The 85,633-nt window shown below is 62.9% G+C and carries 85 protein-coding genes, 1 tRNA gene and 2 rRNA genes (1 of these 88 running past the window's edge); 50 read left to right on the top strand and 38 right to left on the bottom strand.

The annotated features are described in order from the left end of the window. From BM194_RS15710 to BM194_RS15700, 3 genes are all read left to right on the top strand, one after another. A 23S ribosomal RNA gene (locus BM194_RS15710) occupies positions 1-72 on the top strand; the annotation flags it as partial. A gap of 138 nt (positions 73-210) precedes the next feature. Beyond that, a 5S ribosomal RNA gene (gene rrf, locus BM194_RS15705) occupies positions 211-326 on the top strand. 133 nt (positions 327-459) lie between these two features. Continuing rightward, positions 460-657: a hypothetical protein gene (locus tag BM194_RS15700; protein WP_092848665.1), complete on the top strand. Its 198-nt coding sequence runs from the start codon at positions 460-462 to the stop codon at positions 655-657. 87 nt (positions 658-744) lie between these two features. Here BM194_RS15700 and BM194_RS15695 read toward each other — a convergent pair whose 3' ends face one another. The 3 genes from BM194_RS15695 to BM194_RS15685 form a co-directional block, all read right to left on the bottom strand. Beyond that, the gene (locus tag BM194_RS15695; RefSeq protein ID WP_092848662.1) at positions 745-1,569 is read right to left on the bottom strand and encodes a Tim44 domain-containing protein; all 825 of its coding nucleotides are present in this window, start codon (positions 1,567-1,569) and stop codon (positions 745-747) included. Positions 1,570-1,660: 91 nt separating this feature from the next. Further along, positions 1,661-2,443 carry a peroxide stress protein YaaA gene (gene yaaA, locus BM194_RS15690; protein ID WP_092848659.1) on the bottom strand — a complete coding sequence of 261 codons (783 nt, stop codon included), beginning with the start codon at positions 2,441-2,443 and terminating at the stop codon, positions 1,661-1,663. 92 nt (positions 2,444-2,535) lie between these two features. After that, the gene (locus BM194_RS15685) at positions 2,536-3,567 is read right to left on the bottom strand and encodes an NADP(H)-dependent aldo-keto reductase (protein WP_092848655.1); all 1,032 of its coding nucleotides are present in this window, start codon (positions 3,565-3,567) and stop codon (positions 2,536-2,538) included. 223 nt (positions 3,568-3,790) lie between these two features. Here BM194_RS15685 and BM194_RS15680 point away from each other — a divergent pair, with 223 nt between their 5' ends. Further along, positions 3,791-4,294 (top strand): tetratricopeptide repeat protein, encoded by a 504-nt coding sequence (locus tag BM194_RS15680; protein ID WP_092848652.1) that lies wholly within the window; start codon positions 3,791-3,793, stop codon positions 4,292-4,294. Between the two features lie 127 nt (positions 4,295-4,421). Further along, positions 4,422-4,916, top strand: a complete 495-nt coding sequence (locus tag BM194_RS15675) for a 3'-5' exonuclease family protein (RefSeq protein WP_092848650.1) — start codon at positions 4,422-4,424, stop codon at positions 4,914-4,916. Positions 4,917-4,937: 21 nt separating this feature from the next. Here BM194_RS15675 and BM194_RS15670 read toward each other — a convergent pair whose 3' ends face one another. From BM194_RS15670 to BM194_RS15635, 8 genes are all read right to left on the bottom strand, one after another. Continuing rightward, on the bottom strand, positions 4,938-5,909 hold the full coding sequence (locus tag BM194_RS15670) for an NAD(P)H-quinone oxidoreductase (RefSeq protein WP_092848648.1): 972 nt from the start codon (positions 5,907-5,909) through the stop codon (positions 4,938-4,940). Between the two features lie 26 nt (positions 5,910-5,935). Further along, entirely contained in the window at positions 5,936-6,487 is a 552-nt protein-coding gene (locus BM194_RS15665) for an LOG family protein (RefSeq protein ID WP_092848645.1), read from the bottom strand. Between the two features lie 89 nt (positions 6,488-6,576). Next, positions 6,577-7,098 carry a DUF501 domain-containing protein gene (locus BM194_RS15660; protein WP_092848682.1) on the bottom strand — a complete coding sequence of 174 codons (522 nt, stop codon included), beginning with the start codon at positions 7,096-7,098 and terminating at the stop codon, positions 6,577-6,579. Continuing rightward, complete coding sequence (locus tag BM194_RS15655; RefSeq protein WP_092848643.1) at positions 7,067-7,399, bottom strand: hypothetical protein; 333 nt, start codon at positions 7,397-7,399, stop codon at positions 7,067-7,069. Before BM194_RS15655 ends, BM194_RS15660 begins: the two co-directional genes overlap by 32 nt. Before the next feature lie 56 nt (positions 7,400-7,455). Further along, the gene (gene ybaK / locus BM194_RS15650; protein ID WP_092848641.1) at positions 7,456-7,923 is read right to left on the bottom strand and encodes a Cys-tRNA(Pro) deacylase; all 468 of its coding nucleotides are present in this window, start codon (positions 7,921-7,923) and stop codon (positions 7,456-7,458) included. Next, the gene (locus BM194_RS15645; RefSeq protein WP_092848638.1) at positions 7,920-8,330 is read right to left on the bottom strand and encodes an acyl-CoA thioesterase; all 411 of its coding nucleotides are present in this window, start codon (positions 8,328-8,330) and stop codon (positions 7,920-7,922) included. Before BM194_RS15645 ends, ybaK begins: the two co-directional genes overlap by 4 nt. A 53-nt stretch (positions 8,331-8,383) precedes the next feature. Beyond that, positions 8,384-9,199, bottom strand: a complete 816-nt coding sequence (locus BM194_RS15640; protein ID WP_092848637.1) for a hypothetical protein — start codon at positions 9,197-9,199, stop codon at positions 8,384-8,386. Between the two features lie 67 nt (positions 9,200-9,266). Continuing rightward, positions 9,267-9,692: a hypothetical protein gene (locus BM194_RS15635; protein WP_092848635.1), complete on the bottom strand. Its 426-nt coding sequence runs from the start codon at positions 9,690-9,692 to the stop codon at positions 9,267-9,269. 41 nt (positions 9,693-9,733) lie between these two features. Here BM194_RS15635 and BM194_RS15630 point away from each other — a divergent pair, with 41 nt between their 5' ends. Next, entirely contained in the window at positions 9,734-10,885 is a 1,152-nt protein-coding gene (locus BM194_RS15630) for a MalY/PatB family protein (protein WP_092848632.1), read from the top strand. Positions 10,886-10,951: 66 nt separating this feature from the next. Here BM194_RS15630 and BM194_RS15625 read toward each other — a convergent pair whose 3' ends face one another. After that, positions 10,952-11,884, bottom strand: coding sequence for a thioredoxin family protein (locus BM194_RS15625; RefSeq protein ID WP_092848630.1), 933 nt, complete (start codon positions 11,882-11,884; stop codon positions 10,952-10,954). A 76-nt stretch (positions 11,885-11,960) separates the two neighbouring features. Here BM194_RS15625 and BM194_RS15620 point away from each other — a divergent pair, with 76 nt between their 5' ends. After that, positions 11,961-12,770 carry a DUF3750 domain-containing protein gene (locus BM194_RS15620; protein ID WP_092848628.1) on the top strand — a complete coding sequence of 270 codons (810 nt, stop codon included), beginning with the start codon at positions 11,961-11,963 and terminating at the stop codon, positions 12,768-12,770. A 93-nt stretch (positions 12,771-12,863) separates the two neighbouring features. Here BM194_RS15620 and BM194_RS15615 read toward each other — a convergent pair. Further along, positions 12,864-12,940 (bottom strand) — tRNA-Met (locus BM194_RS15615). A gap of 162 nt (positions 12,941-13,102) precedes the next feature. Between BM194_RS15615 and phbB the strand changes: the two genes are divergently transcribed. Then, positions 13,103-13,849 (top strand): acetoacetyl-CoA reductase, encoded by a 747-nt coding sequence (gene phbB / locus BM194_RS15610; RefSeq protein WP_092848626.1) that lies wholly within the window; start codon positions 13,103-13,105, stop codon positions 13,847-13,849. Between the two features lie 81 nt (positions 13,850-13,930). Here phbB and BM194_RS15605 read toward each other — a convergent pair whose 3' ends face one another. Further along, complete coding sequence (locus BM194_RS15605; RefSeq protein ID WP_092848624.1) at positions 13,931-16,699, bottom strand: DUF349 domain-containing protein; 2,769 nt, start codon at positions 16,697-16,699, stop codon at positions 13,931-13,933. Between the two features lie 235 nt (positions 16,700-16,934). Between BM194_RS15605 and minC the strand changes: the two genes are divergently transcribed. From minC to sbcB, 4 genes are read left to right on the top strand one after another with little or no spacing between them, the layout of a single operon-like run. Next, positions 16,935-17,672, top strand: a complete 738-nt coding sequence (gene minC, locus BM194_RS15600; protein WP_092848621.1) for a septum site-determining protein MinC — start codon at positions 16,935-16,937, stop codon at positions 17,670-17,672. A gap of 49 nt (positions 17,673-17,721) precedes the next feature. Beyond that, positions 17,722-18,540, top strand: coding sequence for a septum site-determining protein MinD (gene minD / locus BM194_RS15595; RefSeq protein ID WP_092848618.1), 819 nt, complete (start codon positions 17,722-17,724; stop codon positions 18,538-18,540). Beyond that, positions 18,537-18,791: a cell division topological specificity factor MinE gene (minE, locus tag BM194_RS15590; protein ID WP_019019531.1), complete on the top strand. Its 255-nt coding sequence runs from the start codon at positions 18,537-18,539 to the stop codon at positions 18,789-18,791. The genes minD and minE overlap by 4 nt, the downstream gene beginning before the upstream one ends. Before the next feature lie 55 nt (positions 18,792-18,846). Next, positions 18,847-20,337, top strand: coding sequence for an exodeoxyribonuclease I (sbcB, locus tag BM194_RS15585; protein WP_092848617.1), 1,491 nt, complete (start codon positions 18,847-18,849; stop codon positions 20,335-20,337). Positions 20,338-20,437: 100 nt separating this feature from the next. Here the strand turns inward: sbcB and BM194_RS15580 are convergent, their stop codons facing one another. Together BM194_RS15580 and BM194_RS15575 are read right to left on the bottom strand one after the other, a co-directional pair. Next, the gene (locus tag BM194_RS15580) at positions 20,438-23,275 is read right to left on the bottom strand and encodes an insulinase family protein (protein ID WP_244890986.1); all 2,838 of its coding nucleotides are present in this window, start codon (positions 23,273-23,275) and stop codon (positions 20,438-20,440) included. Next, on the bottom strand, positions 23,272-23,958 hold the full coding sequence (locus BM194_RS15575; protein ID WP_092848613.1) for an SOS response-associated peptidase: 687 nt from the start codon (positions 23,956-23,958) through the stop codon (positions 23,272-23,274). Before BM194_RS15575 ends, BM194_RS15580 begins: the two co-directional genes overlap by 4 nt. A gap of 194 nt (positions 23,959-24,152) precedes the next feature. Between BM194_RS15575 and BM194_RS15570 the strand changes: the two genes are divergently transcribed. Both BM194_RS15570 and BM194_RS15565 read left to right on the top strand, forming a co-directional pair. Further along, complete coding sequence (locus tag BM194_RS15570; protein WP_092848611.1) at positions 24,153-24,770, top strand: TetR/AcrR family transcriptional regulator; 618 nt, start codon at positions 24,153-24,155, stop codon at positions 24,768-24,770. Between the two features lie 4 nt (positions 24,771-24,774). Beyond that, on the top strand, positions 24,775-26,646 hold the full coding sequence (locus BM194_RS15565) for an MFS transporter (protein ID WP_092848608.1): 1,872 nt from the start codon (positions 24,775-24,777) through the stop codon (positions 26,644-26,646). A gap of 37 nt (positions 26,647-26,683) precedes the next feature. Here the strand turns inward: BM194_RS15565 and BM194_RS15560 are convergent, their stop codons facing one another. After that, on the bottom strand, positions 26,684-27,964 hold the full coding sequence (locus BM194_RS15560) for an HlyC/CorC family transporter (RefSeq protein WP_092848606.1): 1,281 nt from the start codon (positions 27,962-27,964) through the stop codon (positions 26,684-26,686). Between the two features lie 86 nt (positions 27,965-28,050). After that, positions 28,051-28,851 (bottom strand): cytochrome C assembly family protein, encoded by an 801-nt coding sequence (locus tag BM194_RS15555; RefSeq protein ID WP_092848604.1) that lies wholly within the window; start codon positions 28,849-28,851, stop codon positions 28,051-28,053. 229 nt (positions 28,852-29,080) lie between these two features. On the opposite strand from BM194_RS15555, the gene ffh reads away from it, so the two are divergent. From ffh to recJ, 10 genes are all read left to right on the top strand, one after another. Next, positions 29,081-30,508 carry a signal recognition particle protein gene (ffh, locus tag BM194_RS15550; RefSeq protein WP_092848602.1) on the top strand — a complete coding sequence of 476 codons (1,428 nt, stop codon included), beginning with the start codon at positions 29,081-29,083 and terminating at the stop codon, positions 30,506-30,508. Positions 30,509-30,676: 168 nt separating this feature from the next. After that, the gene (gene rpsP / locus BM194_RS15545; protein WP_092848600.1) at positions 30,677-30,928 is read left to right on the top strand and encodes a 30S ribosomal protein S16; all 252 of its coding nucleotides are present in this window, start codon (positions 30,677-30,679) and stop codon (positions 30,926-30,928) included. Positions 30,929-30,944: 16 nt separating this feature from the next. After that, a complete protein-coding gene (gene rimM, locus BM194_RS15540) occupies positions 30,945-31,502 on the top strand; it encodes a ribosome maturation factor RimM (protein ID WP_092848597.1) in 558 nt (185 codons plus the stop codon). Positions 31,503-31,565: 63 nt separating this feature from the next. Continuing rightward, the gene (gene trmD, locus BM194_RS15535) at positions 31,566-32,375 is read left to right on the top strand and encodes a tRNA (guanosine(37)-N1)-methyltransferase TrmD (RefSeq protein ID WP_092848595.1); all 810 of its coding nucleotides are present in this window, start codon (positions 31,566-31,568) and stop codon (positions 32,373-32,375) included. A gap of 153 nt (positions 32,376-32,528) precedes the next feature. After that, positions 32,529-32,885, top strand: coding sequence for a 50S ribosomal protein L19 (rplS, locus tag BM194_RS15530; protein ID WP_092848593.1), 357 nt, complete (start codon positions 32,529-32,531; stop codon positions 32,883-32,885). Positions 32,886-33,005: 120 nt separating this feature from the next. Continuing rightward, the gene (gene xerD / locus BM194_RS15525; RefSeq protein WP_092848590.1) at positions 33,006-33,908 is read left to right on the top strand and encodes a site-specific tyrosine recombinase XerD; all 903 of its coding nucleotides are present in this window, start codon (positions 33,006-33,008) and stop codon (positions 33,906-33,908) included. Beyond that, positions 33,909-34,655 (top strand): DsbC family protein, encoded by a 747-nt coding sequence (locus tag BM194_RS15520; RefSeq protein ID WP_092848587.1) that lies wholly within the window; start codon positions 33,909-33,911, stop codon positions 34,653-34,655. 121 nt (positions 34,656-34,776) lie between these two features. Beyond that, positions 34,777-36,093, top strand: a complete 1,317-nt coding sequence (locus BM194_RS15515; protein WP_092848585.1) for a homoserine dehydrogenase — start codon at positions 34,777-34,779, stop codon at positions 36,091-36,093. Positions 36,094-36,159: 66 nt separating this feature from the next. After that, complete coding sequence (thrC, locus tag BM194_RS15510; RefSeq protein ID WP_092848583.1) at positions 36,160-37,554, top strand: threonine synthase; 1,395 nt, start codon at positions 36,160-36,162, stop codon at positions 37,552-37,554. A 107-nt stretch (positions 37,555-37,661) separates the two neighbouring features. Continuing rightward, the gene (gene recJ / locus BM194_RS15505) at positions 37,662-39,428 is read left to right on the top strand and encodes a single-stranded-DNA-specific exonuclease RecJ (RefSeq protein WP_092848680.1); all 1,767 of its coding nucleotides are present in this window, start codon (positions 37,662-37,664) and stop codon (positions 39,426-39,428) included. Here the strand turns inward: recJ and BM194_RS15500 are convergent. The 3 genes from BM194_RS15500 to BM194_RS15490 form a co-directional block, all read right to left on the bottom strand. Next, on the bottom strand, positions 39,422-39,841 hold the full coding sequence (locus tag BM194_RS15500; protein WP_092848581.1) for a VOC family protein: 420 nt from the start codon (positions 39,839-39,841) through the stop codon (positions 39,422-39,424). The genes recJ and BM194_RS15500 overlap by 7 nt on opposite strands. A gap of 155 nt (positions 39,842-39,996) precedes the next feature. Beyond that, positions 39,997-42,540, bottom strand: coding sequence for a heavy metal translocating P-type ATPase (locus BM194_RS15495; RefSeq protein ID WP_177223432.1), 2,544 nt, complete (start codon positions 42,538-42,540; stop codon positions 39,997-39,999). A gap of 257 nt (positions 42,541-42,797) precedes the next feature. Then, positions 42,798-43,244 carry a MerR family transcriptional regulator gene (locus BM194_RS15490; protein ID WP_092848576.1) on the bottom strand — a complete coding sequence of 149 codons (447 nt, stop codon included), beginning with the start codon at positions 43,242-43,244 and terminating at the stop codon, positions 42,798-42,800. Between the two features lie 297 nt (positions 43,245-43,541). Between BM194_RS15490 and BM194_RS15485 the strand changes: the two genes are divergently transcribed. The 8 genes from BM194_RS15485 to rimI all read left to right on the top strand — a co-directional run bounded on the left by BM194_RS15485 (position 43,542) and on the right by rimI (position 51,454). After that, positions 43,542-44,873: an OmpP1/FadL family transporter gene (locus BM194_RS15485; protein ID WP_092848574.1), complete on the top strand. Its 1,332-nt coding sequence runs from the start codon at positions 43,542-43,544 to the stop codon at positions 44,871-44,873. Between the two features lie 185 nt (positions 44,874-45,058). Next, a protein-coding gene (prfB, locus tag BM194_RS15480; RefSeq protein WP_134018813.1) for a peptide chain release factor 2 occupies positions 45,059-46,157 on the top strand; the annotation gives its coding sequence in 2 pieces (ribosomal slippage) (positions 45,059-45,133 and positions 45,135-46,157; 1,098 coding nt in all). 182 nt (positions 46,158-46,339) lie between these two features. Beyond that, complete coding sequence (gene lysS, locus BM194_RS15475) at positions 46,340-47,842, top strand: lysine--tRNA ligase (RefSeq protein WP_092848569.1); 1,503 nt, start codon at positions 46,340-46,342, stop codon at positions 47,840-47,842. A 74-nt stretch (positions 47,843-47,916) separates the two neighbouring features. Further along, complete coding sequence (locus BM194_RS15470) at positions 47,917-48,303, top strand: hypothetical protein (RefSeq protein WP_092848567.1); 387 nt, start codon at positions 47,917-47,919, stop codon at positions 48,301-48,303. Positions 48,304-48,414: 111 nt separating this feature from the next. Then, positions 48,415-49,797 carry an MFS transporter gene (locus tag BM194_RS15465; protein WP_092848565.1) on the top strand — a complete coding sequence of 461 codons (1,383 nt, stop codon included), beginning with the start codon at positions 48,415-48,417 and terminating at the stop codon, positions 49,795-49,797. A 63-nt stretch (positions 49,798-49,860) separates the two neighbouring features. Then, a complete protein-coding gene (locus tag BM194_RS15460; protein WP_092848563.1) occupies positions 49,861-50,172 on the top strand; it encodes a BolA family protein in 312 nt (103 codons plus the stop codon). Continuing rightward, on the top strand, positions 50,173-51,009 hold the full coding sequence (locus BM194_RS15455) for a hypothetical protein (RefSeq protein WP_092848559.1): 837 nt from the start codon (positions 50,173-50,175) through the stop codon (positions 51,007-51,009). Next, positions 50,972-51,454: a ribosomal protein S18-alanine N-acetyltransferase gene (gene rimI / locus BM194_RS15450; protein WP_092848556.1), complete on the top strand. Its 483-nt coding sequence runs from the start codon at positions 50,972-50,974 to the stop codon at positions 51,452-51,454. The genes BM194_RS15455 and rimI overlap by 38 nt, the downstream gene beginning before the upstream one ends. A gap of 38 nt (positions 51,455-51,492) precedes the next feature. Here the strand turns inward: rimI and zapB are convergent, their stop codons facing one another. Together zapB and rsmD are read right to left on the bottom strand one after the other, a co-directional pair. Further along, the gene (zapB, locus tag BM194_RS15445) at positions 51,493-51,693 is read right to left on the bottom strand and encodes a cell division protein ZapB (RefSeq protein WP_092848552.1); all 201 of its coding nucleotides are present in this window, start codon (positions 51,691-51,693) and stop codon (positions 51,493-51,495) included. Between the two features lie 70 nt (positions 51,694-51,763). Further along, on the bottom strand, positions 51,764-52,390 hold the full coding sequence (gene rsmD / locus BM194_RS15440) for a 16S rRNA (guanine(966)-N(2))-methyltransferase RsmD (RefSeq protein WP_092848549.1): 627 nt from the start codon (positions 52,388-52,390) through the stop codon (positions 51,764-51,766). 92 nt (positions 52,391-52,482) lie between these two features. Between rsmD and ftsY the strand changes: the two genes are divergently transcribed. The 4 genes from ftsY to rpoH all read left to right on the top strand — a co-directional run bounded on the left by ftsY (position 52,483) and on the right by rpoH (position 56,715). Next, positions 52,483-54,006, top strand: coding sequence for a signal recognition particle-docking protein FtsY (ftsY, locus tag BM194_RS15435; protein ID WP_092848547.1), 1,524 nt, complete (start codon positions 52,483-52,485; stop codon positions 54,004-54,006). Continuing rightward, positions 54,003-54,683 carry a cell division ATP-binding protein FtsE gene (gene ftsE, locus BM194_RS15430; RefSeq protein WP_092848545.1) on the top strand — a complete coding sequence of 227 codons (681 nt, stop codon included), beginning with the start codon at positions 54,003-54,005 and terminating at the stop codon, positions 54,681-54,683. The genes ftsY and ftsE overlap by 4 nt, the downstream gene beginning before the upstream one ends. After that, positions 54,680-55,687, top strand: coding sequence for a permease-like cell division protein FtsX (gene ftsX / locus BM194_RS15425; protein ID WP_092848543.1), 1,008 nt, complete (start codon positions 54,680-54,682; stop codon positions 55,685-55,687). Before ftsE ends, ftsX begins: the two co-directional genes overlap by 4 nt. Before the next feature lie 161 nt (positions 55,688-55,848). Next, positions 55,849-56,715, top strand: coding sequence for an RNA polymerase sigma factor RpoH (gene rpoH / locus BM194_RS15420; protein WP_092848540.1), 867 nt, complete (start codon positions 55,849-55,851; stop codon positions 56,713-56,715). An 86-nt stretch (positions 56,716-56,801) separates the two neighbouring features. Here the strand turns inward: rpoH and slmA are convergent, their stop codons facing one another. The 5 genes from slmA to coaBC form a co-directional block, all read right to left on the bottom strand. Further along, entirely contained in the window at positions 56,802-57,419 is a 618-nt protein-coding gene (slmA, locus tag BM194_RS15415) for a nucleoid occlusion factor SlmA (protein ID WP_092848538.1), read from the bottom strand. A gap of 127 nt (positions 57,420-57,546) precedes the next feature. Then, on the bottom strand, positions 57,547-58,458 hold the full coding sequence (gene argB / locus BM194_RS15410; RefSeq protein WP_092848536.1) for an acetylglutamate kinase: 912 nt from the start codon (positions 58,456-58,458) through the stop codon (positions 57,547-57,549). 108 nt (positions 58,459-58,566) lie between these two features. Continuing rightward, complete coding sequence (locus tag BM194_RS15405; protein ID WP_092848535.1) at positions 58,567-59,949, bottom strand: phosphomannomutase/phosphoglucomutase; 1,383 nt, start codon at positions 59,947-59,949, stop codon at positions 58,567-58,569. Positions 59,950-60,051: 102 nt separating this feature from the next. Next, positions 60,052-60,537, bottom strand: coding sequence for a dUTP diphosphatase (gene dut / locus BM194_RS15400; protein WP_092848532.1), 486 nt, complete (start codon positions 60,535-60,537; stop codon positions 60,052-60,054). Then, positions 60,534-61,856, bottom strand: coding sequence for a bifunctional phosphopantothenoylcysteine decarboxylase/phosphopantothenate--cysteine ligase CoaBC (gene coaBC, locus BM194_RS15395; RefSeq protein ID WP_092848529.1), 1,323 nt, complete (start codon positions 61,854-61,856; stop codon positions 60,534-60,536). The genes dut and coaBC overlap by 4 nt, the downstream gene beginning before the upstream one ends. Before the next feature lie 190 nt (positions 61,857-62,046). Between coaBC and radC the strand changes: the two genes are divergently transcribed. From radC to BM194_RS15350, 9 genes are all read left to right on the top strand, one after another. After that, a complete protein-coding gene (radC, locus tag BM194_RS15390) occupies positions 62,047-62,721 on the top strand; it encodes a RadC family protein (RefSeq protein WP_092848527.1) in 675 nt (224 codons plus the stop codon). 201 nt (positions 62,722-62,922) lie between these two features. Beyond that, entirely contained in the window at positions 62,923-63,159 is a 237-nt protein-coding gene (gene rpmB, locus BM194_RS15385; protein ID WP_019019573.1) for a 50S ribosomal protein L28, read from the top strand. A 12-nt stretch (positions 63,160-63,171) separates the two neighbouring features. Next, positions 63,172-63,327: a 50S ribosomal protein L33 gene (gene rpmG / locus BM194_RS15380; protein WP_019019574.1), complete on the top strand. Its 156-nt coding sequence runs from the start codon at positions 63,172-63,174 to the stop codon at positions 63,325-63,327. Between the two features lie 101 nt (positions 63,328-63,428). Beyond that, positions 63,429-64,259, top strand: coding sequence for a bifunctional DNA-formamidopyrimidine glycosylase/DNA-(apurinic or apyrimidinic site) lyase (gene mutM, locus BM194_RS15375; protein ID WP_092848525.1), 831 nt, complete (start codon positions 63,429-63,431; stop codon positions 64,257-64,259). A 231-nt stretch (positions 64,260-64,490) separates the two neighbouring features. After that, positions 64,491-65,681: a class I SAM-dependent rRNA methyltransferase gene (locus tag BM194_RS15370; RefSeq protein ID WP_092848522.1), complete on the top strand. Its 1,191-nt coding sequence runs from the start codon at positions 64,491-64,493 to the stop codon at positions 65,679-65,681. 11 nt (positions 65,682-65,692) lie between these two features. Next, complete coding sequence (locus BM194_RS15365; RefSeq protein WP_092848520.1) at positions 65,693-66,022, top strand: putative signal transducing protein; 330 nt, start codon at positions 65,693-65,695, stop codon at positions 66,020-66,022. A 54-nt stretch (positions 66,023-66,076) separates the two neighbouring features. After that, a complete protein-coding gene (locus tag BM194_RS15360; RefSeq protein ID WP_092848519.1) occupies positions 66,077-66,517 on the top strand; it encodes an acyl-CoA thioesterase in 441 nt (146 codons plus the stop codon). Between the two features lie 166 nt (positions 66,518-66,683). Then, positions 66,684-67,799, top strand: a complete 1,116-nt coding sequence (gene ald, locus BM194_RS15355) for an alanine dehydrogenase (protein WP_092848516.1) — start codon at positions 66,684-66,686, stop codon at positions 67,797-67,799. Positions 67,800-67,898: 99 nt separating this feature from the next. Beyond that, positions 67,899-68,912: a tryptophan--tRNA ligase gene (locus tag BM194_RS15350; protein ID WP_092848514.1), complete on the top strand. Its 1,014-nt coding sequence runs from the start codon at positions 67,899-67,901 to the stop codon at positions 68,910-68,912. Positions 68,913-68,966: 54 nt separating this feature from the next. Here the strand turns inward: BM194_RS15350 and BM194_RS15345 are convergent, their stop codons facing one another. After that, positions 68,967-69,974, bottom strand: coding sequence for a histone deacetylase family protein (locus BM194_RS15345; RefSeq protein ID WP_092848512.1), 1,008 nt, complete (start codon positions 69,972-69,974; stop codon positions 68,967-68,969). 223 nt (positions 69,975-70,197) lie between these two features. Here BM194_RS15345 and BM194_RS15340 point away from each other — a divergent pair, with 223 nt between their 5' ends. Then, a complete protein-coding gene (locus tag BM194_RS15340; RefSeq protein ID WP_092848677.1) occupies positions 70,198-71,877 on the top strand; it encodes an NAD-dependent malic enzyme in 1,680 nt (559 codons plus the stop codon). 145 nt (positions 71,878-72,022) lie between these two features. Here BM194_RS15340 and acnA read toward each other — a convergent pair whose 3' ends face one another. Continuing rightward, positions 72,023-74,773, bottom strand: a complete 2,751-nt coding sequence (gene acnA / locus BM194_RS15335) for an aconitate hydratase AcnA (RefSeq protein WP_092848509.1) — start codon at positions 74,771-74,773, stop codon at positions 72,023-72,025. A 332-nt stretch (positions 74,774-75,105) separates the two neighbouring features. Here acnA and BM194_RS15330 point away from each other — a divergent pair, with 332 nt between their 5' ends. The 3 genes from BM194_RS15330 to trxB all read left to right on the top strand — a co-directional run bounded on the left by BM194_RS15330 (position 75,106) and on the right by trxB (position 77,249). Continuing rightward, complete coding sequence (locus tag BM194_RS15330) at positions 75,106-75,315, top strand: zinc ribbon domain-containing protein (RefSeq protein ID WP_092848507.1); 210 nt, start codon at positions 75,106-75,108, stop codon at positions 75,313-75,315. Between the two features lie 189 nt (positions 75,316-75,504). After that, positions 75,505-76,107 carry a peroxiredoxin gene (locus BM194_RS15325; protein WP_019019587.1) on the top strand — a complete coding sequence of 201 codons (603 nt, stop codon included), beginning with the start codon at positions 75,505-75,507 and terminating at the stop codon, positions 76,105-76,107. A 170-nt stretch (positions 76,108-76,277) separates the two neighbouring features. Continuing rightward, positions 76,278-77,249, top strand: a complete 972-nt coding sequence (gene trxB / locus BM194_RS15320) for a thioredoxin-disulfide reductase (protein ID WP_092848505.1) — start codon at positions 76,278-76,280, stop codon at positions 77,247-77,249. Positions 77,250-77,320: 71 nt separating this feature from the next. Here trxB and BM194_RS15315 read toward each other — a convergent pair whose 3' ends face one another. Then, on the bottom strand, positions 77,321-77,611 hold the full coding sequence (locus BM194_RS15315) for a SlyX family protein (RefSeq protein ID WP_177223430.1): 291 nt from the start codon (positions 77,609-77,611) through the stop codon (positions 77,321-77,323). Positions 77,612-77,704: 93 nt separating this feature from the next. On the opposite strand from BM194_RS15315, the gene BM194_RS21035 reads away from it, so the two are divergent. Continuing rightward, positions 77,705-78,157, top strand: coding sequence for a cold-shock protein (locus BM194_RS21035; protein WP_092848504.1), 453 nt, complete (start codon positions 77,705-77,707; stop codon positions 78,155-78,157). An 89-nt stretch (positions 78,158-78,246) separates the two neighbouring features. On the opposite strand, the gene BM194_RS15305 is transcribed toward BM194_RS21035, so the two are convergent. The 7 genes from BM194_RS15305 to map form a co-directional block, all read right to left on the bottom strand. Further along, positions 78,247-78,633, bottom strand: a complete 387-nt coding sequence (locus BM194_RS15305) for a hypothetical protein (protein WP_177223429.1) — start codon at positions 78,631-78,633, stop codon at positions 78,247-78,249. An 8-nt stretch (positions 78,634-78,641) separates the two neighbouring features. After that, positions 78,642-79,808, bottom strand: a complete 1,167-nt coding sequence (gene dapE, locus BM194_RS15300) for a succinyl-diaminopimelate desuccinylase (RefSeq protein ID WP_092848498.1) — start codon at positions 79,806-79,808, stop codon at positions 78,642-78,644. Between the two features lie 49 nt (positions 79,809-79,857). Further along, positions 79,858-80,883: a 2,3,4,5-tetrahydropyridine-2,6-dicarboxylate N-succinyltransferase gene (gene dapD / locus BM194_RS15295; RefSeq protein WP_092848495.1), complete on the bottom strand. Its 1,026-nt coding sequence runs from the start codon at positions 80,881-80,883 to the stop codon at positions 79,858-79,860. Positions 80,884-80,922: 39 nt separating this feature from the next. Then, positions 80,923-81,273 (bottom strand): arsenate reductase, encoded by a 351-nt coding sequence (locus BM194_RS15290; RefSeq protein WP_092848492.1) that lies wholly within the window; start codon positions 81,271-81,273, stop codon positions 80,923-80,925. An 18-nt stretch (positions 81,274-81,291) separates the two neighbouring features. Continuing rightward, positions 81,292-82,506 (bottom strand): succinyldiaminopimelate transaminase, encoded by a 1,215-nt coding sequence (gene dapC / locus BM194_RS15285; RefSeq protein ID WP_092848489.1) that lies wholly within the window; start codon positions 82,504-82,506, stop codon positions 81,292-81,294. Positions 82,507-82,614: 108 nt separating this feature from the next. Further along, on the bottom strand, positions 82,615-85,290 hold the full coding sequence (locus tag BM194_RS15280; RefSeq protein WP_092848487.1) for a [protein-PII] uridylyltransferase: 2,676 nt from the start codon (positions 85,288-85,290) through the stop codon (positions 82,615-82,617). Positions 85,291-85,407: 117 nt separating this feature from the next. Beyond that, positions 85,408-85,633: the 3' end of a type I methionyl aminopeptidase gene (gene map / locus BM194_RS15275; protein WP_092848484.1), read on the bottom strand. The gene runs 566 nt beyond the window's last position; the window shows 226 of its 792 coding nt (coding positions 567-792); the start codon falls outside the window, past its right edge — the gene reads right to left on this strand; it ends in the stop codon at positions 85,408-85,410.

Here is an 85,633-nt window from a genome sequence, read left to right as displayed (position 1 = left end):
CGATAGGCGGGATGTGGAAGCGCAGCAATGCGTTGAGCTAACCCGTACTAATGGTCCGTGAGGCTTGACCATATAACACCCAAGGGGCCTGACGGCCCGGGTGGCGGTCGCCACGACACACGGATACGCGAGTCGTATCGCAGTCAGCTTGATCACGTTGTTAGAGCACCAGGTATTTGGGTGCTGCTCCGGCAGCACGCCACAGTTACGCCTGACGACCATAGCGAGCGGGTCCCACCTGACCCCATGCCGAACTCAGCAGTGAAACCGCTCAGCGCCGATGGTAGTGTGGGGCCTCCCCATGCGAGAGTAGGTCATCGTCAGGCATCTCTTCGAAAACCCCAGCCAATCGGCTGGGGTTTTTTCGTTTCCGGGAAAATCATTTTCATACGCTTGATTGGCGACATGCTGAAAAGCTCTCTACGTTAGGGTGGCAAGTCATACGTAAAGGAGCGATACATGAAAGGAAGCCTGTGGAAGATGCTGGGTCTGGTTGCCCTCATGGCCATGCTGGTAGGCGGAATTGCCGGGTGTGAAGATGAGGGGCCGATGGAGGAAGCCGGTGAGAGCATGGATCAAGCGGCGGAAAATGCCGGTGATAGCGTAGAAGAAATGGGCGAGGATATTCAGGAGTCTGCCGAGGAAGCACAGAATTGACCTGGCAGGCCGCTGTAAAGACAAGCGCCGGACCCTTGGGCCCGGCGCTTCTTTCAGTAGTTAGGTTGTTGGCTCTGAACGAGGTTATCAGGGCGCTGTGTTCTGCTCGATACCTTGGACGTACCACGGCGCGCCGTCTCGCAGGTCGCGTACCAGATGCCAGGTCTCATTGAACTCATTCTGTTCGCCATTCTCGTCCATGATGCCATGGAAAAGCACGGTGGCTTCGGCCTGACGCCCCACCTCTCGCACATCACCAAGCTCGGCAAAAAGGCGGACGATTTCGGTGCGATTATTAGCCGGCTGGTTGGCACGTTCCTCACGCAACAGGTTATAAAGCTCCGGTGTCACGTATTCCTGAATACTACTGAAGTCATTGTTGTCCCAGGCGCGCTGCAGCGTCATAAAGTGTTCCTTGGCGCCGCCCAGAAAGCGTTCCCTGTCGAACCAGGCGGGTTGTGCTGCAGCACCGCCGCCCAGTCCGCTCGCCGTAAAGGCCTGCGTCGTATTATCGGGGCGAGCCTGCTGCTGATAACCTTGCTCGCGAGGGCCGCCGGCCGGCGCAGGTTGACGCCGTTTACGAAACAGCCGGAAGGCCAGCCAAATGGCGCCGGCAATTAGCAGCATGTCCAGTAGGCGCAGTTCATCGAAGGCGCCACCGAAGAACAGCGAGGCCAGTAGGCCACCGGCTAGGAGCCCCGCAAAGGGCCCGGCGAAGCGCGACAGCCCCTTGGAAGGCTGACGGGGAGGGGTAGCCGTGGCTGTACGGTTCGGTGCAGCGTCGGTCGTGTTGGCCGAACGTGAGTAAGTGCCGAAGCTCTTGCCCCCGCCTAATCGCTTGGCTTCAGCATGCTCGACTGCCAGGCCGAAGCCAAGCAGGCCGACCAGTAGCATGACAAACAGGTTTTTCATGATGGTGTCGTCTCCGAAGGGTAATGAAAAGGCTAGAGGCAGTTTACCTCTCGCCTTTGTCCCTGTCCCGATTCCTGCATGCTAAGACGCCTCAGGATGGGCTTTGTTCCTTGCGGGTGAAGACCCAGGTATCGCCTTGCGAGAGGGTGGAGTTGAAGCGATAGCCATCGACATCGAAGTCCTTGAGGCCTTCCGGGTCATCGATCCTTTGATGGATCATCCAGGCGCTCATCAGCCCCCGCGCCTTCTTGGCATAAAAGCTGATGATCTTGTACTGGCCGTTCTTGGCATCCTTGAATACGGGGGTGACAACCCGGGAAGAAAGGCGCTTGGCATCGATGGCCTTGAAGTACTCGTTTGACGCGAGGTTGACCAGTACCGGGGTACCGCTTTGGTTGATAGCGTCGTCCAGGGCCTGAGTGAGCCGGTTTTTCCAGAAGGCGTAGAGATCCTTGCCGGCATCGTTGGGCAGACGTGTCCCCATTTCCAGGCGGTAGGGCTGGATCAGATCGAGGGGACGCAGCAGTCCATAAAGGCCGGAGAGAATTCGCAGGTGATCCTGGGCGAAAGCATTGTCCGCCTCGCTGAACGAGGCGGCATCCAGTCCGACATAGACATCTCCCTGAAACGCCTGGATGGCCTGCTTGGCGTTCTCGAGATCGAAGGGCGGGGCCCATTCGGCAAAGCGGGCTGCATTGAGACCGGCCAGCTTGTCGCTGATGCCCATCAGCTCGGCAAGCCGCTGTGGCGAATAATCACGCAGGATGTCGATCAGTGCCTGGCTCTGTTCCAGGTAGTCGGGCTGGGTGTAGGTACGGGTGGTGGGGGGCGTTTCGAAGTCCAGCGTCTTGGCCGGGGAGATCACACTCAGCATCAAAGGCTCCTGCGTCTTGGGTCATGGCAGGAGAGAGTATACCAAGCGGGGCTGCGGGGGCCGATGTCGCCCCCGCTATTGCTCCCATAGCTTCAGGGGCAGGGGTTGGAAAGCCGGCGATGCACTGCTTCGATCTCGTCGAGCACGGCCTGGTCGAGCGACAGGGCCTCGCTGGCCAGGTTGCTTTCCAGTTGTTCCATGGTGGTGGCACCGATGATGTTGCTGGTCAGGAACGGTCGCGAATTGACGAACGCTAGCGCCATCTGTGCCGGGTCGAGGCCATGCCGGTGGGCAATGTCGACATAGGCGCGTGTGGCCTCGTTGGCCACGTCTGAAGTGTAGCGCTTGAAGCGCTCATAAAGGGTCAGGCGGCCCTTGGGTGGCTGGGCGCCATCCAGATACTTCCCGGACAGCACACCAAAGGCCAGCGGCGAATAGGCCAGCAGGCCGACCTGTTCGCGATGGGCGATTTCGGCCAGGCCCACTTCGAAGCTGCGATTGAGCAGATTGTACGGATTCTGCACGCTGGCCACCCGTGGCACGCCAAGTGTGTCGGCAAGGTGCAGGCTATGCATGACGCCCCACGGTGTTTCGTTGGACAGGCCAATCGCGCGAACCTTGCCAGCATCGACCAACGCTTTCAGGGCCATCAATGTATCGGCCAGGGGCGTGGCGTCCTCCTCCAGGTCCGGCTGATAACCCAGCTTGCCGAAGAAGTTGGTACTGCGGTCCGGCCAGTGCAACTGGTAGAGGTCGATGTAGTCCGTCTGCAGGCGCTCGAGACTGGCGTCGATGGCCTGATTGATATGCTCGCTCGTCAGGCGTGGGCCTCCACGGATGTGCTCCATGCCAGGACCGGCTGCCTTGGTAGCGATTACCAGATCGTCGCGTTTGCCTCGGGCCTTGAGCCAAGTGCCGATATAGGCCTCAGTGCGCCCTTGCGTCTCGCCCTTGGGCGGGACCGGGTACATCTCGGCGGTATCGATGAAATTGATACCGAAATCGACGGCGCGGTCGAGTTGCCGGTGAGCCTCGGCTTCGGTGTTCTGTTCGCCGAATGTCATGGTGCCCAGGCAGAGGCGGGTGACGTCGATCCCTGTCCGGCCAAGTGGTCGTTTCTGCATTCCGCAGGCTCCATCTATGCTAGGGAAAAGGGCATGGTAGCGGGGGCGCGAGAAAGCGGCAAACTAGGGTTGAGTCATGCCCGAGGTGGGCGTATGCTTGCCCACCGTTGATCCGGCGGAGTCCGGACGGTTGGCAGCAAGGAGATGAACACGTGGACTGGCCCTGGATGGGGCTGTATTCGACGTTGTCACCCTAGGCAAACTGGATTCAAGGTTCTTAGCCATGCCGCAGGCTTCTTCCCTGTTTACCCGGCTTGAATATCGACTGGCCGAGCAGCTATTCCAAACTCGCTGGTTACCGCGTTCGCCGCGTACCCAGCGCCTGACCATGCATCTTTTCCAGCGCTGTGCCGAAGCCGGGCATACGGCAGCGCTGTCGGTCTACGGCAACATGCTGTTCCAACGCGGCATGACCCCGCAGGACAAGGCGCGTGGGGCGCGTTATGTGCTGCAGGCAGCGCAGAGTGGCGATCCCGAAGCCCAATACCAGGCCGCACTGATCTACGAGCATGGCTGCGCTCAATATCCGCGTCGTCACGACCATGCCGTAACCTGGTATGCCAGAGCCGGCGAGGCTGGCCATCGCCTGGCAGCAAGGCGTTTGGCCGAGGCCTATCGGCAAGGTGACCTCGATCTGGCTGTCGATGAGCAGTGTGCCGCGCACTGGCAGGCGCTTGCCGACTATCCAGTCTATCGTGTCGAGGCGCACGATTCGCCCATGCACTGAGCGAGTCTCGGGGCCAGTAGCTGCGTTTAATCCAAGCCAGGCAAATCCGGGCAATAGCCCGGATTTCGTGTTTACATGGACGGGAACCCAGCCGAATCGTCTAGCCCGAACCAGATAGGAATGTGATGTGACGCTGCCCATATTGCTCGATATCGAAGCGTCCGGTTTTGGCCGGGGCAGCTATCCCATAGAGGTTGGCCTGGCGAGAAGCGATGGCAGTACCTGTGCCTTTCTCATCCAGCCCCTCGACGAGTGGACGCATTGGGACCCCAAGGCAGAATTGCTGCACGGTATCTCGCGAGGGCGACTGAAGCGCGAGGGCTATCCTGTGGTCGAAGTGGCGCGCTGGCTCAACGACGAGCTCAGCGAAGCGGGCATCGCCTACAGCGATAGCTGGGGTTACGACAATACCTGGCTGTCGCTACTGTTCCATCATGCCGGCATGTTGCCGCGCTTCCGCCTAGAGGCTTTGCGCCGACTTCTCAACGACAGGCAACTTGCGCTATGGAAGCGCACCAAGGAAGCCCTGATCGCCGAACGCGGCATTCGTCGCCACCGTGCCGGCGAGGATGCCCGGCTACTGCAGTTGACGTACCTACGCACCCTCGACTCGACGACCTAGCGCTAGCGATACGCCGACCGTCTATCCCTCGCCACTCACCGACAGCAAGACCTTGCCGATGCTGGCGTTGCTTTCCAGATAATCCATGGCCTGCTGGGCGTCCTGTATCGGCCAATCGCGGTCGATCAACGGGCGAAGCTCGCCGCGTACCAGGCGCGGCCAGACATGCGCATGCAAAGCATCGAGAATGGCGCCCTTGGCCTGGGGTGTCTTGCTGCGCAAGGTCGAGCCGATCAGGCGTTGCCGCTTCATCAACATCCGTCCCATGTCCAGCTCGGCCGCTCGGCCACCCATCAGGCCGATCAGGACCAAGCGGCCATCCATGTTGAGTACCTGCTGATTGTCGGCCAAGTAGCTGGCACCCACCGGATCGAGAATCATGTCAGCGCCGCCCCAGTTCTTCACGGCCTCGACGAAGCTGCCCTGGTGGCGGTTCCAACCGGCATCGGCACCCAGCGACAGGCATTGCTGCAGCTTGTCGTCATTGCCCACGGTGACGAAGCAGGGATGACTAAAGGCGCGACAGAGTTGGATGGCCGTCGTCCCGACGCCGCTGGCACCAGCGTGCAACAGTACACGATCCCCCTGGCGCAGCGCACCTTCCATGAACAGGTTCAGCCAGGCCGTGGCGAACACCTCGGGCAGCGCCGCGGCTTCGCGCAGACCGTAGCCTTTAGGAAGCGACAAGACTTGAGCCTGATGCACGATGACCTCTTCGGCATAGCCACCACCGGCAAGCAATGCGCAAACATGCTGGCCGGTGTCGAAGCCTTCGACACGCGCCCCCTTCTCGACAATCGTGCCGCTGACTTCCAGCCCGAGAATCTCGGAAGCACCCGGTGGCGGCGGGTACTGGCCGGCACGTTGCATCAGGTCGGCCCGGTTCATCCCGGCCCAGGCAACCTTGATGCGCACTTCATCGGCACCGGGGGAGGGAAGGGGCGGTTGTTCCTTCCAGGCAAGCGCTTGATCGTCGAGTGTGATGGCGTACATGGCGTCTCCTTGCGCCTTGGGTGTCCTCAGGCCGGCTTGAAATGGGCTTCGAGGCTGTCCAGCAGCGAGTCGGGCGTGCCGGCGTGCTGGAGCTGAGCGCGTGTACGCGCCGCGAGGAAGCCGGCATCCACGGCATTGTCCAGAAAGCTTAGCAGGGGCTGATAGAACCCGGCGACATCGAGCAAGCCGACCGGCTTGTCATGCAGACCGAGATATTGCCAGGTCCATACCTCGAACAATTCCTCAAGGGTACCGATACCGCCGGGCAATGCCACGAAAGCGTCGGCATGGGCGGCCATGCTGGCCTTGCGCTCATGCATGTTGTCGACGCGAATCAGTTCGCTCAGGCCGTGGTGGGCCATCTCGCGATCGACGAGGTGATGGGGCATGACGCCGATGACCTCGCCGCCCGCCTCCAGGGCCGCATCTGCCACGGCGCCCATCAGGCCGATACGGGCACCACCGTAGACCAGCCCCAGGCCACGTTCGGCAATGCCGCGTCCCAGCGCGATGGCAGCGTCACGAAAACGGGGGTCGTGCCCCTCGCGCGACCCCAGATAGACACAGACTCTTGGCATGGCGTCTCTCCTTGCGAAAGGGCTAATAGTAGCATTCCCGGTAACGAAAACGGGCGCCCCAAGGGCGCCCGCCAGTCGAACGGTATCCTTCAGGGCAGACGGTCGATGATGCCATATTCGGCATCCAACCACTGTCCTATGACGTTATTGCCACATAAGTGATGTGCGTACTGGGTGTGCAGGCAACGCACCTGATCCCAGTTGGCGATGCCGCCAATGCCCCGCTCGCGAAATAGCGCAGTATAGTCCTGGCGCTCGGCCTGCTCGCGGTAGGATTCGCTCATATAATGCCAGCGCTGGGCCACGTAGTCTTCATGGCTGCGGTGATAGGCTGCCAGGAATTCGGCATCGTCCTGAAGGCGCGCCTCGAGTTGCTTGATCACACCGCTGGCCTCGATGCGCGACAGTTCGACCTTGAGCAGATCGGAACTCAACCAGTACAGCGTAGGAAAGGGCTTGTCGTCGACGATGGACTCCATGCGCAGCACCAACGGCGTACCCTGACCATCGGTGGCGGAAACGGCCTGAATACCGCGCGGGGCTCTGCCAAGTTGTTCGGCAATGATGGCCAGTTGGGCGTCAGTGGGCGTCTGGTCGGTCTGGATCAGCATCGTTTCCGGAGTCCCGCAGGAATTTGTTGGAGTGTGCCACGCCGCGAAAGAATGCCTGGTTGAGCTGAATCGGGGTGGGCACATAGCCCCACTCACGCTCGCAGTAGTCGTTGGCGCGCGCGATCAGGACGTCGTAGAGGCGATTGAACGGGGCATCATAATCGTAAGGATCGTCGCCAAACAAGCGAATGTGCGGGTAATCCGCGAAGCGCTCGATGAAGTAACGCTCCAGGTCGGCCTCCACGGCGCGATGGCGCTCGATATCGTCGGGCGAAATCCACAGATCGTAGCGAATGGCCATTGATTGGCTCCGACTGGGCGGCTATGGGCCTGTGACAACGGTGTAGCGCAAAAGGCTCAGTGGCGTGCCAGTGGCGCCAGGCATGCCTGGGTGAGCCGCAGTAAATCCTGCGGGGCGAGAGAAATCTCCAAGCCGCGACGGCCGGCGCTGACGTGCATCTGTATAAGGCCGGCGGCACTGTCGTCGATGTACGTCGCCAGGCGCTGTTTCTGACCGAGCGGGCTGATGCCGCCGACCACATAACCTGTTGCGCGTTCGGCCTCGGCAGTGTCGGCCATGGTCGCCTTCTTGCCGCCCGCTGCGCGTGCCAGTGCCTTGAGGTCGAGCATGGCCGACACCGGCACCACGGCCACCGCCAACTTGCCGTCGACCTTCGTCAACAGTGTCTTGAAGACGGTGTGTGGCGCTAGGCCGAGCAGCCGGGCAGCTTCCTCGCCATAGGCGGCGCTCGCCGGATCGTGCGGATATTCCTGCAGCTCGAAGGTGACCTTGGCACGTTTGAGCGCCTGCACGGCGGGTGTCATGCGCCGGCCTCGGCAGTATCGACAAGGTGAGCTTCCAGGGCCTGGCGAACATCGGCAGGGAGTGGCGCGGCACGCTTGGCTTCGTGATCGTAGTGCACCAGCACGGTATTGCCGCGCGCCCCGGGGCGCCCGTTCTGCCAGGCTTCCTGGGTCACGGTGAAAGAGCTGTTGCCCAGGCGCGATATCCAGGTACGTATCTCGATATCCTCGCCATAGAACAGTTCGGCCAGGAACTCGACATCGAGCCTCGCCATGATCAGCGCCCACTTGCGCGGGTCGAGATCCGGTGTGAACAGCCGGAACAGATCGTTGCGGGCCAACTCGAACCAGGCCGGCAGGCGCGTATTGTTGATATGTCCTAAGGCGTCGGTGTCGTAGAAGGCAGGCTCCAGCGTACGCGTGAACATCGGCGAATCCTTGTCGAATGGCATATCAGAATGACGCCCGAGCAAACGCTAGGTCAAGCGTCGACAGGGTGGCGTGAGCGCTGCCAGTACGCCTGCAGGCGCGTCCACAACCATAACCAGGCGGTGGCGACGGCAAAACCGACCAGCGTGCCCAATGCCAGGCCCAGCGTGGGGTAGACCAACGACACGCACAGTGCATAGCAGAGCAGCGAGCCGAGCCCGGCCGGGTAGTGCTTGATGACCGTGGCGACCGGGCCTGGGCCATGCGTCAGGTGCAGGATCACCAGAAAGGGGTACATGGTGACCGGGAACGCAGCAAGCAACCCGGCCCAGGCCGGCGGCAGGACATGAGCCAAGCCGGTGATCGTGAATATGATCGCTGCCGCAAGCAGGGCCCGGAACAGTACACCTGCCCAGGAGAGGCTTCCCCGGCCACCGGTTCGCCGGTCGGGTACCTGGCGGTAGAGCCAGAGAAAAAGGCCAATCGCTACCAGGGTGACCAGCGCGCCGCCAAGGCGGTCGAAATCGATCTGTGCGAGTACGGCACTGGCTGTGAGCCAGCAGGCCAATCCCCCCAGGGTCCCCGACAATATACCAGTGACACCTTCGCGCCGGCCGCACAGGAGATAGCCACCGCCCAGGGCCAGGGTCGCAGTAAACCCGGCAAGGGTATGGACAGCACTATCGGCGGCGAAACCGGGCGAAATCTCGAGACCGATGAAGAACAGGGCGATGGCCGTGCCCAGAGGATAGCCGGACAACAGGCCGGCGATACGCGGGCTCAGGCGTTCGGCAATGGCTGCCAGGCCAAGCACGACTCCAATCGAGACCAACAGCTTGGCGACTTGCCAGGCAACGGGAACGTCCAAGAGCGACTCCAGCGCAGGAAAATACAGAGGTGGCTGCCGTGGGCACGGGCCCTGTCGGCAACGCCGACTATATCAGACGCTGGGATTGCTGATCGGCCCAGGCCTGCTCGAGGGGTGCTGCCAAGGGCGCTTGCAGGTGATCGGGCAGCGCCTCGCATGCCTGCTCGAAGGTCTCGAAGCTGCGGTTGCGCAGCCAGCAATAGGCCCACGCACAGGCCTCGAGATCGTCATTGGGAATTGGACGCGAGGGTATCTGTGCCAGCAGGAATAACGCGCTGCGCATGGCCCATGACGGTGGCTGACCCTCATGACTCCATTCGCGCAAGGTGACGCCGCTGGGCGTCTCCTCGGGATCGCCGAGGCTGGCCAGGCGGGCCGTGTCGGCAAGAATCTGCGCCAGTCGGTCGGGATCGGCCTGGCCAATGAGCATCCAATGGCCGACCAGGCGGGACCCGCCGCGCATGGCCTTGGCATAAAAGGGGCTTTCAGGCATGTTCTTCCTTAGGGATCACAGAGTTTCGACATGGAGAGACCATGCGCTTCGATTTTGCCACGTCCATTGACCGCCGCCAGTACCCATCGCAGAAATGGCAGCGCTATGCATCGGATGTGTTGCCGTTGTGGGTTGCCGATATGGACTTCGCGTCGCCGCCGGCCATCGTCGATGCCCTGAGCGAGCGGGTCGCGCATGGGGTGTTCGGGTATGGACGTACGCCGGACAGTCTGCGTCGGACGCTGTGCGAATGGAGTCAGCAGCATTATCGCTGGCCGATCGAACCGGGCTGGCAGTTGTGGCTGCCAGGCGTGGTACCGGCGCTGCATCTGGCCAGCCTGGCCTTGACCGAGCCCGGCGACGGGGTGCTCACCGTCACGCCGATCTATCCGCCGTTTCTCAAGGTCGCCGAACGCACCGGGCGCCTGGCGCAGACCGCGCGTCTTGCCGAACCCGTTTCCGACGGTGAGGGCTGGCGCCTCGATCGCGAAGCGCTGGAAGCCGCCATCACGCCGGAAACCCGCCTGCTGTTATGGTGCCACCCGCACAACCCTACCGGGCGTGTCTGGCATCATGATGAGTTGGCGATTATCGCCGATCTGGCGGAACGCCACGACCTGATCGTCGTCTCCGATGAATTGCATTGCGACCTGATCCTCGAGGGCGAGCGACACCGCCCTTTGGCGGCGGCGTTTCCCGACTTGGCCAAGAGGATCATCACGCTATGGGCGCCCTCGAAGACCTTCAATACCGCGGGCTTGACCTGTGCTTGTGCCGTGGTACCTGATGGCAGTCTCCGGCGACGATTGCAGGAGGCCATACGCGGCTTGGTACCGGACGTCAATGTGCTGGGCCTGCTGGCCGCTGAGGTCGCCTATCGAGAGGGCGAGCCGTGGCGCCAGGCGTTGCTTGACGTGTTGCGCAACAATCGTGCCTGTCTCGGCGAGCATGTCGCGCAGTGGCCGGGAGTCGGTTACCGGGAGCCGGAATCCACCTACCTGGCTTGGCTGGACCTGCGTGAAGCGGGGCTGGGCGAATCACCCCAGAGAGCGTTGCTCGAGCGCGCCAAGGTCGCCCTGTCGGATGGCGCCGACTTTGGCTGGCCCGGTTTCGTGCGCCTGAACTTCGGAACGTCTACCGCCCAGTTGCAGCAGGCACTAAAGCGCCTCGATACAGTGCTTGGTAGGTCGTAGCCAGAAGCAAGGATAGGCAGTGGGCCTGTTGGGCCCACTGCTCAAGCCTCGGCTATCGCTAACGCCTCAGTACAGCAGGGCAAATAGCTTGCGCCGGTAAGTCACGGTCAAGGGGTGATCGGCACCAAGAGCATCAAATACGCGCAACAATGTCTTGCGTGCCGCATCGTCGCCATAGGCGCGGTCGCGCTTCATCAGGGCGAGCAGGGCGTCGAGGCCGGTTTCGTATTGACCGTCGGCGACCTGGCGCAGGGCACGGCGATACTGGGCTTCACTGTCATCGCGGCCCTCCAGGGCAGCCAACTCCTCGGCGCCGGGGGCTTCCTCGCCGAACTCGAGGCGGGCACGCACGCCGCGTGCCTTGGCGCCATCGCGATGTTCGGGCGGCAGGTTGTCAAGAATTGCCCGGGCATCCTCGGGATTACCCTCGGCCAGTACCGCACTGGCCAGTCCGATCTGATAATCGTAGTGATCGGGATATTCCTGGCTCAGTTGTTGGTAGATGGCGCGTGCCGAGGCGGCATCGCCGGCGGTGAGGGCGGCTTCGGCCTGCTCTTCGGGGCTAGCCGGCGCATCCTGAGGTGCTTCGATGTACTGGGCCAGCCATTCACGAATCTGCCGCTCGGGCAGGGCGCCCTGGAACTGGTCGTAAAGCTGCCCCTGGATGATCAGCTTGACGTCGGGAACCGAGCGAATGCCCAGTTGCGCCGCGATCTGCTGATGCTCCTCGATGTTGAGCTTTGCCAGGACGAACGCCCCGGCATACTCGTGGGCGAGCTTCTCGAGTACCGGCATCAAGTTCTTGCAGGGCTCGCACCACGGGGCCCAGCAGTCGAGCAGGACCGGTGTCTTGACCGAACCTTCCAGCACGACCTGCTGGAAGTTGGACATGTCGACATCGACGATATAGCTCGACGGGTCGGCCTGTGTGCCGCTCGGTTGCTGCGACGCCTCGGGCGTATTGAGAGGGGCTCCGGTACGGGGGTCGACTATCGGCATAACGCTTGGCCCTGTTGAAAGTGGGTATGTCACACCAGATGCGGGCCGGTCGGCAAGGATTCAAGGGGGCGGGTACATGAAACGTTGGCTGTTCGCTGGTTTCCGCAGTCTTGTCGTGATGGGAGCGATCGGCATTCTCCTGCTGGGAGGGCCTCTGGTCATGCTGGCCGGGCCGAGCATCGATCTGGATAGCCACTGGTCGACCGCGGATCGTTCGACGGCGGGGCTCGCGCCGTTACCCGAGCAGGCCCGCGAGGCCATCGTGCAGGTCTATGCAGCACGCGCCTTCAATTGGCGAGGCGCTTTCGGGGTGCACACCTGGATCGCGACCAAGTCCCAAGACGCAACGTTTTATCATGTCTATGAAGTTACCCGCTGGCGCGGAGCAGTGCACACGTCGCGACAGCGCAACCCGGACCGGGCCTGGTATGGCAATCCACCGCAACTGCTTGCCGACTATCGCGGGGCGGCCGCCACGCAGCTCATTGCGTCTATCGCAGAGGCCGCCGCCGCCTATCCGCGTGCCGGCGAATACCGGATCTGGCCTGGACCCAACAGCAACACCTTCACGGCTTGGGTCATCCGCCAAGTTCCCGGCCTGCGCGTGCATTTTCCCCCCACGGCAATCGGTAAGGATTACTTGCTTGATGGCTGGACTGCCGAGACGCCCAGCGAAAGCGGCTACCAAATCTCGTTGGCTGGTCTGTTCGGGATTCTAGTGGCGGGTGACGAGGGGATCGAGGTCAACCTGCTGGGGCTCGTCTTCGGTATCGACTATGCCGCGCCCGCGCTCAAACTTCCCGGGATAGGACGACTGGGTGTCGGGGCGTCGGTTTTGGGGCGGTCGGCCGATGACGAAAGACCGGTGATAGCGTTGACACGGTAATAACGTGGTTAACGTGTGGTTCTGTCACTAGCGACTTTAATCAAGTGAATGAAACGAAAGAAGCCGACCCTATGGATCGGCTTCTTTGAAATTTGGTAGCGGGGGCTGGATTTGAACCAACGACCTTCGGGTTATGAGCCCGACGAGCTACCAGACTGCTCCACCCCGCATCAGATTGTGCTGCGTATTATAAGGAAATCTTGCCCCAAGTCAAGTGTTGAATACTCGCACAGCCCAGCGAAACTGGACCATACTTGACTGGAGGGTGGTGGCACTCGCAGAAGGCCATCTTCTTCGTTCAGCGCAATCGTCATAACTCAGGGGGAGAACATATGACACAAACAGCACCCGTGGCGTGGGTAACCGGCGGTACTGGTGGCATCGGTACGGCCATTTGCCGCGAGTTGGCCAAGGAGGGGTATCTGGTCGTGGCTGGCTACCACAACCCCGACAAGGCAAAAACCTGGCTCGAAGACCAGCGCGCCGACGGTTATGACAACATCGTTCTATCCGGAACCAACCTGACCGACTATGAAGATTGCGAGGCCGGCGTGCGCGAGATTCGCGAAAAGCATGGCCCCGTCAGCGTACTCGTCAATTGCGCCGGCATTACCCGGGACACCACGCTCAAGAAAATGAGCCCCGAGCAGTGGCGCGAAGTCATCGACACCAACCTCAACAGTGTATTCAATACCTGTCGTTGCGTGATCGAGGACATGCTTGAGGCCAACTATGGGAGAATCGTCAATATTTCCTCCATCAATGGGCGCAAGGGTCAGTTCGGCCAGTCCAACTATGCCGCCGCCAAGGCGGGCATGCACGGGTTGACCATGTCCCTGGCTCAGGAAACCGCGACCAAGGGCATTACCGTCAACACGCTGTCGCCTGGCTACATTGCCACCGACATGATCATGAAGATTCCCGAAAAGATCCGCGAGTCGATTCGCGAGACGATCCCCGTCAAGCGCTACGGAACACCGGAAGAGATCGCGCGTGCCGTGGCGTTCCTGGCGCACCGCGATTCCGGCTTCATTACCGGTGCTAACCTGGACATCAACGGCGGCCAGTTCATGGGCTGATTGTCCGAAAGAACTGCGAGGCAGAAGAAAGGCAAGGAGCGAGGCGTGATGCCTCGCTCCTTTTTGTGGGTCAGTGCCTGGCTAGGACGTGGGCAGGCGGGCCAACTGGGCGAGATGACTGTCGAGCTCGCCGGCTTCCCGGGCCCACAGCGCAGGCGGGACTGGCCCTGTTGCCAATATGCCGCACAGGATATCGTGCAGTTCCCCTGCCTTGGAAAGTTCGCGCTCACGCGATTCGTTGAGTCGTTCCACCTGGATGGCCAGGCGCAGGGGCTCATCGGCTCGCTCGACCCGGCCGCCGGCCAGCAAGGCGAGGTGAACACGTAGCCGGCTGAGCGTTTCGGCTACCTGCTCGGCAGTCATCGGGTCCTGGCGTGCCGCATTGCGTTGCTCGTGGGCGTTGAGCATGTCGTCGTCGAGCCCGGGCATGGCCTCGATCGATACAGCCTCGTGTCCCTCCAGTCGCTGGGCATCGGCATCGAGATGACGTTCGAGCAGTGGACGCAATTGTTGCCAGCGCTGGATTTCTTCGCTCAGGGCCAGCCGCAGCAACCGGTCGCGGCGGGCGCGCACGATGCCCGTCCAGCGCCGACGCATGCCCTCACTGCGACGGCCAGCCGGGAGTGGCTCCAGGCTGTCGGCTTCGGCGATGGCCTGCTCCAGCATCCCCGCATCATGGCTGGAAGAAGGTTGCCAGGCGTCAAGCCGCTCGATCAAGGCCTGCATGGCATCCAAGTGGTCGCGGGCCCGCTGGGCACGGTCGTCCCTCTCGCTTTCACGTGCGGCAAAGAGGGTATCGCAAAGGCTGCGGAACTCGCGCCATAGGGCCTGCTCTTCTCCCTTGGGGGCGCGACCCAGTTCACGCCAGCGCCGCTGCAGCGCCTTGGCCTGTTCGGCGCGCTGGGCGGCGGTTCCCTTGTCGTGCTGCAGTTGACGGGCCTCTTCGACCAAGGCGCGCTTGGCAGTAGCTATCTCCTGGGCGCGCTGGTCGATCAAGGCCTGCAAGGCATGACGGATGCGGCCGAAGCGTTGCCCGACCTGCTCGGCATGATCCCGGGGCACGGGCGAGAAGCGCCGCCACTGTTCCCGGGAGCGATCCCGAATCTCGCGCAGGGCATCGGGGTCGGCACCGGGGTCGGGATTGTCGAGCAGAGCCTCCAACTGGTCGCATAACCCCTCTCGGGCCTCCAAATTGCGCTGGCGCTCCTCGTCGAGTGCCTTGCGCCACGGTGCCAGGCGCTCGTGGATATGGTCCGAGGCAGCCCGGAAGCGGCTGGACAACTCGCGTTCGGCTGCGGCATCGCCAAGGTTTTTCCAGTCCTTGACCAGTTGGCGATGACGCCGATCCAGTTCGGCATCGAGGAGTGTCGTATCCTCGGCCAAGTCCTCAATGGCCAGGCACAGCTGGTTACGCTTGGGGCCCGCCACGAAACCCCGCCAGTCGCGTAGCTCGGCGAGCCGTGCACCCAGGCGCTTGAGCCGCGGCTGCAGGGGCTGGCGCCGGTCGGCAGGCAAGGTATCGAAGCGTTGCCGTAAGCTCTGGTGCAGCCGGCTGGCCTGCTTGAAGGCACCGCGCTCGAGCAGTTTTTCCAGTTCATCGAGATCCTTCGCGAAGCGCTCCGCCTGTTGCGGGCCGGCGGGGTCGACGGGCTGTTGGGACAGTTGTCGCTTCACTCGGCGCAGCAGGGGCGACGGCGGGAGGTCGCTCGGCCAATCGATATTATCCATGACGCTCCGCAGGCGCGCATTGTCCTGTTGCTCGATGCCCTCGCGCAGTGCGTCGGATTGCTGTTCCAGGCGTTCCCAGGCCAGGCGGATGCGCTCATGTGCCTCGAGCGACTGCGTATAGCGCTGGCTGAGCTCCTGACTGGGGACATGCTGCTCGGACAGGGCCTGCCAGCGGCTGGCCTGCAGGCGCTTGTGCGCAAGCAGGCTATCGATATCCTGCTGGGTGAGTGAATCTCCCTGGCGCAGGCTGGCAACCGATTCTTCCAGTGCCTCGACCAGTGCCTGACGCTCCGCCTCGGCATCATTGCGCTGTTGGTCTGCCGTCTCGATCGCCTGATGCTGCGCTTCATGGTCGGTGATGACCTTGCGGCAACGCAGGCAGGCTTCCTGGTAGCGCTGCTCCTGCTCGGGTGTGGCCAGATCGGGCAAGCGCTCCCACTCGCGCATCAGGTGGCGGTAGCGACCGGCATAGAGCGGCTCCCAGGCATGCTGGGCATGCTGTTCGAGAGCGTCCAGAATTCGCTCGCGCTCGATGCGTTGTGCCTCGGCCTGTGAGGCATCCTCATGCAATCGGCTGAGACGGTCACGGGCCAGGCGCGCCACATGCTTGTCGCGTCGGGCCTGGCGGGCCAGTTGGGCCAGGCCCTCTTCGGAGGTGACGCGCTCGGCTGCCGCATGGCGAACGGCAGCGATGCTGTTCTCGCAGGCCTGATGAATCAGGGCGGGTTCGTCGTCCAGGCGGGCCAATGCCGCCAGTCGCAGCTCCTGATTGTCGCCCTGCAATGCCAGCCTGGTGAGTAGGTCTCGGTCGTCGACACGCTCGACCAGTGTCAGTCGCTCAGCCAACGGTACGTTGCCGGCTTGGCCTGTCAGCAGCGCTACGAGCTGGGCGTGCAGTTCTGGCGAATGCTGGTCGTCGCACAATGCCAGCAGGCGGGCGGGGTCTTCGAGCCGTGCCAGTGCCGCCTGGCGTACGTCGGGGTCGCTGTCGTTCGCGAGTTGCTCCAGGCGTTGGCGGTCCCGAGGCTGGCTGGCGTCGAGGCGATCGATGGCCTGGCGTCGTACCGAAGGGTCGCGGTGTTGCCAGCGTGGGCCGAATAAGCGTCCAAAAATTCCTGACATGAGAGAACAGGCATCCCTGAAAGACGTAAATAATAGAAGAAAGTGGTTGTTGTCGCGTGCCGGTGTCCGCTACCGGCGTTCGCTCAGTGCTATCTAAGCATGTGCGCCACTGGCGGAAAAGCCCGAAGCGTCGGTGTCCTGCGACACTGACAAGAGGCTAGGCTGGGCGTATCATCAGTTGCAGCCAGGCAGCCCCTCGCTTAGCTTAGTGACATTACCGACGCGGAGACCGGCAATGAGCCTCAACGTGGACAGGGCAGGTACGGCCTTTTCTTTCAAGGGTGGCATGCTGCCCATGACGGTCATGGAACTGACCAGTGCAGATCCCGAGCAGATACGCGAGCAACTGGCCGGCAAGGTCAGTCAGTCGCCGGCCTTCTTCCAGCATACGCCAGTCGTGTTGAGCGTGGAAAAACTCGCCGAACCGCACCTGGCACTGGAGCGGATCTGTGCGGTATGCCGTGCCCACAAGCTATTGCCGGTTGCCGTGCGTGGTGGGGCGGACCCTGTCAAGCAATCGGCCTGGGCCTTGGGCCTCGGCTGGTTTCCGCCCCAGGAAGAGCGGGTGCGCAACCTTGAGAGCGTGTCGCGCTCGCTGCCCGAGGAAGAACTGCCGAGCCCGGCACCGGCCGGCATGGCGCCAGTGGCCAACCGTATCCATCGTGGCACGGTCCGCTCTGGCCAGCAGGTCAGTGCGGCAGAGGGCGATCTGATCGTGCTCGGTTCGGTCAACGCTGGCGCCGAGGTCCTGGCCGGTGGCAACGTGCATGTCTACGGGGCACTGCGAGGCCGCGCTCTGGCTGGGATACATGGTGACCGCGAAGCGGGCATCTTCTGTCATGAATTACACGCCGAGCTGCTTTCTCTGGCCGGGAACTACAAGCGCCTCGAGGACATCGACCCTCAACTGCTCGGCACGGCGGTGCAGGTGCGCCTCAACGATGACCAGTTGGCCATCGCGCCGCTCGTTTGAACCCACTAATGCACAATGATCATCAGACACTAGCAACAGGAAGCTTACCTTGGCCAAGATTATTGTAGTGACCTCCGGCAAGGGCGGGGTCGGCAAGACGACCAGTGCAGCAGCCATCGCCACCGGGCTGGCACTGCGCGGCAAGAAAACCGTGGTGATCGACTTTGACGTGGGTCTACGAAACCTGGACCTGATCATGGGCTGCGAGAGGCGCGTCGTCTACGACCTCATCAACGTGATTCAGGGCGAGGCAGGGCTCAATCAGGCCATGATTCGCGACAAGCGAGTGGACAACCTGCACATCCTGCCGGCCTCTCAGACCCGCGACAAGGATGCCTTGTCCGCCGAAGGCGTCGAGAAGGTACTCGACACCCTGACCAAGGACTTCGATTACGTGGTCTGTGACTCGCCCGCCGGGATCGAGCGTGGTGCTCAGTTGGCCATGTACTACGCTGATGAGGCTGTAGTCGTGACCAACCCTGAGGTCTCGTCGGTTCGCGACTCCGACCGCATTCTCGGTCTGCTGGGCTCCAAGACCCGCCGCGCCGAGCAGGGCCAGGATCCCGTCAAGGAACATCTGTTGATCACGCGTTACGATCCGGAACGGGTCAACCATGGCGACATGCTCAACCTGGAAGATATCCAGGAGATACTGTCGATAAACCTGATTGGGCTGATTCCCGAATCCGAGGCGGTGTTGCGCGCGTCAAACCAGGGCGTACCGGTTACCCACGATCAGAAGAGCGACGCCGGCCAGGCTTATGTCGATACCGTGTCTCGTCTGCTCGGTGAAGATATCCCGCTGCGCTTTCATGAGTACCAGAAGAAGAGCCTGCTCTCCCGCGTGTTCGGAGGAGGTCGTCGGTGAAGTTACTCGAATTCCTGAAGCGTGAACGCAAGAAATCCGCGTCCGTCGCCAAGGAGCGTCTGCAGATCATCGTGGCTCATCAGCGCAGCCAGCGCGATCAGCCTGACTACATGCCGATGCTCGAGCGCGAACTGCTGGAAGTCATTCGCCGCTATGTCAACGTCGATCAGGACGCCATCAACATCAGCCTCGACCGCGAGGACGACTGTTCTGTCCTGGAGCTCAACGTCACGCTACCGCGTAGCGGCTGAGCGTTGCTCCCAGCTGTGCTAGTCTGGTCGCTTTCGACTGGTGTGGAGAGCGGTCATGGCGCAGTCCGGCGCGACACAGCGAACATTTCTCTGGCACGATTACGAAACCTTCGGGGCCGATCCACGGCGTGATCGGCCTGTGCAGTTCGCGGCCATTCGCACCGATACCGACTTCAACGAGATCGGTGAGCCGCTGACCTTGTATTGCAAGCCGGCCGACGATTTCCTGCCTCATCCCCAGGCCTGCCTGATCACCGGCATCACGCCGCAGACGGCGCGTCGGCGCGGGTTGCCTGAGGTCGAGTTCGCGACACGCATCAATGCCGAAATGAGTATGCCGGGGACCTGCGTGCTGGGCTATAACAGCCTGCGTTTCGACGACGAGGTCACTCGCCATCTTCTATATCGCAACTTCCTTGATCCCTATGCCCGGGAATGGCAGAACGGCAACTCGCGCTGGGACCTCATCGACGTGGTGCGTACCTTTCATGCCCTGCGTCCGGAGGGGATCGAGTGGCCCCGTCGAGAGGATGGCTCGCCGAGCTTCCGTCTCGAGGAACTGACTGCTGCCAATGGCATCGAGCATGCCGGCGCCCATGATGCCTTGGCCGACGTGCGTGCCACCATCGCCTTGGCGAAGCTGCTGCGCTCGCGCAACGCCAAGCTGTTCGACTATCTGCTTGGGCTGCGCAGCAAGCGTGACGTGGCCGCCATGCTTGACATTCCCGGTCGCAAGCCCATGCTGCATGTCTCGCGGCGCTATCCGGCCAGCCGCGGCTGCAGCGCGCTGGTCATGCCGCTGGCCGAGCATCCTTCCAATGCCAACGGCGTTGTCGTCTATGACCTCTCGGTGGACCCGGCGCCGTTATTCGAATTGTCCGTCGAGGAGATCCGTGCCCGGGTCTTTGCCAGTGCGGACGAGCTGGCCGAGGGGGAATCGAGGATTCCGCTCAAGGTCATTCACATCAACCGCAGCCCGGTCGTCATGCCTGCCACGTTCCTCAAGGATGTCAATGGACCACGCCAGGGCGAGTACGGTGATATCGTCGAGCGCCTGGGACTTGATGTGACGGCCTGTCGCCAGCACTGGAAGGCGCTGTGCGCACATCCCGAGGCCGCCAGGAAGGCGGCGGCGGTGTTCGCCGAAGGACCTGCGCAGGGCCCGCAGGATCCGGACCTGATGCTCTACAGCGGCGGTTTCTTTTCGCCGGCGGACCGCCAGGAAATGCAGCGGGTGCTGGCTACGACCCCCGAGGCGCTGGGTGAGACGGCGTTCGCATTTCAGGACCCACGACTTGAGGAGATGCTCTTCCGTCTGCGGGCGCGCAATTATCCCGATACATTGACCAGCGAGGAGCAGTCGCAGTGGGAAGCCTATCGCTGGTCGCGGATGAACGACGCCACGCTGGGCGTGCTGACCCTGCAAGCGTTCGCCCGCGAGATCGAGCGCTTGAATCAGGCCTCCTTGAACGATCGTGAACGGCAGATCCTTGAGGAACTGGTCATGCATGTGGAAGCCATGATGCCATCGCAGGCATTTGGCTGACAGACGGGGTCGCAGGCAACCGAGAACGCAAAGGGGTAGAAAAGACACCGCCCGCGCCGACAGACGGCGCGGGCGGTGTCTTTCGAGACTCTGCTACGTGTCAGCGTGCCTCTGGCAGGGGCTGATAGCCTTCGGTCAGCGCCGAGACATCGCTGGGTGACATCCCGCTGGCAAAGGTGACCACCTGGGCCGGGGCGGCACGCAGCGATTGCCATGCCTGGCGCAGGGTAGCGGCATCCAGCTGCGAGACGCGCTCGGCCAAACGCTCACGCCGGTCGAACTCGGTATGATCATAGGCCAGTTCGTACCACAGGCGGTTGGTCAGACTGGAGAGCGAGGGATCGCGTTCCCGCAGGCGATCGCGCACGGCGTCGCGATACGGCGCGATCGTCTCGTCATCGGCCTGCTCGATACGAGCATCGAACGTCTTCAGGAAGGCGTCGATACGTGACTGGATCGTGTCGATGTCCGCGCTTGGTGACTGAACCAGCAGGTTGATGCCCGGTGCATCGAGCAGCGGCTGGTAGCCTGCCGTGACGATGTAGCCGAGTTGTTCCTCGGTGCGTAGCTGTGCATAGAACGGTGTGTCGATCATCTGGCCGAGTACGGCCAGGGCGGCCTGGCTATCCAGTGACCGATCAGGCCCTTGCAAATAGCGCAGCACCGCGACGTCGTTGCGTGTCGAGTGCGGATGCAGCGTCGGTGCCGACGATGGCACATCGAGGGGCTTCAGCTCGGGAATAGCGGTCTCGCTCAACTGGGGCGACAGGGCGTTGGCGACTGTCAGTCCCTTGCGCCGGGCCTGCTCTGGCGTCAGGTTGCCGACCGCCATGCTCTCGATGTAAAGCTGATCGAGGAAGCGAGTGCGAAATTCGCGCAAGTCCTCGACGTCAATCGGGCCGATAGCCTCGAGCAGGGCAGCGTCGCTCCATTGGGGGCGGATCAGCGCCGCGCCCAGCGTACTTTGCATCTGTGCATAGAGTGGTGACTGCGGGGCGTTGCGCCACTCCCGCTCCAGACCCATCTTGACCCGAGCAAAAGTCTCCTTGGCGATATCGCCAGTCTGCAGCTGTGCCACGACCTGACCCAGTACCAGTTCCTGCTGGTCGCGCCAGCCTGACAGCGACAGCGTGATGCCGCGGGCATGGGCATAGGCTGAAACATCCTGGCCAGCCAGGCGGGCAGGGTACAGTGTTTCGTTGAGACTGTCGTTCAGCCAGCCGGCCAACAGCCGGGCCAGGGCGGCGTCATGGGCACTGCTCGAAGCCTCGGGATTTTGCAGGCTGAAGCGCCACTCGGCCCGTGGGGTGCCAAACTCGCTGTCGGGACGATACCACAGCGAGAAGTGCTCACCGTCGATCAGCGCCACGGGATCGCGGGAAGTGAGGTCCAGCAGCTCCAGGTCTTCGGCAATGTACGGGTTGGGTTCGGGAAGCGCCAGATCGGGCAATGGCTCGGCCTCGGGCCACTGATCGACTGGTGTCAGGGTGTAGGGGGCATCGAACCATTCGCCGCGCTGATCGCCTTCCACGTCCGGGCCGCTATACACCCGCAGCAGAGATTCGGGCGTCAGCGAGGCCAGTAATTGACGAACCTGGTCCGGTTCGAGCCCATCCATGCGATAGCTGCCATACTGGACGTCCTGCAGGGGGTAGAGAGCCATGTTCATGGCCAGGCGGCTGGCGAGATGGATAGGCTCGCCGCGCTGCTGGAAACGAAACTGCTGTTCCGCCAGGCGAGACTGTTCATCGTAGCGCCAGGCCTCGATGCCATGTTCGCGAATGCGCTCGATCATGGCGAACAGGCTGGCCTGGATGCGGTCGAGCTGCTGGGCCCCGTCGGGAGTCAGGCTGATGCTGACGGCAAATAGGGCGTCATCGCCATCGCCGCGCATGCTTCCGGCCGACAAGCCATCCGCCCAGCCCTGCTCGCGCAGTGAAGCGAGAAGGCTGCCTTCGCCCTCATGGCCCAGCAGGCTGGCGATGTAGTCCAGCGACTTGTGGCGATAGTCCTCGAGCGGGTCAGGGCTAGAGAACAGGAAGTGTACCTGACGGCGGTTTTCCAGGCTTTGGACCTGCATCTTCGCCGGAACGAGTTCAGGCGTCAGCAGGGGCTCGGGAATCTCGGGCCGGCTCAGGCCGCGATCGAGAACGGCGCTGAAATCCTCGCGTACCCATGTCTCCAATGTATCCAGCGACTGTGGCGCCACTACTGCCAGGTCCATGACATTGGCGCCGTAGTGGTTCCGGTAGAAGTCGATCAGTGCCTCGCGCAGCGGTTTTTCACCGTCGCGCAGCGTTTCGAGGCTGCCCACCGAGAAGCCGGTATCCGGATGATCTGGATTGAGCGCCTGGTCCATGGCCTCGTTCAGGCGACGGGCATCGTCGCGCAGGCGGGCCTGGTACTCCGAATGCACGGCGTTGCGCTCACGGTCAACGTATTCCGGATTGAACAACGGGGCAACGAAGAACTGGCTGAAGCGATCGAGTGCGCCAGAAAGCGCGTCCGGCTCGATGGAGAAGAAGTAGTTGGTGTCCTGGCTGGCGGTAAAGGCGTTGTGGTTGCCACCGTGCTGGCTGATGTACTGCTGGTAGCTGTCCGCCTCGGGATAGCGTTCGGTACCCAGGAACAGCATGTGCTCGAGGAAATGTGCCAGGCCGGGAATCGACTCGGGATTCTGGGCGCTGCCCACCGAGACGTTCATCGAAGCCGCCGCCTTGTCGGCGTCGGGATCACTGACCAGCAATACCTGCAGGCCATTGTCCAGGGCCAGGGTGCGATAGTCTCGGTCATCGTTGGGGCTGACGATGGGTGCCTCGCTGGCGCGGTGGGTGTCAACGGCCTCGTTGGCGGCCAATGCCTGGCCGCCGGCCACGGCCAGGCCGAGCCAGCAAAGCCCCTGCCCGAGGGCACGGCGGGATCGCGGTAGTCGCATCATGTCTCCTGTTCGCTATGCCAGCGGACCATGTTGCCGGTCGGTCGACCACAGGCCCAGTCCTGGTAAGACGGATCGTTTACCCGTCTTGATACAGGAAAAATGCCCAACAGTTCCAAGGGAGCCGGGGAGAGAAGGTGGCGGGCCTGTTCTTGAGGCGTATCCGGCGACAGCCAATGGTGTGCCGTCCCTGCGTCCATGATGGCCGGGAAGCGGTCGGTGAGCGGGGCGAGCAATTGGTTGGCAGGCACGGTGATCAGTGCCATGGAATCGTTGTAGTGCGTCAGTGTCGTATGATAGCGGCACCATAATCCGGCCAGCAGCAACGGGCCGCGATCAGCGCGGGTCACCAGAAATGGCTGCTTCATGCGTGGCTGGGGTTTCCAGACATAGACGCCGCTGACCGGGACCAGGCAGCGGCGGGCGGCAAAGGCGTCGCGAAACATGGCTCGCTCGTCAAGCGACTCGGCGCGGGCGCAATGCGGCGCATGGTCGAGCACCTTGAGCCAGGGCGGTGTCAGTCCCCAGAAGGCTGTGGTCAGGCGTGGGGTTCCCTGCTCGTGACGAATGATCGAGACGGGGTGACGTGGTGCCCGGTTGGGACTGGTTGCCAAGGGGTGGGTGGCCTCGAGCCCCGGTAGCAGGCCATCGAGGGGCAAAGCAGCAATATGCAGGCGTCCGGCCATGTCAGGTCTCTGGCTGGTGGAGTCATGGGTGCTCGGCGCATGGTATCAACCACCGGCTGGCGGTCATTTGCTGTCAAATGGCGCATGCGTCGGACTTGCGTTTATGCACGGTGTCGATATGCTGAGCGGAAACAGTGTTCGATCATTGTCGCTTCCGAGCGCGCATGGTAGCGATTTGCGAAACGAGGTTAACGATGGCACGTCCCCGACAGCACGCGCCCGAGGCATTGCATGCCCAGGTCATGGCGGCATGTGATGCATGGCTGCGGGAGAATCCTGTGCATACGCTCTCCCTGCGTGCCCTGGCGCGCGAGATCGGTTGCGCGCCCAGTACGCTACTCAAGCTATACGGCAGCTTCAACAACCTGCTCCAGTACGTCAACATCGAGACGCTCGATCGTCTACGTGCCGCGGTCGAGGGCCTTAGCGGGGCCACCCCCGAGCCACAGCTAAAGGCGTTGGCGACAGCCTACTGGCAATTTGCGCAGAAGGAGCCCTTCCGCTGGCAACTGCTCTTCGATTATCCCCTGGCCCAGGAGGGGGAGCTGGACCAGCGACAGAACAGCATGATCGAGGCCCTGTTCACGCGTGTCGAGGCCACCCTCAAGGAATACCAGCCGGCTCTCGACGATCTCCAGGCACGGCGCATGGCTCGCACCCTGTGGGGCAGCGTGCACGGCCTGGTGCAGTTGGGGCTCAACGAGCGCCTGGGCTATTGGCAAGGCCAGGCCCTCGAGGTCGGAGAGCTGCTCGATCAGTTGCTAACCACCATCCTTGCCGGCCTCGGGTCGCCATCCAAGCATAGTGAGTGAGTCTTTGCTGACGCAGCGCCGCTTCGCCCCGTTCTTCTGGACCCAGGCCCTGGGCGCCTTCAACGACAATCTGTTCAAGAACGTCCTGCTGCTGCTGTTGACCTTCGTGGCCGTACCCCGGCATGGCTGGGATACGGGGCTACTGAACAACCTGGCGGCAGGACTGTTCATCCTTCCTTTCCTGCTGTTCTCCGCCTGGGGCGGGGCGTTGGCCGACCGTCTCGACAAGCAGCGCCTGATCCGCCGGCTCAAGTTGCTTGAGCTGGCCACGATGTGTGCTGCTGCGGCTGCCGTCTGGTTCGAGCAGTTTGCCGTGCTTCTGGGGTTGCTGTTCATGATGGGCACGCAGTCGGCGCTGTTCGGGCCAGTCAAATACGCCATCCTGCCCCAGCACCTGCGCCCCACCGAACTGGTGCGCGGCAACGCCTGGGTCAATCTGGGCACCTTCGTCTCGATCTTGCTCGGGACGCTGCTGGCCGGGGTCCTGGCCTCACTGAATGGAGTCTGGTCGCGTGCGGCGATCGCACTGACGCTGGTCGGCATTGCCCTGGCCGGCTACCTGGTCAGCCTGGGCGTGCCCAAGGCGCCATCCAGTGCCCCCGGGCGCGTCACGTGGCGCCCATTGTCGGGCAGCATTCAGGTGTTGCGCGACAGCTGGCGACATCCGCGCGTCTTTCGTGGCCTGCTGGGCATCAGCGTGTTCTGGTTTCTGGGCGCCTGCTATCTGACTCAATTGCCGGCGTGGGTACGCGACGTGGTGCATGCCGACGAGACGGCCGTCAGCGCCTTGCTGGCGGCGTTTGCGCTGGGCGTGGGCGGTGGTGCGCTGTTATGTGCCCGTCTTTCCGGTGGGCGGCTAGAGGTGGGGCTGGTCCCGCTGGGCGCGTTAATCATCGGCATCGCCGGGCTCGATCTGGCCCTGCAGCCGGCCATCGCCGGCGAGCAACTGAGCTTGACGGTGCTATGGGCGATGCCCGCCTTCTGGCGCATGGCGTTGGACCTGGCGCTGGTCGGTGTCGGCGGCGGACTGTATATCGTGCCCTTGTACACCCTGTTGCAGCTCGCCAGCCACGACGAGCACCGCGCACGGATGATCGCCGCCAATAACTTGCTCAATGCGCTGTTCATGATCCTGGCGGCCGTCTTCGGTATCGTGGTGCTGACCCTGTTTGGGGCCTCGCTACACGTTTTCTTTGTCTGGCTGGCGGGCATTGCACTAGCCACCGGGGTATACATCCTGATGATCAACCCGCGTTCGGTGCTGCGGCTGGCCATCTTTGCGCTGATGCATGTGTTGTATCGCCTGCGTTTCACCGGACGCAGCCATATCCCCGCCGAGGGGCCCGCGCTGGTGGTGTGCAACCATGTCAGTTTCATGGACGCCCTGATCCTGGGCGGAGGCTGCCCGCGCCCGCTGCGCTTCCTGATGGACCGGCCGATCTACGAGTCGCCGTGGCTGAACTGGTTCTTTCGCATTGCCGGGGCGATTCCCGTGGACTCGGAGCGCCGTGATCCGGGCGGCGTGCGGCGTGCGCTTGAGCAGGTCAGCCTGGCGCTGCGCAGCGGTGAAGTGGTCATGCTGTTCCCCGAGGGTCGGCTGACGCCCGATGGCGATGTACACCGCTTCCGGCGTGGCGTGGACATGATTCTGGCACGCGATGCAGTGCCGGTCGTGCCTGCGGCGCTGGCTGGACTGTGGGGGTCCTGGACCTCGAATCGCGGCGGCCCGGCGCTGACCAAGCGCCCGCGCCGCCTGCGGGCCAAGGTGGCACTGGTGTTCGGAGAGCCGATGAGGCCGGAGGCGGCGAGCAGCGCCAGTCTCGAAGCCAAGGTGCGCGAACTCAAGACTGCCGCCGAGCGGCGCATCCTCGACTGAAGAGAGTCGGTGCCCCGGCGCGACTGGGGCGTGCTTGTCAGGCGAGGCGCGAGCGGCGCACCTGTTGCCAGCAACGTGCCGCAGTGATCAGGTTGTCCTTGACCTGTAGGATTTCCATGCGTGTGGTGCCCAGCTGCAGACAGGCCGGTGCGTCGGGAAAGGATTCGAGGTGCTCGAGAATCAGGCCATTGAGCGTCTTGGGGCCGTCCGTAGGTAACTGCCAGCCCAGCATCTTGTTGATCTCGCGAATGTTCGCCGTCCCCTCGATGACATAACTACCATCGTCTTGCAGGTGGATTTCCTGGTGCATGCCAGCGACGTCGGTGGTGAATTCGCCGACGATCTCTTCGAGGATATCCTCCAGCGTGACCAGACCCTCCACGTCACCGTACTCATCGACCACGATTCCGATGCGCCGCTTCTGCTGCTGGAAGTTGAGCAGCTGGGTGTGCAGGGGCGTCGATTCGGGGATGAAGTAGGGTTCGCGCGCCTCCTGGACGATCGCCGCCTTGGTGACCTCGGGCTTGGACAGGAAGCGGGCCGCATTGCGCAGGTGCAGGATGCCGATGATGTTGTTGATATCGCCCTTGTAGACCGGTACACGCGTATGCTGGCTGGCGCGTATCTGGGCCAGGATGCTGTCCAGGTCATCGTCGAGGTCGATGCCGGAGACTTCGTGGCGGGGCACCATGATGTCATTGACGGTGACGTTCTCGAGATCGAGGATCGACAGCAGCATGGCCTGGTGCCGGCGTGGAATCATGGTGCCGGCTTCGTGGACCACGGTACGCAGTTCATCACGGGTCAGGTTGTCCGCCCCGCCCTCGATGTTACGTACTCCAAGCAGGCGTAGCAGGCCGTTGGAAATGGCATTGACCATCCATACCAGCGGATACAGCAGCTTGAGCAGCGGTTCCAGTGCCAGTGACGACGGATAGGCGATGCGCTCCGGCTTGATTGCCGCATAGGTCTTGGGCGTTACCTCGGCAAAGATCAGCACCACGATGGTCAGCACCAGCGTGGCAACGGCCGGCCCCGAAACCTCACCGAAGAAATGAATGGCGATGATGGTAGCGAGCGACGCTGCCAGGTTATTGACGAAGTTGTTGCCGATGAGGATGACCCCGATCAGCCGATCGGGACGGCCGAGTAGCCGTATCACCCGCTTGGCGGCACGATCGCCGCTCTTGGCCTGATGGCTCAGGCGGTAGCGATTGATTGACATCATGCCGGTCTCGGAGCTCGAGAAATAGGCGGACAGGCAGATGAGAAGAAATAGCAGGCCGAACAGCAGTCCCAAAGGGATGTCGTCGTTCAAGGGCTGGAAATCCTAAATAGCATGACAGGTCGTTTGTAGGGAATAGGCCGCCCTGGTGTCAAGGCAGGGCGGCTGTGCAGAGCGGCTCAGGGCCGCCCGAACACGTATTCCAGGGCGAACTTGCTACCAAAGTAGGCCAGCAGCAGCAGGGCGCAGCCACCTAGGGTCCAGCGCACCGCCTTGGCGCCGCGCCAGCCCAGGACGTGATGGCCCGCCAGCAGCAGGGCGAAGATGATCCAGGCGGCAAACGAGAGCACGGTCTTGTGGACGAGGTGCTGGGCAAAGAGGTTGTCGAGGAAGATCATGCCGCTGACGATCGACGCCGTGAGCAGAATCATGCCGGCCCAGATCAATTCGAACAGCAGGCGCTCCATGGTGACCAGGGGGGGCAGGACCTGCACGATGCCTCGCGTATGGTGCTGACGCAGGGCCCGGTTCTGTCGGGCCAGCAGCATCGCCTGTACGGCAGCGATGGCAAACAGGGAAAACGCCAGGGTCGAGGTAAGAATATGAATGGCGATGCCGGGGGTCAGTCCCTCGCGATGCCCTTGCGTGGGCAGGCCCATGACCAGCAGCAGGGCCAGCGCCGCCAGAGGGAACAGGCCGACCGCAGCGCTCAGCACGGGCTTGGCGAAGCTCACGGCAACCAGCAGCAGGGCGATCAACCAACTGAATAATGACGCGCTGTTGGCCAGGTCGAGGTTGAGCGACTCGGTGCTGCCTAGCGTGACGAAGATCACTACGCTGTGGCAGGCCACGGCAAGCAGGCCCACGCCCCTGACCAGGGCCGGGCGGGCAGGAACGCGGCGTAGCAGCGTCAGGCCCTGCCAGGAACCCGCGCCAAGATAGAAAATGATGGCGAGTAATGCGAAGGGAAGCGCCTGCATGGTTAGGCCTTGTGACCTCGGAAGGTGTGCCGTGGCATGAGAATCGATTGCAGCGCCACTATACCGAATCGTGACCCTCCCGCCCAGACGCTGCGATGAGAGGGCGAGATCGATGGTCATGCCTGCATGGAGACTGAGGCCGTGAAGGCGTATAATTCGTCACCAAACAGCAGGTGCGGTTTCGCTTGCCAGGAAGCCGGCATCCAGGCATCCCCCTACGGAGAGCCCCATGTTCGAAAATCTCTCGGAGCGCCTGTCGCAGACGCTCAGATCGGTCACCGGTCAGGCCAAGCTGACCGAGGACAACATCAAGGATACGTTGCGCGAGGTGCGTCGTGCCCTGCTCGAAGCCGACGTCGCGCTGCCAGTGGTCAAGGCTTTCGTCGAGCGGGTGCGCGAGAGGGCCGTTGGCCAGGAAGTGTCGCGCAGCCTGTCGCCGGGTCAGCAATTCGTCAAGATCGTCCAGCAGGAGTTGGAAGCGATCATGGGCGAGGCCAACGAAGGGTTGGCCCTCAAGGGCAGCCCGTCGGTGGTGCTGATGGCCGGCCTGCAGGGGGCGGGCAAGACCACCTCCGTGGCCAAGCTGGCGCGCTACCTGCGCGAGCGTGAAAAGAAGAAGGTGCTGGTAGTATCCACCGACGTCTATCGCCCGGCAGCCATCGATCAGCTCGAGACCTTGGCGCGTGAAGTCGAGGTCGACTTCTTCCCGTCGACCAGCGAGCAGCGACCGGTCGATATTGCTGGAGCTGCGCTCAAGCACGCCAAGATCCAGTTCCACGACGTGGTGCTGGTGGATACGGCCGGGCGCCTGCATGTCGATAGCGACATGATGGATGAAATCCAGGCGCTGCATAAGGCGCTCCAGCCCCAGGAAACCCTGTTCGTCGTCGATGCCATGACTGGCCAGGACGCTGCCAACACGGCCAAGGCATTCCACGAGGCATTGCCACTCACCGGGGTGATCCTGACCAAGGCCGATGGCGATGCGCGTGGCGGTGCGGCGTTGTCGGTGCGCCACATCACCGGCAAGCCGATCAAGTTCATGGGGATGGGCGAAAAGGTCGATGCCCTGGAGCCCTTCCATCCCGATCGCGTGGCATCGCGCATCCTGGGGATGGGCGATGTGCTGTCGCTCATCGAGGAGGCCGAGCGCACCGTCGACAAGAACAAGGCGGAAAAGCTCGCCAAGAAGGTCAAGAAGGGCGAGGGCTTCGACCTTGAGGACTTCCGCGATCAGTTGCAGCAACTCAAGAAAATGGGCGGCATGTCCGGCATGATGTCAAAGCTGCCTGGCATGGGGCAGTTTGCCGAGATGGCTCAGGGGCCTGGTCCCGAGAAGGAGTTGGGCAAGCTCGAGGCGCTGATCAACTCCATGACGCCCAAGGAACGGCGCAAGCCAGACATCATCAATGGCTCGCGTAAGCGGCGGATCGCCGCCGGGGCCGGCCTGCAGGTGCCCGACCTCAACCGTCTGCTCAAGCAGCACAAGCAGATGCAGAAGATGATGAAGAAGGTCGGCAAGAAAGGCGGCATGCAGAAGATGATGCGCGGCATGTCCGGGATGCTGCCGCCTGGCATGGGTGGCGGTCCTGGCGGTCCTGGCGGCATGGGCGGCGGCCCCGGCGGTTTCGGTGGCGGCGGATTCCCGCGGCGCTGAGCCCACGCACCGCCACGACGGGCGAGGAAAAAGGTTTCCAACGCCCGTCGTTTTCCGTAGAATGCTGCGTCTTCGTGGCAGGCTGCGCGTATGCGTAGCTGACGACTGCGACCGCAGTCATGAATCTGTGGCGTAAATACTGAACTCAACCGAAGGATTGTTAACGCAATGGTTACCATTCGTCTGGCACGTGGTGGCGCCAAGAAGCGTCCCTTCTACCACCTGACCGTAAGCGACTCTCGCAAGTCACGCGATGGCCGTTTCATCGAGCGCGTCGGTTTCTTCAACCCGGTCGCCCGCGGCCAGGAAGAGCGTCTGCGCGTCGATCTGGATCGTGTCAGCCACTGGCAGGGCCAGGGTGCGCAGGTCTCCGACCGCGTTGCCGAGCTGATCAAAGAAGCACGCAAGCAGCAGGCATAAGCCGAGCGCCGTTCTCATGCCGAATGACGTATCGAACGTGCCGCAAGTTGGCCAGTCGGGCGACTACGTGGTGCTGGGCAAGTTGACCAGCCCCTACGGCGTGAAAGGGTGGTTCAAGGTGTACTCGTACACCAGCCCGATGGAGGGCATTCTCGACTACGCCGAATGGGTGATCGATCAGCGCGGGACACGCACGACCCGCCGCCTCGCCCAAGGGCGTCGTCAGGGAAAAGGTCTTGTAGCCAGGCTCGAGGGTGTCGATTCCCGAGAGCAGGCCGAGCAGCTCGCCGGGGCGGAGATTCTGCTGCCCAAGCAGGCGCTGCCCGAGCTCGAGGCAGGTGATTATTACTGGTATCAACTGGAAGGGCTGCGGGTCGTGACGCTCAATGGCATCGACCTGGGGCGTGTCGACTACCTGTTCGAAACCGGCGCCAACGACGTGTTGGTCGTCAAGGGCGATGCCCAGAGCATCGACGACAGGGAGCGATTGCTTCCCTTCCTGCCCGACGAGGTGATTCGCGAGGCGAACACGGACACCGGTACGCTGACGGTGGACTGGGATCCTGAATTCTGACGCGACACCCGAATGGGCACTGACACGACGGGCCGGGCATGCTCCGGCTCCATGGGATCTGCCGTGTGGATTGGTGTTGTCTCCCTGTTCCCGGAGATGTTCGAGGCCCTGACCGGCTACGGGGTAGTCGGACGAGCGGTCAAGCAGGGGTTGCTGGAAATCGATTTCTGGAACCCCCGGGATTACGCCACGGATCGACACCGCACGGTGGATGACCGCCCGTATGGTGGTGGCCCGGGTATGCTGATGAAGGTCGATACCCTGCGCCAGGCCATCCATGAGGCGCGAGCGGATGGCGCAAGGCGCTACGGCACGCCCCCCAAGGTGATCTACCTGTCGCCGCAGGGGCGACCTCTGGATCAACGTGGCGTGCAGGAGTTGGCGTCCGGTGGCCCACTGATCGTGGTGGCCGGTCGCTACGAGGGCATCGACGAGCGCGTCGTGGAAAGCGACATCGATGAAGAATGGTCGATTGGTGACTATGTGCTCAGTGGCGGTGAGCTACCGGCCATGGTGCTGATCGATGCGGCGGCAAGGCTGGTTCCCGGAGTGTTGGGACACCAGAGTTCGGCGGTCGAGGACTCGTTTGCCGATGGTTTGCTGGATTGCCCGCATTACACCCGGCCCGAGGTCATCGATGGACGTCGTGTGCCGGACGTACTGCTTAGTGGTAATCATGCCGCCATCCGGCGATGGCGTCTCAAGCAGTCGCTGGGGCGCACCTGGCTCAGGCGTCCCGAGTTGTTGCAGAGCCGAACGTTGAGCGACGAGCAGCGCAAGCTGCTCGATGAGTTCATCGAGGAATACGCCAACCCGGCGGAGGAGTGTGGCGAGCCGATACCGCCCGATGCCGATCAGGCACGCAGCGAGTAGCGGTAGCTCCACGTCACCCATATTTGTCGTTCCCGCGTCGTCGAACGTCGGGATCACACGCCAGGCGGGCGCGTCTCGGCCATTGTCCGTGATTGACGATGACGAGTGAATGCAGCGAGCCCGTGTGGCCCAAAACAGTCAAGGAGTTGCATCATGAGTGGCAAAAACAAGGTGATCCAGGCGCTCGAAGCCGAGCAGATGAGCAAGGAAGTGCCGGAATTCGCCCCCGGTGACACCATCGTCGTCCAGGTCAAGGTCGTCGAGGGTAACCGTGAGCGTCTGCAGGCTTTCGAAGGCGTGGTGATCGGTAAGCGCAACCGCGGCCTGAACTCCGCCTTCACCGTGCGCAAGATTTCTCACGGTGTCGGCGTCGAGCGTACCTTCCAGACCTACAGCCCGCTGGTTGCAGCCATCGACGTCAAGCGTCGTGGCGACGTGCGTCAGGCCAAGCTGTACTACCTCCGCGAGCGCAGCGGCAAGGCGGCCCGTATCAAGGAAAAGCTGGCCTAAGCCACGCTTGCCGCCGGGCGGCAGGGTGGATGCACGCCGCCATTCCTGGAAACCCCGTCGCCGCGCATGCGGGGCGGGGTTTCGTTGCATCTGCGGGTTGCTTTGCGAAGATAATGCGCCATGGCCGAGTCGGATGACGAAAACGGGTTGATCGAGGCCTATCTTGACGCCCTGTGGCTGGAACGCGGGGCCAGCGAACATACATTGTCGGGTTACCGACGCGATCTCGAAGCCTGGCGATCCCATGCCGATGAATGCGGTAGCCGGCTGCTCTCGCCAGATCCCGAGGTATTGCCGCGCTGGCTGGAAGCGCGCCGAGCGGCGGGATATCAACTGCGCAGCAATGCCCGGCTGTTGTCGAGTCTACGCGGTTTCTACCGCTGGCTGCTCGAGCAGGGGCGTCTCGACAGCGATCCGCTCAGTGAGGTCCGGCTACCCCCGGTACGGGCCAATTTGCCCGATACGCTGGACGAGCCCGAAGTCGAGCGCTTGCTGATCGCTCCGGATGCCGACACGGCGCTGGGGTTGAGGGATCGCGCCATGCTCGAGGTACTGTATGGTTGCGGCCTGCGGGTCTCCGAACTGATCGGCCTGCGCCTGGACAGCGTCAACCTGCGCCAGGGGGTAGTGCGTGTGGTCGGCAAGGGCGACAAGGAGCGGCTGGTACCGCTGGGCGAGGAAGCCCAGGCATGGGTGGAGCGTTACCTGCGTGCCGGGCGCAGCGAACTGATGACCGATATCCGGCAGCCGCCTCTGTTCCCGGGACGCGGCGACGCTTTTATGACTCGCCAGACGTTCTGGTATCGCATCAAGCACTATGCCCGGCTCGCCGGCATCGACAAGCCACTATCGCCGCATACCCTGCGTCATGCATTCGCGACGCACCTGTTGAATCATGGGGCCAATTTGCGTGTCGTACAGATGTTGCTGGGTCATAGTGACCTGTCGACGACGCAGATCTACACCCATGTAGCCCAGGCGCGCCTGGAAACGCTGCATGCCGAACACCATCCTCGAGGTTGAATGATGATTCGTGGTTTCAAGGCGCTGACGTGCGCACTGCTCACAACCCTGACACTGACTTCCAGCCTGGTACTGGCGGCACCTACCGCCGAAACTCTGGCCGAGCGCCTGGCCGTCAACGGCGAGCCGATGCCCGTGGAAAGCGTGAGCGAGACACCGCTGGAGAACATCTATGAAGTTCACCTGAAAAGCGGTGAAACGTTCTACAGCGATGCCGAGGGCAGCCACTTCATCGTGGGAGACCTGTTCGCCAACGGCGAGAATGGCCTGGTCAACCTGACCCAGCAGGCCCGCAACGCCGAGCGTGCCGAGCGCCTGGCCCAGGTGCCTGACGACCAGCTCATCACCTTTCGCGGCAACGAGGCGCCCCAGGCCACGATCCAGGTCTTTACCGACGTGACCTGCCCGTATTGCCGCAAGTTCCACGAGGAAGTGCCGCGCCTCAACGAGATGGGTGTCGAGGTGCAGTACCTGGCTTTTCCGAGGAGTGGCCTGGGGTCCGAAGGCGCGCGCTACCTGGCGCAGGTTTGGTGCGCCGCCAATCCCGGTGAGGCCCTGAGTGCCGCCAAGCGCGGCGAGAACCTGAAGAATGCGCCGGACTGCGACAATCCGGTCATTGATCAGTATCATCTGGGGCTTGAGCTCGGCGTGCAGGGAACGCCGGCCATCGTGTTGCCCGATGGGCGCATGGTGCCGGGTTACGTGCCTGCCGAACGCTTGGCCGGCATGCTCGGCATCGAGGAATGATGCTGCCTTCGCAAGGCCGCTGGACACATGATTGACACCCCGTCAGAGGGTACTTACCTTGTCGTTCTGGTCAAAAATTGATCAGTTCGCGAATCGAACGGATTAGGAAGGGAGCACGACGTTGAAACCGGTGAGAGTGGGGATCTGTGGTTTGGGGACCGTCGGTGGCGGTACCTTCAATGTACTGACACGCAATGCCGATGAAATTGCCCGTCGGGCGGGGCGGCCGATCGTCATCGAGCAGGTCGGTGCCCGGCGTGAGAACCCCGAGTGCGACACCACCGGCGTCAAGGTCACGACCGACATCTTCGAGGTCGCGCGTAACCCCGATGTCGACGTGCTGGTCGAGCTGGTCGGTGGCTACGATGTGGCTCGCGAGCTGGTGCTCACCGCCATCGAACACGGCAAGCATGTGGTCACGGCCAACAAGGCGCTGATTGCCGTCTACGGCAACGAGATCTTCCAGGCGGCTCACGACAAGGGCGTGATCGTCGCCTTCGAAGCGGCGGTGGCCGGTGGCATCCCTGTTATCAAGTCGCTGCGCGAGGGGTTGGGCGCGAACCGTATCCAGTGGGTGGCGGGCATCATCAACGGAACCGGCAACTATATTCTCACCCACATGCGCGACGAAGGCCGCGCCTTCGAGGACGTCCTCGCCGAAGCCCAGGCGCTGGGCTACGCCGAGGCCGATCCGACCTTCGACGTCGAAGGCATCGACGCTGCGCACAAGCTGACCATCCTCGCTTCCATCGCCTACGGCGTGCCATTGCAGTTCGACAAGGCCTACACCGAAGGCATCTCGCGGATCACCGCCGAAGACGTCGAGCAGGCCGACAACCTCGGCTATATCATCAAGCACCTGGGTATCTCCAAGCGCACCGAGGCCGGCCTGGAGCTGCGCGTGCATCCCACCCTGATTCCCAAGGAGCGCCTGCTGGCCAGCGTGCATGGCGTCAAGAACGCCATCGCGGTGATGGGCGATGCCGTCGGGCCGACGCTCTATTACGGTGCCGGCGCCGGTTCCGAGCCTACGGCCTCGGCCGTGGTCGCTGACTTGCTCGACGTGGCCCGAGACATCACCACCGATCATCACTACCGTGTGCCTTACCTGGCGTTCAGCGGCATCGTCGAAGGTGACGAAAGCCTGCCGATCCTGCCCATGGAAGACATTGTCACCGCTTATTATCTACGTCTGCTGGCGGTGGATCGTCCCGGGGTGCTGGCACGTGTGGCGACGATCCTGTCCGAGCAGGGCATCTCCATTGAAGCACTCATCCAGAAGGAAGCCACCGAAGGCGAACTGGTACCGATCATTCTGCTGACTCACCGAACCCGCGAGAAGCACATGAACGAGGCGATCCGGCAGCTCGAGTCACTGGCCGATGTGGCCGGCCCGATCACGCGTATTCGGGTCGAGTGCCTCAACGAACAGGAATAAGCCACCCCGGCTCCCCGGGGCTGCCTACAGTGTGGGTCAGCAGTTCACTAGTGAGTGGAAACCAAGATGCGTTATATCAGTACACGCGGGCAGGCGCCGGCGCTGAACTTCGAGGATGTGGTGCTGACCGGCATGGCCAGTGACGGCGGGCTTTACGTGCCTGAGAGCGTGCCGCAACTGTCGCATGACGATCTGGCGAGCATGGCCGGGCTGTCCTATGCCGAGATCGCCTTCCGGGTCATGAGGCCGTTCGTCGGCGGCGAGATCGATGATGATACCTTCCGCGATATCGTGCGCGACGCCTACGCCACCTTCAGCCACGAGGCAGTGGTGCCGCTCAACCAGCTCGGCGCCAACCACTTCCTGCTCGAGCTGTTCCATGGCCCCACGCTGGCCTTCAAGGATGTCGCCCTGCAACTGCTGGGTCGCCTGCTGGATCACTTCCTGAAGAAACGCGGCGAGCGCGCGGTGATCATGGGCGCGACGTCCGGCGATACCGGCTCGGCGGCGATCGAGGGCTGTCGCCACTGCGACAATCTCGATATCTTCATCCTGCATCCGCACAACCGTGTCTCCGAGGTACAGCGCCGCCAGATGACCTCGGTGCTGGCCGACAATGTCTTCAACATTGCCATCGAGGGCAACTTCGATGATGCCCAGGCAATGGTCAAGGCCAGCTTCGCCGACCAGGCGTTTCTCGACGGCACGCGGCTGGTGGCGGTCAATTCGATCAACTGGGCGCGCATCATGGCCCAGATCGTCTATTACGTCGCCGCTGGCGTGGCCTTGGGGGCGCCGCATCGCAAGGTCAGCTTCTGCGTACCCTCGGCCAACTTCGGCAATGTCTTCGCCGGCTACATGGCCTTCAAGATGGGCTTGCCGGTCGAGCGTTTCGTCATCGCCACCAACGCCAACGACATCCTGCACCGCACCCTGGCGGATAACGACTTCTCCAAGCGTGACCTCGAAGCGACCCTGGCGCCATCGATGGACATCGTGGTGTCGTCGAATTTCGAGCGTCTGTTGTTCGACGCCTATGACCGCGACGGGGATGCCGTGCGCGCCCTGCTCGAGCGTTTCCAGAGCGAGCCGGCCGCGCTCGCCGATGCACCGCTGGCCAAGCTGCGTGAGCGCTTCGCCAGTCACAGTGTCGACGATGCGACCATCCTCGAGGTGATACGCGAGGCGCACCATCGCACCAAGGAGCTGCTCGATCCGCATACCGCGACCGGCTACCGTGCCGCCGAGGTGTGCCACGGCGATGCCGCCACGCCGATGATTACCCTGGCCACCGCCCATCCGGCCAAGTTCGCTGAGGCGGTAGTCAAGGCTGGCTTTCCCGGTGTGCCATTGCCCGCACACATGGAAGACCTGCTCGAGCGCAAGGAACGTTACAGCGTGCTGCCGGCGGAGCTGAGTGCCGTGCAGTCCTTCGTTGCCGAGCACCGCCGCAAGGTCTAGCGTTTATCGTCCGTTTCGATGCCTGATCGCGCCCGGCTTGCCGGGCGCGCTGCGTCACAGGAGCCTTTGTGGAAACCGAGAGTGCGCAACGCCCCCTGGCCGAGTTCATGCGTCGGCGCATCATGCCGCGTCGTCGCGACGAGACGCTCTACCAGCGTTGTCTGGCGGCGGGGCTTTCCGAATTGCAGGCACGCATCCTGGCTGGCCGCCTGCCGGACTATACCGGCGAACTCGACCCGCTGGTCACGCCGGGTCTGCGTTACCTGGCACACCCCGAGAAGCTGAAGGACGCCCGCCGTGCCGCCGAGCGCATCGCCCGGGCGGTGACCGAGGGCGAGCACATCGGGATTCTCACCGACTACGATGTCGACGGCATCACCTCGCACGTGGTCATCCTGCGCACCCTCAACGAGTTGTTTGGCGTGCCTGCACAGAAGCTGCACAGCCTGATCGGCCATCGCATCAACGACGGCTATGGCATCAGCCTGCCGCTGGTGGAGCGCACCCTGGCGCTGAAGCCGCGACCCAGCCTGGTGATCACCGCCGACTGTGGCTCCTCCGACGAACCGCGCATCGCCCGCCTGCGCGAAGCCGGTATCGAGGTCATCGTCACCGATCACCACGCATTGCCAAACGAAGGCCCGCCGGCCTCCGCCTACGCCACGGTCAACCCGACCCGGGACGACTGCGAGTTTCCCGATCGCACCATTGCCGGCTGCATGGTCGCCTGGCTGGTCATGTCGCTGACCCGGGCGGTGCTGATCGAATTCGGCGCCTTGTCACCCTCCACACCCAAGCTATCGCCCTGGCTCTCCTATGTAGCGCTGGGTACCGTGGCCGATTGCGTGTCGCTGGGTGGAAGCGCCATCAATCGTGCGGTGGTCACCCAGGGCCTGACGCTGATCAACCGCATGGAGGCGGCCTGCTGGCGGGCAATGGCCGAGCGCCTGGGTGCCGACAGCGTGCCCTTTGACGCCGAGACGCTGGCCTTCCAGATGGGCCCACGCATCAATGCCCGCTCGCGCCTCGATGACCCCTATGCGGCGCTGCACTTCATGCTGGCGGCCGACGAGCATACGGCACGCCGGCACCTTGAAGTGCTCGATCAGGACAACCAGTCACGCAAAGCCATCGAAGCCGACATGACCGAGACGGCCCGCGCGCTGGCGCTCGAACAACTGGCGTCAGGCGCCCAGGTGCTGGTGGTCTATCTCGAGGATGGCCATGCCGGGGTGCAAGGCATCGTTGCCTCGCGGCTGGTCCAGGCCTTCGGCCGGCCAGCGCTGGTGCTCACGCCCGCCGCCGCGCCGGGTATGCTCACCGGCTCGGGGCGCTCCATCGAGGCGTTACATCTGCGTGACGCCCTGCAACGCGCGCATGATCTCGCGCCGCCAGCATTGCCGCGTTTCGGCGGGCACCGCGGCGCGGCGGGCATCGGCCTGCCGGTCGAGCAACTGCCGGCGTTCACGCGGGCGTTGTATCAGGCGGTCAACGAGCAACTTGGCGAATGCGAGCTCTACCCCTGCATGTTTACCGACGGCGAACTGGCCGCGCCGCAGCTCTGCCTGGCGACGCTCGACGAGCTGGAGCGCCTGGCCCCCTATGGCCGCGAGTTCGATGCACCGTTGTTCGAGGGCGAGTTCCTGGTCGAAAACCTGCGTGTGGTCGGCGCCGACGGCAGTCATCTGATGCTTGAGCTGTCGAGTGGCGGAATGGCGGTGCGCGCTATCTGGTTTCGTGCACTGACGCCGGGAGAAATGCCGGCCTTCGGGCTCGGGGCCCGGCTGCGTTGTGCCTACAAGCTGTCACGCAACCGCTGGAAGGGGAGGGAGACGTTGCAGTTAATGATCGAGCACGCTGAAAAAATTCAATAGTTCGGCCAGACGCCGGGCGTCGCCAACTCCAACAGATGCCCATCGGGATCTCTGAAATACAGGCTTTCGCCGCCCTTGGGCCAGTGCGTGCGACCCTCGATCTCGATGTCATGCGCGTCGAGCTGGGCTTCCCAGGCACCGAGCTGGTCGGCGGGAATGGCCAGCGCCATATGCACTGGTCCGTGGCCATCATGCGGGGGAATGGTGCCCATATCGCGGGGCAGGGTAACGGTGTCGAGCGTTTCGCCTTTCAGGAACAGCAGCAGCACCGTGCCGCGCCCAGCGTCGTAGGCGGTGAAGCGATGGTCTGCCGTGAAGGGCTCGAGTCCCATCACGGTCTCGAAGAACGCCCGCGCACGAGCCATGTCGTCCACGTAGAGTGCTGTTTCCAGCACGCCGTCCAATGTCGGCATGGCGGCTCCCGTATCGAAGTGTTTTATTTAGCATAGAAAGGCTGCCCCGAATCTGGCCAGCCTTTCGTCCTTTCAGGAGCGCTTGCTGGGCGACATCCAGAACCACCACACGATCAAGGCGATCAGGGCAATGCCGCCAAGATTGACCAGCCAGCTCATGCGCTTGCCTCCTTCAGATGGGACTTGTCGTCGTGTTGGGCCGGGCGCTGTGCGGCGCTGGGGCGGAACAGGCGCAGCCGATTGGCGTTGCTGACCACCGTGACCGAGGACAGCGACATGGCGATGCCGGCAATCACTGGAGAGAGCAGCAGGCCGGTGAATGGATAGAGCACGCCAGCGGCAATTGGAATGCCCAGGCTGTTGTAGCCGAAGGCGCCCCACAGGTTCTGCTTGATGTTGGTCAGCGTGGCGCGGCTGATCTCGATGGCATCGGCGATGCCGTGCAACGAGCCGCGCATCAGCGTGATGCCGGCGCTCTCGATGGCCACGTCGGTACCCTGGCCAATGGCGAAACCGACATCGGCCTGGGCCAGCGCCGGTGCGTCGTTGATGCCGTCGCCGGTCATGCCGACCACTTCACCTGCCTGCTGCAGGCGCTGAACCTCGGCGTGCTTGTCTTCGGGCATCAAACCGGCGCGGTAGTCGTCGATGCCGACCTCGCGAGCCACGGCAGCGGCGGTATGGGCATTGTCGCCGGTGAGCATGACGACCTTGAGCCCGTCGGCCTGCAGGCGACGTACCGCCTCGGCGCTATCGACGCGCAGCGGATCGCTGATGCCGAACAGCGCCACGAGCGTGTCGTCCATGGCCAGGTAGACCACGGTACGTGCCTGGGACTCGAGTTCCCTCGCCCTGGATTCATTCTGACCGAGGAAAATGCCGGCTTCGTCGAGCATCGCGGCATTGCCCAGGCGCAGCCGTTCGCCCTCGGGACCGATGGCGGTGACGCCACGTCCGGTCACGGAATCGAAGTCACGAATCGTCGCGGGCTCGATGGCATTTTCTTCGGCGTAGCTCAGCAGGGCAGCCGCCAGCGGATGCTCGGAGCCGCGCTCCAGGGCGGCCACCAGGCCCAGCACGTCGCGCTCGTCGCCTTGGAGAATCTCGGCATCGGTGACACGCGGCTTGCCCTCGGTGAGCGTGCCGGTCTTGTCGACGATCAGCGTGGTCAGGCGGCTGGCGGTCTGAAGTGCCTGGCCGTCGCGAATCAGGATGCCGTGCTCTGCGGCCTTGCCCACGCCGATCATGGTCGAGATTGGCGTGGCCAGGCCCAGCGCACAGGGACAGGCGATGATCAGCACCGTGGTGGCGGCGACCAGCATGTGGATAACCTGCGGCTCGGGGCCGACGTTGTACCAGACCAGCGCGGTAAACACGGCAATGATCATCACGCTGGGCACGAAGATCGCCGAGACCTTGTCGGCCAGCTCGCCGATCGGCGGGCGCGAGTTCTGCGCCTTGGCGACTTGGTCGATGATGCGCCCCAGGCGGGTATCGGCACCCACGCGGGTCGCGCGATAGACCAGCCCGCCGCGGCCGTTGACGGTGCCGGCACTGACCTCGTCGCTGGGCTGCTTGGCCACCGGCAACGGTTCGCCGGTGAGCATCGACTCGTCAATGTGACTGCTGCCTTCCTCGACCTCGCCATCTACCGGCAGGCGCTCGCCGGGACGCACGCGAATACGATCGCCGGCGCGCACCTCGTCAACCCCGATCTCGCGCTCCTCGCCGTCACGGATGACCCGTGCCATCGGCGCCTGCAGGTCAAGTAGCCGCTTGAGCGCCTGGCTGGTGCGCCCGCGTGCCTTGAGTTCGAGGCCCTGGCCGAAGCTGATCAGACCGATGATCATCGCCGCCGCTTCGAAATAGAGTCCCCGGGCCGCGACGGGAACCGCTTCGGGGAACAGGATGACTACCATCGAATAGAGCCAGGCGGTACCCGTGCCGACGGCAATCAGCGTATCCATGTTGGCCTGGTGGTGGCGAAACGCCTTCCAGGCATTGACGAAAAAGCGCCGCCCGGCGGTAGCCAGTACGCCGAGCGTGGCCAGGCCGATGGCCAGCCACACCCAGCGCTCGCCGCCAGCCAAGTGCGGATGATGGAAGAACATGCTGAGCATCAACGGAATGCCCAGACCCAGACCCAGGGCGGTGTCGCGCAGGCGCTGGCGATACTCCCGGGCCTCGTTGACCTCGCGGGTCTGCTCGGCCTGACGCAGGTCCTCGATCACCTCGGCGCCATAACCGGCCTCGACCACCGAGCGGATCAGTTGGGTGGCGTTGGCATCGCCATAGACCTGGGCAGTGCGCGAGCCGAAGTTGACCTCGGCCCGGCGCACGCCCGGCGTATCATCGAGCGCCTGCTGAATGGTGCGTACGCAGCCGGCGCAGGTGATCCCGGTCAATGATAGGCGGACTACGTCGCTGCTGTCCTGCGTTTCTTGCGAAGCGGCACCCTCTGGCGACGCCTCGGCTGCCGGTTCTGGCGCCTCATCAGGCGTCGAACTCGGCTGGTCGATGGCGGACGGTGGCTCATCAGGCGGATAGCCGGCTTCTCGCAGCACGGCATCCAACGTGGCGCCATCAAGTGAAGTGGTAACATCGAGGCGCTTCTCGCTGGGGGCGCCCTCGACCTCCGCCTCGGCATCGTGGGCCAGGATGGCCTGGCGCATCTTGCGCACGCAGCCTTGGCAACTCATGCCATCGACATGACGCTGGTGCTGCTGGCGTTGCGTCTTCGGTTCGTCCTCCTGCATGGGCGGATAACCGGCTTCGCGGAGCACGGCGTCCAATGTGTCGCCGTCGAGAACCGTCGTCACGTCGAGGCGTTTCTCGGCAGGCGTACCTACCACCTCGGCCTCGGTATCCCGCGCCTGGATGGCGCGGCGCATGTTGCTCACGCAGCCCTGACAGGACATGTTGTCGACGCGACGCGAAAGATGGCTGGCTGAGACAGTCATTGGCAGTCTCCTGCAGGCATGGTGGACAGGGGGCGGGTCTCTTCGGGGAGACTCTCGATCAGGCGGCACAGGCTATGACCGTCGGGGACGCCATCCGGCATGTCCTGCCAGGTGTCCAGTGCCTGCTCCATGCGCTCGGCCAAGGCCTCGAGTTCGGCAATGCGCTGGCGAATCGTCGGCAGGCGCTGTGCCAGCAGGTCGCGGACCAGCGGGCAGGGCGAGTCGCCATGATCGGCGTGATCGAGGATGTCACTGATCTCGCGTACGCTGAAGCCCAGTGTGCGCGCTCGTTGGATGAAGCGCAGGCGATTGAGGTCGTGGTGGCCGTAAAGCTGGTAGCCGTTGTCAGGGTTGCGGCGGGGCGAGAGCAGGCCTTCACGGGTGTAATGACGAACCGTCTCGGCCGTTACACCGGCCGCCCTGGCCAGTTCTGCGACTTTCATGGCTGATCTCCTGATCGCGTTGTCCTCAGTCTAAAACCTGTGGGTTACACAAAGGTCAAGGGCGTGGATCAAGCGAAGCGCATGTTGGCCGATAACTTGGAAAATGCCGTCAGGTGGCGGTCTGGCCGATCGCTTGTGACACCTACGACTAATGGATGCACTTTCAGTTGATTAAAACGATCGTTTGTTCTTGACTTGATTTTGTCCTTCAGCCAAAACGGTTAGGCAGACTGCCGTTGCGTATGAGCAGAGTAATGACAACGTTCAGCCTTACGGGAACAGGATTTCGAGAAAACTATGCAAAATAACATCAACAAGCTCACTATCGCCGTCGCTGTCGCCGCCGCAGCGATCTCCGGCCAGGCCGTGGCCGGCGGATTCCAGATCAACGAGCAGAGTGTTAGCGGGCAAGGCTACAGTCATGCCGGGCGCAGTTCGAATGTCCAGGATGCCACCATCGTCTTTGGCAACCCTGCCGGGATGTCATTTCTGGATCGCGCGCAAGTCACCGCCGGCGCCACCTATTTGGACGTAAACACAGATATAGACAATGTGCAGTCCAGCACTTCGATAGATTCTGGCCTCGCTACAGGGGGATTGCCCAACGGTGTTCAGTTCCCGTTGGGGCCGGTATCCGGCAGTAGCGATGGCGATATGGTGCCCGGTACGCTCGTTCCTTTCGCATTCTACGCTCAACCCCTCTCTGAGCGATTGCATTTCGGTTTTGGAGTGTATGCGCCTTTCGGTTCCAAGACGGATTATGAAGACGACTTTCAAGGTCGTTACTTCGGCAACTATACGGAAGTAAAGGTTGTCAGTGCGCAGCCGACCCTCTCCTACAAGATTAACGACCAGTTATCGATCGGTGCAGGTATCACTTACAACCAGGTAGAAGGCGAATTACGCCGCCAGCTTCCTAGTGATCCCAGTTTCAGTTCAGCGAGTGATATCGATGCACGCGTGGACGGAGACGATGACGGTTGGGGATACAATGTCGGCGTGATCTACAAGCCGGTGCCTGAAACGACTCTCGGCCTCACCTATCGCTCCAAGGTGGACTACACCCTGACCGGCGATTTCCGAGCCACGCTACCCAATGGCACGGTAGTGAGAGAAGACGATGCCAGCCTGGATTTGACGACCCCCGAGACGGTGAGTTTTTCCGTCACGCAAGACATGACTGATCGCTTGACGCTAATGGCTGGAGCTTCATGGGTACGTTGGAGCCGGTTCGAGCGTATCCTTGTCGATGGTAGTCGAGGCGGTGAAATCACCAACGAAGCACAAAACTATTCCAATGCGTGGAATTTCGCAGTCGGGGCCGAGTACGAGTTGAACCCACAGTGGGTGCTGCGTACCGGGTTGGCAATCGACAACACCCCCACGAATGATGAGGATCGCAGCGTCAGGATTCCTTCGGATGACCGCCGTATCTTCTCGGTTGGGGCAGGGTGGACGCCAATCCCCGATTTTACGGTTGATCTTGCCTACTCCTACTTGACTGAGCGTACTACGACCATCAGTCAGTCTCGAGATGACTCTTTGAATGGATTCGGGGCAGTTTCATACACGGCCGACTACAAGAACGAAGCCCATGGCTTCGGTGCCCAGGCGACCTATCGCTTCTGACCCATATCCCTGTATCGAGAGCCAGCCCGGCCCCATGGCCGGGCTTTTCGTACCTTGCCATCGGCTCGGGCTCATGCGCGACGGGATGGCCGCAATCCCCCTCTTTCGCTACAATGGTCGGCCCTTTGCCGGCACCTGCGTGCCGGCCATCGAATCGCTTCCGCAGGACGCCAAACAGGACGACCATGCAAGAGATCAATCCGATCAACAACCTCATCAAGGACCTGTCCGAGCGGACAGACGTCCTGAGGGGGTATCTTTGACTATGCCGAGAAGAAAGATCGGCTAGAGGAAGTTTCCCGCGAGCTGGAAAATCCGGATGTCTGGAACGACCCGGATTACGCCCAGAAGCTCGGTAAGGAGCGCGCCTCGCTCGAGGTCGTCGTCGAAACCATCGAATCGCTGGATCGTGGCCTGGTGGACAACCAGGAGCTGCTCGAACTGGCAGTGATGGAAGAGGACGATGCCACCGTCGACGAGGTCAAGAAGGAACTCGCCCATCTCGAGTCGCTGCTCGAGAAGCTCGAGTTCCGGCGCATGTTCTCCGGCGAGATGGATGCCAACAGCGCCTATCTCGACATTCAGGCCGGTTCCGGCGGCACCGAGGCCCAGGACTGGGCCAACATGCTGCTGCGCATGTACCTGCGCTGGAGCGAGCATCACGGCTTCAAGACCGAGATCGTCGAGATATCTGCCGGCGAGGTGGCCGGCATCAAGTCGGCCACGCTGCACGTCCAGGGCGATCATGCCTTCGGCTGGCTGCGCACCGAGACCGGCGTGCACCGCCTGGTGCGCAAGAGCCCGTTCGACTCCGGCGGTCGCCGCCACACCTCGTTCGCCTCCGTGTTCCTGTCACCGGAGATCGACGACGACTTCGAGATCGAGATCAACCCGGCCGACCTGCGGGTCGACACCTACCGTTCCAGCGGGGCCGGCGGTCAGCACGTCAACACCACCGATTCCGCGGTGCGCATTACCCACGAGCCGACCGGGGTAGTGGTCGCCTGCCAGACCCAGCGCAGCCAGCACGCCAACCGCGACTTCGCCATGAAGCAGCTCAAGGCGAAGCTGTGGGAGCTGGAAATGGACAAGCGCAATGCCGCCAAGCAGGAGGCCGAGGACAGCAAGGCCGATATCGGCTGGGGCAGCCAGATCCGTTCCTACGTGCTCGACGATCAGCGCATCAAGGACCTGCGTACGGGGGTGCAGACCAGCAATTGCGAGAAGGTGCTGGATGGGGATCTGGATCAGTTTATCGTGGCCAGCCTCAAGCAGGGGCTTTGATCCGGCGCTATTGCGCTCGCCGAGGCGGCGTTATGAAACGGCTCGCCATGCTCATTGACACACAAGTCAACTGCGCTGGCTCGCCGTTTCATGCCTAGCCTCGGCATCGCTCATGACGCGCCTTGGCGTGGACATTAACTGCTGCAAGTTACGACGACGATTTTCTATTCATAGGCAGAGCAATGGCGAACCAGGATTCTCCCCAGCACGATGAAAACCACCTGATCGCGGAGCGCCGGACCAAGCTGGCTGCCCGCCGCGAGCAGGCCGCTGAGCGTGGCGGTAGCGCATTTCCCAACGACTTTCGCCGGGATAGCCTGGCCGCGGAGCTTCAGGCCGAGTTGGGCGAGTTCGACAAGACCGAGCTGGAGAGTCGCGCTCGTCTGGCGGCCGTGGCAGGGCGCATCATGCGCAAGCGCGGACCGTTCATCGTCATCCAGGACGTCTCTGGTCAGATCCAGCTCTATGTCGACAAGAAGGGGCTTCCCGAAGCGGTCCTCGAGGACGTCAAGGGCTGGGATATCGGTGATATCGTCGGCGCGCGCGGACCGGTCCACAAGTCCGGCAAGGGCGATCTGTACGTGATGATGACCGAGGCCAAGCTGCTGACCAAGAGTCTGCGCCCATTGCCCGACAAGTTCCACGGCCTGACCGACACCGAGGCGCGCTATCGCCAGCGCTACGTCGACCTGATCATGAACCCCGAGTCGCGTCGCGCCTTCGAGGTGCGTGCCGGGGTGATCGCCTCGATCCGCCGCTTCTTCGAGGCGCGCGGCTTCATGGAAGTCGAGACGCCGATGCTGCAGCCGATCCCCGGTGGCGCCACGGCGCGGCCGTTCATCACCCACCATAATGCGCTGGACATCGACATGTACCTGCGCATCGCGCCCGAGCTGTACCTCAAGCGCCTGGTGGTGGGCGGGTTCGAGCGGGTCTTCGAGATCAACCGCAATTTCCGCAACGAAGGGCTGTCGACCCGGCACAACCCCGAGTTCACCATGCTCGAGTTCTACTGGGCCTACGCGGACTACAGGGATCTGCTCGACCTGACCGAGGAAATGATCCGCAATGCCGCCCAGGAAGTGCTGGGGACGACCGTGCTCGACTATCAGGGCACCGAGTACGACCTGGGCAAGCCGTTCCGTCGCCTGACGCTGCGTCAGGCCATTCTCGAGCATGGCGAGGGCATCGCGGAGGCCGACATCGACACCCTCGAGGCGGCGCGTGATACGGCCGTGAAGCTGGGTCTGAAGGTCAAGGATGGCTGGGGGCTCGGCAAGCTGCAGACCGAGATATTCGAAGAGGTCGCCGAGCACCGGCTCGATCAGCCGACCTTCATCATCGAGTACCCGGCCGAGGTCAGTCCGCTGGCGCGACGCAACGATGCCAACCCGTTCGTCACCGATCGCTTCGAGTTCTTCGTCGGTGGGCGCGAGATCGCCAATGGCTTCTCCGAGCTCAACGATGCCGAGGATCAGGCCGAGCGCTTCGCCGCCCAGGTGGCCGAGAAGGAGGCCGGCGATCTCGAAGCGATGTACTACGATGCCGACTACGTGCGGGCGCTGGAATACGGGCTGCCGCCGACCGCGGGGGAAGGCATCGGTATCGACCGCCTGGTGATGCTGTTCACGGATAGCCCATCGATTCGCGATGTGCTGCTATTTCCGGCCATGCGGCCGGAATGATTGGTAAGTCGCGCGGCAAGCGACCATAATGGTCAGCGTTTCGATGTCGTGGCCGCATGTCGAGGAGACTCCCGATGAAACTGCTCAATCGCTCTGCGCTGAGCGTCAAGCCAACCCAGGCGTTCGTCGACTGGATCAACTCGCTGGAGCCGACGGTCGGCAACGATGACCTGACCCTCGACGATATCGATCGCGAGAATACCGTTTATCTCATTCCCGAGATGGATACCGAGGAAGCGCTCGACGCCTGGGTGCGCGAGCGCTACATGGATATCCTCGAGAATGAGCTGCGCGCCTGGGAAGAGGACGAGCGGCAGTGGCCTGAGTCCACCGACTGGTCGTTGTTTCAGCGCTTCCTGACGGTCGAGCATAGCTATCTGGCCATTGACCTCGATGACGAGGCGCCGCTGGAAATCGCCGATTTCGATGATGCGATCCTGCTGGAAACCGACGAAGACTGAACCCGGCCTCTACGCTTACTGCACAGCATTGCCATGACCCGTGGCGAGTAGACACGGGTCATGGCGGGTAAGCCAATACTTCCAATATACCCGGCCTTGCCGGGTTTTCTTATGCTATTGAGCCGACTTTTCGAGACGCGCCCCGACGACGATGGCTTGCCGGGGTCACAGCGCAAGCTTGCCCTGTTGGTGCTGGTCATGGGCACGCTCATGGCCGTACTCGATGGCGGCATCGTCAATATCGCTTTGCCGACGATGGCCCGCGAGCTGCAGGTTGCCGAGTCGCACATCGTCTGGGTGACCAATGCCTACCAGCTGGTGACGGCATCGTCGCTGCTGACCTTTGCCGCCCTGAGCCGGCGGGTGGGTCGCCATCGCCTGTACATGGGCGGCTTGGCCGTGTTTTCGCTGGCCTCGCTGTGCTGCGCGTTGTCGGAGTCACTGACCACGTTGCTGCTGTCGCGTATCCTGCAGGGTGTCGGGGCGGCGGCGATGCTCAGCATCGGCCCTTCCATGTACCGGGTCATCTTCCCATCGCGCCTGCTGGGGTCGGCCATCGGTCTCGGCGCGCTGGTCGTGGCGTTCGGCATCGCCTCGGGGCCGTCACTTGGCGGCCTGTTGCTGGCCGTGGCCAGTTGGCCATGGCTGTTTGCCATCAATGTTCCGGTCGGCCTGGTTGCCTTGTGGCTGGCTGCCCGGGCGCTGCCCCGTGAAGCGGCTCAGCCGGGCCGGCTCGACTGGCCGGGGGCCGTGCTGTCGGCCACCATGCTGGGCAGTTTCGTGTACGGCATCGACCGGCTGGGCCATGGCGCGGCGATGGGGGAGGTCATCGCCCTGTTGCTCGCTAGCGTCGCGCTGGCCGGCCTGTTCGTGTGGCGGCTGCGCCGGGCGAAGCGCCCCCTGGTGCCGCCGGCGCTGTTCGCCGAGCCGCGCTTTTCCTATGCGGCAGTGATCTCGATGCTGGCGTTCACTGCCAATGGGGCCGCCTTCGTCGGTCTGCCGTTCTTCTATCAGAACCTGATGGGGTTGCCTCCATGGCAGGCTGCCCTGATGTTTACCCCATGGCCGCTGGCGCTGATGGTTGCCGGACCCATGGCCGGACGGCTGGCGGATCGGGTCAACCCCACCAAGCTATCGTCGCTGGGGTTGGTCATCTTTTTGTTGGGCATGCTGTCGCTGGCCCTGATGTCGAACACGGCAGCGCCGCTGGACGTGGTCTGGCGCACGCTGCTGTGCGGACTGGGGTACGGACTGTTCCAGGCGCCCAACAATCGCGAGATGATCGGCAGTGTACCGCTGGAACTCAGCGCCAACGCCTCGGGTGTGCTGGCTTCGGTACGCACCTTTGGGCAATCGCTGGGCACGGCGCTGCTCGGTATTGTATTGGCATTGTCGTTCGGGTCGCTGCAATTGGCCCTTTGGCTGGGCTGTGCCTTCGTGGTGGTTGCCCTGTCGTTGAGCCTATGGCGCATCCCGTTGGCCGCTCGCCGCTGAGCGTATCGCCTGCCCCGAACGACACGTTACAATGATTGCTACGCCACAGGAGGCCAAACAGGCATGAGCATCCAGGCACAGATCGAAACCAAGTTGCAGGCGCTCGAGCCCGCTTACTTGGCTGTGGAAAACGAAAGTCACATGCACCATGCGCCGCCCAATTCGGAAACGCATTTCAAGGTGACCCTGGTGTCGTCCCGCTTCCAGGGGCTGATGCCGGTGAAGCGCCACCAGCAGGTCTATGCCATTCTGGCCGACGAGAAAGCCGGTCCGGTCCATGCTCTGGCATTGCACCTGTACACACCCGAGGAATGGGAGGCGCGCGGCGGAGCGCGTCCGGATTCACCCAATTGCCGGGGCGGTGGCAGCCACTGAATGGTCACCGAACCGCAGCGCTCGCAATACCTTGAGGCCATGGGGCTGACCGCTTGGGTCAGTCGTTATCGCCTGCCGAATGCGGCCGAAACGCTGGCCTGCGAGTGGCTTGAGCCCGAGGCGCCCGTCGAGCAGGCACCTTCACAGCGGTTGCATGCGCTGCTCGATACGCCAGTCGAGGCACCGCCGCACTCGCCGGCAGAAACCACGCCTGTATCGCCGCAGCGTCAGCGCAAGCGGGCCCGTGGATTGCTCGAGTCCGAAGGCGTCATGGAGGCCGACGAAGACGCACCGACTGCGTCACCTGCGCGGGAGACAGCGCCAGCCGAGGCTGGCGAGCGCCGCACTCAGGCGTCGTTGCGCTTCGCGCTGCAGGTGGCTGCGCTGGATGGCCGCTGGCTGGTCATGGTGCCTCGCCGCCAGCCGCTCGACGGCACGAGCCGACGACTGCTCGATAACCTGCTGCAGGCCGCGGGTATCCTGCCCAGGAACGCGCCGGTCTTTCAGGAATTCTACTGGCCGCTGGTCGAAGGAGCACCCGTCGAGTCACCCCTTGACGAAGCGTGCGATGGGCTGCGCGCCTTCGTGGACGGTCAGCGCCGCCGAGGCTGGCGGCCCGAGCGCGTCCTGGTCTTTGGCGAGGATGATACGCTCGCTCCCGTGCTGGCACTGACGGATGGGCGTTGTGGCCTGCTGGACATTGATGGCTGGCAGGGCCCGTCCCTTGAGGCGCTGGCGAAATCGCCCGATGCCAAGCGTGAGTTGTGGCGAGCCATGGTTGACTGGCGCGAGGCCTGGCATGGCGCGGCGGACGGTGAGCCTGACGATGCGTCCTGAGCGGTTGGAGCTTGATGATCTGCCGGGCCTGGTGGCGCTGGAGGGCGAAGGGCAGCCTCATCCGTGGTCAAAAGCCCAGCTACACAACGCGCTTGTGGACGAGCGGGCGCATGTCCTGGGCATGAAGGCGCATGCTGTCCTGCAAGGCTTTGCCGTTTTCTACCGCCTGCCATTCGAGGCCGAGTTGCAGGCGATTACGGTCGCACCTCAGGCACGTCGTCAGGGCATTGCCTCGGTATTGCTGGCGCATGGAATTACCCAGGCGAGGGCGTGGAACAGTGAGCGGCTGCTACTCGAGGTACGTGCCTCGAACCAGGCGGCCATCGCCGTGTACCGGCGAGCGGGGTTCCAGCAAGATGGGGTTCGGCGAGGCTATTATCGTAACGGCGCAGGCCGGGAAGATGCGTGGCTGATGTCGCTGCCGCTGGTTGCCGGCAAGGCGTGAGCCCTACCGGCGCAGAACAGCAGGAGCGCGTCTGAGGGTCAGGAGACGCTGGTTTCGCTGCCTTCCAGTTCCCGGAATTTCTCCAGCAGGCCGTTCAGGCGCCGTTCCCATTCCTGGTGCTCTTGCTTGAGGCGAGTGTTCTCCTCGCGAAGCTCGTCAGCTTCCATTTTCAGCATTTCCAGCGACTCGACCGCATTGGCGACTTTCTGCTCGAGCTGGTTGAAGAGTTCGATGCTCATTCCTTTCTCCTGATGTCTTGCGTTATCTGACGCGACTGGCCAGCCGCCAGCGTACGCTGCGTCCTGTCGCTCAGCAAGCGTCTCCGGAGGCTGACGGACATCGCCGGTAGAGCCTGCCATGGCTGTCGCCTGCCTTGACCTCACGATGGAGCATCCAGCATCCCGGCACCTGAGGCGGAAGCTCGGCTTCGGTTTCCACGTAGATCAGCGCATCGTCGGCCAGCCAGCCGCGACGTTCGAGCAGGTCGCAGGCCGGGCTCGCAAGCTCGCGTCGAAACGGAGGATCCAGAAACACGACGTCAAATGGTGTGGCGGGCTCGCCCAAAAAATCCAGGGCATCACGCACCACGACCTGGCCGGTTGCGCCCAAGGTGGCAAGGTTGGCCTCGATCAGGCGTGCCACCCCAGCGTTGCTTTCGACGAAGCGTGCCCTCTCTGCACCACGCGACAGGGCTTCCAGGCCGAGCGCGCCGGTGCCGGCGAAAAGGTCGAGTACGTGTCGTCCGGCCAGGTCGAAGGCCAGCCAGTTGAACAGGGTCTCGCGGACGCGGTCGGGTGTCGGGCGCAAACCGGGGCTGTCGGCCACCGGCAGCAGCCGGCGACGAAAGCGGCCGCCGATGATGCGCAGCTTGCCGCGCGATGGTTCCTTCGAGGAGGGCGCAGTGCGGCGCGTGCGGGAAGAGCGTTGTCGTGTCATGGTCGCCGGATTGTACGTGTGCCTTATCCACAGTGGTAGTGCACAGTGATAGGATGGATCGATTCACAGTCTCTACAGCATAGAACTCGCCCATGTTCGGTTTTTTCAAGCGCAAGAAGAAGCAGGAATCTGATCAGCAGGAAGCGCTCGAGCGGCAGCAGGCCGCCGAGGCGGAAGAGCGCGCTGCCGAAGTAGAATCCGCCGCGGAAGAGGCGGTACATGAACACGACCCCGAGGTGGCCCAGGCCACGGACTATCGTCCCGACGAGCTCGAACAGGAGGCGTCTCGCGAGGCTCTCGACGGTGAGCTGGCCACGGGCGAAGCCCATACGGCCCTCGATGAGGTGCCGGTGGATACCCCCCGCGAGTCGCTGGCCGAGGAGGTGAAGCGTCCCGAGGCCGAGGTGCCGGGTCACGAAGTACCGACGGAAAATGATGCCGCGGTGGTGGAACCCGAACCGCTGGCGCCCGAGCCCGAGATTCCGGCGGCGCCCCGCGACGATACCCGGCAGGATGACGAGGCCAAGGCAGACACGCTGGCGCGTGCCGCCGAGGAAGCCCAAGAAGAAGTGCGTCGCCAGGAAGCGGCGGACGATCTCGAGGGGGACACGACCGTCGAGGTGCCCCACGAGACGTCAGCGGCCACGGCCGGGCGCGACAAGCCCAAGAGCGAGAAACGTGGCTGGTTTTCTCGCATCAAGGCTGGCCTGGGCAAGACCCGTGCCAACCTGACGGACGGCCTGGCCAACCTGTTTCTGGGCAAGAAGCAGATCGACGACGAGCTCATGGAGGACCTCGAGACCCAGTTGTTGATGGCCGATGTGGGTATCGAGGCGACGACCGAGATCATCGACAATCTCTCGGCCCGGGTCTCGCGCAAGGAACTCAACGACCCGCAGGCGCTCTACCGGGCGCTGCAGGAAGAACTGACCGAACTGCTCGCCCCGGTGGCCACGCCGCTGGCGCTGCCCCCCAAGGGTGAGGGGCCGTTCGTGATCCTCATGGTCGGTGTCAACGGGGTCGGCAAGACCACCACCATCGGCAAGCTGACCAAGCGCTTCCAGGCCGAAGGGCGCAGCGTCATGCTCGCCGCCGGCGATACTTTCCGTGCCGCCGCAGTGGAGCAGCTCAAGGTGTGGGGCGAGCGTAACCAGGTGCCGGTCGTCGCCCAGCATACCGGCGCCGATAGCGCATCGGTCATCTACGATGCCCTTGAGGCTGCCAGGGCGCGCAAGGTCGATGTATTGATCGCCGATACCGCGGGGCGGCTGCACAACAAGGGGCACCTGATGGAAGAGCTCAAGAAGGTGCGCCGAGTGATGGCCAAGCTCGACGAGGCGGCGCCCCACGAAGTGATGCTGGTACTCGATGCCGGCACCGGTCAGAACGCCCTGGCCCAGGCAAGCACCTTCAACGAGGCTGTGCCGGTCACCGGCATCACCCTGACCAAGCTCGACGGTACCGCCAAGGGCGGTATCATCTTCGCCCTGGCCAAGCAGTTGGGTACGCCGATCCGCTTCATCGGGGTCGGTGAAACCCTGGACGACTTGCGTCCCTTCGCGGCGGATGACTTCGTTGGTGCACTGTTCTCGCAGGATGACGAGAACGCGGCATGATCGCTTTTGAGCACGTAGGCAAGCGTTACGGTGGGCGTTTCGAGGCGCTCGCCGACATCAACTTCAGCGTGCAGCGCGGCGAAATGGTCTTTCTTACCGGTCACTCGGGGGCCGGCAAGAGTTCGTTGCTGCGTCTGATCATGCGTCTCGAGCGTCCCTCGCGTGGACGCATCCTGGTGGCCGGCTACGATATCGATCGGCTGCATGCCAGCCAGATCCCGTTCTACCGCCGCCAGATCGGTGTGGTCTTCCAGGATCACCAGCTTCTCTTCGATCGCGACGTGTTTGCCAACGTGGCATTGCCGCTGGAAATCCAGGGCCTCGAGCCTCATGAGGCGGCCCGGCGTGTGCGAGCGGCTCTCGACAAGGTCGGCCTGTTGCATCGCGAGAAAGCCCTGCCCATCGAGCTCTCCGGTGGTGAGCAGCAGCGTATCGGTATCGCGCGGGCAGTGGTCAACAAGCCGGCGCTGCTGCTCGCCGACGAGCCCACCGGGAACCTGGACCCACAGCTGTCGGCCGATATCATGCGCCTGTTCGAGGACTTCAATCGTATCGGCACCACGGTCATGATCGCCAGCCATGACCTGGCATTGATCGCCCGCCTGCGCCACCGGGTGCTGCGGCTGCGCGAGGGAAGACTGATCGCCGACGAGCACGCCGCTTGGGAGGCCGTATGACCTCCGGTACCTCCCGGCAAACCCAGAAACCAGCGTCCCGCGACACTGCGTCTCGGCGGGGGGCCAGAAGCCAGCGCACTGGACTGAATAGCCGTGTTCGTGCCTGGAGTCGCCACCACCGGGCCATGGCCCGTGACAGCGCGTACCGGCTGGTACGTCGGCCGGTAGCCAGCCTGCTGACCATGGTGGCCATCGCGATTGCCTTGATTCTGCCTTGTGCCCTGTGGCTGGTCATGGACAGCGCCAAGGTGCTGGATACCGAACTCGACGAGAGCGCCACGCTGACGGTCTATCTATCGGCGTCGATCGATGAAGCGCAGGCCATGGAGGTGGCCGATACGCTGCGCAATCGTCCGGGTGTAGCCGGGGCCCGCCTGGTTACGGCGGCCGAGGGCATGGCCGAGTTCCAGCAGGCCCTGGGGCTCGACGATGCCCTGAGCGAGCTGGACGAGAATCCGTTGCCGGCCAGCATCATCGTCTCGCCGATCGACGTGACGCCGCAAGCCGTGCGCGACCTGAGCGAGCGACTGGAGGATGTCGGTGGCGTCGACGAGGTGCGCCTGGACCTGGCCTGGCTCGAGCGCCTGAATCGCCTGGCTGAGCTGGGTCAACGACTGACGCTGGCGCTGGCATTACTGTTTGGCCTCGGGGTATTGCTGATCGTTGGCAATACCATTCGGTTGGCGGTGGAGAGCCGCCGCCAGGAGATCGAGGTAGTGACACTGATCGGTGCCACACATGCCTTCGTGCGTCGTCCCTTCCTGTACAGTGGGGCCTGGTACGGCCTGGGGGGCGGGTTGCTCGCCTGGGCCATGCTGGCTCTGGGTGGGCAGTGGCTGGCGGCGCCGGTCCAGGCACTGGCGCAGAGCTACGGCGCATCGTTCGTCATGCCGACGTTAGGGGTTGAAGGTTCGGCAACCCTTTTGATTTCTAGTACACTACTAGGCTGGTTGGGCAGCTGGATGGCGGTAAGCCGTCATCTCAAGGACATCCGGCCACGCTAGCCTGGAACGGCAGCAGGGTGGTTTGTCGGGCTTGCGGCCCGCGGAACTTTACGCTGTAGTTGCAGTCCTATGAGGCGCAACGTTATGTTAGGCGTCTAATTATTGCCGGGCGAGCCGCCAATAGGGCTCCCCGCTTCTTGGGCAACATGGAGACATTCTGCATGAGCACCAGTCTTCAGCCTATTGGCCAGCTTTCGCCGGGCCATGATCTGAATGGCTACATCCAGGCAGTCAACAGCATCGCCGTGCTGACTGTCGAGGAAGAGCGCGAGCTGGCCTTCCGCCTGCATGAGCACAGTGATCTTGAGGCGGCCCGCCGCCTGGTCATGTCTCATCTGCGCTTCGTCGTGCATATTGCACGCAGCTATTCCGGCTATGGGCTGCCGCAGGCCGACCTGATCCAGGAAGGCAATGTGGGCCTGATGAAGGCCGTCAAGCGCTTCGACCCGAACCAGGGGGTTCGTCTGGTCTCTTTCGCCGTGCACTGGATTAAGGCCGAGATCCACGAGTTCGTGCTGCGCAACTGGCGTATCGTCAAGATCGCCACGACCAAGGCCCAGCGCAAGCTGTTCTTCAATCTGCGTAGCGCCAAGAAGCGCCTGGCCTGGCTGAACAATGACGAAGTCGATGCCATTGCCAAGGATCTGGACGTCAAGCCCGAGGTGGTGCGCGAGATGGAAGGACGCCTGTCGGCGTTCGATGCTGGCTTCGACGCTTCGCCTGCCGATGACGAAGAGCAGCCCTATCAGGCGCCGGTGCATTATCTCGAGGACAGCCGCTACGATCCGGCGGTCCAGCTCGAGGACAGCGACTGGGAGGAAGATTCCACCCGGCGCCTGCAGGATGCCCTGGCTGGGCTGGACGAGCGCTCGCGGCATATCCTGCAGAGCCGCTGGTTGGCCGAGAACAAGGCGACCCTGCATGAATTGGCTGATGTCTACGGGGTATCTGCCGAGCGTATTCGGCAGCTCGAGAAGAACGCCATGAAGAAGATTCGCCAGCAACTGGGTGAGGCGATGGTCGCCTGACGGCACGGCGAGTGACTCCAGTCCCAGGATGCGAAGCGCCCGGCAAGCGATTGCCGGGCGCTTTTGTCATGGCGACACGAAGTGGATCAAGCGCGAGCGATTGTGGGTACGGGGGCAAGCAACTGTGCCGAGAGCAGCGACCATTGTTCATTCCAGTAGTCCGTGGGCAGTCGCTTGAAGTCGCTACGTACGTACTGGCCGATACGCCCTTCGGCATAGGCCAGCAACAGATTGGCCGCCGATGAGACCGGCAGGGTGGTGCGCAGACCGTCGCGCAGTTCGGCCTCGCGCAGTATCTGCTTGAGCTGGGTTTCCAGGCGCTCGAAAAGCTGTCCCATGCGTACGCGCAGGCGGGCGGTCTCGCCGGTCAGCGCATCGCCGTTGAGCAGCCGGCACAGGCCGGGGTTCTTTTCGGCGAAGCCCAGCAGCAGCATCAGGATATGCTGGCAACGTGACGGGGCATCGGGCGTCTCGTCGAGGATGCGTCGGATGCGTTCGAACAGGCTTTCCTCGATGAACTCGATCAACCCTTCGAACATGCGCGCCTTGCTCGGGAAATGGCGATAGAGTGCGGCTTCCGAAACGCCGACCTGACGAGCCAGCGAAGCGGTGGTGATGCGTTTTCCGCTATCTTCTTCGAGCATCAGCGCAAGCGCCTGGAGAATCTGCTCCCGGCGACTCTGCTTGGTAGTAGCCTGCGTCATGGCGTTCTTCTAGTAATATTTTATGGTCCCGCTAATCGTACTTGGGGGGACGAGCCAGGGCAAACGGCAACATTCAATGGCGAGACAACGCACTGCACCCGACGTGCAGTGCGCTGGTGAGCGTTGTTCAGGCGGCAGGATGGGCCGTATCGGTGATCAGTGTACCGACACCGGCGTTGGTGAAGATTTCCAGCAGGGTGGCGTGCGGTACCCGGCCGTCAACGATATGCGAACTGGCCACGCCGCCCTTGACGGCCTCCAGCGCGCAGCGAATCTTGGGTAGCATGCCGCCGTGGATCGTGCCGTCGGCGATCAATTCGTCGACCTGCTGGGTCGACAGGCCTGTCAGGACCTCGCCTTGAGCATTCATCAGGCCAGCAACGTTGGTCAGCAGCATGAGCTTTTCGGCGCGCAATGCCTCGGCGACCTTGCCGGCGACCAGGTCGGCGTTGATGTTGTAGCTGTTGCCCTGGGCATCGACACCGATCGGCGCGATCACCGGGATGAAGTCACGCGCGGTGAGCATCTCGATCAGGTCGGTGGAGACGTGTTCGACTTCGCCGACGTGCCCGATATCGATGATCTCGGGCACGGTCATCTCGGGGCTCTTGTGCTCGACCTTGAGCTGGCGGGCGCGAATCTGGCTGCCATCCTTGCCGGTCAGGCCGATCGCCTTGCCGCCGCACTGGTTGATCTGGTTGACGATGCCCTTGTTGACCAGCCCGCCGAGCACCATCTCGACCACGTCCATGGTCTCGGCATCGGTGACGCGCATGCCGTTGACGAAGCGCGACTCGATCTTGAGCTTGCCGAGCAGCTCGCCGATCTGCGGACCGCCACCGTGCACGACGACCGGATTGATGCCGACTTCCTTCATCAGCACCATGTCGCGGGCGAACGAGTCGACCAGAGCGTCTTCGGTCATGGCGTTGCCGCCGTACTTGACCACGACCGTCTTGCCGGAGAAACGCTGGATATAGGGCAGGGCTTCGGAAAGGACCTCCACCACCAGGCGGGGATCGCGGGGTTGTTCGCTCATCAGCGATCAGTCTCCTCAGTATCAAACGAGTCGTCGGCCCGCAGGCCGACGACATGGCGTTCAGGGTGTATCTGAAGGCCGGTAAGCGCAAGCGCTTCTGGAGAATGCCTAGAACGGCAGTTCGGCATCCGGCGCGACCTGCTTGAGTGCGTCGCGGAAGCTGGACTGGATGCGTTCGAGCGCCTCTTGGCTCTTGCCCTCGAAGCGTAGCACCAGCACCGGCGTGGTGTTGGAGGCGCGGCACAGGCCCCAGCCATCGGGGTAATCGACGCGGATACCGTCCAAGGTCGTCTTTACGCCATCGTTACCGAAGTCGCCTTCCTTGGCCAGTTTATCGACGATCGCGAACTTGTTGTCGTCGGTGACCTTGACGTTGAGCTCGGGGGTGCCGAGATCCTGCGGGAAATGATGGAAGAAGGTGTCGGCATCGTCGTCCTGCTTGGAGAGAATCTCGAGCAGGCGCGCCGCGCCGTAGATGCCGTCATCGAAGCCGTACCAGCGCTCCTGGAAGAAAATGTGTCCGCTCATCTCGCCGGCCAGTTGGGCGCCGGTCTCCTTCATGCGCGCCTTGATCAGCGAATGCCCGGTGCGCCACATTTCCGGCGTGCCGCCGGCCTTCTCGATGACCTGGGCCAGGTTGCTGGTGCACTTGACGTCGAATATCACCCGGGCGCCGGGATTGCGCATCAACATGTCTTCGGAAAAGGCCATCATCAGGCGGTCGGGATAGATCACTTCGCCCTTGGGCGTGACCACGCCCAGGCGGTCGCCGTCGCCATCGAAGGCCAGGCCGATGTCGGCACCGGTCTCCTTCACCTTGGCAATCACATCCTCGAGGTTCTCGAGTTTGCCGGGATCGGGGTGATGGTTGGGGAAGGTGCCGTCGATATCGTCGAACAGGCGGATTGTCTCGACGCCCAAACGCTCGATCAGCTTGGGGCCCAGTTCGCCTGTCACGCCGTTACCGCAGTCGACGACGGCCTTGACTGGGCGGCTCAGCGTGACGTCGCCGAGGATGCGCTCCAGGTAGGCGTCGCGAATGTCGTGCTCACGCACCGAGCCCTCGCCGCTTTCCAGATCGTCGTTCTTGATGCGCTCGTATAGGGCGGTAATGGCATCGCCGGACAGCGTCTCGCCACCCAGTACGATCTTGAAGCCGTTGTAGTCCGGTGGATTGTGGCTACCGGTCACCATCACGCCCGAAGCCGTGCCGTCGAGCACGTAGGTCGCGAAATAGAGGACCGGCGTCGGCACCATGCCGATATCGATGACGTCGCGTCCGGCGGCATTGAGGCCGCGGGTCAGGGCGTCCTTGAAGCGCTGGCCCGACAGGCGTCCGTCCCTGGCGACCACCACGGTGGATTCGCCGCGCTTGGCGGCTTCGCTGCCGATGCCCCGGCCGATCAGTTCGACGCTTTCGTCAGTCAGCGTATCGTCCACGATGCCGCGGATATCGTAGGCGCGGAAAATGGATGGGGTAATCTGGGTCATGCTCCCTCCTTGGTGTCGACGGATGTCGTTATGTCTCCCGGCATTGGGTTGGGCCGGGCACTTCCTGAAAAGACTGCCTCGCCGGAGCGGGCAAGCATGCTGTCAATGGCGGCCCGAATGGCCGAAGCCACCTGCGCCACGCAGGCTAGTGTCGAAATCCTCGACGATATCGAGTTCGGCCTGGACGACGGGCACGAGCATGTACTGCGCCAGGCGTTCGCCGGGTTCCAGCGTGAACGGGTGCTGGCCACGATTCCAGACGGAAATCATCAGCTCACCTTGGTAGTCAGAGTCGATCAGTCCAACCAGGTTGCCCAGTACGATGCCATGTTTATGGCCCAGGCCCGAACGCGGCAGTATCAGGCCGGCAAGACCAGGATCGGCGATATGTACGGCCAGCCCGGTGCGGACCAGCTCGCATTCGCCGGGGGCGAGCACCAGCGGCGCATCGAGCAGTGCACGCAGGTCCATGCCGGCGCTGCCTTGGGTTGCATAGTGCGGCAACGGGTATTGATGAACCCGTTCGTCGAGAATCTTGACGGAAAGCCGGGTGCCGCGGGTAGCAGCAGGTGTCGAAACGTCGTTCATGGCGTGTCCTGTTGGGGCGCCTTTCGCGCCTCGCGTTGCGTGGCGTGAAAGCGCGCCACGACAGTAGCAATGATCGCATCGGCCAGCGTGGCCTTGCTCTGGGGCGGCAGCTCGAGGCGGCCCGGTTCGTTGTCGGCGTCGCGCCACAGCAGCACGGCGGCGTTCTCGTCGGCGCCGAAGCCCAGGCCGGACTGGCTGACGTCGTTGGCGACGATCATGTCCAGGTTCTTGCGCTCCAGCTTGTCACGGGCGTAGGCCTCGACATCGCGAGTCTCGGCGGCGAAACCAACCACGAACGGGCGCGGCTCGGCAGAGGCCATGGTGGCCACGATATCGGGATTCTTGACCAGGCGGAGTACCAGCGTCTCGTCGCCCGGGGTCTTCTTGATCTTGTGCTCGTTATACTGCTCGGCCCGGTAGTCGGCGACCGCGGCGCAGCCGATGAAGATGTCACTGTCGGCAATGGCCTGGCGTGCCGCTTCGAGCATCTCGCTGGCCGACTCGACGTCGATGCGCTCGACACCGGCTGGCGTTGCCAGGCTGACCGGGCCGCTGATCAGGCGAACCCGGGCGCCATGCCGGGCAGCGGCGGTAGCCAGGGCATAGCCCATCTTGCCCGAACTGTGGTTGGTCAGGTAGCGCACCGGATCGAGCGGTTCGCGTGTCGGCCCGGCGGTCAACGTGATGGTCAGGCCCAGCGCATCGAGTGCCGTGGCGTGGTCCGGCATGGCGGTGGCCGGTATAGCGAGGGGTTCCGGCGCGAGAGGCAGCGGTTCTGTCGCAGTGGAGAGCATCGCCACGATGCTTTCCGGCTCCAGCATGCGGCCGGGGCCGACGTCGCCACATGCCTGGTCACCTGCATCGGGCCCCAGCAGGCGCCAGCCGTACTCCGCAAGACGCACGGCATTGTCCTGGGTGGCCGGGTGGCGCCACATGGCTTGGTTCATGGCCGGTGCCATCATGCAATCGGCCTCGGTAGCCAGGCACAGGGTCGTGAGCAGGTCATCGGCATGGCCATGGGCGAGGCGTGCCATCAGGTCCGCCGTCGCCGGTGCGATCAGCACCACCTCGGCCCAGCGGGCCAGTTCGATATGCCCCATGCCGGCTTCTGCTTCGGGGTCGAGCAGTGAGGTGCGTACCGCTTCGCCGGTCAGGGCCTGCAGTGTCAGCGGCGTAATGAATGCCTGGGCACCTTCGGTCATCACCACGCGGACCTCGGCGCCGGCCTTCTTCAACAGCCGCGCCAGGTGGGCACTTTTATAGGCGGCAATGCCGGCGCTGATGCCCAGCAGTATGCGCTTTCCGGCCAGATGAGGCATGACGAGCAATCCTAATGATCCCAGCAGTTTACCTTACCATTACACGCCCCTCTTTGCGTAGCGCGAAGGCCTTTCGGGCAACAGACACTGTGGTCGATGGCGTACACGAAAAGAGCAGGTTGCCGATTCAGGCTAGTCGTGAATGTCGCGTAATGTAAGCCCCGGTATTCATAAGGTAACGAGGCAGAGGATGGGGATTCGGGATTGGCCTGAAGGTGAGCGACCGCGTGAAAAGCTGTTGTCGCTGGGTGCAGCGGCGCTGTCGGATGCGGAACTGCTGGCCATCTTCCTGCGGGTGGGCGTGAAAGGCCGTTCGGCGGTGGATCTGGCGCGGGACTTGCTGAGCGGTTTCGGTGGCCTGCGTCAACTGCTGGAGGCGGATCGCCTGCGCTTCTGCGCCGAGCATGGGCTCGGCGAGGCCAAGTACGTGCAATTGCAGGCGGTGCTGGAGCTTTCCCGTCGCCATCTGGCCAGCCAGATCGAGCGCGGTGGAGCATTGACCTCGCCCGCCTTGGTGCGGGCCTTCCTGGCCTCGCACCTTCGCCATCTCGGCCACGAGGAGTTCGCCGCCCTGTTTCTGGATACCCAGCATCATGTGATCCGCTTCGAGTCGATGTTTCGCGGCACGCTGGACAGCGCATCTGTCTACCCGCGGGAAGTGGCCCGGCGCGCCTTGGAACTAGGTGCCGGTGCGGTGATCTTTGCCCATAATCATCCCTCGGGCGTGGCCGAGCCCAGCGGGGCGGACCGGCGTATCACCGAGCGGCTCAAGGAGGCACTGGGACTGTTCGATATTCGGGTGCTGGATCACTTCGTGGTGGGCGATGGCGACGTGGTATCATTTGCCGAGCGCGGCTGGCTGTGACAAGGTATCGGTCGTACTTGGCGTTCGACCGCCACCTTCAATTGCCGCAGAAAACGTTGCCGTGACAGCATGTCTCTGGTATAAAGTACGCCCTTTGACTTCCTTGGGTTAATTAAGGGGCGGAAGGCGGTCACCTGCCATTCTCTCTTCCCGGTTTGCCCGACAGGTTTTGAACAACTCGCCCAGCGGTTGGAGGCTTTCATGTCCAAAGTATGTCAGGTTACCGGCAAGCGTCCGGTGACTGGTAACAACGTATCCCACTCCCAGCGCAAGACGCGTCGTCGTTTCGTGCCCAACCTTCACACCCACCGTTTTTGGGTGGAATCCGAGAAGCGCTTCGTCAAGCTGCGTATCTCGTCCAAGGGCATGCGCATCATCGACAAGAAGGGCATCGAAGAGGTGCTCGTAGATATCCGTAAGCGCGGCGAGCAGATCTAAGGGGAGCCCATCATGCGTGACAAGATCAAGTTGGTGTCCAGCGCCGGTACCGGCCACTTCTACACCACGGCAAAGAACAAGCGTAATACGCCGGACAAGCTCGAGTTCAAAAAGTACGATCCGGTGGTTCGCAAGCATGTGATTTACCGGGAAGCCAAGATCAAGTGATCTGAGAGCCTCCACGGCAGATCGGGTTCGATGACCCGGCCCGCCGAGAAAGACCCGGCCCAGGCCGGGTCTTTTCGTATCTGTACCTGAGAGAGCCCACCATGCCCGAGCTACCCGAAGTCGAAACCACGCGCCGCGGTATTGCTCCGCATATCGTGGGACAGGAGATCACCGAGGTGGTAGTGCGCGAGCGGCGTCTGCGTACCCCGGTGCCCGACGATCTGGCTGATAGCCTGGTGGGCCGCCGGGTCGGTGAGCTGGGGCGTCGTGCCAAGTATTTGCTGATTCCGCTGCAATCTCCCGGCCAGGACGAACGGACGCTGCTATGGCACTTGGGCATGTCGGGTAGCCTGCGCATCGCCCGGGTCGGCGACCTGCCCAAGAAGCATGATCATGTCGATGTGGTTGTCGAGGATGGCAGCGTCCTGCGCTATCACGATCCGCGCCGCTTCGGCTTCGTCGATTGGTTGCAGGGCGACCTGCACAGCGACACTCGCCTGCGCCGACTCGGCCCCGAGCCGCTGTCGCCCGACTTTACTGCGGAGCGACTCTACTCGATGTCGCGGGGGCGGCGCCTGGCGGTCAAGCCGTTTCTGATGGATAACGCCGTGGTGGTCGGGGTGGGAAACATCTATGCCACCGAAGCCCTGTATCTGGCGGGCATCGATCCGCGCCGGTCGGCGGGGCGTATCTCGCATGAGCGTTACGTGCGCTTGGCCGAGGCGGTACGCGAGGTATTGACCGCCGCCATCACCCAAGGTGGCACCACGCTACGCGACTTCGTCAGCGGCACCGGCGAGCCGGGCTATTTTGCCCAGCGCCTCAATGTCTATGGTCGGGCTGGCCAGGCCTGCCGGCGCTGTGGGGACGAGTTGCGCCTGATTACGCTGGGGCAGAGGGCGAGTGTTTACTGCGCTCATTGCCAAACCTGACAACAGCTCGCCCGAAAAGTGGCTGCGCTTGGCCATGCGGTGTTAAAAGCCGGCTCACAATGCTCATTTACTTCAGTAAACTGCGCTTGCTCGCCGGCTTTTAACACCGCATGGCCTTCGCTCGCCAACTTTTGTGGATGAGCTGGGCGCCGTATTGTCGCGGTGCTTTTTCTTCCTGTCATCCTGGCGCGTTAGAATACGCGCAGTCCTTTCATCCTGACGGAGAGTTCCGTGTCCGAACGCCTGCGCCTCAAGAAGAATGCCGATCGCCGCCTCAAGGCGGGGCACCTCTGGCTCTATTCCAACGAGATCGATATCGAGGCGACGCCGCTCAAGGGGGTCGAACCCGGCGCCCAGGCCATCATCGAGGCCGCCAGCGGCAAACCGCTGGGGGTGGCCTATGTCAATCCACACTCACTGATCTGTGCACGTGTGGTCTCGCGCGATGCCAACGTGCGTCTCGACCGTTCGCTGCTGGTGCATCGCTTCAAGCAGGCGTTGGCATTGCGCCAGCGCCTGTTCAACAAGCCGTTCTATCGATTGATTCATGGCGAGGGCGATCTGCTGCCAGGGCTGATCGTCGATCGCTTCGACGACGTGCTGGTCGTCCAGCTCAATACCTTGGGCATGGAGCACCTGGGCGATGAAATCGTTGCTGCGCTGGACAAGGTGCTGTCGCCGCGGGCCATCGTGTTCAAGAACGATTCGTCCGGCCGACGCCAGGAGCAACTCGAGCGGCAGGTCGAAGTGGTCTTCGGCGAACTGCCGGAACAGGTCCTGCTGGAAGAGAATGGCGTACGTTTCGTCGCGCCGGTAATCGACGGCCAGAAGACCGGCTGGTTTTACGACCATCGCGCCAACCGGGCCTGGCTCAACGGGCTGGTGGCCGGCAAGCGCGTGCTCGACGTATTCAGTTATGTTGGAGGCTGGGGCGTGCAGGCGGCGGCTCACGGGGCGACGGAGGTACTGTGCATCGATAGTTCCGCCGAGGCGTTGGAGCGCGTTGCCGAGAACGCCGCGCTCAACGGCCTTGCCGAGCAGGTAGCCATCGGTGAAGGCGATGCCTTCGAGGCACTGGCCGCGCTCAAGGCCGAGGGCGAGCAATTCGATGTGATCGTGCTCGATCCGCCAGCCTTCATCAAGAAGCGCAAGGACATTCCCAACGGCGAACGCGCCTATTCGCGACTCAACCGCGAGGCCATGCGCCTGCTGGGCCGTGATGGCCTGCTGCTGAGTGCTTCGTGCTCTATGCACCTGGCGACCGAGCGCCTGGTCGAGTGCGTGCGCGGGGCGGTGCGTCATCAGGACCGGCACGGGCAGGTCATCTATCAGGGCGGCCAGGGGTCGGATCATCCGGTGCATCCGGCGATTCCCGAGACGGCCTACCTCAAGGCGCTGGGCGTTCGCGTCTTCCGCGACTAGCGCGAAGCGTCGTGGCGGCTTCCGGCGAGGTGTGCCTGTTCGCGCACTCCAATGCGCTGCTGGTCAGTCATGTGCGCAACGTGCTCGAGGCTGGCGGTATCGCCTGCGAGCTACGCAACATGGCATTGGGTGGCGGTGCCGGTGAGTTGCCCTTGAGCGAATGCGAGCCGGAAGTCTGGGTGGCAGCGCACGATTACACGCTAGCGCTGGCCCTGCTGCAGGAAGCCTTGCACGGCCCGGAAGATAGGCCGTCGGCCTGGCGTTGCCGGCAGTGTGGCGAGACGCTCGATGGCGTGTTCGACACCTGCTGGCAATGTGGCACGCCCCGCGACATGGAATGACAAGGCAGCGATATTGCTAGCCTGCCACTTCGCAATGCAGTCCAAGGAGCCGCCATGAAGTGGGACCTGCCCGATCCCTTCGTCATCGACTTCACGGTCGCCGAATCGGCCATCGATGCCTACGGGCATGCCAACAATGCCGAGTACCTGCGCTGGGTGGAGCAGGTGAGCTGGGCGCACTCCCGTTTTCTGGGCCTGGACATCCAGGATTATCGCCGGAACGACCGGGCCATGGCGGTACATCGTCATGAGCTCGATTACCTGGCCCCGGCACATGCCGGTGATCGTCTGGCGATAGCGACCTGGATCGTCGCCTGCGATGGACGCATGACCCTGACGAGACGCTTCCAGCTCCTGCGGCCCGACGATGGCATGACGCTGTTGCGGGCGCGCACGCGCTTTGCCTGCATTGCACTCTCTTCGGGGCGACCACGGCGCCTGCCGGCAGCCTATGTCGACGTCTACGGTGGTGCGCTCGTCAATGAGAAGGCATGATGCCGAGCAATACCCTGTCAATGAAAGGTTGTGCGAAAAAAATGACTTTTCAAGCCAGTGACAGCGGGACGATATCTTGTTTTGAGAAGCCGTTTTAACGCGATTGACGCCTTGTGCTGTACTGAGTGGGTGAATTCGCCTTACTTCAGAGTGCGCAGGAGGGGTCATGAAGATCGCCGTTCCCAAGGAAATCAAGAATCATGAATATCGCATTGCCCTGACGCCTACCGGCGTGCGCGAACTGGTCGAGCGTGGTCATCGCGTGGTTGTGGAAGCCTCGGCAGGGGAGGGCTCGGGATACGCCGATACGGATTACCAGTCCGCTGGCGCCGATATCGAGCAGGATATCGATACGCTCTGGCGCGATGCCGAACTGATCGTCAAGGTCAAGGAGCCACAGCCCGACGAGGTTGCCCGGCTCAAGGAAGGCCAGACCCTCTTTACCTATTTGCACCTGGCTGCCGAGGAAACACTGACTCGCGGGCTGATGGCGTCCGGGGCCACCTGCATTGCCTACGAGACCATCACCGATCGTGACGGTGGGCTGCCATTACTGGCACCGATGAGCCGGGTCGCGGGACGGATGGCCGTACAGGCTGGGGCACATAGCCTGGAGAAGGCCCAGGGAGGCTCGGGCGTGTTGCTGCCCGGCGTGCCGGGGGTGGCACCGGCCAGTGTCACCGTGATCGGCGGTGGCGTGGTCGGTGAAAATGCCGCGCGCATGGCGTTGGGCTTGGGTGCGGAGGTGACGGTACTCGACAAGTCGCTGCCGCGCCTGGAGGTGCTCGACCACCGTTACCAGGGCCGGCTGCATACCGTGTACTCGACCGCCGACGCCTTGGACGAGGCGATCCGCCGCTCCGATCTGATCATTGGCGCGGTGCTGGTACCCGGGGCTGCCGCCCCCAAGCTGATTACCCGCGCACAGCTCGGTGAGATGCGCCCCGGCAGCGTACTCGTCGACGTGGCGATCGATCAGGGAGGCTGCTTCGAGACCAGCAAGGCAACGACCCATGCCGAGCCCACCTATGTCGTGGATGGCATCGTGCATTATTGCGTGGCCAACATGCCTGGCGCGGTGGCACGCACGTCCACCCAGGCACTGACCAATGCCACCCTGCCGTTCGTGATAGCGCTGGCCGACAGAGGCTGGAAGCAGGCGCTGGCCGACGATCCGCATTTCCTGGCCGGCCTCAATGTGCATGCCGGCCAAGTGACTCACCCGGCGGTGGCCGAAGCCTTCGGCCTGGAAAGTGCCGATCCTCGCCGTCTGATGGCATGACGTGTCCCCTTCCGCCGGCCATTGGCCGGCGGTCGCTTTGAAAAGCAATGGCGTTGTACACTAGGTGTTATTTTCCCGCTTACGCAGACACGCCTACTCATGGACAAGACTCGCGTTCTTACCGGCATCACCACCACCGGCACGCCACACCTCGGCAACTACGTCGGCGCCATCAAGCCGGCGATTGCCGCCAGCCAGGACCCTAATGTCCAGTCCTATTACTTCCTTGCCGATCTGCATGCACTGATCAAGTGCCAGGATCCCAAGCGCGTCCAGGAGTCGCGTCTGGAGATTGCCGCCACCTGGCTGGCGCTGGGCCTGGATACCGACAATGCCATCTTCTATCGCCAGTCGGACATTCCCGAGATTCCCGAACTGACCTGGATGCTTTCCTGCGTTTGCGCCAAGGGCCTGATGAACCGGGCACATGCCTACAAGGCGGCCGTGGCCGACAACGAGGCGGCCGGCCAGCAGGACCTGGACAAGGGCGTGACCATGGGCCTGTTCAGCTACCCGGTGCTGATGGCGGCCGATATCCTGATGTTCAACGCCAACAAGGTGCCGGTGGGTCGCGACCAGATCCAGCACATCGAGATGGCGCGCGACATGGCCGGGCGCTTCAACCACCTGTTCAAGGGGCAATATTTCACCCTGCCCGAGGCGGTGGTCGACGAGAAGGTCGAGGTGCTGGGTGGGCTCGACGGGCGCAAGATGTCCAAGAGCTACAACAACACAATTCCGCTGTTCGTCAGCGAGAAGAAACTGCTCAAGCTGGTCCGCAAGATCAAGACCAACTCACTGGAGCCCGGCGAGCCTAAGGACCCTGATACCTGCACGCTATTCCAGATCTATTCTGCCTTTGCCACGGCGGAGGAGACCGAGGCCATGCGCCAGCGTTATCGGGACGGTATCGGCTGGGGAGACGCCAAGAACGAGCTTTTTGACTATCTCAATGCGCACCTGCGCGAGCCACGCGAGCGCTACCAGGCCTTGATGGAGGACCCGGGCTACATCGAGGACGTATTGCGCAAGGGGGCGGAGCGTGCACGTGCCGAGGCGGCACCGTTCATGGACACGCTGCGCCATGCGGTAGGGTTGGGACGCTTCATCTAGCCGGTTCGCAAGGTCGTTATCCGACGCCTCGGCCTTTGCCGGGGCGTCGTCGTTTCAGCCCATCAGTCCGCGAAAGAAGGCGCGCGCGTTCGATTCCAGGCTGTCCACCGCATAGCCTCCTTCCTGAACCACCAGCGTGGGCAGGTTCAGCTCGGCGACGACCTGGCCGAGTTGGGTGAACCCCTGGGTACTCACGCTGACCTTGGCCTGGGGATCATCGGTATAGATATCGAACCCGAGCGCCAGAATCAGCACGTCCGGGGCATACAGTGCAACGGCACGGCAAGCCTCGTCGAGCCGGGCGAAGAAGTCGTCTTCCGAGGCACCGTGGGGCATCGGCAGGTTGAGGTTGTAGCCGTGGCCGGGGCCTTGGCCGCGCTCGTTCTCGAAGCCGCAGACGGCGGGATAGAAGTTGGTCGGATCGCCGTGGACGGAGACATAGAGGACATCGCTTCGGGAATAGAATATCTCCTGAATACCCTGGCCGTGATGCATGTCGGTATCGAGGATCGCGATGCGTGAGTGGTGATGGCTGAGCCGTTGGGCCGCGATGGCCGCATTGTTGAGATAGCAGAAGCCGCCCGCGGCGTCGGCTCGCGCATGGTGGCCAGGGGGGCGGCACAGCGCATAGGCCAGGCGTTCGCCCTGGGTCAGTGCATCGGCGGCCGCGATGGCGCTCTGTGCCGAGGCGTAGGCCGACTGCCAAGTGTATTTGCCCAGCGGCGCGCTGCCATCGGCCAGGTAGCGTCCAGCTTCGGCGAGCACGCCGCGCAGGGCATTGGGTTCACGTACGAAGACGTTGGACATGACCTCGTCGCCCCAGTCCTCAGGCCAGCGCCGATGCGCGCCTTCCAGAAAACGCAGGTAGGGTTGGGTATGTACCTCGTCGATGGGCCCCATGCCGGCATCGTCGGGTATCGCGAGCGAGGCACCCAAGGAGGTCATGGCGGCCAGCAGCGGATCGATGCGTGCCGGCAGCTCCTGGGGCGTGCGCATCTTGCCGCGTGAAAAATAGCTGCACGGGTGATGCAGGGCCTGATCGTCATGATAGAACGTGCGCATACCGGCTCCTGAAAGGCGAGTGGCTCTAGGCTAGCCTTTACTACCTAACATAGCGACCGAGGCTGGTGCTTGAAAGCCAATGCACGGGATATCGCCCGCCGCGCTCGATATCGGCAAGCATGATAACCTATTCGCCCAGGACATCGTTCGACGCCCGGGCGTGATCACGCCTCGTTGGGCTCGGCAGTCATCCATTCACCTGCGTACCACTATGAGCCGAGAGATGAGCGAGCAAGCCAAGCGTCCCTTGTACATCCCCTATGCCGGTCCCTCACTGCTGGAAATGCCGCTGCTCAACAAGGGCAGTGCTTTCTCGCTGAAGGAGCGCATCGAATTCAACCTGGTCGGATTGCTGCCGCAAAACGTCGAAACCATCGAGGAACAGGTCGAGCGTGCCTATCGCCAGTATCGTCAGAACGCCACCAACCTCGACAAGCATATCTACCTGCGCTCCATCCAGGACGACAATGAGACGCTGTTCTTCCGTCTGATCGAAGAGCACCTCGAGGAGATGATGCCGATCATCTACACGCCGACGGTGGGTGAGGCGTGCGAGGAGTTCTCGAATATCTACCGCAACCATCGCGGTATCTTCGTCTCCTATCCCGACCGCGAGCATATGGACGACATCCTGCGCAGCGCCACCAAGGACAAGGTCAAGGTCATCGTCGTTACCGACGGTGAGCGCATCCTCGGTTTGGGCGATCAGGGTATCGGCGGCATGGGGATTCCCATCGGCAAGCTGTCACTGTATACCGCCTGTGGTGGCATCAGCCCGGCTTACACTCTGCCGATCATGCTCGACGTGGGCACCAACAACCAGGCCCTGCTCGACGACCCCATGTACATGGGCTGGCGCCACCCGCGCATCAGCGATGAGGAGTACGCCGAATTCATCGACATGTTCATGCAGGCGGTCAAGCGGCGCTGGCCGAATGTCCTGCTGCAGTTCGAGGACTTCGCGCAGACCAACGCCATGCCGCTGCTCGAGCGTTATCGTGACGAGCTGTGCTGTTTCAATGACGATATTCAGGGGACAGCAGCGGTCTGCGTGGGCACGTTGCTGGCCGCCTGCAAGGCGCGTGGCGTCAAGGTCAGCGATCAGCGCGTCACCTTCCTGGGCGCTGGGTCCGCCGGCTGCGGTATCGCCGAGCAGATCATCGTCGCCATGACCGAAGAGGGGCTCAGCGACGAGGAAGCGCGTCAGCGCGTCTACATGGTCGATCGCCATGGCCTGATCACCGACGACATGCAGGGGCTTTATGACTTCCAGCAGCGCCTGGCACATGCCCAGGACGAAGTCGCCGACTGGCCGGGCAAGACACTGCTGGATGTGGTTCGCAACGCACACCCCACTGTGCTGATCGGCGTGTCAGGCCAGCCTGGCCTGTTCACCGAGGCGGTGGTCCGTGCGATGCACGAGAATTGCCCCAATCCGGTGGTCATGCCGCTGTCCAACCCCACGTCACGCGTCGAGGCCAAGCCGCAGGATGTGCTCGACTGGACCAACGGCGAAGCGCTTGTCGCCACCGGCAGCCCGTTCCCGCCGGCTCAGGTGGGCGATCGCAGTATTCCCATTGCCCAGTGCAACAATGCCTATATCTTCCCCGGCATTGGCCTGGGCGTCGTGGCGGCCAATGCCACACGGGTAACCGATGCCATGCTGATGGCGGCGTCCAATGCATTGGCCGAAGGCGCTCCTATCGTCAAGAACGGGGAAGGCGCACTGCTGCCGTCGCTGGGCGACATTCGTGAGATCAGCAAGTCCATTGCCTTCGCTGTAGCCAAGCAGGCACAGGAAGAGGGTGTGGCGCTAAAATCCAGTGACGAAGTAATCTGGCAGGCGATCGAGCGGCATTTCTGGTATCCGAGGTATCGGGGGTATCGTCGCCGCGCCTTCTAAGATTTCAACGAAAAGTGGCTGCGCTCGCTGCCTTTTCGTAAGAAATCTCAGAACGGGCCGCTTAACAAAAAACACCCCACCACGTATGCGTGGTGGGGTGTTTTCATGTGGAGCCAAACGCGCCGGACAGCCGGCGCGTTGGCGTTTACAGCATGCTGCGCAGCACGAAGTGCAGGATGCCGCCGTGACGGTAGTATTCCATCTCGTTGGCGGTATCGATGCGGCAGGTGGCGTCGAGGGACTTCTCGCCCTTGTCGGACTTGATCGTCACGCGGATGGTACCGCCCGGCTCGAGTTCGCCCAGCCCCTCGATGGAAAACGTCTCGTCGCCGGTCAGGCCCAGCGACTTGCGGTCCTCACCTTCGGGGAACTGCAGCGGCAATACGCCCATGCCGATCAGGTTGGAGCGGTGGATACGCTCGTAGGATTCGGCAATGACCGCGCGTACGCCAAGCAGGCGTGTTCCCTTGGCCGCCCAGTCGCGCGATGAGCCGGTACCGTATTCCTTGCCGGCAACCACCACCAGCGGCGTGCTGTCCTCGGCATATTTCATGGCGGCATCGTAGATGGCCATCTGCTCGCCGGAAGGCACATGGCGCGTATAACCGCCTTCGACGCCATCGAGCATTTCGTTGCGGATGCGCACGTTGGCGAAGGTGCCACGCATCATCACTTCATGGTTGCCGCGTCGCGAGCCATAGGAGTTGAAGTCCTTGGGCTGTACGCCATGCTCCTGCAGGTAGCGACCGGCAGGGCTATCGGGCTTGATCGCACCGGCCGGCGAGATGTGATCGGTGGTCACCGAGTCGCCGAGCATGGCCAGTACCCGGGCTTCCTTGACGTCCTCGACCGGCTCCGGATCCTTGCCCATGCCTTCGAAGAAAGGCGGGTGCTGAATATAGGTGGAGTCCGTGGACCACTCGTAGACCTTGCTCTCGGGAACCTTGAGTGAACGCCAGATCTCGTCGCCGTCGAACACCTCGGCATATTCCTTGCGGAACATGTCGGTCTTGACCTGTTCCACGGCCTCGGCGATCTCCGCCTGGGAGGGCCAGATGTCCTTGAGGTATACGGGCTGGCCATCCTTGCCATTGCCCAGCGGCTCACTGGACAGGTCGACACGCACGTTACCGGCCAAGGCATAAGCCACGACCAGCGGCGGTGACGCCAGCCAGTTGGTCTTGACCAACGGATGAACGCGGCCCTCGAAATTGCGGTTACCGGAGAGCACCGAGGCGACGGTCAGATCACCGGCATCAATGGCTTTCTCGATCGGCTCGGGCAGCGGCCCGGAGTTGCCGATACAGGTGGTGCAGCCGTAACCCACCAGATTGAAGCCGAGCTTGTCGAGATCATCCTGCACACCGCCTGCTGCAAGGTAGTCGGTAACTACCTTGGAACCGGGAGCGAGTGAGGTCTTGACCCACGGCTTGGCACTCAGCCCCTTTTCCACCGCCTTGCGCGCCAGTAGGCCGGCGGCCAGCATCACGCTAGGATTGGAGGTGTTGGTGCACGAGGTGATGGCTGCGATGACCACGGCGCCGGGATTGAGCGTAAAGTTCTCGCCTTCGTACTCCACCTCCTGGCTGTCAGCATTCCGGTAATGGCGATGGGTGTCGTGAATCTCGACATCGTCAACCGAATGGCCACCCTCGGAATTCCATTTGGCCTGCTCCTCGGGGGGGGCATCCGGCGCATCGCCGTTCATCAGCTTCTCGAAAGTGGACTTCATGTCGGTCAGTGCTACCCGGTCCTGGGGTCGCTTGGGCCCGGCCAGGCTGGCTTCGACATCGTCCATGTCGAGTTGCAGGGTATCGGAGTAGACCGGTTCGTGACCGGGTTCGCGCCATAGGCCTTGCGCCTTGGCATAAGCCTCGACCAGCGCAATCTGGTCGTCGTCGCGACCGGTCAGGTGCATGTAGTCGAGCGTCTGCTCATCGATCGGGAAGAAGCCGCACGTTGCGCCATATTCCGGTGCCATGTTGGCGATCGTTGCGCGATCTGCCACCGGCATTTCCTTGAGGCCGTCGCCATAGAACTCGACGAACTTGCCTACCACGCCTTTCTTGCGCAGCATCTGGGTGACGGTGAGCACCAGGTCGGTGGCGGTGATACCTTCGCGCAACTTGCCGGTGATCTTGAAGCCGATGACCTCAGGAATCAGCATCGATACCGGCTGGCCGAGCATGGCGGCCTCGGCCTCGATGCCACCGACGCCCCAGCCCAGCACGCCCAGGCCATTGATCATCGTGGTGTGCGAGTCGGTACCTACCAGCGTGTCGGGATAGGCGAAGGTCTTGCCATCCTCGTCCTTGGTCCATACGGCCTTGCCCAGGTACTCCAGGTTGACCTGGTGGCAAATGCCGGTGCCCGGTGGCACGACACGGAAGTTGTCGAAGGCCTGCTGGCCCCAGCGCAGGAACTCGTAACGCTCCTGGTTGCGCTCCATCTCGATGGCGACGTTATCCTTGAAGGAAGAAGGATCACCGAAATGATCGACCATTACTGAATGGTCGATGACAAGATCCACCGGTGACAATGGATTGATGCGTGCCGGGTCCTCGCCCAGACGCTGAACGGCATCGCGCATCGAGGCAAGGTCGACCACGCCGGGAACCCCGGTGAAGTCCTGCATCAGTACACGGGCTGGCCGGTAGCCGATTTCACGGGTCGAGCGGGCATCCTTCTGCCAGTCGACCAAGGCCTGCATGTCGTCGCGGTAGACGCTGGGCTCGCTGGCGAAACGCAACTGGTTCTCGAGCAGGACCTTGAGCGTGAAGGGAAGCCGCTTGATATCCCCCAATGCCTCGGCAGCCTTGGGAAGACTGTAGTAGTGATAGGTCTTGCCCCCGGCTTCGAGGGTACTCAAGGTATTCGGCGTGTCTTCGGCGCTCATGGAACTCCTCCTCTTCTGTCCTTGCGGCCGGAGCGCGCTCCACCAAGGCTGGCCCGCTCCGGCATGTGGTCGCTAGACCGCCCGCATGTCAGGTTCCCGGGACGATGACCACAAGCTGCTGGTCTGGGGCGGTGATTGTCGACATGTCCCTGTCTCTACTCACATGGTCATGATAGGTGCAGTTTTCAAGCATCGGCCAGCGCAATCGTAATACGAATGCTGCCGAGGCGGTCCCGGAGGATCTAGTCAGCCAGAAAAAAGCCTGATGAAACCTTGAAAACAAGCGTTGCCAACCTCAAGTTGGCAGTTAGTGGCTGGCTGTGGAGCATGTCATGCATGAAGAGTTGCTCACCTCCCGTGAGGTAACCTGCCCCTATTGCAGCACTCGCTTCGACCTGCTGGTCGATACAAGCCAAGGCTCGCACCGTACTTGGGAGGATTGCCCGCGATGCTGTGCGCCGATACAGATCGAGATATCGGTCTCGCCTGGCTCGGGGGAGTTGATGGATGTCGTGCTCGGCCGTGATGATGACGTGTTCTGATGCAGGCTCATGCACTGTTAGTTATATGGCATCACGAAGAATTTTTTAATAGTTTTTTGCAATATGTCTCGATAGACATTACCTATATACGCCATTAGTCTAATCAAATTGGCAAATCCGGGGCCGAGGGGTACGCTCGGTGCCCGTCTACATTCCTCATCAATCACTATCCTGAACAAGGAGATACGAATGAGCGTTTTGGTTGGCCGTCAGGCGCCCGATTTTGAAGCTGCCGCCGTTCTGGGCGATGGCACCATCGTCGAGAATTTCAAGCTGTCCGACAGCAATGGCAAGCTGCGTGTGCTGTTCTTCTGGCCGCTGGATTTCACCTTCGTCTGCCCCTCCGAGATCATTGCCCATGACAATCGTCTGGCACAGTTCAAGGAGTTGGGTGTCGAGGTGATCGGTGCGTCTATCGACTCGCAGTTCACCCACTATGCATGGCGCAAGACGTCTCCCGACGCAGGCGGTATCGGTGAGGTCGGCTTCCCGATCGTGGCCGATGTCAAGCACGAAATAACCCAGGCGTACGGCATCGAGCATCCGGAAGCTGGTGTCGCCCTGCGTGCTTCCTTCCTGATCGACGAGGAAGGCGTTGTCCAGCACCAGACCGTCAACAACCTGCCGCTGGGTCGTAACGTCGACGAGATGCTGCGTATGGTCAAGGCGCTGAAGCACCACCAGAAGCATGGCGAAGTCTGCCCGGCTGGCTGGGACGAAGGCAAGGAAGGCATGAAGGACAATGCCGAAGGCGTTGCCAAGTACCTGGGTGAATACTCCAAGGAACTGTAAGCCTTCGTGTCGAAAGGGCGGCCCACGGGCCGCCCTTTCTCGTCCAGGCTGCTGGCTTGACGCGTGAACTGCGGTCTGTGCTTGCTTTCGGCGAGTCCAGGCCCCAGTTCATGAATCTGTCGTTATAGCCGGTGTCGCGATTGCGGCGCCCATCGCAAGAGAGGTCATCCATGAGTGAAGTCCGCCACGAACGCCTGATCATCCTCGGTTCCGGCCCCGCCGGCTATACCGCTGCCGTGTATGCGTCGCGGGCCAATCTCAAGCCGCTATTGATTACCGGCATGCAGGCCGGTGGCCAGTTGACCACAACTACCGATGTCGATAACTGGCCGGGCGACGATGCCGGTGTCCAGGGCCCTGAACTGATGGAGCGCATGCGCAAGCATGCCGAGCGTTTCGATACCGAGGTTCTCTTCGATCATATTCACGAGGTGGAGCTTCGCCAGCGTCCGTTCACGCTCAAGGGCGACAACGGCACGTATACCTGCGATGCCCTGATCATTGCCACCGGCGCCAGTGCACGCTACCTGGGGTTGCCTTCCGAGCAGCAGTTCATGGGGCAGGGCGTGTCGGCCTGCGCTACCTGTGATGGGTTTTTCTATCGCAACCAGGAAGTCGTGGTTGTCGGTGGGGGCAATACGGCCGTGGAAGAAGCGCTGTATCTCTCCAACATCGCTTCCAAGGTGACCTTAGTGCACCGCCGCGACAGCCTGCGTGCCGAGAAGATTTTGCAGGACAAGCTGTTCGAGAAGGTCGATAGCGGCAACATGGCCGTGGAGTGGAACCATGTCCTCGAGGAGGTGCTGGGTGACGGGTCTGGCGTGACCGGTGTGCGTCTCAAGTCCACCGAGGACGGTACGGTCAAGGAACTGTCGGTTCCCGGGGTATTCATTGCCATCGGGCATACGCCGAATACGGGGATCTTCGAGGGCCAACTGGACATGGCCGACGGGTATATCAGGGTCAAGTCGGGACTTGACGGTAACGCCACGGCGACCAGCGTGCCGGGCGTGTTCGCGGCCGGCGATGTCATGGACCATGTCTATCGCCAGGCAATCACTTCGGCGGGGAGCGGCTGCATGGCAGCACTGGACGCGGAACGTTACCTGGACGACCTGCCGGCCGAGCCGCCGATGACCTGAATCTCTAGGCCCGAAGTCGGTTGCCCTGCCTGGCTTCGGGCCTTGACCCACCTGTTAATGACTCTGCCTTTTTAATAGTGCGGGGGAATTTCATCTTCCAGGCGATAGTCGCCTTCGCCGGGCCCGTCTCCCTGGGCCTGCAGCAGTTGACGCTGCTCGCGCAGCCGCAATTGTAACAGTTCACTTAAACGCTCAAGCTGCGTTAACCTGCGTTCCTGGCCTGCCACGGCCTGATCCAGCGTGTCCAGCCAATCTTCCTGGTAGGCGATACGGCTCTCCAGGGCTTCCAGGCGCTTTTCCAGCCTGTCAAGCGTACCCTCATTGGCCATGGTAGAATCGTTGCGCTGCGTGTTGCCGTTCATCGCGACACCTTCCTGATCATTGCCCGGCATGCCCAGCACGAGGGGTACACACCGTGGCTATTGTCTGTATCACAACAAGAGAAATAGAGGTCCATGAATCGCAAGGTCATACTTCGTTGTAGTCTCGTCAGCCTTCTGTTTGCCATTCCCGCTCCGCTTCTGGTTGCCCTGTTCGTCACGCTGTTTGGCGGTGCCATCACCGACATGCTGGCCGGCGCCGGCATGCTGCAGGTCTATCTGGCAACGGGGCTGGCGGTCTTTCTGGTTCTTCTCGCTGCCACGCTCGCCATGCACTCGCTCTCGCCACGCCTGGCGACGATCGCCGAGGTCGAGAACGACGATCGTGAAATCGGCGAGGTCAAATGGTTCAACGTCAACAAGGGGTATGGTTTCATTACCCGCGATGGCGGGGAAGACGTTTTCGTCCATTTCCGGGCCATTCGTGGCAAGGGGCACCGTACCCTGGCCGAGGGGCAGAAGGTTCGGTACTACGTGGTCGAGAACGAGCGCGGACTCCAGGCAGATGACGTCACTGTCATAACGTGAGCAAGTAGCTACGCTCGCGCGCTTCCTAGCCGTTGTTGCTTTACATGACACCCTACCCAGACGGTAGGGTGTCGTCGTTTCGGTCCAGTCTATTGCCCCGAATCGGGCCAATGGATGGCGCCTTCGCGGCCATCGGGCAGGACCTGCCAGAAGCGGTCGGGGTCGTCGCCGGGCTGCCAGCCGCCCAAGGAGCAGCGTACCTCGCAAGCCAGGTGCCTGGCGGCATCGCGGGCGCAGTCGGTATCCCTGGGCCAGGGCGTGGCGTCGCTATCGAACCACAGGGTGGCGAAGCCGTCAGCCACGGCTTCCACCAGCAGTACAGGAACTTCCGCGTGTTCGCGGTGCCCTCGCGTCCGCCACTTGCGCTTGCCGGCGGGCTTGAGCGATTCGGCGTCGAGGGTGTCGCGCAGCCAGGCCTCGATACGTGGGATATCGGTTTCGGCCAGGTAGATTTCGATGTCGGGATAGCGCTCCATGATGAACCTCAGGTGAACAGGCGGCGCATGATCGTCTCGTAGATACGGCTCAGCGTATCCAGATCGGCGGCACGCACGCGCTCGTTGACCTTGTGGATGGTGGCGTTGAGCGGACCCAGTTCGACCACCTGGCTGCCCAGTGTGGCGATGAAGCGTCCGTCCGAGGTGCCGCCGGCCGTCGACAGTTCGGGGCGCTGACCGACAATTTCCTCGACACCGGCGAGAGTGGCTTCGATCAGATCGCCTTCGGCGGTCAGGAACGGCTCGCCATTGAGCGTCCAGTCCAGGCGGTAGTCGAGCCCGTGGGCGTCGAGGATCGCCTCGGTGCGCTCACGAAGCTGCTCGTGGGTGACTTCGGTGGAATAGCGAAAATTGAACACGACTTCCAGTTCGCCAGGAATGACGTTGGTCGCCCCGGTGCCCGAGCGGATATTGGAAATCTGGAAACTGGTCGCGGGGAAGAAGTCATTGCCGGCGTCCCAGTGTTCGCGACACAGCGCGTCCAGTGCCGGTGCCGCGTCATGTATCGGGTTGCGCGCCAGGTGCGGATAGGCGACATGTCCCTGCACGCCGTGGACATGCAGCACGCCACCCAGCGACCCCCGGCGGCCATTCTTGATCACGTCGCCGAGACGTGCCGTGGACGACGGTTCACCGACGATGCAGTAATCGAGACGCTCGTGGGCCTCGCGCAGGTGCTCGACCACCGCCCGGGTGCCGTCCCGGGCGGGGCCTTCTTCGTCGGAGGTGATCAGAAAGGCGAGGCGCCCGTCATGCTCGGGGTGGGCCGCCACGAAACGCTCCACGGCCGTGATCATCGCCGCCAGGCTGCCCTTCATGTCGGCGGCGCCGCGTCCGCACAGCTCGCCTTCGGCATTGATCTGTGGCGCGAAGGGTGGCGTGTGCCATTGGCTCTCTGGCCCGCTGGGTACCACATCGGTGTGTCCGGCAAAGGCCAGGACCGGCCCGTGATGGCCACGTACCGCCCAGAAATTGACCACATCGCCGAAGGGCAGGCGCTGCACGTGGAAGCCGAGACGTTCCAGGCGCTCGATCATCACGTCCTGGCATCCGGCATCATCGGGGGTGACCGAGGGCCGGCGCATCAGGTCGATGGCCAGTTCGAGCGTCGGGGACAGCGTCGTCGCCGGTTCGGCGGTATCGGACAAGGGCATGAATAGTCCTGCTTGCAGTGAATGGCGCCCGCGGTGCGGGCGCACGACATCAATTGTGAGCGTGGAGCGCATCGTTGAGCGCAATGGCGCTCTTGTTGGTCAGGCATTCGATACGACCGTTGACCGAGTTGCGGCGCAACAGCAGGTCATCCTGGCCAGCCAGTTCGCGGGCGGCAACGGTCTTGACCTCCTGGCCCTGGTCATCGAGCACTGCAACCTTGGCGCCGGCAGTGATGTAGAGCCCGGCTTCCACGGTGCAGCGGTCGCCCAGCGGAATGCCGATACCGGCGTTGGCACCGATCAGGCAGCCTTCGCCGACCTTGATGATGATATTGCCGCCACCCGACAGCGTGCCCATGGTCGAGCAGCCGCCGCCCAGGTCGGAGCCCTTGCCGACCATGACGCCGGCCGAGATGCGGCCTTCGATCATGCCCGGGCCTTCAGTGCCGGCGTTGAAGTTGACGAAGCCTTCGTGCATCACCGTGGTGCCCTCGCCCAGGTAGGCGCCCAGCCGCACCCGTGCGGTATCGCCGATACGCACGCCCTTGGGCACCACGTAGTCGGTCATCTTGGGGAACTTGTCGACGCAGTCCACCGACAGCGGGCGGCCTTCCAGGCGTGCCTTGAGGCGCCGTGCCGGCAGTTCCTCGATGTCGATAGGCCCTTCGCTGCTCCAGGCCACGTTGCGCAGCAGACCGAACATGCCGGTCAGGTCGACGCCATGCGGCTTGACCAGGCGATGCGAGAGCAGGTGCAGCTTGAGGTAGACCTCGGGGGCGCTTTGGGGCGGCTGGTCGGTGTCGAGGAACGTTGCAACGAGCGGGCGCTGGCTGCTGGCGAAAGCGTCGGCGAGTTCGGCCTGCTCCTCGTTGCCGGCCTCTTTCAAGGCCTGGGCCAGCGCGGCGCAGTGCTCGGGCAGGAAGCTGACCACGGCATTGCCGGCCGGGGCGTCGAGTGCCTTGCGGGCCGCCTCGGCCAGCGCGGTGTCGGGCTGGAACAGCGGGGCCGGATAGTAGACGTCCAGCCAGTCGCCTTGGCTGTTCTGGTTACCGATTCCGAGAGCGAAGCTCAGCATGGGGGGGTCTCCGATGGATTCTGTTCAGGGGTGATGGGGTCAATAGGCCAGGGCTGCGTAATCGTCGGGTGTGAAACCGATCAGCAGGCGCTCGCCAGTGTCCAGTACCGGGCGCTTGAGCAGGGTCGGCTGGGCAAGGATCAGCCGCTGGGCATGGGTGGGGTCAGCCTTGGCTGACTGCTGGTCTTCCGCCGCCAGGGCTCGCCAGGTCGTGCTGCGGGTGTTGAGCAGGGTGGCCAGCTCGGCGCGGGCGAGCCATGCCTCGAGATGCTCGGCGCTCAGGCCGTCCTCGCGCAGGTCATGGTACTGATAGTGCGTACCTCGGGCGTCGAGGGCCTTGCGTGCCTTGCGACAGGTGTCGCAGGTCTTGATGCCGTATAGCGTGATCATGGACTGTGTTCTTCTCGGTTATTCGCGGGACTCGATGAAGCGACGAATACGCTTCGCCGCCTCGACGGTAGCCTCGAGCTCGGCGACCAGCGCCAGTCGCACACGACCGCTGCCCGGGTTGGAGCGTCTGCCAGCTGTTGCACTGTCGCGAGACATGTAGCGGCCGGGCAGCACCGTCACGTGCTGCTCGGCAAACAGGTCGCGTGCAAAGGCCTCGTCATCGCCACCCGGTACAGCCGGCCACAGGTAGAAGCTTGCCGAAGGGACCGGAAAGTCCATGACCGGGGCGAGAATATCAGTCACTGCGGCGAACTTCTCGCGATAGGCGTCGCGATTGGCCAATACGTGCCGCTCATCGTTCCAGGCCACGATGGAAGCGTGTTGAACCTGCAGCGGCATGGCGCAGCCGTGGTAGGTGCGATAACGCTTGAACGGCACGATCAGCTCGGCGTCGCCGGCCACGAAACCGGACCGCAGGCCAGGCAGGTTGGAGCGCTTGGACAGCGAGTGAAACACGATGCAGCGGCGGTAGTCGTGCCGGCCGAGCGCGGCACAGGCTTGCAGCAGTCCGGGCGGAGGGGTGTCCTCGTCGAGGTAGAGTTCGGAGTAGCACTCGTCGGAGGCCACGATGAAATCGAACTCGTCGGCCAGTTCGATCAGGCGCGTGAATTCCTCGAGCGGGGTCACCGCGCCGGTGGGATTGCCCGGCGAGCAGACGAACACGATCTGCGTGTCGCGCCAGACGTCGGCCGGCACCGCGTCCAGGTCGGGGCGGAATCCCCGGTCGGCCCGGCAATCCAGGTATTCTGGCTGGCCACCGGCGAGCAGGGTCGCGCCCTCATAGATCTGGTAGAACGGGTTGGGCATGGCGACACGCGCCGGGCGGGTGCGATCCAGGGCAGCCTGTACAAAGGCGAAGATCGCCTCGCGAGTGCCATTCACAGGCAGGATGTGGCGCTCCGGATCGAGGCTGTCCGCGCTCAGGCCGAAGCGACGTGTCGCCCAGGCCGCCATGGCCTGCCGCAATTCAGGCAGGCCGGCAGTGGCCGGGTAGCGGGCGACATCGCTTTCGTGGCGGCGCAGCGCCTCAAGTACTGCATCCGGCGGCGCATGGCGCGGTTCGCCGATCGACAGCGCAATGTGGGGCAGTGCCGCCGGTGGTGTCACGCCAGCCTTGAGTGTGGCGAGCTTCTCGAAGGGATAGGGTTTGAGCGCAGCAAGTTCGGGATTCATCGGCATTCCAGCGGTGTCCGCCGGGTGTGGCGGCAGTCTTTTTTATCGAGCGAGCAGGAAACCACCGATTATAGGGAAGCCGCCGGGGCGCCTCAAATCGGCACGCGCCTAGACGTCCAGCACATCGCACAATCGGTCGCGCAAGCGTGCCTGCTGGTCGGGGTCGGTGATCGGGGCGCCACGTTTGTCGGTAATGAAGAACACGTCCTCGACGCGCTCGCCCAGGGTGGCGATCTTGGCCGCCGACAGGGCGATGTCCTGCTCGACGAAAATACGCCCGACACGGGCCAGCAGGCCGGGGCGGTCGGGGGCAATCAGCTCCAGTACGGTGCGCTCGTTGGCCGGGTCCTGTTCGATGGTGACCTGGGTCGGCACGCGAAAGTGCTTGAGTTGGCGCGGCGTATGGCGGCTGACAATCTGCGGGTAATCGTCGGGATCGTCGAGTTCCTCGACCAGGTGCTGTCGAATGCGATCCAGTCGGGCAGGCTCGCGGATGGGCTCGTCATTGTCGTCGAGCACGATGAAGGTATTCAGTGTCCAGTCGTTGCTCGACGTGGCGATGCGGGCATCGTGAATCGACAGGTCCAACTGGTCCATGGCCGCGGCGCTTGCGGCGAACAGATCCTCCACCGAGCGAGTGTGGATGAACACCTTGGTGCCGCCCTCGCTGGTATCCTCGGCCGGTGCACTGACCAGCACCAGGGGTAGCTCGGAGCCGCCGTGGGCGAGGATGCCCTGGGTCTGCCAGACGATCTCGCTAGGCGAATACTGCATGAAGTAGTCGTCGCCAAAGGTGTCCCACAAGCGTTCGACGTGCTCGATATCGGCGCCGACCGTGCGCAGCAGGGCCAAGGCTTCGGCGCGGGTCTCGTTGATCCAGTCGTCGCGGTCGATGGGGTTTTCCAGGCCGCGGCGCAGGGCGCGCTTGGTCTCGCCGTGCAACTGGCGCAGCAGGCTGGCCCGCCAACCGTTCCACAGCGAGGGATTGGTCGCGGTGATGTCGGCGACGGTAAGTACGTAGAGATAATCCAGGTGGACCTCGTCGCGGACCTGGGCGGCAAACTCGCGGATCACGTCCGGGTCGGAGATGTCGCGCTTCTGGGCAGTCATCGACATCAGCAGGTGGTGCTCCACGAGCCAAGTGACCAGGCGGGTGTCGCGGGGGGTAAGACCATGGCGCTCGCAGAACGCGGCAACGTCCTGGGCGCCGAGTAGCGAATGATCGCCGCCACGGCCCTTGCCGATGTCGTGGTACAGCCCGGCGATCCATAGCAGCTCGAGCTTCGGCAACTGATGTACCAGGGCGGCGGCCACCGGGAACGACTCGCGCCCGGCAGGCTCGCGGAAATGCTGGATCAGCTTGAGCAGGCGCAGGGTATGGGCATCGACAGTATAGATGTGGAACAGGTCGTGCTGCATGAGCCCCACCGCCTGGCCGAACTCGGGCAGGTACTTGCCGAGCACGCCGTAGCGGTTCATGCGGCGCAGCTGGCGAGGCACGTTGCCGCCGCTGCGCAGCAGTTCCATGAACAGGCTCTGGTGGCGCAGGTCCTCGCGGAAGGCATCGTCGATCTGGTGGCGATGATCGCGAATCAGGCGGATGGTGTCGGCGCGCACGCCCTCGATCTCGGGGTGCTGGGCCATCAGCAGGAAAAGTTCGAGAAGGGCCGCCGGCCGACGTGTGAAGACGCGCCGGTCGCGTGCCTGGATGTAGCCGCCCTTGGTCTCGAAGCGTGCGTTGAGCGGGCGTGTCTCGAGTTCCTCGTCGGCGCGCAGGATCACCTCGTCGAAATGCTGCAGCAGCATGTCGTTGAGGCCCGCCAATGCAGTGACATGCCGGTAGTAGCGCTTCATGAACTGCTCGACGCCCAGGCGCTCCGGCGTGTCTCGGTAACCGAACATGTCGGCGATGGTGCGCTGATGGTCGAACAACAGGCGATCTTCGGCGCGCCCGGTGATCATGTGCAAGGCATAGCGGACCTGCCACAGGAACGCCTGGCCCTGGCTGAGGATGCGCAATTCGGCATCGTTCATGAAGCCCTGGGCGACCACGTCCTCGTAGCGCATCGGCCCGAAGTGGCGCTTGGCCACCCAGCCGATCATCTGGATGTCGCGCAGGCCACCCGGCGAGCTCTTAATATTGGGCTCGAGATGGTACTCGGAATTGTTGTGCTTGTAGTGGCGGGCGATCTGCTCCTGCCACTTGGCCTCGAAGAAGCGATCCGACGGCCACATGTGCTGGGTCGACAGGCGCTCGCGCATGGCCGTGCGCAATTGTTCGGGGCCGGCCAGGGTGCGGGTTTCCAGCAGATTGGTGATGACCGTGACATCGCCGCGTGCCTCGCGCTCGCAATCGGCCAGCGAGCGCACGCTCTGCCCGATTTCCAGGCCAATATCCCACAGAAAGGTAATGAATGCCGTGAGCGGCTCGCGGTAGGGCGTGTCGTCGTCATGCTCGAGCAGCATCATCAGGTCGATGTCGGAGTGGGGATGCAGCTCCCCACGACCGTAGCCGCCCACGGCGAGCAGGGCGATGCCGTTGTCCGGCCAGTCGTGTCGGGCCCAGGCGCATTCCAGCAGCCGATCCAGGCACCAGGCGCGACCGTGCACCAGGTCGCGGATGTCGGCACCGGCCCGGAAGCGCGCGTCGAGGTTGGCCTGAATCTCCCGCAGCGCCTGCTTGAACAGCACCACCGGCGAGCGTCCGGTTTCGAGCTCGGCGCGGAACGCCGCGCTATCGAACAGCGTCTCGTCGGGAACGAAGTGATAGTGGTGCAGAAGCATGCGGCGTGGCTCTCCCAGAAGGCGCTCGGGGCGCGATGCATGGCACCGCCCCGTCCGGCGTAAACGCTTCGTGAATCGTGCGGGACCGGTCAGGTCGTCGTGGGCCCCGCGGGGCGGTCAGGCCGCGAGAAACGAAAAATCCTCGTCGCCACGCGCCGTGAGCACCTCGACGCCGCCCTCCGTGACCAGCAGGGTATGCTCCCACTGGGCCGACAGGCTCTTGTCGCGGGTCACTGCCGTCCAGCCGTCACGCAGCACCTTGGTGCGATAGCCACCGGCATTGATCATCGGCTCGATGGTAAAGCACATGCCGGCAGCAAGCTCGATGTCGGCTTCGGGAGCA

The sequence above is a fragment of the Modicisalibacter xianhensis genome (assembly GCF_900113605.1).
In the GTDB taxonomy this organism is placed as follows: Bacteria; Pseudomonadota; Gammaproteobacteria; order Pseudomonadales; family Halomonadaceae; genus Modicisalibacter; species Modicisalibacter xianhensis.
Note: the sequence above shows the minus strand (reverse complement) of the source record. Positions and strands in the feature narration are given on the sequence as shown.

Excerpts from the sequence above, each read along its gene's own strand:
- BM194_RS15360 (WP_092848519.1), top strand. The coding sequence starts at position 66,077 with ATGAAGTGGGACCTGCCCGATCCCTTCGTCATCGACTTCACGGTCGCC.
- BM194_RS15455 (WP_092848559.1), top strand. The coding sequence starts at position 50,173 with ATGGTCACCGAACCGCAGCGCTCGCAATACCTTGAGGCCATGGGGCTG.
- rpmG (WP_019019574.1), top strand. The coding sequence starts at position 63,172 with ATGCGTGACAAGATCAAGTTGGTGTCCAGCGCCGGTACCGGCCACTTC.
- BM194_RS15315 (WP_177223430.1), bottom strand. The coding sequence starts at position 77,611 with ATGAACGGCAACACGCAGCGCAACGATTCTACCATGGCCAATGAGGGT.
- BM194_RS15490 (WP_092848576.1), bottom strand. The coding sequence starts at position 43,244 with ATGAAAGTCGCAGAACTGGCCAGGGCGGCCGGTGTAACGGCCGAGACG.
- BM194_RS15555 (WP_092848604.1), bottom strand. The coding sequence starts at position 28,851 with ATGCAGGCGCTTCCCTTCGCATTACTCGCCATCATTTTCTATCTTGGC.
- BM194_RS15470 (WP_092848567.1), top strand. The coding sequence starts at position 47,917 with ATGAAACTGCTCAATCGCTCTGCGCTGAGCGTCAAGCCAACCCAGGCG.
- BM194_RS15645 (WP_092848638.1), bottom strand. The coding sequence starts at position 8,330 with ATGTTCACGCGTACGCTGGAGCCTGCCTTCTACGACACCGACGCCTTA.
- radC (WP_092848527.1), top strand. The coding sequence starts at position 62,047 with ATGGGGATTCGGGATTGGCCTGAAGGTGAGCGACCGCGTGAAAAGCTG.
- BM194_RS15485 (WP_092848574.1), top strand. The coding sequence starts at position 43,542 with ATGCAAAATAACATCAACAAGCTCACTATCGCCGTCGCTGTCGCCGCC.
- dapE (WP_092848498.1), bottom strand. The coding sequence starts at position 79,808 with ATGCCCTTGTCCGATACCGCCGAACCGGCGACGACGCTGTCCCCGACG.
- recJ (WP_092848680.1), top strand. The coding sequence starts at position 37,662 with ATGCGTCGGCGCATCATGCCGCGTCGTCGCGACGAGACGCTCTACCAG.
- ald (WP_092848516.1), top strand. The coding sequence starts at position 66,684 with ATGAAGATCGCCGTTCCCAAGGAAATCAAGAATCATGAATATCGCATT.
- rpoH (WP_092848540.1), top strand. The coding sequence starts at position 55,849 with ATGAGCACCAGTCTTCAGCCTATTGGCCAGCTTTCGCCGGGCCATGAT.
- dut (WP_092848532.1), bottom strand. The coding sequence starts at position 60,537 with ATGAACGACGTTTCGACACCTGCTGCTACCCGCGGCACCCGGCTTTCC.
- BM194_RS15575 (WP_092848613.1), bottom strand. The coding sequence starts at position 23,958 with ATGGCCGGACGCCTGCATATTGCTGCTTTGCCCCTCGATGGCCTGCTA.
- BM194_RS15495 (WP_177223432.1), bottom strand. The coding sequence starts at position 42,540 with ATGAGTTGCCAAGGCTGCGTGCGCAAGATGCGCCAGGCCATCCTGGCC.
- trxB (WP_092848505.1), top strand. The coding sequence starts at position 76,278 with ATGAGTGAAGTCCGCCACGAACGCCTGATCATCCTCGGTTCCGGCCCC.
- BM194_RS15500 (WP_092848581.1), bottom strand. The coding sequence starts at position 39,841 with ATGCCGACATTGGACGGCGTGCTGGAAACAGCACTCTACGTGGACGAC.
- rplS (WP_092848593.1), top strand. The coding sequence starts at position 32,529 with ATGAGTGGCAAAAACAAGGTGATCCAGGCGCTCGAAGCCGAGCAGATG.
- BM194_RS15695 (WP_092848662.1), bottom strand. The coding sequence starts at position 1,569 with ATGAAAAACCTGTTTGTCATGCTACTGGTCGGCCTGCTTGGCTTCGGC.
- BM194_RS21035 (WP_092848504.1), top strand. The coding sequence starts at position 77,705 with ATGAATCGCAAGGTCATACTTCGTTGTAGTCTCGTCAGCCTTCTGTTT.
- BM194_RS15580 (WP_244890986.1), bottom strand. The coding sequence starts at position 23,275 with ATGATGCGACTACCGCGATCCCGCCGTGCCCTCGGGCAGGGGCTTTGC.
- BM194_RS15330 (WP_092848507.1), top strand. The coding sequence starts at position 75,106 with ATGCATGAAGAGTTGCTCACCTCCCGTGAGGTAACCTGCCCCTATTGC.
- dapC (WP_092848489.1), bottom strand. The coding sequence starts at position 82,506 with ATGAATCCCGAACTTGCTGCGCTCAAACCCTATCCCTTCGAGAAGCTC.
- BM194_RS15350 (WP_092848514.1), top strand. The coding sequence starts at position 67,899 with ATGGACAAGACTCGCGTTCTTACCGGCATCACCACCACCGGCACGCCA.
- BM194_RS15520 (WP_092848587.1), top strand. The coding sequence starts at position 33,909 with ATGATGATTCGTGGTTTCAAGGCGCTGACGTGCGCACTGCTCACAACC.
- BM194_RS15460 (WP_092848563.1), top strand. The coding sequence starts at position 49,861 with ATGAGCATCCAGGCACAGATCGAAACCAAGTTGCAGGCGCTCGAGCCC.
- BM194_RS15625 (WP_092848630.1), bottom strand. The coding sequence starts at position 11,884 with ATGCCGATAGTCGACCCCCGTACCGGAGCCCCTCTCAATACGCCCGAG.
- mutM (WP_092848525.1), top strand. The coding sequence starts at position 63,429 with ATGCCCGAGCTACCCGAAGTCGAAACCACGCGCCGCGGTATTGCTCCG.
- rsmD (WP_092848549.1), bottom strand. The coding sequence starts at position 52,390 with ATGACACGACAACGCTCTTCCCGCACGCGCCGCACTGCGCCCTCCTCG.
- thrC (WP_092848583.1), top strand. The coding sequence starts at position 36,160 with ATGCGTTATATCAGTACACGCGGGCAGGCGCCGGCGCTGAACTTCGAG.
- rimM (WP_092848597.1), top strand. The coding sequence starts at position 30,945 with ATGCCGAATGACGTATCGAACGTGCCGCAAGTTGGCCAGTCGGGCGAC.
- lysS (WP_092848569.1), top strand. The coding sequence starts at position 46,340 with ATGGCGAACCAGGATTCTCCCCAGCACGATGAAAACCACCTGATCGCG.
- rpmB (WP_019019573.1), top strand. The coding sequence starts at position 62,923 with ATGTCCAAAGTATGTCAGGTTACCGGCAAGCGTCCGGTGACTGGTAAC.
- phbB (WP_092848626.1), top strand. The coding sequence starts at position 13,103 with ATGACACAAACAGCACCCGTGGCGTGGGTAACCGGCGGTACTGGTGGC.
- yaaA (WP_092848659.1), bottom strand. The coding sequence starts at position 2,443 with ATGCTGAGTGTGATCTCCCCGGCCAAGACGCTGGACTTCGAAACGCCC.
- sbcB (WP_092848617.1), top strand. The coding sequence starts at position 18,847 with ATGGCGCAGTCCGGCGCGACACAGCGAACATTTCTCTGGCACGATTAC.
- BM194_RS15680 (WP_092848652.1), top strand. The coding sequence starts at position 3,791 with ATGCCGCAGGCTTCTTCCCTGTTTACCCGGCTTGAATATCGACTGGCC.
- minC (WP_092848621.1), top strand. The coding sequence starts at position 16,935 with ATGAGCCTCAACGTGGACAGGGCAGGTACGGCCTTTTCTTTCAAGGGT.
- BM194_RS15290 (WP_092848492.1), bottom strand. The coding sequence starts at position 81,273 with ATGATCACGCTATACGGCATCAAGACCTGCGACACCTGTCGCAAGGCA.
- BM194_RS15570 (WP_092848611.1), top strand. The coding sequence starts at position 24,153 with ATGGCACGTCCCCGACAGCACGCGCCCGAGGCATTGCATGCCCAGGTC.
- xerD (WP_092848590.1), top strand. The coding sequence starts at position 33,006 with ATGGCCGAGTCGGATGACGAAAACGGGTTGATCGAGGCCTATCTTGAC.
- BM194_RS15605 (WP_092848624.1), bottom strand. The coding sequence starts at position 16,699 with ATGTCAGGAATTTTTGGACGCTTATTCGGCCCACGCTGGCAACACCGC.
- coaBC (WP_092848529.1), bottom strand. The coding sequence starts at position 61,856 with ATGCCTCATCTGGCCGGAAAGCGCATACTGCTGGGCATCAGCGCCGGC.
- rpsP (WP_092848600.1), top strand. The coding sequence starts at position 30,677 with ATGGTTACCATTCGTCTGGCACGTGGTGGCGCCAAGAAGCGTCCCTTC.
- BM194_RS15635 (WP_092848635.1), bottom strand. The coding sequence starts at position 9,692 with ATGCCTGAAAGCCCCTTTTATGCCAAGGCCATGCGCGGCGGGTCCCGC.
- BM194_RS15700 (WP_092848665.1), top strand. The coding sequence starts at position 460 with ATGAAAGGAAGCCTGTGGAAGATGCTGGGTCTGGTTGCCCTCATGGCC.
- BM194_RS15665 (WP_092848645.1), bottom strand. The coding sequence starts at position 6,487 with ATGCCAAGAGTCTGTGTCTATCTGGGGTCGCGCGAGGGGCACGACCCC.
- BM194_RS15465 (WP_092848565.1), top strand. The coding sequence starts at position 48,415 with ATGCTATTGAGCCGACTTTTCGAGACGCGCCCCGACGACGATGGCTTG.
- BM194_RS15670 (WP_092848648.1), bottom strand. The coding sequence starts at position 5,909 with ATGTACGCCATCACACTCGACGATCAAGCGCTTGCCTGGAAGGAACAA.
- BM194_RS15405 (WP_092848535.1), bottom strand. The coding sequence starts at position 59,949 with ATGACCCAGATTACCCCATCCATTTTCCGCGCCTACGATATCCGCGGC.
- ybaK (WP_092848641.1), bottom strand. The coding sequence starts at position 7,923 with ATGACACCCGCCGTGCAGGCGCTCAAACGTGCCAAGGTCACCTTCGAG.
- BM194_RS15305 (WP_177223429.1), bottom strand. The coding sequence starts at position 78,633 with ATGGAGCGCTATCCCGACATCGAAATCTACCTGGCCGAAACCGATATC.
- zapB (WP_092848552.1), bottom strand. The coding sequence starts at position 51,693 with ATGAGCATCGAACTCTTCAACCAGCTCGAGCAGAAAGTCGCCAATGCG.
- dapD (WP_092848495.1), bottom strand. The coding sequence starts at position 80,883 with ATGCTGAGCTTCGCTCTCGGAATCGGTAACCAGAACAGCCAAGGCGAC.
- BM194_RS15655 (WP_092848643.1), bottom strand. The coding sequence starts at position 7,399 with ATGGCCATTCGCTACGATCTGTGGATTTCGCCCGACGATATCGAGCGC.
- ftsE (WP_092848545.1), top strand. The coding sequence starts at position 54,003 with ATGATCGCTTTTGAGCACGTAGGCAAGCGTTACGGTGGGCGTTTCGAG.
- acnA (WP_092848509.1), bottom strand. The coding sequence starts at position 74,773 with ATGAGCGCCGAAGACACGCCGAATACCTTGAGTACCCTCGAAGCCGGG.
- ffh (WP_092848602.1), top strand. The coding sequence starts at position 29,081 with ATGTTCGAAAATCTCTCGGAGCGCCTGTCGCAGACGCTCAGATCGGTC.
- BM194_RS15340 (WP_092848677.1), top strand. The coding sequence starts at position 70,198 with ATGAGCGAGCAAGCCAAGCGTCCCTTGTACATCCCCTATGCCGGTCCC.
- rimI (WP_092848556.1), top strand. The coding sequence starts at position 50,972 with ATGGCGCGGCGGACGGTGAGCCTGACGATGCGTCCTGAGCGGTTGGAG.
- BM194_RS15685 (WP_092848655.1), bottom strand. The coding sequence starts at position 3,567 with ATGCAGAAACGACCACTTGGCCGGACAGGGATCGACGTCACCCGCCTC.
- BM194_RS15620 (WP_092848628.1), top strand. The coding sequence starts at position 11,961 with ATGAAACGTTGGCTGTTCGCTGGTTTCCGCAGTCTTGTCGTGATGGGA.
- BM194_RS15630 (WP_092848632.1), top strand. The coding sequence starts at position 9,734 with ATGCGCTTCGATTTTGCCACGTCCATTGACCGCCGCCAGTACCCATCG.
- ftsX (WP_092848543.1), top strand. The coding sequence starts at position 54,680 with ATGACCTCCGGTACCTCCCGGCAAACCCAGAAACCAGCGTCCCGCGAC.
- BM194_RS15345 (WP_092848512.1), bottom strand. The coding sequence starts at position 69,974 with ATGCGCACGTTCTATCATGACGATCAGGCCCTGCATCACCCGTGCAGC.
- argB (WP_092848536.1), bottom strand. The coding sequence starts at position 58,458 with ATGAGCGAACAACCCCGCGATCCCCGCCTGGTGGTGGAGGTCCTTTCC.
- BM194_RS15325 (WP_019019587.1), top strand. The coding sequence starts at position 75,505 with ATGAGCGTTTTGGTTGGCCGTCAGGCGCCCGATTTTGAAGCTGCCGCC.
- BM194_RS15660 (WP_092848682.1), bottom strand. The coding sequence starts at position 7,098 with ATGCTGATCCAGACCGACCAGACGCCCACTGACGCCCAACTGGCCATC.
- ftsY (WP_092848547.1), top strand. The coding sequence starts at position 52,483 with ATGTTCGGTTTTTTCAAGCGCAAGAAGAAGCAGGAATCTGATCAGCAG.
- BM194_RS15280 (WP_092848487.1), bottom strand. The coding sequence starts at position 85,290 with ATGCTTCTGCACCACTATCACTTCGTTCCCGACGAGACGCTGTTCGAT.
- slmA (WP_092848538.1), bottom strand. The coding sequence starts at position 57,419 with ATGACGCAGGCTACTACCAAGCAGAGTCGCCGGGAGCAGATTCTCCAG.